At 73.7% G+C, this 115,343-nt stretch carries 96 protein-coding genes and 2 pseudogenes (2 of these 98 running past the window's edge); 72 read left to right on the top strand and 26 right to left on the bottom strand.

All coding sequences use genetic code 11. The features are described 5' to 3' along the window. From ACH495_RS24450 to ACH495_RS24410, 9 genes are all read left to right on the top strand, one after another. Positions 1-919, top strand: the 3' portion of a protein-coding gene (locus tag ACH495_RS24450) for a TRM11 family SAM-dependent methyltransferase (protein ID WP_396860023.1). The gene continues 125 nt to the left of window position 1, outside the view; only the last 919 of its 1,044 coding nucleotides appear in the window; its start codon lies off the left edge, out of view; its stop codon occupies positions 917-919. Positions 920-989: 70 nt separating this feature from the next. Beyond that, positions 990-1,283, top strand: a complete 294-nt coding sequence (locus ACH495_RS24445; protein ID WP_107156020.1) for a DUF503 domain-containing protein — start codon at positions 990-992, stop codon at positions 1,281-1,283. Positions 1,284-1,466: 183 nt separating this feature from the next. Further along, positions 1,467-1,952 (top strand): 30S ribosome-binding factor RbfA, encoded by a 486-nt coding sequence (rbfA, locus tag ACH495_RS24440; protein ID WP_396860022.1) that lies wholly within the window; start codon positions 1,467-1,469, stop codon positions 1,950-1,952. A 35-nt stretch (positions 1,953-1,987) separates the two neighbouring features. Then, positions 1,988-3,025 (top strand): bifunctional oligoribonuclease/PAP phosphatase NrnA, encoded by a 1,038-nt coding sequence (locus ACH495_RS24435; RefSeq protein ID WP_396860065.1) that lies wholly within the window; start codon positions 1,988-1,990, stop codon positions 3,023-3,025. A 731-nt stretch (positions 3,026-3,756) separates the two neighbouring features. Next, the gene (locus ACH495_RS24430; RefSeq protein ID WP_396860021.1) at positions 3,757-4,311 is read left to right on the top strand and encodes a hypothetical protein; all 555 of its coding nucleotides are present in this window, start codon (positions 3,757-3,759) and stop codon (positions 4,309-4,311) included. Between the two features lie 112 nt (positions 4,312-4,423). Further along, positions 4,424-4,831, top strand: coding sequence for a hypothetical protein (locus ACH495_RS24425; RefSeq protein WP_396860020.1), 408 nt, complete (start codon positions 4,424-4,426; stop codon positions 4,829-4,831). After that, positions 4,831-5,040: a DUF6186 family protein gene (locus tag ACH495_RS24420; RefSeq protein WP_199199594.1), complete on the top strand. Its 210-nt coding sequence runs from the start codon at positions 4,831-4,833 to the stop codon at positions 5,038-5,040. Before ACH495_RS24425 ends, ACH495_RS24420 begins: the two co-directional genes overlap by 1 nt. Before the next feature lie 570 nt (positions 5,041-5,610). After that, a complete protein-coding gene (locus tag ACH495_RS24415; RefSeq protein WP_396860019.1) occupies positions 5,611-6,126 on the top strand; it encodes an adenylate kinase in 516 nt (171 codons plus the stop codon). 41 nt (positions 6,127-6,167) lie between these two features. Beyond that, entirely contained in the window at positions 6,168-7,490 is a 1,323-nt protein-coding gene (locus ACH495_RS24410) for an MATE family efflux transporter (protein ID WP_396860018.1), read from the top strand. A 17-nt stretch (positions 7,491-7,507) separates the two neighbouring features. Here the strand turns inward: ACH495_RS24410 and ACH495_RS24405 are convergent, their stop codons facing one another. Continuing rightward, entirely contained in the window at positions 7,508-8,503 is a 996-nt protein-coding gene (locus tag ACH495_RS24405; protein ID WP_396860017.1) for a hypothetical protein, read from the bottom strand. Positions 8,504-8,611: 108 nt separating this feature from the next. Between ACH495_RS24405 and truB the strand changes: the two genes are divergently transcribed. The 9 genes from truB (at position 8,612) to ACH495_RS24360 (ending at position 21,378) form a co-directional block, all read left to right on the top strand. Next, on the top strand, positions 8,612-9,496 hold the full coding sequence (gene truB / locus ACH495_RS24400) for a tRNA pseudouridine(55) synthase TruB (RefSeq protein WP_396860016.1): 885 nt from the start codon (positions 8,612-8,614) through the stop codon (positions 9,494-9,496). 29 nt (positions 9,497-9,525) lie between these two features. Beyond that, positions 9,526-10,452, top strand: coding sequence for a bifunctional riboflavin kinase/FAD synthetase (locus tag ACH495_RS24395; RefSeq protein ID WP_396860015.1), 927 nt, complete (start codon positions 9,526-9,528; stop codon positions 10,450-10,452). 183 nt (positions 10,453-10,635) lie between these two features. Beyond that, positions 10,636-10,905 (top strand): 30S ribosomal protein S15, encoded by a 270-nt coding sequence (gene rpsO, locus ACH495_RS24390; protein ID WP_013284678.1) that lies wholly within the window; start codon positions 10,636-10,638, stop codon positions 10,903-10,905. A 221-nt stretch (positions 10,906-11,126) separates the two neighbouring features. Continuing rightward, positions 11,127-13,502 carry a polyribonucleotide nucleotidyltransferase gene (locus tag ACH495_RS24385; protein ID WP_396860014.1) on the top strand — a complete coding sequence of 792 codons (2,376 nt, stop codon included), beginning with the start codon at positions 11,127-11,129 and terminating at the stop codon, positions 13,500-13,502. Between the two features lie 122 nt (positions 13,503-13,624). Further along, positions 13,625-14,959, top strand: coding sequence for a M16 family metallopeptidase (locus ACH495_RS24380; RefSeq protein WP_396860013.1), 1,335 nt, complete (start codon positions 13,625-13,627; stop codon positions 14,957-14,959). A 62-nt stretch (positions 14,960-15,021) separates the two neighbouring features. Further along, on the top strand, positions 15,022-15,444 hold the full coding sequence (locus tag ACH495_RS24375; RefSeq protein WP_396860012.1) for a hypothetical protein: 423 nt from the start codon (positions 15,022-15,024) through the stop codon (positions 15,442-15,444). Beyond that, positions 15,437-19,927 carry a hypothetical protein gene (locus ACH495_RS24370; RefSeq protein ID WP_396860011.1) on the top strand — a complete coding sequence of 1,497 codons (4,491 nt, stop codon included), beginning with the start codon at positions 15,437-15,439 and terminating at the stop codon, positions 19,925-19,927. The genes ACH495_RS24375 and ACH495_RS24370 overlap by 8 nt, the downstream gene beginning before the upstream one ends. A gap of 61 nt (positions 19,928-19,988) precedes the next feature. Next, complete coding sequence (dapB, locus tag ACH495_RS24365) at positions 19,989-20,756, top strand: 4-hydroxy-tetrahydrodipicolinate reductase (RefSeq protein ID WP_396860010.1); 768 nt, start codon at positions 19,989-19,991, stop codon at positions 20,754-20,756. 154 nt (positions 20,757-20,910) lie between these two features. Next, a complete protein-coding gene (locus tag ACH495_RS24360; RefSeq protein WP_396860009.1) occupies positions 20,911-21,378 on the top strand; it encodes a GNAT family N-acetyltransferase in 468 nt (155 codons plus the stop codon). 163 nt (positions 21,379-21,541) lie between these two features. Here ACH495_RS24360 and ACH495_RS24355 read toward each other — a convergent pair whose 3' ends face one another. Continuing rightward, the gene (locus tag ACH495_RS24355; protein WP_396860008.1) at positions 21,542-23,647 is read right to left on the bottom strand and encodes a glycogen debranching N-terminal domain-containing protein; all 2,106 of its coding nucleotides are present in this window, start codon (positions 23,645-23,647) and stop codon (positions 21,542-21,544) included. Between the two features lie 146 nt (positions 23,648-23,793). On the opposite strand from ACH495_RS24355, the gene ACH495_RS24350 reads away from it, so the two are divergent. The 4 genes from ACH495_RS24350 (at position 23,794) to ACH495_RS24335 (ending at position 28,144) form a co-directional block, all read left to right on the top strand. Next, entirely contained in the window at positions 23,794-24,783 is a 990-nt protein-coding gene (locus ACH495_RS24350) for a LacI family DNA-binding transcriptional regulator (protein ID WP_396860007.1), read from the top strand. A 25-nt stretch (positions 24,784-24,808) separates the two neighbouring features. After that, positions 24,809-26,056, top strand: coding sequence for an extracellular solute-binding protein (locus ACH495_RS24345; protein WP_396860006.1), 1,248 nt, complete (start codon positions 24,809-24,811; stop codon positions 26,054-26,056). Positions 26,057-26,139: 83 nt separating this feature from the next. Beyond that, positions 26,140-27,258 (top strand): carbohydrate ABC transporter permease, encoded by a 1,119-nt coding sequence (locus ACH495_RS24340; protein ID WP_396860005.1) that lies wholly within the window; start codon positions 26,140-26,142, stop codon positions 27,256-27,258. 1 nt (position 27,259) lies between these two features. After that, complete coding sequence (locus ACH495_RS24335; RefSeq protein WP_396860004.1) at positions 27,260-28,144, top strand: carbohydrate ABC transporter permease; 885 nt, start codon at positions 27,260-27,262, stop codon at positions 28,142-28,144. Positions 28,145-28,229: 85 nt separating this feature from the next. Here ACH495_RS24335 and ACH495_RS24330 read toward each other — a convergent pair whose 3' ends face one another. Further along, positions 28,230-28,808, bottom strand: coding sequence for a GNAT family N-acetyltransferase (locus ACH495_RS24330; protein WP_396860003.1), 579 nt, complete (start codon positions 28,806-28,808; stop codon positions 28,230-28,232). Between the two features lie 35 nt (positions 28,809-28,843). On the opposite strand from ACH495_RS24330, the gene ACH495_RS24325 reads away from it, so the two are divergent. Further along, entirely contained in the window at positions 28,844-30,157 is a 1,314-nt protein-coding gene (locus ACH495_RS24325; RefSeq protein ID WP_396860002.1) for a glycosyltransferase family 87 protein, read from the top strand. On the opposite strand, the gene ACH495_RS24320 is transcribed toward ACH495_RS24325, so the two are convergent. Beyond that, on the bottom strand, positions 30,056-30,607 hold the full coding sequence (locus ACH495_RS24320) for a GNAT family N-acetyltransferase (protein WP_396860001.1): 552 nt from the start codon (positions 30,605-30,607) through the stop codon (positions 30,056-30,058). The genes ACH495_RS24325 and ACH495_RS24320 overlap by 102 nt on opposite strands. 82 nt (positions 30,608-30,689) lie before the next feature. Here ACH495_RS24320 and ACH495_RS24315 point away from each other — a divergent pair, with 82 nt between their 5' ends. From ACH495_RS24315 to ACH495_RS24285, 7 genes are all read left to right on the top strand, one after another. Next, a complete protein-coding gene (locus tag ACH495_RS24315) occupies positions 30,690-31,919 on the top strand; it encodes a winged helix-turn-helix domain-containing protein (protein WP_396860000.1) in 1,230 nt (409 codons plus the stop codon). Between the two features lie 61 nt (positions 31,920-31,980). After that, the gene (locus ACH495_RS24310) at positions 31,981-32,571 is read left to right on the top strand and encodes a DUF2752 domain-containing protein (protein WP_396860064.1); all 591 of its coding nucleotides are present in this window, start codon (positions 31,981-31,983) and stop codon (positions 32,569-32,571) included. A gap of 489 nt (positions 32,572-33,060) precedes the next feature. Next, on the top strand, positions 33,061-33,798 hold the full coding sequence (gene thyX / locus ACH495_RS24305; RefSeq protein WP_396860063.1) for an FAD-dependent thymidylate synthase: 738 nt from the start codon (positions 33,061-33,063) through the stop codon (positions 33,796-33,798). A 52-nt stretch (positions 33,799-33,850) separates the two neighbouring features. Next, positions 33,851-34,777: a 4-hydroxy-tetrahydrodipicolinate synthase gene (dapA, locus tag ACH495_RS24300; RefSeq protein WP_396859999.1), complete on the top strand. Its 927-nt coding sequence runs from the start codon at positions 33,851-33,853 to the stop codon at positions 34,775-34,777. Between the two features lie 50 nt (positions 34,778-34,827). Then, positions 34,828-36,516, top strand: coding sequence for a ribonuclease J (locus ACH495_RS24295; protein ID WP_396859998.1), 1,689 nt, complete (start codon positions 34,828-34,830; stop codon positions 36,514-36,516). Positions 36,517-36,835: 319 nt separating this feature from the next. Next, positions 36,836-39,541 (top strand): putative Ig domain-containing protein, encoded by a 2,706-nt coding sequence (locus tag ACH495_RS24290; protein ID WP_396859997.1) that lies wholly within the window; start codon positions 36,836-36,838, stop codon positions 39,539-39,541. Between the two features lie 79 nt (positions 39,542-39,620). Beyond that, the gene (locus tag ACH495_RS24285) at positions 39,621-40,463 is read left to right on the top strand and encodes a hypothetical protein (protein ID WP_396859996.1); all 843 of its coding nucleotides are present in this window, start codon (positions 39,621-39,623) and stop codon (positions 40,461-40,463) included. Here the strand turns inward: ACH495_RS24285 and ACH495_RS24280 are convergent, their stop codons facing one another. Continuing rightward, on the bottom strand, positions 40,464-41,645 hold the full coding sequence (locus ACH495_RS24280) for an asparagine synthase-related protein (RefSeq protein ID WP_396859995.1): 1,182 nt from the start codon (positions 41,643-41,645) through the stop codon (positions 40,464-40,466). A 41-nt stretch (positions 41,646-41,686) separates the two neighbouring features. After that, the gene (locus ACH495_RS24275) at positions 41,687-41,845 is read right to left on the bottom strand and encodes a lasso RiPP family leader peptide-containing protein (RefSeq protein WP_396859994.1); all 159 of its coding nucleotides are present in this window, start codon (positions 41,843-41,845) and stop codon (positions 41,687-41,689) included. Between the two features lie 254 nt (positions 41,846-42,099). Here ACH495_RS24275 and ACH495_RS24270 point away from each other — a divergent pair, with 254 nt between their 5' ends. Together ACH495_RS24270 and ACH495_RS24265 are read left to right on the top strand one after the other, a co-directional pair. Further along, positions 42,100-43,644 carry a S1 family peptidase gene (locus ACH495_RS24270; protein ID WP_396859993.1) on the top strand — a complete coding sequence of 515 codons (1,545 nt, stop codon included), beginning with the start codon at positions 42,100-42,102 and terminating at the stop codon, positions 43,642-43,644. Positions 43,645-43,913: 269 nt separating this feature from the next. Next, the gene (locus tag ACH495_RS24265) at positions 43,914-44,816 is read left to right on the top strand and encodes a TolB family protein (protein ID WP_396859992.1); all 903 of its coding nucleotides are present in this window, start codon (positions 43,914-43,916) and stop codon (positions 44,814-44,816) included. Positions 44,817-44,852: 36 nt separating this feature from the next. On the opposite strand, the gene ACH495_RS24260 is transcribed toward ACH495_RS24265, so the two are convergent. Together ACH495_RS24260 and ACH495_RS24255 are read right to left on the bottom strand one after the other, a co-directional pair. Beyond that, entirely contained in the window at positions 44,853-46,430 is a 1,578-nt protein-coding gene (locus tag ACH495_RS24260) for a YbjN domain-containing protein (protein WP_396859991.1), read from the bottom strand. After that, positions 46,427-46,906, bottom strand: coding sequence for a YbjN domain-containing protein (locus ACH495_RS24255; protein WP_396859990.1), 480 nt, complete (start codon positions 46,904-46,906; stop codon positions 46,427-46,429). The genes ACH495_RS24260 and ACH495_RS24255 overlap by 4 nt, the downstream gene beginning before the upstream one ends. A 113-nt stretch (positions 46,907-47,019) precedes the next feature. Here ACH495_RS24255 and ACH495_RS24250 point away from each other — a divergent pair, with 113 nt between their 5' ends. Then, complete coding sequence (locus ACH495_RS24250; RefSeq protein ID WP_396859989.1) at positions 47,020-49,473, top strand: DNA translocase FtsK; 2,454 nt, start codon at positions 47,020-47,022, stop codon at positions 49,471-49,473. A gap of 56 nt (positions 49,474-49,529) precedes the next feature. Here the strand turns inward: ACH495_RS24250 and ACH495_RS24245 are convergent, their stop codons facing one another. Continuing rightward, positions 49,530-49,775 carry a hypothetical protein gene (locus tag ACH495_RS24245; protein ID WP_396859988.1) on the bottom strand — a complete coding sequence of 82 codons (246 nt, stop codon included), beginning with the start codon at positions 49,773-49,775 and terminating at the stop codon, positions 49,530-49,532. An 85-nt stretch (positions 49,776-49,860) separates the two neighbouring features. Then, positions 49,861-50,175 carry a DMT family transporter gene (locus ACH495_RS24240; RefSeq protein ID WP_396859987.1) on the bottom strand — a complete coding sequence of 105 codons (315 nt, stop codon included), beginning with the start codon at positions 50,173-50,175 and terminating at the stop codon, positions 49,861-49,863. 213 nt (positions 50,176-50,388) lie between these two features. On the opposite strand from ACH495_RS24240, the gene ACH495_RS24235 reads away from it, so the two are divergent. From ACH495_RS24235 to ACH495_RS24205, 7 genes are all read left to right on the top strand, one after another. Further along, complete coding sequence (locus ACH495_RS24235) at positions 50,389-51,312, top strand: ornithine cyclodeaminase family protein (RefSeq protein ID WP_396859986.1); 924 nt, start codon at positions 50,389-50,391, stop codon at positions 51,310-51,312. A 63-nt stretch (positions 51,313-51,375) separates the two neighbouring features. After that, entirely contained in the window at positions 51,376-52,878 is a 1,503-nt protein-coding gene (gene rimO / locus ACH495_RS24230; RefSeq protein ID WP_396859985.1) for a 30S ribosomal protein S12 methylthiotransferase RimO, read from the top strand. Positions 52,879-52,925: 47 nt separating this feature from the next. Continuing rightward, positions 52,926-53,507: a CDP-diacylglycerol--glycerol-3-phosphate 3-phosphatidyltransferase gene (gene pgsA, locus ACH495_RS24225; protein ID WP_396860062.1), complete on the top strand. Its 582-nt coding sequence runs from the start codon at positions 52,926-52,928 to the stop codon at positions 53,505-53,507. A gap of 51 nt (positions 53,508-53,558) precedes the next feature. Then, complete coding sequence (locus tag ACH495_RS24220; RefSeq protein ID WP_396859984.1) at positions 53,559-54,107, top strand: CinA family protein; 549 nt, start codon at positions 53,559-53,561, stop codon at positions 54,105-54,107. Positions 54,108-54,312: 205 nt separating this feature from the next. After that, positions 54,313-54,753, top strand: a complete 441-nt coding sequence (locus ACH495_RS24215) for a helix-turn-helix domain-containing protein (RefSeq protein ID WP_396859983.1) — start codon at positions 54,313-54,315, stop codon at positions 54,751-54,753. A 126-nt stretch (positions 54,754-54,879) separates the two neighbouring features. Then, positions 54,880-55,731, top strand: a complete 852-nt coding sequence (locus ACH495_RS24210; protein WP_396859982.1) for a PspA/IM30 family protein — start codon at positions 54,880-54,882, stop codon at positions 55,729-55,731. A 16-nt stretch (positions 55,732-55,747) separates the two neighbouring features. Continuing rightward, entirely contained in the window at positions 55,748-56,509 is a 762-nt protein-coding gene (locus ACH495_RS24205) for a hypothetical protein (protein ID WP_396859981.1), read from the top strand. Between the two features lie 247 nt (positions 56,510-56,756). On the opposite strand, the gene ACH495_RS24200 is transcribed toward ACH495_RS24205, so the two are convergent. The 4 genes from ACH495_RS24200 to ACH495_RS24185 form a co-directional block, all read right to left on the bottom strand. Continuing rightward, on the bottom strand, positions 56,757-60,434 hold the full coding sequence (locus ACH495_RS24200) for a multicopper oxidase domain-containing protein (RefSeq protein ID WP_396859980.1): 3,678 nt from the start codon (positions 60,432-60,434) through the stop codon (positions 56,757-56,759). A gap of 168 nt (positions 60,435-60,602) precedes the next feature. Beyond that, entirely contained in the window at positions 60,603-61,394 is a 792-nt protein-coding gene (locus ACH495_RS24195; protein ID WP_396859979.1) for a DNA-formamidopyrimidine glycosylase family protein, read from the bottom strand. Between the two features lie 92 nt (positions 61,395-61,486). After that, complete coding sequence (locus tag ACH495_RS24190) at positions 61,487-62,299, bottom strand: S-adenosyl-l-methionine hydroxide adenosyltransferase family protein (RefSeq protein WP_396859978.1); 813 nt, start codon at positions 62,297-62,299, stop codon at positions 61,487-61,489. 53 nt (positions 62,300-62,352) lie between these two features. Beyond that, positions 62,353-66,942, bottom strand: a complete 4,590-nt coding sequence (locus ACH495_RS24185; protein ID WP_396859977.1) for an ATP-dependent helicase — start codon at positions 66,940-66,942, stop codon at positions 62,353-62,355. 176 nt (positions 66,943-67,118) lie between these two features. Between ACH495_RS24185 and ACH495_RS24180 the strand changes: the two genes are divergently transcribed. The 10 genes from ACH495_RS24180 to ACH495_RS24135 all read left to right on the top strand — a co-directional run bounded on the left by ACH495_RS24180 (position 67,119) and on the right by ACH495_RS24135 (position 77,398). Next, positions 67,119-67,472, top strand: coding sequence for a hypothetical protein (locus ACH495_RS24180; protein WP_396859976.1), 354 nt, complete (start codon positions 67,119-67,121; stop codon positions 67,470-67,472). A gap of 241 nt (positions 67,473-67,713) precedes the next feature. Then, entirely contained in the window at positions 67,714-70,545 is a 2,832-nt protein-coding gene (locus ACH495_RS24175; protein ID WP_396859975.1) for a Na+/H+ antiporter subunit A, read from the top strand. Next, positions 70,542-71,009: a Na(+)/H(+) antiporter subunit C gene (locus ACH495_RS24170; protein ID WP_396859974.1), complete on the top strand. Its 468-nt coding sequence runs from the start codon at positions 70,542-70,544 to the stop codon at positions 71,007-71,009. The genes ACH495_RS24175 and ACH495_RS24170 overlap by 4 nt, the downstream gene beginning before the upstream one ends. Further along, positions 71,006-72,511, top strand: a complete 1,506-nt coding sequence (locus ACH495_RS24165; protein WP_396859973.1) for a Na+/H+ antiporter subunit D — start codon at positions 71,006-71,008, stop codon at positions 72,509-72,511. Before ACH495_RS24170 ends, ACH495_RS24165 begins: the two co-directional genes overlap by 4 nt. Further along, positions 72,508-73,128: a Na+/H+ antiporter subunit E gene (locus tag ACH495_RS24160; protein WP_396859972.1), complete on the top strand. Its 621-nt coding sequence runs from the start codon at positions 72,508-72,510 to the stop codon at positions 73,126-73,128. Before ACH495_RS24165 ends, ACH495_RS24160 begins: the two co-directional genes overlap by 4 nt. Next, the gene (locus ACH495_RS24155; RefSeq protein ID WP_396859971.1) at positions 73,125-73,388 is read left to right on the top strand and encodes a monovalent cation/H+ antiporter complex subunit F; all 264 of its coding nucleotides are present in this window, start codon (positions 73,125-73,127) and stop codon (positions 73,386-73,388) included. Before ACH495_RS24160 ends, ACH495_RS24155 begins: the two co-directional genes overlap by 4 nt. Next, the gene (gene mnhG / locus ACH495_RS24150; RefSeq protein WP_396859970.1) at positions 73,385-73,714 is read left to right on the top strand and encodes a monovalent cation/H(+) antiporter subunit G; all 330 of its coding nucleotides are present in this window, start codon (positions 73,385-73,387) and stop codon (positions 73,712-73,714) included. Before ACH495_RS24155 ends, mnhG begins: the two co-directional genes overlap by 4 nt. A gap of 164 nt (positions 73,715-73,878) precedes the next feature. Further along, positions 73,879-75,228 (top strand): hemolysin family protein, encoded by a 1,350-nt coding sequence (locus tag ACH495_RS24145; protein WP_396859969.1) that lies wholly within the window; start codon positions 73,879-73,881, stop codon positions 75,226-75,228. Further along, a complete protein-coding gene (locus ACH495_RS24140; protein ID WP_396859968.1) occupies positions 75,225-76,289 on the top strand; it encodes a hemolysin family protein in 1,065 nt (354 codons plus the stop codon). Before ACH495_RS24145 ends, ACH495_RS24140 begins: the two co-directional genes overlap by 4 nt. A gap of 179 nt (positions 76,290-76,468) precedes the next feature. After that, positions 76,469-77,398, top strand: coding sequence for a sporulation protein (locus ACH495_RS24135; RefSeq protein WP_396859967.1), 930 nt, complete (start codon positions 76,469-76,471; stop codon positions 77,396-77,398). A 4-nt stretch (positions 77,399-77,402) separates the two neighbouring features. On the opposite strand, the gene ACH495_RS24130 is transcribed toward ACH495_RS24135, so the two are convergent. Beyond that, positions 77,403-78,632, bottom strand: coding sequence for a bifunctional pyridoxamine 5'-phosphate oxidase family protein/GNAT family N-acetyltransferase (locus ACH495_RS24130; protein WP_396859966.1), 1,230 nt, complete (start codon positions 78,630-78,632; stop codon positions 77,403-77,405). Positions 78,633-78,670: 38 nt separating this feature from the next. On the opposite strand from ACH495_RS24130, the gene ACH495_RS24125 reads away from it, so the two are divergent. Together ACH495_RS24125 and ACH495_RS24120 are read left to right on the top strand one after the other, a co-directional pair. Beyond that, a complete protein-coding gene (locus tag ACH495_RS24125; RefSeq protein WP_396859965.1) occupies positions 78,671-80,002 on the top strand; it encodes an aminotransferase class I/II-fold pyridoxal phosphate-dependent enzyme in 1,332 nt (443 codons plus the stop codon). 84 nt (positions 80,003-80,086) lie between these two features. Continuing rightward, complete coding sequence (locus ACH495_RS24120) at positions 80,087-80,785, top strand: UdgX family uracil-DNA binding protein (protein ID WP_396859964.1); 699 nt, start codon at positions 80,087-80,089, stop codon at positions 80,783-80,785. A 257-nt stretch (positions 80,786-81,042) separates the two neighbouring features. Here ACH495_RS24120 and ACH495_RS24115 read toward each other — a convergent pair whose 3' ends face one another. Continuing rightward, positions 81,043-81,240 carry a DUF397 domain-containing protein gene (locus ACH495_RS24115; RefSeq protein WP_396859963.1) on the bottom strand — a complete coding sequence of 66 codons (198 nt, stop codon included), beginning with the start codon at positions 81,238-81,240 and terminating at the stop codon, positions 81,043-81,045. A gap of 108 nt (positions 81,241-81,348) precedes the next feature. Beyond that, positions 81,349-81,552 carry a helix-turn-helix transcriptional regulator gene (locus ACH495_RS24110; protein ID WP_396859962.1) on the bottom strand — a complete coding sequence of 68 codons (204 nt, stop codon included), beginning with the start codon at positions 81,550-81,552 and terminating at the stop codon, positions 81,349-81,351. Between the two features lie 444 nt (positions 81,553-81,996). On the opposite strand from ACH495_RS24110, the pseudogene ACH495_RS24105 reads away from it, so the two are divergent. After that, positions 81,997-82,215, top strand: a pseudogene (locus tag ACH495_RS24105) (hypothetical protein); the annotation flags it as partial. Between the two features lie 7 nt (positions 82,216-82,222). Here ACH495_RS24105 and ACH495_RS24100 read toward each other — a convergent pair. Further along, positions 82,223-82,879, bottom strand: coding sequence for a 4a-hydroxytetrahydrobiopterin dehydratase (locus ACH495_RS24100; protein WP_396859961.1), 657 nt, complete (start codon positions 82,877-82,879; stop codon positions 82,223-82,225). 105 nt (positions 82,880-82,984) lie between these two features. On the opposite strand from ACH495_RS24100, the gene ACH495_RS24095 reads away from it, so the two are divergent. The 8 genes and pseudogenes from ACH495_RS24095 (at position 82,985) to rny (ending at position 91,500) form a co-directional block, all read left to right on the top strand. Further along, positions 82,985-83,512 (top strand): hypothetical protein, encoded by a 528-nt coding sequence (locus ACH495_RS24095; RefSeq protein WP_396859960.1) that lies wholly within the window; start codon positions 82,985-82,987, stop codon positions 83,510-83,512. 20 nt (positions 83,513-83,532) lie between these two features. Then, on the top strand, positions 83,533-84,675 hold the full coding sequence (locus ACH495_RS24090) for an acyl-CoA dehydrogenase family protein (RefSeq protein ID WP_396859959.1): 1,143 nt from the start codon (positions 83,533-83,535) through the stop codon (positions 84,673-84,675). A gap of 5 nt (positions 84,676-84,680) precedes the next feature. After that, a pseudogene (locus tag ACH495_RS24085) lies at positions 84,681-85,999 on the top strand (MFS transporter). Beyond that, the gene (locus tag ACH495_RS24080) at positions 85,990-86,190 is read left to right on the top strand and encodes a DUF3046 domain-containing protein (protein WP_018785963.1); all 201 of its coding nucleotides are present in this window, start codon (positions 85,990-85,992) and stop codon (positions 86,188-86,190) included. Before ACH495_RS24085 ends, ACH495_RS24080 begins: the two are co-directional and overlap by 10 nt. A gap of 185 nt (positions 86,191-86,375) precedes the next feature. After that, positions 86,376-87,425, top strand: coding sequence for a recombinase RecA (gene recA, locus ACH495_RS24075; RefSeq protein ID WP_107159085.1), 1,050 nt, complete (start codon positions 86,376-86,378; stop codon positions 87,423-87,425). 10 nt (positions 87,426-87,435) lie between these two features. Next, complete coding sequence (locus ACH495_RS24070; protein WP_396859958.1) at positions 87,436-88,128, top strand: regulatory protein RecX; 693 nt, start codon at positions 87,436-87,438, stop codon at positions 88,126-88,128. Between the two features lie 71 nt (positions 88,129-88,199). After that, entirely contained in the window at positions 88,200-88,943 is a 744-nt protein-coding gene (locus ACH495_RS24065) for a 3-keto-5-aminohexanoate cleavage protein (RefSeq protein WP_396859957.1), read from the top strand. Between the two features lie 790 nt (positions 88,944-89,733). Then, positions 89,734-91,500 (top strand): ribonuclease Y, encoded by a 1,767-nt coding sequence (gene rny / locus ACH495_RS24060; RefSeq protein WP_396859956.1) that lies wholly within the window; start codon positions 89,734-89,736, stop codon positions 91,498-91,500. Positions 91,501-91,559: 59 nt separating this feature from the next. Here rny and ACH495_RS24055 read toward each other — a convergent pair whose 3' ends face one another. The 4 genes from ACH495_RS24055 to ACH495_RS24040 all read right to left on the bottom strand — a co-directional run bounded on the left by ACH495_RS24055 (position 91,560) and on the right by ACH495_RS24040 (position 94,905). Then, a complete protein-coding gene (locus ACH495_RS24055) occupies positions 91,560-92,438 on the bottom strand; it encodes an amino acid ABC transporter permease (RefSeq protein ID WP_396859955.1) in 879 nt (292 codons plus the stop codon). Further along, positions 92,435-93,091, bottom strand: coding sequence for an amino acid ABC transporter permease (locus ACH495_RS24050; protein WP_396859954.1), 657 nt, complete (start codon positions 93,089-93,091; stop codon positions 92,435-92,437). Before ACH495_RS24050 ends, ACH495_RS24055 begins: the two co-directional genes overlap by 4 nt. Positions 93,092-93,170: 79 nt before the next feature. Further along, positions 93,171-94,106: a glutamate ABC transporter substrate-binding protein gene (locus ACH495_RS24045; RefSeq protein ID WP_396859953.1), complete on the bottom strand. Its 936-nt coding sequence runs from the start codon at positions 94,104-94,106 to the stop codon at positions 93,171-93,173. A 52-nt stretch (positions 94,107-94,158) separates the two neighbouring features. Further along, positions 94,159-94,905, bottom strand: coding sequence for an amino acid ABC transporter ATP-binding protein (locus ACH495_RS24040; RefSeq protein WP_396859952.1), 747 nt, complete (start codon positions 94,903-94,905; stop codon positions 94,159-94,161). Positions 94,906-95,113: 208 nt separating this feature from the next. On the opposite strand from ACH495_RS24040, the gene selD reads away from it, so the two are divergent. The 3 genes from selD (at position 95,114) to miaB (ending at position 98,360) form a co-directional block, all read left to right on the top strand. After that, positions 95,114-96,103: a selenide, water dikinase SelD gene (selD, locus tag ACH495_RS24035; RefSeq protein WP_396859951.1), complete on the top strand. Its 990-nt coding sequence runs from the start codon at positions 95,114-95,116 to the stop codon at positions 96,101-96,103. A 203-nt stretch (positions 96,104-96,306) separates the two neighbouring features. Then, complete coding sequence (locus ACH495_RS24030) at positions 96,307-96,786, top strand: hypothetical protein (protein ID WP_089153785.1); 480 nt, start codon at positions 96,307-96,309, stop codon at positions 96,784-96,786. Between the two features lie 74 nt (positions 96,787-96,860). Next, entirely contained in the window at positions 96,861-98,360 is a 1,500-nt protein-coding gene (miaB, locus tag ACH495_RS24025; RefSeq protein ID WP_396859950.1) for a tRNA (N6-isopentenyl adenosine(37)-C2)-methylthiotransferase MiaB, read from the top strand. A gap of 100 nt (positions 98,361-98,460) precedes the next feature. On the opposite strand, the gene ACH495_RS24020 is transcribed toward miaB, so the two are convergent. Both ACH495_RS24020 and ACH495_RS24015 read right to left on the bottom strand, forming a co-directional pair. Continuing rightward, positions 98,461-100,095: a cellulase family glycosylhydrolase gene (locus tag ACH495_RS24020; protein ID WP_396859949.1), complete on the bottom strand. Its 1,635-nt coding sequence runs from the start codon at positions 100,093-100,095 to the stop codon at positions 98,461-98,463. 351 nt (positions 100,096-100,446) lie between these two features. Continuing rightward, positions 100,447-101,655 carry a DUF349 domain-containing protein gene (locus ACH495_RS24015; RefSeq protein WP_396859948.1) on the bottom strand — a complete coding sequence of 403 codons (1,209 nt, stop codon included), beginning with the start codon at positions 101,653-101,655 and terminating at the stop codon, positions 100,447-100,449. A gap of 201 nt (positions 101,656-101,856) precedes the next feature. Between ACH495_RS24015 and ACH495_RS24010 the strand changes: the two genes are divergently transcribed. From ACH495_RS24010 to dapF, 3 genes are read left to right on the top strand one after another with little or no spacing between them, the layout of a single operon-like run. Continuing rightward, positions 101,857-102,576, top strand: coding sequence for a hypothetical protein (locus tag ACH495_RS24010; protein ID WP_396859947.1), 720 nt, complete (start codon positions 101,857-101,859; stop codon positions 102,574-102,576). Beyond that, positions 102,573-103,478, top strand: coding sequence for a tRNA (adenosine(37)-N6)-dimethylallyltransferase MiaA (gene miaA / locus ACH495_RS24005; RefSeq protein ID WP_396859946.1), 906 nt, complete (start codon positions 102,573-102,575; stop codon positions 103,476-103,478). The genes ACH495_RS24010 and miaA overlap by 4 nt, the downstream gene beginning before the upstream one ends. A gap of 7 nt (positions 103,479-103,485) precedes the next feature. After that, entirely contained in the window at positions 103,486-104,331 is an 846-nt protein-coding gene (dapF, locus tag ACH495_RS24000) for a diaminopimelate epimerase (RefSeq protein ID WP_396859945.1), read from the top strand. Between the two features lie 435 nt (positions 104,332-104,766). Here the strand turns inward: dapF and ACH495_RS23995 are convergent, their stop codons facing one another. Continuing rightward, positions 104,767-106,239 (bottom strand): NAD-dependent malic enzyme, encoded by a 1,473-nt coding sequence (locus ACH495_RS23995; RefSeq protein ID WP_396859944.1) that lies wholly within the window; start codon positions 106,237-106,239, stop codon positions 104,767-104,769. Positions 106,240-106,439: 200 nt separating this feature from the next. Here ACH495_RS23995 and hflX point away from each other — a divergent pair, with 200 nt between their 5' ends. Both hflX and ACH495_RS23985 read left to right on the top strand, forming a co-directional pair. Next, positions 106,440-107,903 carry a GTPase HflX gene (gene hflX, locus ACH495_RS23990; protein WP_396859943.1) on the top strand — a complete coding sequence of 488 codons (1,464 nt, stop codon included), beginning with the start codon at positions 106,440-106,442 and terminating at the stop codon, positions 107,901-107,903. A gap of 49 nt (positions 107,904-107,952) precedes the next feature. Then, the gene (locus ACH495_RS23985; protein ID WP_396859942.1) at positions 107,953-109,743 is read left to right on the top strand and encodes a hypothetical protein; all 1,791 of its coding nucleotides are present in this window, start codon (positions 107,953-107,955) and stop codon (positions 109,741-109,743) included. A 60-nt stretch (positions 109,744-109,803) separates the two neighbouring features. On the opposite strand, the gene lexA is transcribed toward ACH495_RS23985, so the two are convergent. Then, positions 109,804-110,586: a transcriptional repressor LexA gene (gene lexA / locus ACH495_RS23980; RefSeq protein ID WP_396859941.1), complete on the bottom strand. Its 783-nt coding sequence runs from the start codon at positions 110,584-110,586 to the stop codon at positions 109,804-109,806. 464 nt (positions 110,587-111,050) lie between these two features. Between lexA and nrdR the strand changes: the two genes are divergently transcribed. The 3 genes from nrdR to ACH495_RS23965 form a co-directional block, all read left to right on the top strand. Continuing rightward, positions 111,051-111,551, top strand: coding sequence for a transcriptional regulator NrdR (gene nrdR, locus ACH495_RS23975; protein ID WP_396859940.1), 501 nt, complete (start codon positions 111,051-111,053; stop codon positions 111,549-111,551). A 34-nt stretch (positions 111,552-111,585) separates the two neighbouring features. Next, entirely contained in the window at positions 111,586-114,495 is a 2,910-nt protein-coding gene (locus tag ACH495_RS23970) for a vitamin B12-dependent ribonucleotide reductase (RefSeq protein WP_396859939.1), read from the top strand. A gap of 209 nt (positions 114,496-114,704) precedes the next feature. Then, on the top strand, positions 114,705-115,343 hold the 5' portion of the coding sequence (locus ACH495_RS23965) for a DUF2332 domain-containing protein (RefSeq protein ID WP_396859938.1). The gene runs 309 nt beyond the window's last position; only the first 639 of its 948 coding nucleotides appear in the window; it begins with the start codon at positions 114,705-114,707; its stop codon lies off the right edge, out of view.

The raw sequence follows: 115,343 nt of genomic DNA, 5'->3' as shown, positions 1-115,343 counted from the left end.
CGACGCCGAGGTCACCCGCATCGGCGGGGTGGAGTACCTGACCTTCGACGTCCCCGCACCCGGCCTCGGCGCCCGGGACCTGGCCCTCCTGGCGAACCTGTCGGCGGCGTACGCGCTCTTCGAGCGGGTCGGCGACGACCTGCTCCGGCCGGTGCCGCTGCACCCGCTGGCCCACTACGACTCCGACCTGATCACCATCCCCAAGTACGCCGGCAAGACCAACGAGCAGTTCACCCGGCTGCTGCTCAACGTCACGCTGCTCGCCTCCGCCGCCGCGCCCCGGATGCTCGACGGCGGGCTCGTGGTGCTGGATCCGCTCTGCGGCCGGGGCACCACGCTCAACCAGGCGCTCATGTACGGCCACGACGGCATCGGTGTCGAACGCGACAGTCAGGACGTGGAGGCGTACGCGGCGTTCCTGCGTACCTGGCTGCGCCGCAAGCGGCTCAAGCACACCGCGGAGACCACGTCGGTGCGCCGGGACCGCAAGCTGGTGGCCCGCCGGTTCGAGGCGGTGCTCTCGCCGTCGCGGGACGCGCACCGGGCCGGCGTGACCCAGCGGGTCGTCGTGCTGAACACCGACACCACCCGGGCCCGCGAGGTGCTCCGCGCCCGCTGCGGGGACGTGATCGTGACCGACGCGCCGTACGGGGTGGCGCACGGCAGCCGCACCGGGCAGGGCCTGTCCCGCAGCCCGCTGGAACTGCTCACCGCCGCCGTACCGGGGTGGCGGGAACTGCTGCGGCCGGGCGGCGCGCTCGGGCTGTCCTGGAACACCCATGTGGCGCCGCGCGCGGCGGCCGAGGCGGTGCTGACCGAGGCCGGCCTGCGGGTGGTCGACGGGCCCGGCTGGCGGGACCTGGCCCACCGGGTCGACCAGGCCATCGAGCGGGACGTGCTGGTGGCGGTCGCCCCATAACCGGGTGACCAGCGGTGGTCACGCCTTATCCGGGTGACCGGCGGCGTCCCGGCGCGTACCGTTGCTCGCCGTGTATACCGGAACCGCACTGTTCGACCTGTTGCTGCCGGGTGACTCCCGGTCCCTGAAGGCCAAGCGGTCCTACGTCCGGCCGATCGTCGCCGCGCTGCGCAAGTTCGAGGTCTCGGTCGCCGAGGTCGGCGCGCTCGACCTGCACGGCCGGGCCGAGATCGGGGTGGCCGTGGTGGCCGCCGAGCCGGCCCACGTCCGCGAGGTGCTCGACTCCTGCGAGCGGATGGTCGCCGCCCGACCGGAGACCGAACTGCTGTCGGTGCGCCGCCGCCTGCACGGCGCGGACGACTGACCCGGCCGGCGCGGCGTACGGCAGCCGGGCCGTGCCGCGCGTCGCCCGACGGGGCGCGGGTAATGTTCTTCGACGTTGGGCGGTCGGACCCGGCGGCGCCCGGCGCCGTCCGTCTCCGGCCGGCGGGTCCCGGTCGTGACGCGATCCGGGGCCGTAGGTGGCAGTGATCAGGAGGTGGGGGACATGTCGGATCCGGCCAAGGTACGCCGGCACGCGGAGCGGGTTCGCGAACTGGTCGCGTCGGTGGTGCGGAGCCAGATCAAGGATCCCCGGCTCGGCATGATCACGATCACCGACGCCCGGATCACCGCCGACCTGCGGGACGCCACCGTCTTCTACACCGTGCTCGGTGACGCGGCGGCCCAGGCGAGCACGGCCGCCGCGCTGGAGAGCGCCAAGGGCATGCTGCGCAGCACCGTCGGCAAGGCGCTCGGCCTGCGGCACTCGCCGACGCTGACCTTCGTGCTCGACGACGTGCAGAACCAGGTCAAGCACATCGACGACCTGCTCACCGCCGCCCGGTCCGCCGACGCCGAGGTGCAGCGGCTGGCCGCCAGGGCCGCGTACGCGGGCGACGCCCAGCCGTACCGGGTCGACGACGAGGACGACGAGGACGCCGCGGGCGAGTCCCCGGCGGACGACGAGTCGCGCGGCGGCGACCACCGGTGACCGAGGCCGCCGGGAACGGCGGGCCGGCCGCCGCCGTGAGTGGCGGGCCGGCCGCCGTCGGCCCCACCGCCGCCGACTGGGCGGCTGCCGTCGCGGCGGTGCGGGGCCTCCACGCGGACGCGCGGGTGCTGCTGATCTGCCACGTCAACCCGGACGGGGACGCGCTCGGCAGCATGCTCGGTTTCGCGCTCGGCCTGCGCCGGCTCGGGGTGCGCCACCTCCAGGCGACCTTCCCCGGTCCGCCCGGCGTGCCGGAGCCGTTCCGCTGGCTGCCCGGCGTCGAGCTGCTGGTGCCGCAGGACGACGCTTACCCGGAACCGGACCTGGTGATCTGCTTCGACGCGGCGAGTGAGTCCCGGCTCGGCGACCTGGCCGACCGGCTGGGCCGGGGCACGTCGCTGGTGCTGGACCATCACGCCTCGAACACCGGCTTCGGCGACGTCAACCTGGTGGACCCGCACGCGGCGGCCACCTCCGTGGTGGCGCTGGGGCTGCTGGACCGGCTCGGCGTCCCGCTGGACGCGGCCACGGCGACCGGGCTCTACGTCGCGCTGACCACCGACACCGGTTCGTTCCGCTTCGAGGCGACCACCCCGGCCGTGCACGAGATGGCAGCGCGCCTGCTGGCCACCGGCATCCGCCCCGGGGACGTCTCCCGGCGGGTCTTCGACACCCGCCCGTTCGGGGCCGTCCGCCTCTTCGGCGAGGTGCTCGGCCGGGCCACGCTGGAACCCGCCGCCGCCGACGGTCACGGCCTGGTCTGGACGTACGCGACCCGCGACGACCTGACCCGCCACGACCAGCCGGCGTACGTGCTGGAGGCGCTGATCGACTCGGTGCGCTGCACCGCCGAGGCGGATGTGAGCTGTGTGGTCAAGCAGTCCGGTGACGCCGAGTGGGCGGTCTCGATGCGCAGCAAGGGCGCGGTGGACGTGAGCCGGGTGGCGGTGGGCCTCGGTGGCGGCGGGCACCGGTTCGCGGCCGGTTTCACCGGTCGTGGCCCGCTCGACGACGTGATCGGCCGCATCCGTGCCGCACTCACCGGCGCGGTGCTGACCGCCCCACCCGCCTGACGGGACGCCTTCTCGTCCCTGCCCGTTCGACGCCAACTCGCGGAGGTGGCGGAGCCCCTGTCGGCCGAGGCGGCCAGTTCCCCGCCCCTGACTTCCGTCCGGCCCCGCTCGGCGCCCCGGGAACGTGTCGAGTGTCCGGACAGCCCCAGACACCCAAGGTGTTCCCTCCAGCGTGGCCCGGGCGGATCGGCGACGGCGCTGTGACACCCATAGCATTCCACTCGCGGGGTGGGTGGGCGGTGGGTGGAACGTCATGGGTGTCTGGACGGCGCTGAGACACCCATGGCGTTCCACTCGCGGGGTTGGTGGGTGGTGGGTGGAACGGTGTGGGTGTCTGGACGGCGCTGAGACACCCATGGCGTTCCACTCGCGGTGGTGGTGGGCGGTGGGTGGAACGGTATGGGTGTCTATGGCGTTTTCGGGCACCGGTGGTGTGCGGCTTGGTGCGTCAGGTGGGTGGTTTGTCCGGGTGGGGGGTGGTGGGCGGCACTCTGGCGGTGGAATGGGTCGGGGGGTCGCGGCGTTGTATCCCGGTGCACGGCCGAGGAAGGCGAGCGCCCCCGCGCGCCGATCCCGCCCCGGGAATGATGGTGGGGCCCCGGTCGTTGCAGAGTCTTCCGGCGCCGCGTCGAGGCCCCGCGCTTCCGCGAGCCGGCCGGATCCCCCCGAGAGCGCCTGACGGTGCCCGCACCCATCCCCGGGTGTGTTGACCCCCGAATGGAGCCCCCCTCATGAACACGATCCTGCGTAAGAGCATCCTGGGTGTTGCTGGTCTGGCCTTCGCCGGTGGTGTGTTCGCCGGTCCGATCGCCGGGCACGTCGACGCCGCGCACGCCGCCACGGCTGGCAAGCCGGTAGCGGTCGCGAGCGTGCAGGGCGAGCAGTCGACCATCAGCCTGAACGACGAGCAGACCGCGAACGCCAAGGCGATCATCGCGGCGACGAAGAAGGCCGGCCTGCCCGAGCGGGCGGCGGTCATCTCGATCGCCACGAGCCTGCAGGAGTCGAAGTTGGAGAACCTGGGTCACCTCGGCGACAAGAACGACCACGACTCGCTGGGTCTGTTCCAGCAGCGCCCGTCCAGTGGGTGGGGCACGCCGGAGCAGATCACCGACCCGGAGTACTCGACCCTCGCCTTCCTGAAGGGTCTGAAGCAGGTCGACGGCTGGCAGGACATGCCGCTGACCAAGGCCGCCCAGACCGTGCAGGTGTCGGCCTACCCGGACGCGTACGCGCAGTGGGAGAAGCAGGCCACCGACCTCGTCAACCAGCACTGGAACAGCTAAGAAGCGTGAAGGCCGGCACCCCGAACCCGGGGTGCCGGCCTTCGGCGTGTCCGGGGCAAACACGAGGCGTGCCGGTCTTCCCGCGCTACGTCACGCTGGGGACAATCGGGTGATGGATCATCCCCGTGAGCTCACCGTCGAGGCGACCCGGGTCTGGGACCGGCCGGTCGTCTCCGTACCGGTGCTGATCTGCCTCTCCCTGGTCGGTGGTCAACTACCGTCGTTCTCGGCGGCGGCGAACCTCTACATCCTCGGTACCGGCGGGGGGCTGATCTGGGTCGGCCTGAGCAACCGGGTGCCCCGGCGCCCGGCGCCGCGCCGGTTGCCGTCGGCCGCGCTGTGGTGGCTGCTGCCGGTCACCGTCTTCGGGGTCTTCGAGGGTGCGACGTTCGTGCTGTCCGTGGGCGACGACTTTCCCACCTTCTCCCGGCTGGCCGATCCGCTGCTCGAGGACCACCTGGCCCGCTCGGCGGCGTGGTTCGCCTGGCTGGCCGCGTTCTGGGGGCTGGTCCGCCGATGATGCGCGCGCTGGCCATCGGCGGCTTCCTGACCGCCCTGCTGCTGTTCGCGGTGGTCGAGTGGGCCGCCCGCCGGGAGGGTTCCCGGGTCCCGTCCCTGGCCGACGTCTGCGCCTTCGTCATGCGGTACGAGGTCGGTCCGGTTCCGGTGGGCCGGATCGGTCTGTTCGGCTTCTGGTGGTGGCTGGGTTGGCACTTTCTCGCCCGCTGAGACACCGCCGGAAACGGGGTTGCCCTGTCCGCATCGCGGGAACAGTGGGCAGTATCTGGAAAGTGAACGTTAATTTGGGTGAGGGACCGGCGCTTCGCGGCGCTGGTCACGGGCGGTGGTGCCGCACCCGGCGCTGCCTCCCTCCAGGGTCAGACCGACCCGGGCTCACGCTGCCAGGCGAGCCGCTCCGGTGATCCCGGACCGCTGCCCGGCGCGCAGCAGGCCGACGACTCCGGTCGTGGCGCGACTGTCGTCGCGTCGTCGATGACGGGGCGTCGGACGCCCGCAGGGCCGCCGTGCCTCGGTGGTCCGCACCCTGGAAGGACACTCCATGCCGAGCAAGCGCAAGCCGCAGACCGAGACCACCACCGACGAGGCGCGCGAGCAGATGCGTCGCGCGTTGCAGACCTCGATGGACACCCGTCAGTGACACAGGCCGCCCGGCGGTGACGCCGGCCGGCTGGGGCACGGCAGCACCGTGATCGGCCCCACCGCCGGCGTCACCGCCGCATCGGTCATCGCCGCGCGTCGGGCCACCGCGCCGCGGAGCGACGGCGCTACCGTCACCCGGTGCGCCGCATCCTCGTGGTCGGCAGTTCGGGCGCCGGCAAGAGCACCGTCGCCGGTGAACTGGCCCGGCGACTCGATCTTCCCCTGATCCACCTCGACCGTCACTACTGGCGGCCCGGCTGGCTCGCCCCGACCGGTGCCGAGTTCCGCGCCGAGGTGGCCGCGCTGGCCGCCCGCCCGGCCTGGGTGATGGACGGCAACTACGCCAGCACCCTCGACCTCCGGCTGCCCCGCGCCGACCTGCTGGTGCTCTGCGACCCGCACCGGCTGCGGTGCCTGGCCCGGGTGGCGCGTCGCCGCTGGGCCCACCGTGCCGAGCGCCGCCCCGATCTTCCCGAGGGCTGCCCGGAGCGCGTCGACCTCGATCTCCTGCGCTACATCTGGCGCTATCCGCGCCGTTCCCGCCCCCGAGTGGCGGCGGCCGTCGCCGCGTACGCCCCGGCCCTGCCGGTGCACCGGGTGCGCGGCCGGCGTGACGTGGCGCGTCTCCTGGACCGGCTGAGTAAGCAGTCCTGAGGCTTGCGGACCTTACCGGCCGCGTGCCAGGATCGGCGGCGATGAGCACCACCGCCGCCCCCGCCACCGCCGCCACCCCCCGGCGGATCGCCGCGCTCGCGTTGCCCGCCCTGGTGGTGCTGGCCGCCGAGCCGCTCTACGTGCTCGTCGACACCGCGGTGGTCGGCCATCTCGGTCGGGTGCCGCTCGCCGCGCTCGCCGTCGGCGGCACGGTCATGACGCTGACCGCCTGGATCGGCACGGTCGTCGCGTACGGCACCACGGGGCGTGCGGCCCGCCGCTTCGGCGCGGGGGACCGGGCCGCCGCGGTGGCCGAGGGCGTCCAGGCGTCCTGGCTCGCGCTGACCGCCGGTCTGCTGGTGGCGGTCGCCATCGGCATCGGCGGGGGCGCGCTGGCGCGTACCCTCGTGGGCGGTCCCGGCGAGGTGGCCGACGCCGCCGCCGGCTGGCTGCGGGTCGCGGCGCTCGGCGCCCCCGGCCTGCTGCTCGCCGCCGCCGGCAACGGCTGGCTGCGCGGCATCCAGGACACCCGCCGGCCACTGCTGTTCGTGCTCGCCCCCAACCTGCTCTCCGCGCTGCTCTGCCCGCTGCTGGTCTACCCGGCCGGGCTCGGCCTGGTCGGCTCGGCGGTGGCGAACGCGGTCGCCCAGACGCTCTCCGGCGTCCTCTTCGCGGCGGCGCTGGTGCGCGAGCGGGTCTCCCTGCGGCCCCGGCCCCGCACCATCGGGCAGCAGTTGGTGCTCAGCCGCGACCTGCTGGTCCGGGGCGTCGCCTTCCAGGCGAGCTTCCTGTCGGCGACCGCGGTCGCGGCCCGCTTCGGCGCCGCCGCGGTCGGCGCGCACCAGATCGCCGTACAACTCTGGTTCTTCACCGCGCTGGTGCTGGACGCGCTGGCGATCGCCGCGCAGGCGCTGGTCGGCGCCGCGCTCGGCGCCGGCGACGCGGCCGGCGCGCGGTTCCTCGCCCGCCGCGTCGCAGTGCTCGGCGGCGTGTGCGGCGTGGCGTTCGCGGTGCTCATCGCCGCCGGCGCCGGCGGCGTGCCGTCGTTGTTCAGCTCCGATCCGCAGGTACGCGAGCAGGCCATGGTGGCCTGGCCGTGGCTCGTCGCGCTCCAGCCGATCGGCGGCGTGGTGTTCGCGCTCGACGGGGTGCTGATCGGGGCCGGTGACGTGCGCTACCTGCGCAACCTCACCATCGTGGCCGCGCTGGGCGGGTTCCTGCCGGCGATCTGGCTGGCCTACGGCCTCGACCTCGGGCTGGGTGGGATCTGGGCCGGGCTGACGCTGTTCGTGGTGCTCCGGCTGATCGCGCTGCTGCTGCGGCTGCGCTCCGGGGCCTGGGCGGTGGTCGGCGCGGTCCGCTGACGCCGGTCAGCCGGGCGTCAGCAGGTGTCCGGGAGGTCGACGGTCTTGTCCGGGTCGTAGACCGCGTCCGGCTCCGGGTCGGTGGGACCGCCGAACGACGGCTTGCCCAGGGCGAGCAGGCCCTTGTCGAAGGCCGCGCAGTCGATGTTGGAGCCGTACGAGTCGGCCTTCTCGATCCACAACCCGGCGGAGCTGCCGCGCACGTCGTCCGGGTGCGCCACGCTCCACACCACGGTGTCGTGCACCACCACGACGCCGTCGCCCGGCACGGTGCTCGCGGTGGGGAACGCGTACGCCCAGACGAAGTTCGTGGTGATCTCCAGGATCCGGATGCCGTGCGCGTCCTTGGTGGCCCGGTAGCTGATCCGGCCCTTGACCCGGGGCTGGTCGGCGGTGAGCCGGGCGCCGGGGGCCAGCCGGGTGGCGTAGGTGACCGCCTCGCCGGCCGGGAAGTCGTCCCGCAGGTCGGCCCGGGCGTCCGGCGCGAACTGGCGGACCAGCCGCTCCGGGTCCTTCGCCGTGAAGAAGGCGCGGTCCAGCCGGGCGGTCACCAGCGCCTTGCGCACCTTGGCCAGCGTGTCGGCCACCTGCTTCTCGGTGAACGGGCCGGTCCGCTTGGCCCGGGGCAGCGCGATCCCGGCCGCACCCGGCGGGAAGCCGGCGGCCGGGGTGCCGTCGAACGGTCCGGTGGCCGGTGGCGGCGACGCCGAGGTGACGGCCTGCTCGCCGCTCGGCGGGCTGATCGTCGGGTAGGCCACCGGGGCCGCCTGCCAGCGTCGGTAACCCTGGTAGCCGACCGTGGTGACCACCCCCGCGCAGGCCAGCAGCAGCACCGCGACCGCGCCGCCGAGCAGCTTGCCCGAGTGCCGGGCCAGGCCGATCCGCCAGCGGTCGGCGCGGCTGGGCTCGGCTTCCGGAGCGGCCTGGCGGAGCCACTCGGGGACCCGCCCCAGGGCGTCCTCGGACAGCGGGTCGGCGGGGTGGGACTCGGGGGTGGCGCGGTGATCGGTCATCAGGCTTCCGGGGCCGGGGGTGTGGGGGCGTGTGATCTTGGCATCCCGGTGCGCGGGGCGGTATCCCCCGCAGGGCCGATCGCCGCCCGTCTGGCAGGCTTGGCGGTCGTGAGCACAGACGGTCTGATCGTGGTCGACAAGCCCGGCGGCATGACGTCGCACGACGTGGTGGCCCGCATCCGGCGGCTGGCCCGGACCCGCCGGGTCGGGCACGGCGGCACGCTGGACCCGATGGCCACCGGCGTGCTCGTGATCGGGGTGGGGCGGGCGACCCGGCTGCTCACCTACGTGATCGGCGCCGGCAAGAGCTACCTCGCGACGATCCGGCTCGGGCAGGCCACGGTCACCGACGACGCCGAGGGGGACGTGATCGCCACCACCGCCACGGCGGGGGTGACCGACGACGCGGTCCGGGCCGCGCTGGCGGCGCTGACCGGCGAGATCGACCAGGTGCCCAGCGCGGTGAGCGCCATCAAGATCAACGGAGAGCGGGCGTACAAGCGGGTCCGGGACGGCGAGGCCGTCGAGCTGCCCGCCCGCCGGGTCACCGTCTCCCGGCTCGACGTGCTGGCCGTCCGCCGGGACACCCCGGACGTGGTCGACGTGGACGTGGACGTGACCTGCTCGTCCGGCACGTACATCCGGGCGATCGCACGCGACGCGGGCCTGGCGCTCGGGGTCGGCGGCCATCTCACCGCGCTGCGCCGCACCGCGGTCGGCGGCTTCGCGCTGGCCGAGGCGGCCACCCTCGCGCAGCTCGAACAGCGCGCCCCGGAGGTGGTGAACCTGCCGCTGGACGCCGCCGCCGCGCGGTTCTTCCCGCGCCGGGACGCCACCGCCGAGGAGACGCGCACGCTGTCCCACGGCGGGCCGTTGGCCCCGGCCGGGATCGTCGGGCCGTACGCGGTCTTCGACCCGGCGGGCGGGCTGATCGCTATCGTCAGCGAGCGGGACGGGCGGGCCCGCGCGGAGATCGTGCTGGCCCCGGCCTGAACGGCGCGGGCGGACAGGGGAGGAGCGGCATGCAGCGGTGGCGGGGGTACGAGGCCGCGCCCGGCGGCTGGGGGCGCTCGGTGGTCACCATCGGCGTCTTCGACGGGGTGCACCAGGGCCACCAGGCCACCATCGGGCACGCCGTGGCGCGCGCCCGGGAGCTGGGCGTCAAGTCGGTGGTGGTGACGTTCGACCCGCACCCGGCCGAGGTGGTCCGCCCCGGGTCGCACCCGGCGGTGCTCACCGAGCCGGCCCGCAAGGCGGAGCTGATCGAGGCGCTCGGCGTGGACGTGCTCTGCGTGGTGCCGTTCACCGCCGAGTTCTCCCGGCTGCCGGCCGAGGCGTTCGTGCACGACATCCTGGTCGAGCACCTGCACGCCGCGCTGGTGGTGGTCGGCGACAACTTCCGGTTCGGGCACCGGGCAGCCGGCGACGTGGCGCTGCTGGAGCGGCTGGGCCGCACGTTCGGCTTCGGGGTGGAGGGCGCCCCGCTGGTCGCCGAGGCGGGCACCGTCTTCTCGTCCACGTACATCCGCTCCTGCGTCGACGCCGGTGATGTGCGCGCGGCGGCGGCGGCGCTGGGCCGCCCGCACCGGGTCGAGGGCGTGGTGGTCCGCGGTGACCAGCGCGGACGTGAGCTGGGTTACCCCACCGCCAACCTGCTGACCCACCGCTACGCGGCGGTGCCCGCCGACGGGGTGTACGCGGCCCGGCTGGTGCGCCGGGGCGGCGACCCGCTCGCGGCGGCGGTCTCGATCGGCACCAACCCGACGTTCTCCGGCCGGGAGCGGCGGGTGGAGGCGTACGCGCTGGACTTCACCGGCGACCTGTACGGCGAACGGCTGGCGCTGGACTTCGTGGCGCACCTGCGCGAGCAACGGACGTACGACGCGATCGAGCCGCTGGTCGCCCAGATCGCCGAGGACGTGGAGCGCACCCGCCGGGCGGTGTCCTGACCTCGGATGGCGACCTTGAGCGGCTGTCCGGGAGCGGGGCTGGTAGGCTGACGGGGACGTCGGCTGACCGACGGGGGCCTCGCGTGCCTGCACGACGCCGCGGGTGCGAGGAACCGGTCCGTCGCACCGGTCACACGACCGCTCCGACAGACCTCATCGAACCACCCACGAAACAGGGAGAACATGGCGCTCGACCAGGAAGCCAAGGCCAAGATCCGCCAGGAGTACGCGACCGCCGAGGGCGACACCGGTTCGCCGGAGGTGCAGGTCGCGGTCCTGACCAAGCGGATCGCGGAGCTGACCGAGCACCTGAAGGTGCACAAGCACGACCACCACAGCCGCCGTGGGCTGCTGCTGCTGGTCGGCCGGCGCCGTCGGCTGCTCAACTACGTCCAGAAGAAGGACATCAACCGCTACCGGTCGCTCATCGAGCGGCTCGGCCTGCGCCGATGACCTGACGGGGGAGTGGCCGCTCGGCCGCTCCCCCGTTCCGGTACCACCAGAAGAACCCGGCCGCGCGACGACCCGAGAGGGAGCCGGTCAGCACCGGTCTCCGGTAGTGGCCCCCGGGAATCCCGGCATCATGCCGGCCCACCCGGGCGCTTCGATCGAAGACCGGCCGCCTGAGCAGTTCCCGTGTCGTCGGCCGACGACGCGAAGGAGCACCACAGCACATGACCGAGACCAACCTCGGCACCGAATCCCGCACCGCCGTGATCGACAACGGGTCCTTCGGCACCCGTGAGATCACCTTCTCCACCGGCCGGCTGGCCCGGCAGGCCGCCGGCTCCGTCGTCGCCCAGCTCGGCGAGACGGTAGTCCTCTCCGCCACCACGGCCGGCAAGCAGCCGCGTGAGTCGTTCGACTTCTTCCCGCTGACCGTCGACGTCGAGGAGCGGATGTACGCCGCGGGCCGGATCCCCGGCTCGTTCTTCCGCCGCGAGGGCCGGCCCAGCGAGGACGCCATCCTCACCTGCCGGCTGATCGACCGGCCGCTGCGCCCCTCGTTCGTCAAGGGCCTGCGCAACGAGGTCCAGGTCGTCGAGACCGTGCTGGCGCTCGACCCGCAGCACCCGTACGACGTGGTGGCCATCAACGCCGCCTCGATGTCGACCAAGCTCTCCGGCCTGCCGTTCTCCGGCCCGATCGGGGCGACCCGGGTCGCGCACGTGGACGGCCAGTGGGTCGCCTTCCCGACGCTGGAGGAGCTGGCCCGGGCCACCTTCGACATGGTCGTGGCCGGCCGCACCCTGGCCGACGGCGAGGTCGCGATCATGATGGTCGAGGCCGAGGCCACCCCGAACGCGGTGGCCCTGATCTCGGACGGCGCCACCGCGCCGACCGAGGAGATCGTGGCCAGCGGCCTGGAGGCCGCCAAGCCGGCCATCCGTGAGCTGTGCCGGGCGCAGAGCGAGCTGGCCGAGGTGGCCGCCAAGCCGGTGAGCGAGTTCCCGGTGTTCCTGGACTACCAGGACGACGTGTACGACGCGGTGGCCGACGTGGCCCGCGCCGACGTCACCGAGGCGCTGAAGATCGCCGGCAAGGCCGACCGCGAGGAGGCCCTGGACCGCATCAAGGCCAAGGTCGCCGAGGAGCTGTCCGGCCGCTTCGAGGGCCGCGAGAAGGAGCTGTCCGCCGCGTTCCGCTCGCTGACCAAGTCCGAGGTCCGCAACCGGGTGCTGCGCGAGCAGGTCCGCATCGACGGCCGCGGCCCGCGCGACATCCGTCCGCTGAGCGCCGAGGTCGGCGTGCTGCCGCGGGTGCACGGCTCGGCGCTGTTCGAGCGCGGCGAGACCCAGATCCTGGGCGTCACCACGCTGAACATGCTGCGCATGGAGCAGATGGTGGACACGCTGTCCCCGGAGAACCGCAAGCGCTACATGCACAACTACAACTTCCCGCCGTACTCGACCGGGGAGACCGGCCGGGTCGGTTCGCCGAAGCGGCGCGAGATCGGCCACGGCGCGCTGGCTGAGCGGGCGCTGCTCCCGGTGCTGCCGTCGCGCGAGGAGTTCCCGTACGCCATCCGGCAGGTGTCCGAGGCGCTCGGCTCCAACGGCTCCACCTCGATGGGTTCGGTCTGCGCCTCGACGCTGGGCCTGCTCTCGGCCGGTGTGCCGCTGAAGGCGCCGGTCGCAGGCATCGCCATGGGCCTCATCTCCGACGAGGTCGACGGCAAGACCCAGTACGTGACGCTGACCGACATCCTCGGCGCCGAGGACGCGTTCGGTGACATGGACTTCAAGGTCGCCGGCACGCGTGACTTCGTCACCGCGCTCCAGCTCGACACCAAGCTCGACGGCATCCCGTCGGACGTGCTGGCCGCGGCGCTCCAGCAGGCGCACGAGGCCCGGCAGACCATCCTCGACGTGATGCAGCGGGCCATCGAGGCGCCGGCCGAGATGTCCGACTACGCGCCGCGGGTCACCACCGTCAAGATCCCGGTCGACAAGATCGGCATGGTGATCGGCCCGAAGGGCCAGACCATCAACGCGATCCAGGACGAGACCGGCGCCGAGATCTCCATCGAGGACGACGGCACGATCTACGTCGGCGCGACCAACGGCCCGTCGGCCCAGGCCGCGGTGGACCGGATCAACGGCATCGCCAACCCGACCCTGCCGAAGGTGGGGGAGCGGTTCCTCGGCACCGTGGTGAAGACGGCCGCGTTCGGCGCGTTCATCTCGCTCCTGCCGGGCCGCGACGGCCTGCTGCACATCTCCAAGGTGGGCGACGGCAAGCGGGTCGACAAGGTGGAGGACTTCCTCAACGTCGGCGACAAGGTCGAGGTCGAGATCGCGGACATCGACGCCCGCGGCAAGATCTACCTGGACAAGATCCGTCCGGAGGGCGCCGAGGCGCCGGCCGCCGGTGAGGCCGCCGCCGGTGGCGAGCGTCCGGCCGGCCGGGACCGCGGCGGCGACCGCGGCCCGCGCGGTGACCGTGGTGGCGACCGCGGCGACCGCGGTGGCGACCGCGGTGGCGAGCGTCGCCCGGAGGGTGGCGGTGAGGGCGGCGACCGCCCGCGTCGCCGCACCCGGCACAGCTGATCGACCGACCGGTCCGGGTGACGTCCGCGTCGCCCGGGCCGGCCCACGGCTCCAGGTCGCACGGCGGGCTGGAGCCGTCGTTCGTCCCACCCACCCTTCGTGGCACGGAGAGCAGGTTTGTCGTGAGTTCGTCCACCCCGGCGGCACGGGCGGTCACCCGCACCCTCAGCGACGACCCGCTCGGCGGCACCGTCCGCCGCACCGTGCTCCCCAGCGGCCTGCGGGTGCTCACCGAGGCGATCCCGGCGATGCGCAGCGTCTCCTTCGGCATCTGGGTGGCGGTCGGCTCCCGGGACGAGACCGGGTCGCAGGCCGGCGCCGCGCACTTCCTGGAGCACCTGCTCTTCAAGGGCACCAAGAAGCGCAGCGCGCTGGAGATCTCCGCCGAGATCGAGGCGGTGGGCGGCGAGACCAACGCGTTCACCACGAAGGAATACACCTGCTACTACGCGCGGGTGCTGGACGAGGACCTGCCGCTGGCCATCGACGTGATGTGCGACGCGGTCGCCGACTCGGTGCTGGCCGCCGCCGACGTGGAGACCGAACGCGGCGTCATCCTCGAAGAGATCGCCATGCACGACGACGAGCCCGGCGACGAGGTGCACGACCTCTTCGCCCGCGCCGTCTACGGCGACCACCCGCTCGGCCGGCTCATCTCCGGCACCGAGGAGACGGTCACGCCGATGACCCGGCGGCAGATCCAGAGCTTCTACCGCAGCCGGTACACCGCGCCGCAGATCGTCATCGCCGCCGCCGGCAACCTCGACCACGCCGCAGTGGTCAAGCTGGTCCGGCAGGCGCTGCGGGGCACCCCGCTGGACACCGACCCGGCCGCGCCGGCGCCGCACCGCGCGACCACCCCGGCGGTACGCACGAAGCCGGCCACCACGCTCGTCGAGCCGAAGGAGACCGAGCAGGCGCACGTGCTGCTCGGCTGCCCCGCCATCGACCGCACCGACGAGCGGCGCTTCGCCCTGGGCGTGCTCAACAACGTGCTCGGCGGCGGCATGTCCAGCCGGCTGTTCCAGGAGATCCGGGAGCAGCGCGGCCTCGCGTACTCGGTCTACTCCTACGCCAGCCAGTACGCCGACAGCGGCGTGTTCGCCGTCTACGCCGGCTGCGCGCCCGGCAAGGTGGACGAGGTGCTGGCCCTGACCCGGGCCGAGCTGGCGCGGGTGGCCGCCGAGGGGGTCACCGAGGCCGAACTGGTCCGGGGCAAGGGGATGAGCAAGGGCTCGTTCGTGCTCGGGCTGGAGGACACCGGCTCCCGGATGAGCCGGCTGGCCAAGGGCGAGCTGCTCTACGGCAACCTGATGCCGGTGGACGAGCTGCTGGCCCGGGTGGACGCGGTCACCCTGACGGACGTCAACGGGCTCGCCGCCGAGCTGCTCGGCCGGCCGATGTCGTTGGCCGTGGTCGGCCCGTTCGACGAGTCCGCGTTCACCGTGGCGCGTTGATCGCGTTCGTCCCGATTGGATAGACTCCGTCCACTCAGGCGTACGAGCAGCGCGGGGGCCTTGTGGACGTACGGATCGTGACGGGCGGCGGTGACCGGCTGACCCAGCTCGAATCGCTCGAGGAATGGCTCGCCGGCACTCCGGAGTTGCGCGGTCGGGTCACTCCGGTCGAGTCGCCCCCGCCGCCCGGTGCGCTGGGTCCGGTGCTGGAGGCCCTGCTCGTCGCGCTTGCGCCGGGCAGTGTGGCGACCGCACTCGCCACCGCACTGGTCACCTGGATCCGCCACCGGACCGGCGCGGTCCGGGTCGAGGTCGAACTGCCCGACGGGACGCGTGCGCGGCTGGAGGCCGACCGGGTCCGGGTCCTCACCGAGCCGCAGTTGCGGGCCGAACTGGACCGGCTGCTGGCCGCCCTCCCGGTCGGCGCGGCCACGGCCCCGCCGGCTGTCGCCACGGTCGAGGGCCCGGCCGGCACGCGTGGGTGATCTGGCCGGACGGGGCGTCCGCGTCCTGGTGATCGGCACGGCGATCCACCACGGCGGCGGGCTGCCGTCGGTGCCGGCGGCGCGATCCACCGCAGAGGCGTTGGCCGAGAGCCTGGCCGCGCGCTGCGGCGTGCCGGCCGGCCAGTTGGCGTTGGTGATCGATCCGCCGGACGTGCTCACCGTCGCCGGTGCCGTGAGTACGGCCGCGCAGGAGGCCGAGAGCGCGCTGCTGATCTGGTATGTCGGTCACGGGCTGCGCGGCCCGGGCGGCGAGCTGTACCTCGCCGCGTCGAGTACCGACCGCCTGGTGCCAGGGCTCGCCGCGCACCAGGCATACGCGCTGTCCGACCTGCGGGAGGCGCTGAGCACGTGCCGGGCGCCCTCGGTCGTGGTCGTCCTCGACTGTTGTTACTCCGGCCGGGCACGGCTGACCGCGTTGCCGCCCGACCCGCTCGGTGAGCTGGCCCCGGTCCACGGCGTCTACCTGCTCAGCTCGGCCGAGCAACTCGCCTCGGCCGCGCCGGGGTGGCAGCACACCGCCTTCACCGGGCAGTTCCTGCGCTTCCTCGACGAGGGTGATCCGGAAGCCGGCCCGATGCTGACCCTCGACGACTCATATCATCATCTCTTCCGCACGCTCCGGGCTCGGGGCGGACCGTTGCCCCGTCGGCACGACGCCGGCAACGCCGGTCGTCTGGCCCTCGCGGACAACCCGGCGCACCGGCCCGATCCGGCCGCCTCCGACGAGGCGGAGCCGCCGACACCCGGGCCGAGCCCGTGGCGCAGCCTTCAGCCCTACCGGGAAGAGGACGCGCGGGATTTCTTCGGCCGGGACGAGATCTCCGCGGAGTTGCTGCGGCAGGCCGGCCACCGGATCGCCGACCCGGTGCCGATGCTGCTGCTCGGCCCGTCGGGCAGCGGCAAGACGTCGTTGCTGCACGCCGGCATGATCGCCACGATTCGCCACGACGGCTTGCCCACCGCCGACGGCGACCGGGTCTGGCCGGCGGTCCGGGCGGTCGTCACCCCTGGGCGCGATCCGCTGGCGGCGCTGTTCCGGGTCGTCGGAGCGGCACCGGACGGCCCGCCGGAGAACGTCGCCGAACTGCTCGACGGCCTCACTCCCGGCCAGCCGTCGCTGGTGGTCGTCGACCAGATGGAGGAGCTGTTCACGCTGGGCGCCGACCGGGCCGCACGGGCCGCGTTCCTGGACGGTCTCGCCGCACTCGCCAGGCCCCGGGCGGACGGCACGCCCCGGGCCGTGGTGGTGGTCGCCCTGCGCGCGGACCTGTACGGAGCGGCCAGCGAGGAGCCGGCATTCGGCAGGCTGCTCGCCGGCCCCCGGGTGGTGGTGGGGCCGATGAGTGGCATCGAGCTGCGCCGGACGATCGAGGGTCCCGCTGGCCGGGCCGGCCTCGACCTCGGCGACGGGCTGGCCGAGTTGCTCCTGCACGAGTTGGGCGCGGGGAGCCCGCGCGGCCCCGAGCCGGGGGCGCTGCCCCTGTTGTCGCACGTGCTCTTCGAGACGTGGCGGCGGCGGGTGGGAAACCGGATGAGCGTCAGCGGCTACCGTCGCAGCGGCGGTCTCCACGGCGCCGTGGCGAAGACCGCCGAGGAGACCTACGAGGAGTTCGACGAGGGGGCGCGGGCCACCGCGCGCCGTCTCCTGCTCCACCTGGTGCGGGTGGGCGCCGACGGGATCGACGCCGCCCGGCCGGCGCCCCGCGCCGAACTGCTCGTCCAGGACACCGCTGCGGAGACGGTGCTGGAGCAGCTCGCGGCGCACCGGCTGATCGTCATCGACCCGGGCGGCGTGGTGCGGATCAGCCACGAGATCCTGCTGACCGCCTGGCCGCGGCTGCGGACCTGGATCAACGAGGACCGGGCCCGGCTCGCCGCCCGGCAGCAGATCGTCGACTCGGCCGCGTCGTGGGTGGCCGGTGGGCGGGACCGCGGCGATCTGCTCTCCGGTGCGCGGTTGACCGTTGCCCGCCGGGCGTTGCCCGCCGGTGAGGCGAGCCGGCTCGGCGGGATGGAGCGCGAGTTCCTGCGTCGCAGCCTGCGGCTGCAACGCCTACGCCGGGGAGGCGCCGCACTGCTGGCGGTGCTGGTGCTGCTGGCCGGCGGCGGTGCGGTCGTGGCGGGGCAGCAGCGGGCCCGGGCGCAACGGCTCGACGCCCAGGTCACCTCGCGGCGGCTGGCGGCGCAGGCGAACGCGATGCGTTTCAACCGTCCCGAGGAGGCATTCTCCCTCAGCCTGGTGGCCTACCGCACCGCACCGACCGCGGAGGCACGCCAGGCGCTCTTCGCCGCGTACGCCGACCCGCGCCCACAGTCGATCGCCGGTCACGACAAGCCGGTCTTCAACCTGGCGTACACACCGGACGGCCGGACGTTGGTCAGCTCCGGCCACGACCACCGGATCCGGCTGTGGGACGTCACCGAGCCCCGACGCCCGGCCGCCCGCGGCGTGATCGAGCGGGAGCGGAGCACCGTGGTGGCGGTCAGTCCGGTAGGCCACCTGCTGGCCGGGGCGTCGGCCGACACGCTCGGGCTCTGGAACATCGCCGATCCGGCGCATCCGGAGCCGCTGAAGACGTTGGGCACCCGCGCCTCGCCGACGCTCGCGGCCGCCTTCGCGCCGGACGGGCGGACGCTGGCCACCGGTGGGGCTCGCGGCACGCTCCGGTTGTGGGACGTCCGGGAACCCGCTCATCCCCGGCTGTGGGTCGAGCGGACGATCGGTGCCAGCCAGCTACAGGGGGTGGCGTTCAGCCCGGACGGCCGGACCCTCGCCGTCGCCCACGCGATCGAGGGCGGCAGGAGCGAGGGGACCCTGGTCACCCTCTGGGACGTACGCGATCCACGTCGCCCGGCCCGGCGGGCCGCACTGCCGGTCCGCACCGCCACCGCCCTGGCGTTCAGCCCGGTCGAACCGGTGCTCGCCGTCGGCGGCGCGTTCGGCGTGATGAACGTCTGGGACGTCACCCGTCCGGAGCGACCCCGTCCGTTCCAGGCCGACCCCCTCGGCAGCCCGGCCACCGAAGGCGCGGTCTTCTCGCTCTCCTTCCGGGCCGACGGCGAGCAGTTCGCCACCGCCACCACCACGGGTGGGGTGCGGCTGTGGCGGATTGACCGAAGATTCACCGGCAGCACGGAGTCGGTCAGGCAGACGGACAGCCTGCCCGGCCGGGTGCCGGGCCGGTCGGTTGCCTTCCGGCCGGACGGAAAGGGCCTGGCCGACGGCGACGACGACGGCACGATCCGGGTCTGGTCGTCGGCCGTTCCGGTTCTCGGCGGGCACGTCAACCGGGCGATCGCCCCGGTTCCCGGTGACGCCGTCGGCTTCGGCGGCCGGTACGCGCTCGTCGCCGCGGGCGCCGACGAACGGGCCGGCGCGCGGCTGTGGGACCTCACCGCGCGACCGCCGGCGCAACTGGCCGAGTGGCCGCCGGACTCGCCCGACGCGGTGTTCCTGCCCGACGACCGGACGGTGATCAGCCGGGACCGCCGGGGCGCCGGCTACCGACTGTGGGACCTCGCCGACCCACGTCACCCGGCGTTCGCCGCCGAGCTGAGCTGGCCCGGCCCGCCCGGTGCCGACCTCACGGTCGCGGCCAGCCGGGACGGGCGTCATCTCGCCCTGGCCGACCTGCGTGACCGCTCGGTGCTGCTGCTGGACGTCAGGGATCCCCGGGCACCGGTGGAGAGCAGCCGGTTCGTCGCCGACGGCCCGGTGCAAGGGCTGGTGTTCCTCGGCCCGGCGACCCTGAGCGTCTGGGGCCGCAAGGACATCCGCCTCTGGGACGTGGCCGACCCGGCACGGCCGGTGCCGGCGGGTGTCCTCCCAGGTGCGGGCGCCGGTGGCCGGCTGCTCTTCGACGACAGTCGGCACCTGGCGTTCACCGCGGCGAAGGAGGTCGGCAACAAGCCGCTGACCCGGTTGTGGGACCTCACCGACCCGTACCGGCCGCGTCAGGGCGGCGACATCCCGATGGAGGACATGGTCGGCGACGTGATGGTCAGCGACCCGCAGACCCTCGTTGTCAGCGCGAGCGGCGGCGTGCAGACCTGGGACATCCGCGATTTTTCGAATCCTCGGATCGGTCCGGCGCTCGCGGCCGACTCTGTGGGCCGCACCCTGGACCTCAGCCCGGACGGCCGGACGCTGGCCGCCGCCAACGCCGTCACCAGCAGCAGCTTCGTGCTCTGGCGCCGCACCGAACCCGGTTCCGTCTTCACCGTGTTCGCCACCGTGCCGGGCGAGTTCGCCGAGTTCACCCCGGACAGCCGTGCGGTCCTGGCGAACCTGCCGACGTACGGGCGGTCGCGGGTCCTCTCTCCCGGTGGCGGAACCGCTCTGTGGGATCTCGATCCGGACCGGGTGTACCGGCGTCTCTGCGAGGTCCCACCGGTCCAGCTCTCCGACGCCGAGTGGCGGCGCTACCTCGGTGCCCTGGAGCGTCGTACCCCCTGCCCGTGATCGGGTTACGCCTCCCGGTCTGCCGGATGGGGCGCGTCCCGATTGGGATAGGTTGTGCCCCGTGACTGACGTGCGGGAGAAGGGCCCGGCCGAGGCGGCCCGGGTCGGTGTGCTGGGTGGCCGGGGCCGGATGGGCCTGGAGGTCTGCAAGGCGGTCGACGCCGCCCCGGACCTGGAACTCGTGGCCGCCGTCGACCAGGGCGACGACCTGGCCGCGGTCGCCGACGCCGGGGTGGTCGTCGACTTCACCACCCCAGACGCCGTCATGGACAACCTGCGCTGGTGCGTCGAGCGGGGCATCCACGCGGTGGTGGGCACCACCGGCTTCACCGAGCAGCGGCTGGCCCAGGTGCGTGCCTGGCTGGCCGACCGGCCGGCGGTGGGCGTGGTGATCGCCCCCAACTTCGGCATCGGCGCGGTGCTGATGATGCAGTTCGCGGCGCGCGCGGCCCGGCACTTCGAGTCGGTCGAGATCGTCGAGCAGCACCACCCGCGCAAGCTGGACGCGCCGAGCGGCACCGCCACCCACACCGCCCGGCTGATCGCGGCGGCCCGCGCCGAGGCCGGGCTCGGCCCCTCGCCGGACGCCACCCGCGACGAGGTGGCCGGCGCCCGCGGCGCCGACATCGACGGGGTACGCGTGCACGCGGTCCGCGCCACCGGCCTGGTCGCCCACCAGGAGGTGCTGTTCGGCACCACCGGTGAGACGCTGACCATCCGGCACGACTCGTACGATCGGGCGTCGTTCATGCCCGGCGTGCTGCTGGCGGTGCGCGAGGTCGGTCGCCGACCGGGCCTGACCGTCGGCCTGGACGCCCTGCTCGACTAGCCTGCCGTCGGCCGTGCGCCGGCGCTACCGCGGTGGTAAGGCGGGGCCCCCTGTTAACGCATTCTGCATAACAGGGGCCCCCGCCTAACCCGGCTGCCGGCGCGGCCGGCGAAATCGATGGTCGGTGGGTGGGTCGGATCCTAGGCTGGCGGTCATGATCGACTCTGGAGAGCGTGACCGCCTCGGCCGCCGGGTGACCCTGCGGCCGGTGGACGACGACAACTGGCGGCCGGTGGCGGACGTGGCGCCGCGCGACGACCAGCGTGCCTTCGTGGCGGCGCTGGCCGCCCGATACCTGCTGCTGACCACGCACTCGGACGTCTGGACCTCGCTCGCCGTCTACGCCGACGACACAGTGGCGGGGCACGTCATGTGGGGCGTGGACGACGACGGCTCCCGCTGGATCGGCGGCATGGTGATCGACGCCGCCGAGCAGGGCCGAGGGCTGGGCCGTGCCACCGTGCGCACGCTGGCCGGTTGGCTGGCCGAGGCGGGCCACCCGGTCCGCCTGAGCTACCACCCCGACAACACCGCGGCCGCCGCCCTCTACACCTCGCTCGGCTTCCGCCCCACGGGCGCGATGGAGGACGACGAACTGGTAGCCGAACTCCAGCCCGCCTGATCCTTCCACCCACCCAACGCGCCCTCCTGCTCACCGAGTTCCTGCCGAACCCGTCGTTGACCAAGGAGTTTGCGTCGGGGACTGACGCCCAGTCCGACGCAAACTCCTTGATCAACGACGAAGTAGGCGGCGGTTTGGATCGAGAATGCCGCCAGCTACATGATCAACGCCTGGGGGCGGGGGTGGGGGTGGGGGATGGGGTGCGGGGGGTGGGGATGCGCAGGGAGGGCGGGAGGTCGGTCAGGGTGGGGTGGCCGGTGTGGTCCACCGCCGCGGTCACCGGGGTGTCGGCGATGCGCAGGTTGGCCGCGCGGAGCGCGCCCAGTTCGGGGCCGGCCAACGGGCGCAGGTCCACCCGGCCGTTCGGCACGTCGGGGTAGACGCCCAGGCCGGCCTGGAGCAGCAGCACGGAGGCCGCCGCCGACCAGGCCTGCGGGCGGCACGCCGCCGGATAGGGCAGCGGTCGGCCGAGCGCCGCCCGGTCGTCGCCGCCGTACAGCTCGGGCAGGCGGTAGTCGAACGCCTCGGCGGCGGCGAGCAGCCCGTCGGCGAGCCGGAGCGCCGCTTTCCGGTGCCCGTCGCGGGCCAGCCCGGCGAGCACGATCGCGGTGTCGTGGGCCCAGATCGAACCGCAGTGGTACGACAGCGGGCTGAACCCGGCGTCGTCGGTGGACATCGTGCGCAGCCCGAAGCCGCCGGCCATCGCCTCGGTGGAGAGCAACGCCGCCACCTGGGCCGATTCGGCGTCCGACAGCAGCCCGGTGCCGAGCAGGTGGCCGATGTTGCTGGTCAGCGCGTCGACCGGGCGCTTGTCCCGGTCCAGGGCCAGCGCGGGCTGCGGGCCGTGCCGGCCGTCCACCCAGAACGCCGAGCGGAACCTGGTGGCGAGCCGGTCGGCGTAGCCGCGCCAGCGGTCGGCGCCGGGTCGGCCGAACGCGTCCAGCAGGTCCGCGCCGTTGACGGCGGCCTGGTACGCGTACCCCTGCACCTCGGCCAGCACGATCGGCGGCGCGGCCAGCCGCCCGTCGCGGAAGCGCACCGCGTCGCCGGAGTCCTTCCAGCCCTGGTTGGCCAGGCCGTGGCCGGTGGTGTCGACGTACTCGACGAGGCCGTCGCCGTCGGCGTCGGCGTGCTCACCGAGCCAGCGCAGCGCCGCCTCCAGGTGCGGCAGCAGCGGCTCGATCCGCTCGGCGGGCAGGCCCCAGCGCCAGGCGTCGTGCAGCAGGCCGACCCAGAGCATTGTCGCGTCGACCGTGCCGTAGTACACGGGCGGCAGCCGGAGCCCGTCGTCCACTGTGAACTCGTGCCGGCGCAGCTCGTGCAGGATCTTGCCGGGCTGCTCGCCGGTGGCCGGGTCGACCCGGGTGCCCTGCCGGCGGGCCAGCACCCGCAGCGTGCCGGCGGCCAGGTCGGTGCCGAGCGGGAGCATCATCCGGGCGGCCCAGAGGCTGTCCCGGCCGAACAGGGTGAGGAACCAGGGCACGCCGGCGCCGAGGAAGACGTCCTCCGGGTGGGCCGGTTCGGCCAGGCGTAGCGCGTGCAGGTCGGCCAGGGAGCGGTCGAGCAGCCGCCGCAGCCGGCGGTCGTCGGCGTCGACCTGCGGTTCGGCCCAGCCGGGGCCGGTCGGCGCGGCGGTCACCACGGCCCGCGGGTCGGTGACGGCGAGCCGCCAGCGCAGCGTGACCGGGGCGTCGGGCGTGACCGTGACGGGCCAGCTCAGTCGGGGCGCGGTGGCGTGTTCGCCGGTGGCGTGCAGGGTGGCGCCCTCGCCGGTGACGGTCACGACCAGGCCCTCGGCGGCCCACCGCACCCGGCCCGGTTCGTCGGCCTCGGCCTTCAGCGGCCCGCCGGCGTGGCCCGCCTTGACCTGTTCGATCGGGGCGAGGTCGCAGGCCAGGTCCACGGTCACGGTGGTGCGGACCGGGTCGGCGGCGGTGGACGTCACCACGATCTCCTCGGTGAGTCCGCGCGGGCCGGCCCACCTGGTGCGCTCGACCCGGACGGTCGGGTCGGGGGTGGGGTCGCCGAGCCAGCGGGCCAGGCCGACGAAGCGGGCGCCGTACGGGCCGGCGGCGCCGTGCGCGATGGTCTCCGGCTCGCGGTCGTCGAGGCGCAGTTCGGCGCGGGAGAGCACCCGGGCGTCGGCGTGGAAGACGCCCTGGACGCCGCGCGGCCGGAGCTGACCGGCCGCGTCGCCCAGCGCGCTCGTGGGGGCGTGCACCACGCCGACCAGGTCGTGCAGCAGCGGTTGGAGGTGGCGTTCGGTCACGGGGGAACTCCTGGTGCTGATCGGTGGCGCGGATGTCTTGACAGATGGCCGCGGCCGGGTGCAAAGTGCGAAACATTCCAGAAACTTTGAACGATCTAATCCTGCCGCATCGGCATTGGATCGTTCAAGGCGGCGAGAGGGATTTCGTGGGAGAAAAGGTAACCATCGCGACCGTGGCCCGGCACGCCCAGGTCAGCCGGCAAACCGTCTCCAATGTGCTCAACGCCCCGCACATCGTCCGTGAGGACACCCGCCGCCGGGTGCGCGAGGCCATCGTCGCGCTCGGCTACCGGGCCAACCAGGCCGCCCGGCAGATGCGGACCGGGCGGTCCCGGCTCATCGCCGTCCGCATCGAGCCCACCCGCGACGGCATCAACGGCTCGGTGCTCGACCGCTTCCTGCACGGCCTCACCGAGACCGCCGACGCCTCCGGCTACCGGGTCATGCTCTACACCGCCCGCGACGACGACGACGAGATCGCCACCTACGACGACCTGCTCGGCGCGTACGACCTGGACGCGTTCGTGCTCACCGGCACCAAGCACCGCGACCCGCGTACCGCGTGGCTGGCCGAGCGGGAGGTGCCGTTCGTGACGTTCGGCCGGCCCTGGGACACGCCGGAGGCGCACCCCTGGGTCGACGTGGACGGCGCCGCCGGCACCGCCCAGGCCACCCGGCACCTGCTCGCCGCCGGCCACCGCCGGATCGGGTTCCTCGGCTGGCCCGCCGGCTCCGGCGTCGGCGACGACCGGCGTGCCGGCTGGCGTACCACGATGGCGGAGGTCGACCTCGACGGCGCCGCACCGGACCGCGCCACCGAGGACGGCATCGCCGAGGGGGAGCGCGAGTGCCGCGCGCTGCTCGCCCTCGACGCGCCGCCGACCGCGCTGGTCTGCGCCAGCGACTCGCTGGCGCTCGGCGCGTGGCAGGCCGCCCGCGACACCGCGACCGGCGTGGCCGTCGTCGGCTTCGACGACACCCCGGTGGCTGCCGCGGTCGGGCTGAGCAGCGTCAGCCAGCCGCTCGGCGAGGCCGCCGCCCGCTGCGTCGAGCTGCTCACCGGGCTGCTCGACGGGCAGCAACGCGACCCTCAGCTCCTGCTCCATCCCTCGCTGGTGCTCCGGCACTCGGCGTGATCCCATCCCCCACCAGGAGAACCAGATGACACCTCGCACGCTCACCCGGGCCGCGGTGGCCGGCGTCGCCGCCGTCGCCCTGCTCGGCTCCGCCGCCTGCGGCAGCGGCTTCGACGACTCGGCCGCCGACACCAAGCAGTCCAGCGGCCCGGCCAGCCTGCAGATCCTGATCGGCTCCTCCGGCGACGCCGAGACCAAGGCCGTGAAGGACGCCGCCGCCGCGTGGGCCGGCTCCTCCGGCAACTCCGCCACTGTCACCCCGGCGCAGGACCTCACCCAGCAGCTCGGCCAGGCGCTGGCCGGCGGCACCCCGCCGGACGTGTTCTACGTCGACGCGGCACGTTTCGCCGACTACGCCAGCGTCGGCGCGCTGGAGCCGTACGGGGACAAGGTCGCCAACGCCGACGACTTCTACGAGAACCTGCGCACCGCGTTCACCTACGACGGCAAGCTCTACTGCGCGCCGAAGGACTTCTCCACCCTGGCCCTCCAGATCAACACCGACCTGTGGGCCAAGGCCGGTCTCACCGACGCCGACGTGCCGACCACCTGGGACCAGCTCACCGCCGTCAGCCAGAAGATCAAGGCCAAGGGCCAGGTCGCGCTCGTGCTCGGCGACACCCGGGACCGCATCGGCGCGTTCCTGGTGCAGAACGGCGGCTGGCTGATGAGCAAGGACGGCAAGCAGCCGACCGGCGACACCCCGCAGAACCTCCAAGCCCTCCAGTACGTCAAGTCGCTGCTCACAGGCGGCTACGCGAAGTCTCCCAAGCAGCTCGACTCCGGCTGGTCCGGCGAGGCGTTCGGCAAGGGCAAGGCCGTGATGACCATCGAGGGCAACTGGATCAAGGGCGCCCTGCAGAACGACTTCCCGAACGTGAAGTACAAGGTGGTGCCGCTGCCGGCCGGCCCGAAGGGACCGGGCACGCTCTCCTTCACCCAATGCTGGGGCATCGCCGCCAAGTCCAAGTACAAGGAGCAGGCGATCAAGTTCGTCGAGGCGATGACCGCCGGCGAGCAGCAGATCGGCTTCGCCAAGGCGTACGGCGTGATGCCGTCCCGCCAGTCGGTCCGCGACCAGTACACCAGCGCCTTCCCGGCGGACAAGCCGTTCATCGACGGCGTCGAGTACGCCCAGGGCCCGGTGAACGCGCCGAAGATGGACAGCGTGCTGCGTGACCTGGAGGCCGGCCTCCAGGGCCTGGCCACCGGCGACCCGAAGACCATCCTGGCCAACTTCGACAAGAACGCCAAGGCGGCGCTCGGCGGCTGAGGTGTTTGGCGGGGGCCCCTGTTAACACACGGGTGTTAAGCGGGGCCCCCGCCTTTCGCCTCCCCCGAGCGAAGGAGGAGGGAATGGCAACGGACACGCTCGCCGCGCCGGGCACCGCGTCGGCCCGCCCGCCGCGTCGCCGCTCGGGCGGCATCCGCAGTAACGAGAACCTCGCCGGCTGGCTCTTCGTCGCGCCGGTGATCGTGATCCTCGGGCTCTTCCTGCTGCTGCCGATCCTGATGGCGCTCTGGGTGAGCCTCACCGACTGGAACGGCCAGGGCAGTCCGTTCACCGGCGACGTGCCGTTCGTCGGCGGCGAGAACTACGGCCGGCTCTTCACCGAGGACGGGCTCGCCCGCCGCGACTTCATGACCGCCATCCGCAACAACGTCTACTACGTCGCGATAGTGGTGCCGGTGCAGACCGCGCTCGCGCTCGGTCTCGCCCTGGTGGTCAACAACCGGCTGCTCAAGGGGAAGGGCTTCTTCCGCAGCGCGTTCTACTTCCCGTCCGTCACCAGCTCGGTGGCGGTCAGCGTGGTCTTCCTCTTCCTGTTCGCCAACTCCGGCGCGGTCAACCGGCTGCTCGGGCTGCTCGGCGTCGACGGGCCGGAGTGGTTCGCCGACGGTCGCGGCGTGCTGCACCTGGTCCTCGGCGTGTTCGGGATGGACACGCCGCCGGCCGCGCTCACCTCCGGCGGCCCGTTCGGGCTGAGCTGGTGGGAATGGCTCTCCGGGCCCAGCGTGGCCATGATGTCGATCATCTGCCTGGTCATCTGGACCACCTCGGGCACGTTCATGCTGATGTACCTGGCCGCGTTGCAGAACGTCCCGGTGGCGCTGGAGGAGGCCGGCATGCTCGACGGGGCCAGCCGCTGGCAGCGCTTCCGGCACGTCACCCTGCCGCTGCTCAAGCCCACCACGTTCCTCGTGGTCACGCTGGGTCTGATCGGCTCCTGGCAGGTCTTCGACCAGGTGTACGTGATGAGCCAGGGTGACCCGGCCAAGACCACGCTCACCCCGGCGTACCTGTCGTACCGGACCGCGTTCCGCGACTTCGACTACGGCTCCGGCGCGGCCATCTCGTTCGTGCTGTTCCTGATCATCATCCTGCTCACCCTGTTCCAGCGCCGCCTGATGGCAGACCGGGACGAGCCCCGGCGCGGCCGGTGGCGGCGGCGACGCGTACCGGAGAGGTCCTGACATGGCCGTGCTGACCGACCGGCCGGCGCCGGTCGCGCGCCGTCGCGACCGCGAGCCGCGCGCCCGGGTCAACCGCTTCCTCGGGTACGCCGTCCTGATCTTCTTCGGACTGGTCTACCTCTACCCGTTCGTGATCCAGCTCGGGAACTCGTTCAAGACCGAGCCGGACGCGGCGGCCAACCCGCTCTCCCCGATCCCCGACCCGATCACCCTGGCCGGATTCGAGCGGATCTTCGCCGGCACCAACTTCCCGCTCTGGCTCGGCAACTCGGTGCTGGTCACCGTGCTGGTCACGGTCGGCCGGGTCTTCTTCGCCTCGCTGGCCGGCTACGCGCTGGCCCGGCTGCGGTTCCGCGGCCGGACCGGCCTGTTCGCCGCCGTCCTCGCGGTGATGGCGGTGCCGCCGGTGGTGCTGCTGATCCCGAAGTTCCTGGTGCTCAATCAGCTCGGCCTCTACGACAGCTACGCCGGCCTGGTGGTGCCGCTGCTCGCCGACGCGGCCGGCGTGTTCATCATGAAGCAGTTCTTCGAGTCGATCCCGGTCAGCGTGGAGGAGGCGGCCCGGATCGACGGCGCCGGCGTCTTCCGCACGTTCTGGTCGGTCGTGCTGCCGATGGCCCGACCGGCGCTGATCACGCTGACCATCCTGTCGTTCCAGGGCTCCTGGAACGAGTTCCCGCACAGCCTCGTCTCGGTGCAGGACCCGGACCTGTTCACGCTGCCCCGAGGGCTGGCCGACCTGGTCAGCGGCTCGCTCGGCAAGGGCACCCAGTATCCGCTGAAGCTCGGCGCGGCGCTGCTGGCCACCATTCCGGTGGCGGTGCTCTTCGTGATCTTCCAGCGCTACTTCGTGCGCGGCGCCAACGAGGGCGCGGACAAGGGCTGACCGGGGGCCGGCGGTCCCGCCCCGTGTCGGGACCGCCGGCCTCCCCTGCCGAGGATCAGACCGGCGGCCGGACGGAAACTCATCGCTACGCCGGGGCTTCTTCCGCCGGGACGGCCACGTGCAGCCGGAGCTGCGGCACCAACATGTCGTCCACGTCCAGCGCCCGGGTCGCGCCGTCCGGCTCCCAGCCGGTCGAGCCGAGGAACGCCCGGGTGGCCGCGTCCGCGTCGAACGCCCAGGCCACCGCACGGGTGAGCCCGTCCGCGCGCCAGTGCTCGACCGCGGCGGCGAGCAGCCGGCTGCCGTGCCCGCGCCGCCCCCAGCGCGGCTCGACCAGCAGGTCGGTCACCGCCGCCACGCCGGAGTCGAACGCGTCGGCCGGCTCGCCCGGGGCGAGCGCCTCGGCGTCGGCCGGACCGGAGGCGGCGAACCCCACCAGATAGGATTGCGCCGCCTGTTCGACGGCGACCAGCACCCGGTGCGCGCCCGAGGGCGGCTCCTGCACCGCCGCGCCCCACCGCCGGGCCAGGTACGCCTCGTCCAGGTTGTCGAGCACGTGTCGGGGCAGGATCCGGCGGTACGCGACCCGCCAGGTCGCGAGCTGGATGCGTGCGATCTCGGCGACGTCCTCGGGACGCGCGGGGCGGACGTAGCCTGCAGCCATGGCACGTGAGCCTACGCAGGGCGAGGAGGAGGACGGTGGCGCAGGGTGCCGGGCGGACGACCGCGCAGGTCGTGGCCGTGGCGGCGCTCGCCGCGGCGGTCACCGTGTTCCTCTCCGTGGCGGCGGTGCGGCACGGCTTCTTCGACCTGAGGGTCTACTACGGCGCGCTCACCTACTGGGTCCGCGACGGCGGCGAGATCTACGACTTCCTCAAGGCCGGCACCCAGTACGGCTTCACCTACCCGCCGTTCGCGGCGCTGGTCATGCTGCCCATGGCGTACCTGCCGTGGGGCGCGGCGATCGTGGTGAGCGTGGCGGCGACGGTGGTGGTCAGCGCCGTGGTGATGTGGTGGCTGCTGGACCCGGTGGCCCGCCGGTCCGGCTGGACCCGGTGGTTCACGCTCGCGGTCGCGCTCTGCCTGGCCGCCGCGTACGAGCCGATGCGCGAGACGGTCAACTTCGGTCAGGTCAACATGCTGCTGCTGTTCCTGGTGGCGGTGGACCTGCTCCGGCTGCTGCCGGCCGGCAACCGCTGGGCCGGGGTGGGCATCGGCCTGGCCACCGCGATCAAGCTGACCCCCGGCATCTTCATCGTCTACCTGCTGGTCACCGGCCGCTGGCGGGCCGCCGCGACAGCGGTCGGCTCGGCCGCCGTCGCCACCCTGGTCGCCGCCGGGCTCTTCCCGGACGCCTCCCGGGAGTTCTGGACCGAGGCGCTGTGGAACACCGACCGGGTCGGTGAGCTGGCGTTCGTCTCCAACCAGTCGCTGCGCGGGGTGGTCGCCCGGCTCGACCCGGAGCATCCGAGCACCGTGGCCTGGCTGGTGCTCGTGCTGGCCACGCTGGCGGTCTGGGGCTGGCGGTGCCGGGCCGCGGTGGCCGCCCGCGACGAGGCCACCGGCCTGGCCCTGACCGGTGCGGTGATGTGCCTGGTCAGCCCCGTGACCTGGGTGCACCACCTGGTCTGGCTGCTGCCGGGGCTGATCCTGCTGGTCGACAACGGCATGGCGGCGTCCGCCCGCAGCCGGCGGCGCCGTCTGCTGCTGGCCGCCGCGCTGATCGGGTACGCGCTGCTGTGCAGCCGGATCGTCTGGTCCTGGGAGAAGGACTTCACCGGCGTGGACGGCTTCCTCGGCAGCAACACCTACGTGTGGATCAGCCTGGCGCTGCTGCTCGGCCTGCCGATCCGCCGCTGGGCCGTCCCGACCGGGAGCGAGGGGCCGGCGGGCGTCGCCGGGCCGGCCGGGTCAGCGGTCGAGCCGGGCGGTGTAGCGCAGCTCGCGGAGCAGGACCGGGTCGCGCCCACCGTGCAGCGGCACCGGGTAGGCGGACTCCTCGCCGTCCGGTGAGTGCCCGGCCCGCTCGTAGAAGCGGCGGGCCCGGGCGTTGTCGGCGAGCACCCAGAGCCGATACTCGGTCCAGCCCCGCGCGACCAGGCCGGCCCGGGCGGCCGCGAGCAGCGCCCGGCCGGTGCCCGAACCCCAGTGCGCGGGCTCCAGATAGATCGCCAGCAGTTCGCCGTACGCCGGGTCGAGGTCGCCCCGGTCCTGGTTGTTCCGGTACGGCCCGAACGTGGTGAACCCGGTGACCTGGCCGTCGGTCTCGGCGACCAGCGTGGTGAACGGATGCTCCGGGTCGGCGGTGCCGAGCTCGCGACGGCGCTGCGCCCAGGCGGCCGGGTTGAGCCGGCGCAGCACCTCGTCCGGCATGATGCCGGCGTACCCGGCCTGCCAGCCGTGGATGTGCACCCGGGCGATCGCCTCGGCGTCGTCCGGCTCCTCCGGTCGGATGGTGGGCACCCGTCCAGTTGTATGCCCCGGCGGGCGACCGGTCCAGCCGCCGCTCCGTCCGCGTCGTAGGAGTGGATTAGGGTCGCCGACGATGGCCGCACCGGAATCGCTCTCGCTCGCCCAGGCCCGCCGGGTCGCCCTGGCCGCCCAGGGCTTCGCCGACCCGACGCCCACCGGCGTGCCCACCCGCCGGCACCTGCGCCGGGTGCTCGACCGGGTCGGGCTGATCCAGATGGACTCGGTCAACGTGCTCCAGCGCGCCCACTACCTGCCGCTCTACAGCCGGCTCGGGCCCTACCCGACCGCACTGCTCGACACCGCCGCCTACCAGCGCCCCCGCGAGCTGTTCGAATACTGGGCGCACGAGGCGTCGCTGGTCCCGGTCGGGCTGCACCCGGCGCTGCGCTGGCGGATGGCCAAGGCGCGCGACGACGCCTGGGGCGGGATGCGCCGGATCGCCCAGGAGCAGCCCGAGCTGGTGGCGTGGGTGCGCGACGAGGTGGCCGCCCGGGGGCCGCTCACCGCGGCCGAGATCGAGCACGACGCGCCCCGGGAGACCGGCAACTGGGGGTGGAACTGGTCCGCCGTGAAGCGGGCGCTGGAGTTCCTGTTCTGGGCCGGCGAGGTCACCGCGGCCGACCGCACCAACTCGTTCGCCCGCCGCTACGACCTGCCCGAGCGGGTGCTGCCGGCGGCCGTGCTGGACGCGCCCACCCCCACCGACGCCGAGGCCCACCGCACGCTGGTGGCGATCGCGGCCCGGGCCTCGGGCGTCGCCGCCGAGCCGGAGCTGCGTGACTACTTCCGCCTGCCGGTGGCCGGGGCCCGGCAGGCGATCGCCGAGCTGGTCGAGGCGGGCGAGCTGACGCCGGTCACCGTCCCGGGCTGGCGGCAGCCGGCCTACCTGCACGCCGACGCCCGGTTGCCCCGCTGGGTGCGGGGCAACACGCTGGTCAGCCCGTTCGACCCGCTGGTCTGGGAGCGGGCCCGCGCGGAGCGGCTCTTCGGCTTCACCTACCGGATCGAGATCTACGTGCCGGCGCCCCAGCGGGTCCACGGCTACTACGTGCTGCCGTTCCGGCAGGGCGAGCGGTTCACCGCCCGGGTCGACCTCAAGGCCGACCGGAAGGCCGGCGTCCTGCTGGTGCCGGCGGCATGGGTCGAGCCGGGCGCCGACCCGGGGGAGACGGCCGTGGCGCTCGCCGCCGAGCTCTACCGGCTCGCCGGCTGGCTCGGCCTGGACGCGGTCGCCCCGCCCGCGGCCGGCGACCTGGCCGCCCCGCTGGCCGCCGCGCTGGTGGGCGTGGCCGGTGTACGGTGAGCTCGTGACGAGCGTCGACCGGCCCGCTACCGCACCCGACCCGCAGACGGACGCGCCGCCCATGCCCGCTGCGCCGTCCGGGCACGCGCCGGCGCCCGGTCACGCCGGGCCCCACGGGCACGCCGAGCCCTACGGTCACGCGGCGTCGGACGGGCACGCCGGGCCGGGGGCGTGGCCGGTCGGGGTGGCCTACCAGCCGGTCGAGCCGGATCGCTTCACCCGGCTGGTGTTGCGCCTGCACGCCCGCGCGCCGCGCTGGGCGGTGCCGCTGGCCGCGCTGGGCTGCGTCGGCCTCGGCATGACCTACGCGTTGATCAGCGATCCCACCCAGAGCGACCCGGACGCCCGGCCGACCTGCCTGCTCAAGCTCACCACCGGGCTCGACTGTCCGGGCTGCGGCGGCACCCGCGCCCTGTGGTTCGTGCTGCACGGCGACCTGCCGGCCGCCGCCCGGCACCACTTCCTCTTCGTCTTCGCGTTGCCGTTCCTGGCCTGGCTCTTCGTCGCCTGGGCGGGCAACCGGGCGTTCGGCTGGCGACTGCCCGAGCCGCAGTTCAGCCCGAAGGTGCTCGGCGGGTTCCTGGCCGCCTGGGCGGTCTTCTCGGTGGTCCGCAACCTGCCCTGGGCCCCGTTCCCCTCGCTCTACGTCTGACCGCCCGCCGGAGCGGCCGGTGCTCGGCCGGAAGGCCTTCTGCTGGCTGCCCTGTCGAGCTGAGTCGCCAGCGCCATCGCGAGCCTCGTCGTCGCGCACCGCCGTCCGCCGCCGGGCTCGGCTCGCGCCGTCGCCGTCGCCGTCGCCATCGCGCCCAGCGGCCGTCGGTACCGATGGGACTTCCGCAATCTGAGAATGATGTTCCAATAAATGAGACCAGCGGAGATCTTGGTGGAAAAAGGCCCCTGGAGGGGCCATTCGCTTCCAAGATCTTGGAGCCGAGCCGAGCCGAGCCGAGCCGAGCCGAGCCGAGCCCCGGGGCTGTGCCGCCGGGTCGGTGCTATCGCCAACGACTCAGCTCCAGAGGCGGGCCGGCGGGGAGCATGGGGCCGCGGGATCTCGAAGCCGGCGCGGCGACAGCGCCGCCCGGGCCGCGTGCCCGATTTCCGCGCCGGACGACGGGCAACTACAGTCCTCGGCATGCCGGAGATGGTGCAGCCCCAGGTCAAGCTGATCGCGTGGACCCAGTTCCAGGCGCCGGACGACGTGCCGTGGTCGACCGACGCCGACGGTGGGCAGGCGCTCGCCGAGTTCGCCGGCCGGGCCTGCTACCAGAGCTGGAAGAAGCCGAACCCGGCCACCGCGACGAACGCCGGCTACCTGGCGCACATCCTGGAGGTGGGCCACCTGAGCGTGTTGGAGCACGGCTCGGTGAGCTTCTACTTCAGCGGCGTCTCCCGCTCGTTCACGCACGAGCTGATCCGGCACCGGCACTTCTCCTACTCGCAGCTCTCCCAGCGCTACGTGCCGGAGCGGGACGCCGCGATGGTCGAGCCGGCGGTGATCGCCGATGATCCGGAGCTGCACAAGAAGTTCGTCGAGGCGTCCGAGGCGGCGGTGCGGGCGTACACCGATCTGCTGGAGGGGTTGGAGGCCCGCTTCACCGACGAGCCCAACCCGACGCTGCGCCGCAAGCAGGCCCGGCAGGCGGCCCGGGCCGTGCTGCCCAACGCGACCGAGACCCGGATCGTGGTGACCGGCAACTACCGGGCGTGGCGGCACTTCATCGCGATGCGCGCCACCGAGCACGCCGACGTGGAGATCCGTGAGCTGGCGATCGAGTGCCTGCGGCAGCTCCAGGGCGTCGCGCCGAACGTCTTCGCCGACTACGTGATCACCACGCTGCCGGACGGCACCGAGGTGGCGGCGTCGCCGCACGCGGAGTGAGTCGTCTCCCTTCGCCGCCGGGGCACCGGTGGTCGTCCGCTAGGTTGTGAACATGACGCACGACCACTCCGCCGCCCCGGACCGCGGCGCGTCGCGCCCGTTCGGGCGGGTGATCACGGCCATGGTGACGCCGTTCACCCCCGACGGCGCGCTCGACCCCGACGGCGCCGCCCGGCTGGCCCGGCACCTCGTCGACGAGCAGGGCAACGACGCGCTGGTGCTCAACGGCACCACCGGTGAGTCGCCGACCACCACCGACGCGGAGAAGGAGACGCTGATCCGCGCCGTGGTCGAGGCGGTCGGCGACCGGGCCCGGATCGTCGCCGGGGTGGGCACCAACGACACCCGGCACACCGTCGAGCTGGCCGCGCAGGCCGAGAAGGCCGGCGCGCACGGCCTGCTCGTGGTCACGCCGTACTACAACAAGCCGCCGCAGGCCGGGCTGCTGCACCACTTCACCACCGTCGCGGACGCCACCGGGCTACCGGTCATGCTCTACGACATCCCGCACCGCTCCGGCGTCGCGATCGCCACCGACACGCTGGTCCGGCTCGCCGAGCACGGGCGGATCGTCGCGGTCAAGGACGCCAAGGGCGACCTGATCGCGACGTCGGAGGTGCTGGCCCGCAGCGACCTCGCGTTCTACAGCGGCGAGGACGCGCTGACCCTGCCCGCCCTGGCGGTCGGCGCGGTCGGCGTGGTCGGCACGTCCACGCACTTCACCGGCGTGGCGACCCAGCAGATGATCGAGGCGTTCGAGGCGGGCGACCATGCCGGCGCGCTCGCCCTGCACCGGCGGCTGCTGCCGCTCTACACCGGTATCTTCCGCACCCAGGGCACGATCCTGGTCAAGGCCGGCCTGACCGCCCTGGGCCTGCCGGCCGGCCCGGTGCGACCGCCGCTGGTGGAAGCCACCGGCGACGAACTGGCCCAGCTGCGCGTCGACTGCGCCGCGGCGGGCCTGCCCCTGCCCGAATGATTCAACGACACGACGGACGCCGCCCGCGGCGTCGCAGAATGAGGTGACGCGTGACCGAGGCGCACATCGAGGGTGAGCTGCCCCCGCCGCTGCCGGAAGGCGGCCTGCGGATCATCCCGCTCGGCGGACTCGGCGCCATCGGCCGGAACATGACCGTCTTCGAGTACGACGGCAAGCTGCTGATCGTCGACTGCGGGGTGCTCTTCCCCGACGTCGAGCAGCCGGGTGTGGACCTGATCCTGCCCGACTTCGGTCCGATCCTGGACCGGCTTGCCGACGTGCAGGCGATCGTGCTCACCCACGGCCACGAGGACCACATCGGCGCGGTGCCGTACCTGCTCGCCCACAAGCCGGACATCCCGCTGGTCGGGTCCCAGTTCACGCTGGCGCTGGTCGAGGCGAAGCTGGCCGAGCGGCGCATCCAGCCGTACACGCTTACCGTGCGGGAGGGCGGCCGGGAGCGGCTGGGCCCGTTCGAGTGCGAGTTCTTCGCGGTGAACCACTCGATCCCGGACGCGCTGGCGGTGGCCATCCGCACCCCGGCCGGCCTGGTGCTGCACACCGGCGACTTCAAGATGGACCAGCTCCCGCTGGACGGGCGGATCACCGACCTGGCCGGCTTCGCCCGGCTCGGCGCCGAGGGCGTCGACCTGCTGCTCTCCGACTCCACCAACGCGGAGATCCCCGGCTTCGTCACGCCGGAGCGGGAGATCGGGCCGGTGCTCGACTCGATCTTCGCGAAGGCCAAGGGGCGGATCATCGTCGCCTCGTTCGCCTCGCACGTGCACCGGGTGCAGCAGGTCTTCGACTCGGCCGCCGAGCACGGTCGCAAGGTGGCGCTGATCGGTCGGTCCATGGTCCGCAACATGGGGATCGCCCGCGACCTGGGCCTGCTCAACATCCCGGCCGGCCTGGTGGTCGGCATCGAGGAGGCCACCAACCTGCCGCCCGAGCGGATCGTGCTGATGTCCACCGGTTCGCAGGGCGAGCCGATGAGCGCGTTGGGCCGGATGGCCAGCGGCGACCACCGGCACATCACCATCGCGCCGGGCGACACCGTGGTGCTGGCCTCGTCGCTGGTGCCCGGCAACGAGACCTCGGTCTACCGGGTGATCAACCGGCTGGCCCGGGCCGGCGCGGTGGTGGTGCACAAGGACGTCGCGAAGGTGCACGTCTCCGGGCACGCCCCGGCCGGCGAGCTGCTCTACCTGCTCAACGTGGTGCGGCCGAGCAACCTGATGCCGGTGCACGGCGAGTGGCGGCACCTGCGCGCGCACGCCCGCCTCGGCATCGAGTCCGGCGTCGCGCCGGACCGGGTGGTGCTCTGCGAGGACGGCGACGTGGTCGACCTGGTCGAGGGCCGGGCCAGCCTGGTCGGGCGCGTGAAGAGCCGGTACGTCTACGTCGACGGCCTCGCCGTGGGCGACGTCAGCGAGTCGCTGCTGACCGAGCGCCGGATCCTCGGCGACGGTGGCTTCATCGCGACCACAGTGGTGGTCGACTCGGTCACCGGCAAGGTGGTCGCCGGGCCGACCGTCTCGGCGAAGGGCTTCTCCGAGGACCCGGCCGCGTTCAACCCGGTGATCCCGCTGGTCACCGAGGCGCTGAACCGGGCCGCCGCGGACGGCATCACCGACCCGCACCAGCTCCAGCAGATCGTCCGCCGGACGGTCGGCCGCTGGGTCAACGACGCGTACCGCCGTCGCCCGATGATCGTCCCGACCGTCGTCGAGGTCTGATCCCGACCGGCCACGTTCCCGTGGCGGCCCCGCGGCACCTGAGGGTGCCGCGGGGCCTTTTCGTGGGGCCCGACGAGGTTGATTTACGGACCATTTCGTTATGCGGACAGCGTGTTCGTAAATTGGCTATCTAGGCCGATCAAAAGCGCTCTGACCTGCGGAAACAGCGACAGGTCGCTATCGCTTCGACGGGCCGGCGTGGTAGAAGAATAGGGCACGCCAGATTCCCTGTCGTGAATGCCTTTCTCCTTCTTCCCACTCATTCGCCTCCGGCGCGCTCATGGGCGTGCCCGTCGATCCCGCAGAAAGGTAGGGTTCGATGTCCTCATTGTCCCGCCTGCGCGTCTGGGCCGCACCGGCTCTCGCCGGCGCGCTCGTCCTGTCGGTGCTGTCACCACCCGCACCCGTCTCGGCAAGACCCGCCGCCGCGGCGGAGAACCACGCCGCCTCGGCGAAGCCGGCCACCTCGGCCGCGTCCACCACGTCGTCCCGGCCGACCGTCCGGACCGGACCGCTGGTCAAGCCCTCCGCGCCGGCCGCGCCGAAGAAGCCGCGCGCCGGCCACCGTGGCACCCTCGCGGTGGTCGCCTGGCAGGCGCCCACCGACCACGGCAGCGCCATCACCGGGTACGTGGTGACGCCGCACCGCGGCAAGAAGGCGGCCAAGCCGGTCTCGTTCGACGGCACGGCCACCACCCGCACCCTGCGGCTGTCGTCCGGCAAGGGGTCGTGGACGTTCACGGTGGCCGCCCGCAACGCGGTCGGGACCGGCCCGGCCAGCCCGCACTCGGCGCCCGCCAAGGTGCTCGCGCTGCCGGCCGCGCCGACCATCATCGCGGTCAGCGTGAACAGCACCACCGCGCTGCTGAGCTGGACCCCCGGCTCCGACGGCGGCTCCCCGGTGACCAACTGGGTGATCACCCCGTACGTCGGCGGCGTGCGGCAGGCGAGCCAGACGGTCGGCCCGGCCACCACGGCGGAGATCACCGGCCTGATCGCCGGCACCACCTACCGGTTCACGGTGGCCGCCCGGACCGCGCTCGGCACCGGACCGGAGTCGCCGCTGTCGTTCGCGGTGACCGCGAACGTGTCGCCGACGCTGTCGTTCACCACGCCGTCGCCCGGCGCGGTCGGGGTGGCGTACGTGACCAACTTCGGCGTCAGCCGCGGGGTGCCGCCGTTCGTCTGGTCGATCGTCTCCGGGAGCCTGCCCCCGGGGCTCACGCTGAACACCACAAACGGCACCCTGAGCGGAGTGCCGACCATCGCCGGCCAGTACCCGTTCGTGGTGCGGGTGGTGGACTCGGCAGGCCAGCAGGCCAGCCGGCTGGTGACGCTGGAGATCCGCCAGGCGCCGTCGCTGCAGAACGCGGCGCCGCCGCTGGCCGAGGTCGGCGCGATCTACTCCGACCAGTTCACAGTGGTCGGCGGCACCGCCCCGTTCAGTTGGTCAGTCACCGGCACGTTGCCGCCGGGGCTGACGCTCAACCCCGCCACCGGGCTGCTCTCCGGGCGACCCACCACGGCCGGGGCCTACCCGTTCACGCTGCGGGTGACCGACGCGTTCGGGCTCAGCGACACCCAGCAGTTCCGGCTGATCGTCCAGCCGGCCAGCGTGGTCACCCTGACCGTCGACAGCGCGCTGGCCAACTTCGGCACGCCGAGCTCCTTCCACGTGCGGATCGGCCCGGGCCTCGCCGAGGGCACCGTCACCGCGATCGACGTGCTGCCCAACGGCACCGACCGGCCGCTCGGCACGTTCCCGGTGACGTTGAACGCCGCCGACTTCGAGATCATCCTGCCGGCGTTCGGGCTGAACAACTTCCGGGTGGAGTACAACTCCAGCAACACCAACGCGGTGGTCGACTCCAACACCGTCATCGTGGACGTCCGGGCGGTGCCCGGCCAGGTCATCATCGGCCAGTTCGCCCAGTCCGGCACCGCCGGTAACAAGGACCAGTTCATCGGCCTGCGCAGCAACCTGCCGCTCGACGTGCCGATCGCCGGGTTCAAGATCCAGGCGCCGGGTGGGTTCAGCCTGACCATCCCGGCCAGCGCCCGGCCGCTGCCGGCCCGGCGGGGCTATCTCGTCGCCGGATCCGACTACTCGCTGAACAACATCCTGCCCGACCTGGTGGTGGACAACCTCGGGCCCACCGACGGCGGATTCCGCCTGGTGGCGCCGGACGTGCCCGGCACGGTGACCGACGCCGCCGGGTCCGCGCCCGGCTTCTTCCAGGGCACCGCGTTGCCGGCGTTCAGCAGCCCGCCGTACGTCACCCACGCCTGGGGCCGCATCGAGGAGAACGGCCAACTGGTCGACACCGGCAACACCCGGAACGACTTCCGGCTGGTGGCCACCGTGCTCGGCCCGATCAACGGGGTGCCGTCCGCGCTGGGCAGCCCGAGCCCCCGCAACACGCTCGGCACCTACCAGCAGAACGACGTCCTCCAGTCCACCCGGCTGGACCCGGACGTCTCCAACGCGGCCGCGCCGAACCGGGTGGTGAGCGGCAACACCATCATCCTCCGGTTCCGGCTCACCAACCGGTCGTCCACCTCCGCCATCACCCAGGCACGGCTGCGGATCACTGCCCTCAGCCAGGTCAACGGCGCACCGAAGCCGAACGGCCCCACGCCGTCGCCGCACGGCAACCTCCGGGTGATCAACCCGTCCACGCCGACCAGTTCGGTCACGTTGAGCAACGCGACCGTGGTGACCGTGAACAACCTGCGGATGGACGCGCCGGCCACCGACCCGCCCGGTGGTGGCCTGTTCACCACGCTGACCGTTCCGCTGGACCTCGGCGGTCTCGGCCCGGGCGTGTCGACAAACGTGGCGCTCTGGCTGCGCATCGAGACGCCGGGACCGTTCTGGGTCGGCTGGGACGCCGACGCGCTCGGCGGGCCGGTGCCCTCACCCGCGGTGGCGATGTCCGCCAACGGCAAGGGACACCTGCGGAAGGTCACGCCGGGTTCCGCGAAGCTCACGCCGTCGCACGTGATCAGCGGTACGGTCCGCTGACCGGATGACACGCGGTGCGGGTGACGCTCCGGCGTCACCCGCACCGCCACGTCGCGCCACCGCACCGACAGGGAAGCAGATGACCGGACGATTCGCCTACGGGCTCCGGGTCCACGGGCTGGACGACGTCACCGACCTGATGCCGGCCGAGCCCGGGGAAGACCTGCCCGAGGTGACGATCCGCCAGCACGACGGCCCGCGCCCCACCGAGGTGCCGCTGGACCGATGGCGGCAGGTGCGCCTGCTCGCCGACGGACGGCACCTCACCGTCGACCGGCGCAGCGGCACGGCCACGTTCCACGGGCCGCCGTTGACGCCGGACCTGCTCGCCCACCCCTACCTGGCGCCACCGGCCGTGGTGGTGAACCGGTGGGCGGGGCGGGAGACGTTCCACGCCGGCGCGTTCGTCCGGCACGGGCGCGCGTACGCGGTGCTCGGTCCGCGTACCGCCGGCAAGAGCAGCCTGCTCGCGGCGCTCGCCGCCCGGGACGTGCCGGTGCTGGCCGACGACGTGGCGGTGGTGCACGACGGCGCGGTCTTCGCCGGGCCGCGCTGCATCGACCTGCGGCAGCCGGTGCCCGGCGCGGCCCTGGCCGGCCGGACCGCCCGGTCGGGCAGCCGGACCCGGGTGCCGCTGCCGCCGATCGCCGTCCGCGCGCCGCTGGCCGGCTGGTTCTTCCTGCGCTGGGGTGACGAGCCGGCGGTGACCCGGCTGTCCGCAATGGACGCGCTGGGCCGGCTCGCCGCCGAGCGGTCCTGGCCGCAGTTGCCGTCCGACCCGGCCGCGCTGCTCGCCCTGGCGGCGCTGCCGGCCTGGGAACTGACCCGGCCCCGGGACTGGGCCGCCCTGGAGCGGACGTGGCGGCTGATCGTATCGGTCACCGGGACCGCCGACCTCGCCACGGCGGGCCGGCCGGCCTGATCAGCGGTCGCCGGCCAACCCCTGCGGGGCGGGGGCGCGGGGCGCCGGTGGATGCTGCCGCAACCACAGGTGCTGTACCAGCCCGGCGGTGCATTCCGGGATCGGCCACCGGCTCCAGACCGCGCGCAGCGCGGCCGGATCCACCACCGACTCGTCCACGCCGCCGCCGTCCCAGCTCCGCACGAACTCGCGGGTCGGCGCGCGCAGGAACACGTCCAGGAAGTGCGCCTTGCCCTGCCGCTGGAACAGCAGCGAGGGCAGATGGCCGTCCGCCACCTCGGCGAGCAGGTCGCGGCGGGCCACGCCACGGCGGTGACCGGCGGTGGCGGCGAGCGCCGCCACGAACCCCGGATCGAGGAACGGGTGCCGGACCAGCACCGCGTGGTTGGCACCCATCCGGTCGAACGAGGCCACCGTGAGCCGCAGGTCACGGCGGCGCAGGTGCCAGGCCATCCGCCGGTCCAGCCGGGTCGGCTCGGCCCGCCGTTCGGCCCGGTGCCGGTGCAGCACCTCCTGCGCCGCCGCCGGCCGCAGCCACGGGAACCGGTCGGCGCCCGACGGCGCCCGGCGCCACCGGGCCCGTACCCGGGCCGCCCGGCGGCGCAGCCGACGGTACGGCGAGGCCGGCAGCGGAGGCCGCCAACCGGCGAGGATCTGGTCGCCGCCGCCACCGGTCAGCATCGACCCGCCGGCCGCCAGCTCGACGATCGGCAGGTGCAGGTGGGTGTTCAGGGGGTGGCACACGCCGAAGCGGTGCAGGAACCGTTGCGCCACCGGGCCGACCAGGTCCAGGTCGTCGTCCGCGCGCAGGATCTGCCAGTGGTCCCGCAGGCCCAGCGCATCGATGATGCGGTCCTGCCAGCCCGACTCGTCAGCCGCCGGCGCCCCGGTGAAGCGCCAGGTCACCGGCACCGGCGCGGGCAGGCCGTGCCGGGCGGCCACCCGGGCGGCCACGGCCAGCACCACTGACGAGTCGAGGCCGCCGGAGAAGCTGACCAGGCACGGTGCGCGGCGGACCGCCGGCAGCACCGCCGCCTCCAGCGCCGCCAGCGGCGACGCGACGACCGGAGCCGGCGGACCGGACCGGTCCGCCGGCTCGACGCCGGTCACCAACCCGGTGGCCAGCTCGTACGGCGACGGCCAGGGTGCGGACACCCGGGTGTCGACTGTCGACTCGGTCATGTCGGCTCCTGGTGAGCGTGTCGCGTGGGTGCGCCCGGTCCTCAGATGGACGCGCCGGTGCCGCCCTGCCCGTCGCCGACGGGAAGCTCGCCGCCCTGGGTCAGCTCGGCCAGGGTGCCGAGCCGGGTCAGCCGCGGCGGCTGGTAGCCCTCGACGACCGTCTGCTGCGCGTCGGTCGGGGTTGTCTGCGGTGTCGTCATGTCTCACGTCCTCCGTGCGATTCCTGGTGGATGATGCAGTTCTGTCCGCACTGTCTATCGAAGGCGGGGCGGAGGGGATACGGCGCGTCCAGAACATCCACCCGAAGGCGTGACCCGGCCGGCTTTCGTCGCGCTGCGCACGCATCCGGTCACGCGTCGTCGAAAGGGTGCCTCAGCGCTCAACCGATCGGCGGCCGTCGCCGTACTCCCGGTCGGTCGGCGTGTCCCCGCGCCGGCCGGGAGGAGCGTGGCGGATGGACCGCAGACGGATGACAGCCATCGGCGTACTGGTGGCGGCGGCCGGACTGACGGCGGCGGTGACGCTGCCGTCGTTCGCCGGTGAGGAACCCCGGCGGGCCGCCCCCGCCGCCGACGGCGTCGCCCCGGAGGTCCTGGACGCGCTCGGCCGCGACCTCTCGCTCACCCGCGACCAGGCGGTACGCCGGCTGAAGACCGAACGGCGGGCGGCCGGCACGGTCACCCGGCTGCGCACCGAACTCGGCGCCGGCTACGGCGGGAGCTGGCTCGGCGACGACGGCGCCACGCTGAACGTGGCGGTCACCGACGCGGCCGGCGCGGCGCGGGTCGAGGCGGCCGGCGCGGTGCCGAAGCGGGTGCAGCGGGGCGTCGCCGAGCTGGACGCGGTGAAGACCCGGCTGGACGCGGCCGGCGCCGACGCGAGCCCGGACATCGCCGGCTGGTACGTCGACGTGGCCAGCAACTCCGTGGTGGTGGTCGCCCGGCCCGGCGCGGAGGCCGCCGGCCGCCGGTTCGCCGCCGCCGGCGGGACGGCCGGCCCGGTCCGGGTGCGGACCGCCGACGAGGCCCCCCGCCCGCTGTTCGACGTGCGGGGCGGCGACGCGTTCCTCATCAACGACGCCGGCCGCTGCTCGGTCGGCTTCTCGGTGGTCGGCGGCTTCGTCACCGCCGGGCACTGCGGCCGGCCGGGGGACCGCACCACCGGCTCGAACCGGGTCGCCCAGGGCACGTTCGCGGCCTCGTCGTTCCCCGGCGACGACTGGGCGGTGGTCGAGACCAACGGCGACTGGACGCCGCAGGGCGTGGTGAACGACTTCAACGGCGGCACGGTGCCGGTGAACGGCTCCACCGAGGCCCCGGTCGGCGCCTCGATCTGCCGCTCCGGCTCCACCACCGGCACCCGCTGCGGCGTGGTGCAGGCCAAGAACGCCACAGTCAACTATCCGGAGGGGACGGTCACCGGGCTGACCCGGACCGACGTCTGCGCCGAACCGGGCGACTCCGGCGGCGCCTGGCTCTCCGGTGACCAGGCGCAGGGCGTCACGTCGGGCGGCTCCGGCGACTGCACCCGGGGCGGGGTCACGTTCTTCCAGCCGGTCAACGAGATCCTCCAGCGCAACAACCTGACGCTGGTCACCGCCGGCGGCCAGCCGGCGCCCGCGGAGCCGCCGGCCGGTGGCGACCAGACCGCCCCGCCGGCCAGCACGCCGCCGGCCCCGCCGGCCGCCGGCACCGAGTGCACCGGCCAGGTGAGCCGCACCGGCCGGATCGCCGCCGGACGCGCGCAGGTGCAGCCGGACGGCCGCTTCTTCCGGGTGGCCGGCGGCGCGCAGCAGGCCTGCGTCGTCGCGCCGGACGGCGTCCGGGTGGGCCTGGAGCTGCAACGCTTCACCGGCGGTACGTTCCGCACCGTGGCCCGCGCCGACAACGCCGACGGCATGGCCACGCTGACCGCCGACACCCCGGCCGGCGCCTACCGCTACCGGATCGTCGGGCTGGCCGGCGCCGGCGAGTACACGGTGGCGTTCTCCGCCCGCTGACGCCGCCCGGCGGCCCACGGACCGCGGCCCCCGACCTCCACCGCCCGGTGGTCGGGGGCCGCGCCGCGTGGGCGGCGCGGTTCCTCCGGGCACCTCCACCGCCCGGTGGTCGGGGGCCGCGCCGCGTCGGCGGCGCGGTTCCTCCGGGCACCCCCACCGCCCGGTGGTCGGGGGCCGCGCCGCGTCGGTGGCACGGTTCGGCGGTGACGGGGCAGCGCGACAGGCGGTGCGCCTCTAGTCTCCGGTGTGGACATCAACTGGGGGTGGGCATGGCGAAGCGCGTGATGGCGGTGGCGGTCGGTGCGATGGTGGTGCTGGGGCAGGTGCTGCTCGGTGGCACCGCGGCGAGCGCCGCCGAGCCGAGCGGAGGTCTGCTGGCGTCCGGCTACGACACGACACAGCGCCTGGACCCGGTCACGGGCCAGGTGCTCGGGGTGGTGGGCGCCGGCCGGGACGCCACGGCCAGCCGCTCCGGCCGCCTCGCCTACGTCCGGGACGTCGACCCCTGCCACCCGGACACCGAGGGTTGCTTCGGTGCGCGAGACCTGCTGGTCACCGCGCGCGACGGCACGCGGGAGCGGGTCCTGGTGCACAATCCCAACGCGCAGGGCGGGGTGTCCTGGCCCGACTGGTCGCCCGACGGTCGACAGATCGCCTACTACTGGGGCACGCCCGGCGAGCGCGGGCTCAACATCATCAACGTCGACGGCACCGGCAACGACCAGTTGGTGCAGGTCGGCGGCCCGGGCACGTTCGCTCCGGACGGCAGCGCCATCGCATACGTCAAGGACGGCGACGTGTTCGTGATCGACCTGGCCACCCGGGAGTCCCGCGCGGTGACCACCGAGGGGCTCGCCCAGTTCGCCCCGCCGGACTGGTCGCCCGACGGCCGGACGATCGTCTACGCCGGCCAGTCGGAGTTCCTCACCGTTCCGGCCGCCGGGGGGCCGTCGTCGCATGCCGGCGTCTGGTCCAACCCGCTGAGCGGAGTCGGCGCGCCGGTGTTCTCCCCGAACGGGGCGAAGGTCGCCTTCACCGCCACCGAGGCGTCGTCCGATCCGGACACGTCGGGGACCCGTCGCGTCTTCACCGCCCGGGTGGACGGATCGCGACTGCGTGCGGTGGCCGACGTGGACGCGGAACTCACCGACTGGCTGCGGGTGCGCGGATAGCGGTCGGCGGGTCACGCCGGCCCACCCCGGCCGAGGTCAGGGCAGCGCCGCGACCGCTTCGGCGTACGCCGTGCCGGTGCGGATGGCGGCGGCCACCAGCACGGCCAGTTGGGTCGGCGCGACGCCGCAGGACAGGTCGGTGGTGACGCCGGCGGCCAGCACCAGCGTCCCGTCGCCGGGCTCGTGCACGTAGGCGGCGGGCAGCAGGCGGTCGTGGTTCCAGGCGTTGCAGAACGCGTACGCCTCGGTGCGGCGGTCGGCCGGCAGCGTGCGGGCCGCCACCACCCGGGCGTGCAGCACCCCGCCGAGCACGCGGAACTGGATCGTCGCCGCGCCCCACCGGCCGGCCAGCGTGCCGTCCGGCTCCACCGTGTACGGCTCGCCCCGCGCCGCCAGGGCGGCGGTGAGCAGCGCGGCGTCCAGCGGGGCCGGCTCCTCCGGGTCGGGCGGGCCGGGCTCGGCGGGATCGGCCTCCGGCTCCTCGTCGAACTCGCTCTCCGCGGCCAGCGACACCGGCCCGGCGAGCGGCCGTTCGGCCAGCCAGGAGGCGATCCGGCCGGACTGGTGCCCGGTGCCGTTGCGGGCGTCGAAGCTGCCGGCCAGCGCGGTGGCCAACGCCTGGAGTTGCGCGCCGAGCGTGGCCACGTCCACCTCGGCCGCCGGCCGCGACCCGTGCCCGGGGCGGTGGATCCGCCGCCCGCCGAGACCGGCCTCCGCGGCCAGCCCGCAGAGCAGCGCCCCGGCCGCGGCGAACTCCATCGCGGACAGGTCGTCGGCCGGCCGGTCCAGCCGGGGCAACTGCTCGGTCAGCAGCTCCAGGCCGCGGTGCGGGTAGCCGCCGAGCGCGCAGAACCGCAGGTGCGTGGCGAGCAGTCCGAACGCGGCCCGCTCCCGACGGTGCCGGCGGTACGCGCGGGCGTGCGCCCGCGCCGCCTGGACCACCGCACCGGTACGCAGCCACGGGAGCAGCCCGGCGACCAGTGACCGTTCGGGTTGGTCGGTGCAGCCCGGCGCGTCGACCGGCCCCGGCCCCAGCGCCGCCAGCGCCGCCGTCGGGTCGCCCCAGCCGGCCAGCAGCTCGGCCCGTCGGGCCGGGGCACAACCGGGGCAGCCGGCCACCGGGTCCGCCGCGTCGGCGGCCGTCCACCGCTCGTACGCGCGCCGCGCGGCCGGCTCGTCGCCGAGGTGGTCGGCGAGCCGGCAGCGCAGTTCGGCGACCGGTGCGGCGTCCGGGCCCAGCTCGTCGGCGAGCGTGTCGGTCAGTGACCGGATCTGGTCCAGCCCGACCCGGGGCGTGCCGAACGCCGCCTCCACCGCCTGTCGCTGGTGCCGGCGCAGCCGGGTCAGCTCGTCGGGGTGGCCGTCGAGCAGGCCCGGGTGCCGCGCCAGCGTGGCCCGCAGGCGGCGTACCGGCTCCACGGTCCGCCACCGCTCGCCCCGGTGCAGGTACGCCTCCACCAGCGCGAACCGTGCCGACAGCGCGGTACGCGGGTCGTCGGTGGCGTCGGCGCGGGCGGCGATCCGGTCCAGCTCGGCGCAGCGTTCCTCGTCGTCGGGCCGGTCCCGGGCGTCGGCGAGCGCGGCGGCCAGCGCCCGGTCGCGGGCGGTGGTCACCGGACCGTCCCGCCGGGCAGGTCGGCGACCGCGGCGGCGAGTTGGCAGCCGGTGGTGACACCGCAGTCGATCAGCCGGTCGAGCTGGTGCGGGGTGACGCCGCGCTCGAGGTCGGTGGTGACCTCGCCGCAGACCTGCGCGACGCCGTCGTCGTCGACGTGCACGTACGCCTTGGGCCAGAGCCGGTCGTGGTTCCACGTGTTGCAGAACGCGTGCAGCCCGGGCACCCGGTCGATGCCGAACCGGTGCGCGGCGACGGTGCGCACCTGGAGCAACTCGCCGGCGGCGCCCCGGCGGTGGAACCAGATCAGGCTCCGTTCCCAGCGGCCGACCAGGGCGCCGTCGGCCTCCTCGGCCACCGCGTACCCTCGGTGGGCCAGCACGGCGGCGATCAGCTCGCCGGTCAGCGGCCGCAGTGCCTGCGGGTGTCCGGTCAGCGGACCGTCCGGACCGTCCTCGATCTCCGGCGACGCCATCGGGCATCCCTTCTGAGGCGAATAACACAAACGACGGTCCGATCCGCGCTGCGACACGCGCAAGCGACCCGGAAAAGCGGCGTTCCGCCGGGTACCGCCGTTACCGTGACTCTATGGCGGGCCGTACCTCTCAGGCGAGCCGGCGGCGCGGCGCGTCGCCGCGTGGCTCCACGAACAACCGTGCCCGTCAACCGGCGAAGAAGGCGGCGCGCAAGCCGGTCCGGCGGCGGCCGACCCGTGGGCCGAGTCCGGCCGCGTTCGTCGGCGGCGCGGTCAACGCGCTGTGGATGGGGCTGGCCCACTCCGTCGGTTGGGTGTTCCGGGCCGCCGGCCGGCAGGCCGCGTCCACCCGGGAACTCGACCCGGAGCACCGCCGCGACGGGGCCGGCCTGCTCCTCTTCGGGCTGGCCATCCTCGCCGCGGTGGGCATCTGGGGTGGCGGCGCGGGGCCGGTCGGCCGGCACCTGTCCGACACCGTGCGCCTCTTCTTCGGGGCGATCTCCATCGTGCTGCCGGTGCTGTTGATGATCGGCGCGTGGCGGTTGATGCGCACGCCGGTGGACCCGGAGCACCGCGGTCGCGGTCTGGTCGGCTGGGGTTCGATGCTGCTGGCCACCGCCGCGATGCTGCACATCGGGCAGAACCCGGTCGACGAGGTGCAGCGCGACTACGCGGGCGGCCTGATCGGCGCCGGCCTGGGCGACCTGCTGAAGTCGGCGGTGACCGCCTGGGTGGCCATGCCGCTGCTGCTCCTGCTGCTGGTGTTCGGCCTGCTGGTGGTGACCGCGACGCCGATCAACCGGATCCCGGAGCGGCTCGGGCTGCGCGCCGACCCGGCCGCGCCGGAGGAGGTCGAGCCGGTCGACGAGGTGGTGGCGCCGCCGAAGCCGGCGCGCAAGCGGCCGGCGAAGCGGCTCCCGCCGCCGACGGACCCGCTGGACCCGGACGACGAGCTGGCCGGCGTGGACCTCCAGGAAACCATCGTGTTGCCGCGCAAGCTGCCCAAGGTGCCGGCGAACCGCAAGCCGGCCGAGCCGCCGGAGCACTCGCCGCTGCCCACCCGCGCCGAGCAGCTCGCGCTCACCGGGCTGTCCGGCGACTACACGCTGCCGCCGGCCAACATGCTCGGCGCCGGGGCCGCGCCGAAGACCCGGAGCAAGGCCAACGACGAGGTGATCGCGGCGCTGACCGGCGTGTTCGACCAGTTCGGCGTGGACGCCGAGGTCACCGGCTTCACCCGGGGCCCGACCGTCACCCGCTACGAGGTCGAGCTGGGGCCGGGCGTCAAGGTCGAGCGGATCACTCAGCTCTCCCGCAACATCGCGTACGCGGTGAAGTCGCCGGACGTGCGGATCCTCAGCCCGATCCCGGGCAAGAGCGCGGTCGGTGTGGAGATCCCGAACACCGACCCGGAGAACGTGTCGCTCGGCGACGTGCTGCGGTCGCGCGCCGCGACCAGCGACCACCACCCGATGGTGGTGGCGCTCGGCAAGGACATCGAGGGCGGCTACGTGGTGGCCAACCTCGCGAAGATGCCGCACATCCTGATCGCGGGCGCCACTGGCGCTGGGAAGAGCTCGTGCCTGAATAGTCTGCTTGTGTCTATTTTGACCAGAGCCACGCCGGACGAGGTGCGGCTGCTGCTGATCGACCCGAAGCGCGTCGAGATGACCGGCTACGAGGGCATCCCGCACCTGGTCACGCCGATCGTGACCAACCCGAAGAAGGCGGCCGACTCGCTGGACTGGGTCGTCCGCGAGATGGACATGCGTTACGACGACCTCGCCGCCAACGGGGTCCGGCACATCGACGACTTCAACCGCAAGGTGCGCAACGGCGAGATCACGGCGCCGCCGGGCAGCGAGCGGGAGATGCGGCCCTACCCCTACCTGCTGGTGATCGTGGACGAGTTGGCCGACCTGATGATGGTCGCGCCGCGCGACGTGGAGGACTCGGTCGTCCGGATCACCCAGTTGGCGCGCGCCGCCGGCATCCACCTGGTGCTGGCCACCCAGCGCCCCTCGGTGGACGTGGTCACCGGCCTGATCAAGGCGAACGTGCCGTCCCGGCTGGCGTTCGCCACCTCGTCGCTGGCCGACTCCCGGGTCATCCTCGACCAGCCCGGCGCGGAGAAGCTGCTCGGCCGCGGTGACGGCCTGTTCCTGCCGATGGGCGCGTCGAAGCCGGTGCGCATCCAGGGCGCCTGGGTGACCGAGCGCGAGATCGCCGACGTGGTGAAGTTCTGCAAGGACCAGCGCGAGCCGGAGTTCCGTCCGGACGTGCTCGCCCCGGCACAGGAGAGCAAGAAGAAGATCGACGAGGACATCGGCGACGACCTGGACCTGCTGGTGCAGGCCGTCGAGCTGGTGGTCACCTCGCAGTTCGGCTCGACCTCGATGCTCCAGCGCAAACTGCGGGTCGGTTTCGCCAAGGCGGGCCGGCTGATGGACCTGATGGAGACCCGGGGCGTGGTCGGCCCGTCCGAGGGCTCCAAGGCGCGCGACGTGCTGGTCAAGCCGGACGAACTGGAGGAGGTCCTGGTCGGCCTGCGCGGCGGCGAGGACTGACCGGGCACGCGGAACGGGCCCGCCGGTCGACCGGCGGGCCCGTGTGACGCGGTGGCTCAGGAGTTGTAGATCGCGTACCCGATCACCATGCCGAGCACGGCGCCGACCACGCTGGCGGCTGCGGCGTACCAGCCGAGCGGCTTGTCGCCGAGCACCGCGCCGACGATGCCGAGCACCAGGCCGACCAGGCCGAACAGCGGCGGCAGGAAGAAGATCGCGATGACCGCGAAGACGAACGCGATGATGGTGCAGATGCGGGCGGCGCTGCTGCGCGGGCGGGCGGTGGCGTGGACGTCGGCCATGGTGTCCTCCGTGAGTGATCTTCTCGTTGAGCTGACCGGTCACCTACCCCGACGGTCCGGTTGTCCAAACCGGATCACGCATCGATCAGTGGAACACCTTCAGGCCGACCACGCCGGCGACCACCAGCAGCAGGCAGGCGATCCGGGGCAGGTTGGCCGGCTCGCCGAGCGCGAGCATGCCGACCAGCGCGGTGCCCACCGCGCCGATGCCGACCCAGACCGCGTAGCCGGTGCCGACCGGGATGTCGCGCAGCGCGTACGCCAGGCCGGCCATGCTGCCGACCAGCGTGACGGCGAAGACGGCGGAGGGGAGGGGACGGGTGAAGCCGGCGCTGCGGTCCAGGGCGATCGCCCACGCGGTCTCCAGCAGTCCGGAGAGCACCAGCACGATCCAGGCCATGAGGTCACCTCTGAGGGGCGGGCCCGGCGGTCGGCCGGGCGGCGGTCGATGTCCGCGGGGCGTCGTGCCTGACCGGGTACGCCCACCACTCGTCCGGGGCGGCCCGGGGACCGCCACGGCCGACGCTAGCACCGGCCGGGCCGGCCCGGCGGCGTGGTGACGAAGCCCACCATCACTGGAGTTCACGCGAACTTCAGGTTGCACGATGGGGCCATGACCGTGCTCTTCTCCGACGAGGACGTCGTGGCGGCCGTGGACGCCCCGCTCACCGTCGCCGCCATGCGGGACGCGCTGCTGGCCGCGTACGCCGGGCGGCTGATCGCCCCGCCCCGGGCCTCCGCCCCGCTCGGCGGCGGCCGGATGGTGCTCACCGCCGGCCACCTCACCGGCGAGTGGTACGGCTTCCGCTCCTACGACACGTTCGGGCACCCGGAGAGCGGGCAGCTCGTGGTGCTGCACGACGCGCGTACCGGTGCGGTGCGGGCCATCGCGGTCGGCGAGGAGCTGGGCTCCCGGCGGACCGGGGGACTGGGTGGGGTGGCCGTGGACGCGCTGGCCCGGCCGGACGCCGCCACGCTCGGCGTGGTGGGTTCCGGACGCCAGGCGTGGACCCAGGTGTGGGCCGCCGCGGCGGTCCGGCCGCTGCGCGAGGTGACCGTGCACAGCCGCTCGGCCGCCCGGCGGGAGGCGTTCGCCGCCCGGGTCCGGGCCGAGCTGGGCGTGCCGGCCCGGGCCGTCGGCTCCGCCGCCGCCGCGGTGCGCGACCGCGATCTCGTGGTGCTCGCCACCACCAGCACCGTCCCGGTGCTGGCCGCCGCCGACCTGGCCCCGGGCACGCACGTCAACACCGTCGGCTTCAAGCAGGCCGACCGGCACGAGTTCGGCACCGACCTGCTCGACGCCGCCGACCTGCTGGTCACCGACTCGCCGGGGCAGGCCGCCGCGTACGCGCCGCCGATGCTCGCCGCCGTCGAGCCGTACGCCGGCCGGCTGCGCGACCTGGGCGCGGTGCTGGCCGGCGCGGTCCCGGGCCGCACCGGCGCGGACCAGATCTCGGTCTTCTGCTCCACCGGCCTGGCCGGCACCGAGGTCTTCCTCCTCGACCGCCTGGCCCGCGCGCTCGCCCCGGCGCGGTGAGAGGGGGCCCCTTCTCTACCGCAGGCGTTAACAAGGGCCCCTTCCTTGCACCTGTACCCTCGGATGGTGTCTGCTGCCTCCTCCTCTCCGCAATCCGATGGGCGCCGGGTCGCGCTGCTGACCCTGGGGTGTGCCCGCAACGAGGTCGACTCGGAGGAGTTGGCCGCCCGGCTGCACGCCGACGGCTGGCAGGTGAGCACCGACGGCGAGGGCGCCGACGTGGTGGTGGTGAACACCTGCGGCTTCGTGGAGAAGGCGAAGCAGGACTCGATCCAGACGCTGCTGGCCGCCGCCGACACCGGCGCCAAGGTGGTCGCCGCCGGCTGCATGGCCGAGCGGTACGGCCGTGAGCTGGCCGACAGTCTCCCCGAGGCGCAGGCGGTGCTGAGCTTCGACGACTACCCGGACATCGCGGCCCGGCTCGACGCGGTGGTGGCCGGCGAGGCGATCTCCGCGCACACCCCGCGCGACCGGCGCGAGCTGCTGCCGCTGACGCCGGTGAAGCGCCGCGAGGCGGCGGTGTCGCTGCCCGGCCACGGCACCCCGACCCGGGTCGCGCCGCAGACCGACGCGCACACCCCGGCGCACCTGCGGCAGGTGCTGCGGCACCGGCTCGACACCGGCCCGGTGGCCTCGCTGAAGCTGGCCAGTGGCTGCGACCGGCGCTGCGCGTTCTGCGCCATCCCGGCGTTCCGCGGGGCGTTCGTCTCGCGTACCCCCGACGAGCTGCTCGCCGAGGCCGAGTGGCTGGCCAAGACCGGCGTCCGCGAGCTGGTGCTGGTCAGCGAGAACTCCACCTCCTACGGCAAGGACCTGGGCGACCCGCGCGCGTTGGAGAAGCTGCTGCCGCAGCTCGCCGCGATCGACGGGATCGTCCGGGTGCGGGCCAGTTACCTCCAGCCGGCCGAGACCCGGCCCGGCCTGGTCGAGGTGATCGCCACCACGCCGGGCGTGGCCGCCTACTTCGACCTGTCGTTCCAGCACTCGAGCGAGCCGGTGCTGCGCCGGATGCGCCGATTCGGCTCCACCGACCGGTTCCTGGAGCTGCTCGCCTCGGCCCGGGCGCTGGCGCCGGCGGCGGGTGCGCGGAGCAACTTCATCGTGGGCTTCCCGGGTGAGACGAAGCAGGACGTGGCCGAGCTGGTCCGGTTCCTGACCGAGGCGCGGCTGGACGCGATCGGCATGTTCGACTACAGCGACGAGGACGGCACCGAGGCCGCCGGGCTGCCCGGCAAGGTCTCGGCCGCCACCGTGAAACGCCGCTACGACCGGCTCAGCGCGCTCGCCGACGAGCTGTGCTCGCAGCGGGCCGAGGAGCGGCTCGGCTCGACGCTGGAGGTGCTGGTGGACTCGATCGCCGACGGCGTGGTCGAGGGCCGGGCCGCCCACCAGGCGCCCGAGGTCGACGGGTCGACCACGCTCGTCGCGCCGGACGGCGCCGGGGTGGACCTGGCCGCGCTGCGCCCGGGTGACCTGGTCCGGGCCCGGGTGACGGCGACCGAGGGCGTCGACCTGATCGCCGTACCGGATGAGATGATCTCGGCGGCGCCCGGCGCGGCACGGTGACGGCGGGCCCGGACGGAGCGGGGAAGCGACGTGGGGCGATGCCGGACATGACCGGGGCGGAGTCGACGGTGGCCGCCCCCGTGCCGCTGCTCAACGCGGCCAACCTGCTGACCGCGGCGCGGCTGGTGCTGGTGCCGGTCTTCGCGGTCACCGTGGTGGCGTCCGGGATGACCCACGCCGGCTGGCGGACGGCGGCCTGCCTGATCTTCGTGGTGGCCTCGGCGACGGACCTGGTCGACGGCTGGATCGCCCGCCGGTTCGAGCTGGTCACCTCGCTGGGCAAGGTCGCCGACCCGATCGCCGACAAGGCGCTCACCGGCGCCGCGCTGGTGCTGCTCTCCTGGTACGACCGGCTGCCCTGGTGGGTGACAGTGGTGATCCTGGTCCGGGAGCTGGGCATCACCGCGCTGCGCTTCTGGGTGATCCGGCACGGGGTGATCGCGGCCAGCCGGGGCGGCAAGATCAAGACTGCGTTGCAGATCCTGGCGATCACCTGGTACCTCTGGCCGATGCCGGCGGCGCTGGCCCCGATCGGCCCCTGGATCATGGGCGCCGCCGTGGTGGTCACCGTCGCCACCGGTTTCGACTACGTCGCCCAGGCGCTGCGGCTGCGTCGCCCCGCGCGTTGATCCGGTCAGCCGGTGAGTAAGCCGGCGCGACGCGGGAAGAAGGGGCGGGTCATGGAAGACACCGACGCGCGACACCAGCGGCCCGCCGGCAGTCCGGCGGCCTCCGTGGTGCACCGCCTGCACGAGTGCGGGCAGACGCTGGCCACTGTCGAGTCGCTGACCGGCGGGCTGCTCGCCGCCGCGATCGTGGAGATCGCCGGCGTCAGCTCGATCTACCGGGGCGGTCTCGTGGTCTACGCCACCGAGCTGAAGGCGACGCTGGCCGGCGTACCGGAGGACCTGCTGGCGGCGCGCGGGCCGGTCGACCCGGACGTGGCCGTCGCCCTCGCGGAGGGTGGGCGGCAGCGCTGCGGCGCGGACTGGGGGCTGGCCACGACCGGGGTGGCCGGGCCGGAGCCGCAGGGCGACAAGCCGGTCGGCCTGGTCTACGTGGCGGTCACCGGCCCGACCGGCAGCGACGTGCGCCGGCTCGACCTCGACGGTGGCCGGGACCACATCCGTTCGGCCGCGGTGATCGAGGCGCTGCGCCTGCTCGCCGAGCACATCCCGGTCACCGGCGACGCCGGGCTCGCCGACCCGGCGGGCGCGGGCCGGCGGTGAGCCGTCCCGGCGCCGACGCGCCCGGCCGCGGGGTCGCCGGAGCGGCGTTTACCGCAGGATTGGAGAGGCGGGGTGGGATGTCGTCGTGGCGGTCAACGGGTACGGTTGCGGGAAGGCTCCGGCGGGCGACGCCGGCGCCGGAGCGGCCCGCCGCCTCCGGCGCGGTGCGAATCGGCCGGACAGGTGTCCCGTCAGGGGAGGTGCGATGGTCCTGCTACGCCGGGTGATCGGTGACGCACTGCGGGCGCGCCGGCAGGGGCAGCAGCGCACCCTCCGCGAGGTCTCGTCCGCGGCCAACGTCAGCCTCGGTTACCTCTCCGAGATCGAGCGTGGCCAGAAGGAACCCTCCAGCGAGCTGCTGGCCGCGATCTGCGACGCGCTCGGCGCCCGCCTGTCCGAGCTGCTGCGCGAGGTGAGCGACACGGTCGCCCTGGCCGAGCAGATGCCCGGCGTGCTGGTGCCGGTGGCCGACGAGCCGACGCCGGTGGTCCCGTCCGCCGTGCGCAAGGCCACCAACCGGGGTGTCCGGCAGGTCACCACCGACGGCGCGGTGGCCGTCCAGGTCCGGCAGGATTCGCCGCTCAAGGCGACGCTGCGCAGCACCCGCGTGCGTCCCGCTGAGCGGGACGTGGTCTGCGCCGCCTGACCGGCCGGTCCGCGCGATGGTCGCCGGTGGCGCGCGGGTCGTAGTGTTGATCAGGTCGTACGGGTGCCGGAGTGGTGTCCGACTGGAACGATGTAGGCGCGACACTACTGAGGGGACGAGGCGGAGATGGCGAACCCGTTCGTCAAGGGTTGGAAATACCTGATGGCGCTCTTCGGCGCGAAGATCGACGAGCACGCCGATCCGAAGGTGCAGATCCAGCAGGCGGTCGAGGAGGCGCAGCGGCAGCACCAGGCGCTGGTCCAGCAGGCGGCGGCCGTGATCGGCAACCAGCGCCAGCTGGAGATGAAGCTGTCCCGGCAGATGACCGAGGTGGAGCAGCTCCAGGGCAACGCGCGGCAGGCGCTCGCGCTGGCCGACCAGGCCCGGGGCCGGGGCGACGAGGCCGAGGCCGGGCGCTACGAGCAGTCCGCCCAGTTGCTCGCCACCCAGCTCGTCTCCGGTGAGCAGGCGCTGGAGGATCTCAAGACGCTGCACGACCAGGCGCTCGGCGCGGCCGCGCAGGCCCGCAAGGCGGTCGAGAACAACTCGATGATCCTCCAGCAGAAGCTCGCCGAGCGCACCAAGCTGCTCAGCCAGCTCGAGCAGGCCAAGATGCAGGAGAGCGTGGCCCGCTCGCTGGAGTCGATGTCGTCGCTCACCGCGCCGGCCAGCACCCCGTCGCTGGACGAGGTGCGGGACCGGATCGAGCGCCGCTACGCCACCGCCATGGGCCGGGCCGAGCTGGCCGGCAACTCGGTCGAGGGCCGCATGCTGGAGATCCAGAAGGCGACGCTCGACTCGGCCGGGTCCTCCAGACTGGAACAGATTCGGTCGAGCATGGCCGGTGAGCAGCTCGGCGCCCAGCAGCAGCGCCCCGCCGTGGGGCAGCCGACCGACCCGGCCGCCGCCGCCCGGCTGGACGAGATCCGGGCCAGCATGAGCCGGGACCGCGGCGCCGGGGAGAGCACCACCGGCTGACGGACGAGGGAGAGCGATGGCGGACGAGCGGACCCGACACTTCCGGCGGCTGGCCAAGCTGCGTCGTTCGGCCCGGCGGTGGAGCGTGCTGGCCGGCGGGCTCGGCGGCGCCGCAGCGGTGCTCACCCCGTACGCCGGCCTGGGCCTGCCGGACGCGGCCTGGGCCGGCGCCGCGGGCAGCGCCATCGCGGTGGCCGCCTGGCGCTGGGTCGACCACCGGGCGCTCGCGGCGGTGCCGGCCCCGCCGGCGCTCGACCCGGCCGAGGCCGCCGCCCGCTCCCGGGCCCGGCTGGTCGCCGCCGTCGAGCGGCTGCCCGTGGGCCCCGGCGTCCTCGCCGAGGTACGCCGGGTCCGGTCCCGGCTCGCGTTGCGCGGCACCTCCGCGGCCGAGCCGTGGGCCCGCCTGGACCGGGCCGCGCTCACCCTGGGCGGGCTGGCCGGCCGGCTGACCGGGCTGGCCGGGCCGGCGGTCCGGGAGGCCGCCGAGGCGGACCATTCCCTGCGCGAGCTGGCCGGCCGGGTGGCCGGTGTGGAACGCGCGTTGAAGCTGGCCCCGCGCGGGCCGCTCGCCGAGGTGCACGCCACGCTGGTCGCCCAGCTCGAGGAGGGGGTGGCCGCCTACGAGCGGCTGGTGGTGGCCGCCGCCGGCTACGTCGCCGAGGACGCTCGCCCCGACACCCACCACCCGGCCGCCGCGCGCCTCACCGAGGCCACCGACCTCCTGCACGGCGTGGCCTCCGCCCTCGCCGAACTCCGCACCCCACTTCGCACCCCCTGACGGCCGGCGCCGGTCTGTGCCCGCCCCAGGCCCGTCATCCCGGGCCGGGCCGCGGTGTTGCGCGACCCTGTGCGGCCATCACTGTCCGTAGTGCCTGCTGGGAACGGTATGGGCAAGGACGCGTATACCTGTCAGGCATAATTATGCCTCAGAGGCATACCGCTCCGAAGTCATGCATTCTTCTGGAGTGGCACGAAAGCTCGCCACGAAGCCGGCCCCGTGCGGCCGTACCCGGGACCGGCGCCGGTCAGGCCGGGGTGGTGATCTGGATCGGGGGGGTCCAGGGGGAGATGCCGACGATGTTCGTCGCGCGTATCCGGTAGTAGTAGGTGACGCCGGGCGGCAGGGCGGTGTTCGTGAAGCCGCGGCCGGTGACCCGGAAGGTGGCCGGGTCCCGGGTGAAGCCGGGGTCGGTGGCACGCTCGACGATGAAGCCGGCGCCGGGCCCGACCGGCGTCGCCGCCGACCAGCTCAGCGTCACCGTGGCGGTGTCCGGCGCCGGCGTGCCGGCGGTGGCGCAGACCCCGGTGGGCGCGGTCGGCCGGGGCGGCGTGGTCACCGTGGCCACCGTCGACCAGGGTGACGCCGCGCCGAGGTACGTGGTGCGTACCCGGTAGTAGTACGTGGTGTCCGGGGCGACGGCCGGGTCCAGGTGGGCCTCGCCCACGGCGATCGCCGTGGTGCCCGGCCCGCTGGTGAACGTCGGGTTGGTGGCCCGCTGCACGTCCACCCCGGTGGCAAAGGAGTGGTTCGCCCAGCGCAACGCCACCCGCAGCGGGGCGGCCGGCGGCACCGCCGCGGTCAGCCGGGACGGCGCGGTCAGCCGTACCGCCGCCGGCGCGTCGTTCGACCAGGCCGAGCAGCTCACCGCGTTCTCGGCGCGGATCCGGTAGTGGTAGGTGACACCGGGGGTGACTGTCGCGTCCGTGTACCGGGTCGCGGTGGCGGCCACGGTGATCTCGGTGCGGCCGGTCGTGAACGCGCTGTCGGTGGCGCGTTGCAGTCGATGGCTGGTGGCCGGCGGACGGCTGCCGTTGCCGGTCCAGGCCAACGCGATGGCCGGCAGCGCGGTGGCCGAGCCGGGCACCGGCGTGGCGGTCAGGCCGGTGGGCGCCCGGGGTGCCACCCGCAGCACCAACGGCCGGCTCATGCCCTGGTCGCGCAGCCCCGCCGAGCGCGTCTGCCAGCGGTACTCCCAGCCCAGGTTGACCACCTGGTTGACCACCGTCGCGGGTCGGCCGTCGACCGGGCTGACCGGGCCGGCGTCCAACCTCGCGCCGGCCGGCCGACCCGGGTCGAGCAGCCGTACGCTGTCGCCGACCGTGAAGGGCAGGCTGGGCGCGACCGGGCGCAACGCCACCACCACGTCCTCCCGCGGGTTGACCCGGACGGTGTCCTTCCAGCCCAGCTCGCCCTCCTCCGGCGGGCGGATCGTGCCGTCCCAGCCGACCCGGTTGACCACCTGCACGTCGGTGCCCTCGACGTGCACCGGATGGGTGCGGTCCGCGTCGCCGACGATCCGCCAGAGCTGGGTGCCGTCCGCCGGCGCGCCCACCGGCACGGTCGGGTCGGTGACGAACAGCTCCTCGGTGACGGGGTCGGCCGGGCCGAGCGGCAGCACGGCCGGCGCGAGCGGCCCGGCGAGCGGGTGGCCGACCCCGAGTCGCCCCACCGCCCGGCCGTGCCGGGGCTCGAACACCTGCCCGACCGACTTCACCGCCAGCGGCAGCGTGACCGGGCCGGACGCGCCGGCCGGCGTGAACGTGACCGAGGTGGCGCGCGCCGGGACCAGCGTCGGGCCGGCGGTGCGGGTGCCGAACGCCGGGTCGTACGCCGGTTGCGGCACGATCGGCGGCGGCTGGCTCTCCGCGTACGCGCCGGGCAGCCGGGCGGCGAGCCGCCGCCTGTCGTAGCGCGGCGCCGGACTGCCGGCCACCCGGATCTGGAGCAGCGTCCGGGTGTTCGGGCCGTAGCCGGGACGGGCCGGCGGCAGGCCACCCGCGGCGGTACGGTCGCCGGCGTCGGTGTGGTGGTCGTGGCGGCTGTCGAACCGGGGCATCGGTGCCGGGCAGTCGTTGTAGAGGATCAGCGTGCTGCCCGGCGGCACGGTGGCGAAGTCCACCACCACGTCGGCGCGCTCGCCGGGCGCGAGCAGCAGCGTGTGCCCGTCCACGTTGAGCACTGTCGGGTCCTGCCGGTCGTAGCGGTAGCCGATCGGCCGGTTCGCCAGCACCACCGGTGCCGGGAGCAGGCCGCCCTCGTTGCCGATCTGGATCAGCTCCGGACCGGCGGCGGCCGGGTCGGGCACGCCGCCGTCGCGCCCGTCCACCGGCCAGTACGCCGGCCGGCCGGGCGCCCGGACCGCCTCCACCATCGGCACCTCGCCGGCACGCGGGTCGGCCGCGTCGCCATCCGGCGTCCACATCGGCCCGTCCGAGGCGGCCCGGTAGAGCTGGAGGTTGACCGCGCGGTCCGCGCAGGCGTTCAGGATCCGGAACCGGTACGCCCGCGGCTCGACCTCCAGGTACGGGTAGGCGACGCCGTTGACCAGCGGGGTGTCCCCGTACGCGTCGGGGACCGCCGAGGGGTGCGGCACGCCCGGGACCAGCGGCGGCTCGTCCGGGTCGGTGACCGGGTCGTGGTGCGGGTTCGGCACCGGGGCGACCCAGGGACTCGCCCCGCCGTCCGGGTCGTGGGTCCACGGCCCGTAGTCCCAGCGGCCGGTCGGGTTCGTGCCGCTGACCCGGTAGGGGTTCTGCCGGGGCTGGTAGACGTGCGGGTGCCAGAGGCTGCCCTTGGCGCCCCAGCGGTCCCGGTCCCAGGTCGGGTCCTGCGCGGCGAGCTGCGCGTCGTCGGGGACGAACGTCTTGTCCTCGATCACCAGCGGGAGCTGGTCGGCGGGGAGCACGCCGTCGGCGACGAGGCGTTCCTCGGCCGGGTCGGTGAGCAGGTAGAGCGCGAGCTGCCCGGCGTAGACGGTGAGCCGGGACAGGCCGAGCGTGTTGTCGTGCAACCACATCAGCCGGCCGCTCTGGTCGTTCGGGAAGTAGAGCGTGGTGGCGCCCGCGCCGGGGACCGGCATGTCCGGCACCGGCGTCACCCCCACCCCGACCGGGTACGGGGTGATCTCGCCGGCCGGGGTCACCCACTGCCACGGGTTGCCGGCGCTGGTCCAGGCGGTCCGCGCCCCGGCCAGGTGCGGCACGGCCCGGTTCTGCGGGTACGGCGCGGGGCCTTCCAGCGGCCCGGTCCCGGCCCCGTCGACCGTCTCGTCGACCGGCAGGAACAGCTCGCCGGCCCGGCCGGTGGGGAGCTGGTTGATGAACTTGATCCGGACCGGCCGGCCGCGCCGTGCCACGATCATCGGACCGAGGTGCCAGGGCCGGTCGGGCGGGCTCACCGTGTTGTGGCCGGCCGCGTCCGTGCCCAGGTTGAGCTGGCGGTAGCCGCGCAGCCGGGTGGCCGGCAGGTCCCGGTGCAGGCGCTGCGCGTACTCCTGGAGGCCGATCTCGTAGTAGTCGCAGCCCGGCCACGTGATGGTGTCCGGCGCCGCGACCGGCAGCCGGGCGCCGAGCCCGGCGGTGGCCGCCCGGCCCGGCACCGGCAGCGGGTCGACGAACTTGCGGAGGCCGGTGCCGGGCACCGGCCGGCCGTCCGGGTCGAGCGCGGGCAGCGGGCTGCTGGCGGTGTTCGGCACCGGACCGAACAGGCGCGGCACCCCGCCCGGGTCCAGACTGGCGCAGGCGGGTTCGACCGGCGCGGCCGGTTCGGCGGTTTCGACGGGCGCGACCGGCTCCGGCGGCGCGGCCGGCTCGGCGGGCTTCTCGTCGGCGGCGCGGGCGGTCGGGACGGTGGGCGCGGTCTTCTCGGCGACCGTGGCGGCCCGGTCCGGCCGGCCGGGCCGGAGTCTGCGGAACAGCACCATGGCTCTCCCCGGGATCGGGGCGCGGCGGCCGTCACCCCGGCGTGGCGGGCGTACGCGCTGCTGACGATCGGTGAGCGGTCCACCGCAGCATGCGACGCCGGACGGCGGGAGGGAAGTACCCAATCGTCCGAATCTTGGGGATCTTAGGCGTTTCGTGGAAGTTCCACGTCACTCGCGTTCCGGCTGGCAGACCGGGCACCAGTAGGTGACCCGCTCACCCAGCTCCTCCTTGCGGATCGCCGTCCCGCAGCGCCGGCACGGCTGGGCCCGGCGGCCGTAGACGTAACTGGTCCCGCCGCGGCGCAGCACCCCGGTGGTGCTCTGCGTCCAGCGACCCCGGTTCGCCGCGAGCAGCCGCTGGGCCAGCGCCACGGTGCCGGCCAGGTCGGGCACCGCGCGCACCGGCGTCCACGGCGACACCCCGCGCAGGAACAGCACCTCGCACTTGTAGAGATTGCCCACCCCGGCCAGGTTCCGCTGGTCGAGCAGCGCCTCGCCGATGCTCTGCTCCGGGTGCGCGGCCAGCCGGCGGACCGCCTCGTCCGGGGCCCAGTCCGCACCGAGCAGGTCCGGGCCGAGGTGGCCGACCAGCGACTCCTCCTCGGCGGTCGGAATCAGCGCCAGCTCGTGCAGGTGGTAGCCGACCGCGACCGCAGCGGACGAGCGGAGCACCACCCGGATCAGGTGCGCCGGCCGGGCCGACCACCGCTCGCCCGGGGCGTACGCCCGCCACGCGCCGTCCATCCGCAGGTGCGAGTGCAGCGTCCAGCTCCGGGCCCCGGGGTCGTCGAGACGCAGCAGCAGATGCTTGCCCCGGCTGGCCGACTCGCGCACGGTCCAGCCGGCGAGGTCGGTCGCGGCGAGCTGCGGCACGCGGAAGTCCGACCCGGTCAGCCGGGCCCCGGCCAGCGCGCGGTGCAGGACGCGGGCGGTGTTCCAGACGGTGTCACCTTCGGGCACCCCACCATTGTCGCCTGCCGAACGGACCCGGGTTCTGCGGAGAGTCCGGAGCCCGAGGTGGCGGGCCGGCCGGGCGGGGCCGCGTCGCCGGCTCAGTCGCCGGTCACGGCGACCGGGTCGCCCGGCCCGACGCCGAGCAGGTCGACGGCGCGGCCGGTGTGCACGGCCACCGCCACCAGCCCGGCCGAGTCGGCGAACACCACCAACCCGCCGGGCGCGGCGTCGCCGAACGTCCGGCCGTGCACCGCCGGCCGGCCGGCCACGCGTACCCGCGCCGGCAGGCCGTCGAGCAGCGTGCCGGGCGCGGCGAGCTGCACGTTGCCGAAGTGGTCGACGGTCAGCACCTCGGCGTCGAACCCGGCGGCGTCGATGCGGACCACCGGCTCCGGCAGCCGGACCAGCTCGGCCGGATCGACGGCCGGCCCGGCCTCGACCAGCCGCGCGCCGAGCGCCAGCCGCGCGGCCACCGGGGCGAACACGTCGCGCCCGTGGAAGGTGCGGGAGACCGCCGGCGCCAGCCATGCCGGGTTGGTCAGCTCCACCGCCGCGGTCACCCCGCCGAGCGCCGCCGCGGCGGGCAGGAGCAGCCCGTTGTCCGGGCCGACCAGCAGCCCGCCCGGAGTGGCCAGCGCGATCCCGCGACGCGCGGTGCCGACGCCCGGGTCGACCACGCCGACGTGCACCCCGACCGGCAGGTACGGCACGGTCTGTGCCAGCACCGCCGCACCCCGCCGCACGTCGGCCGGCGGCACCAGGTGCGTCACGTCGATCACCCGCGCGCTCGGCGCGAGCCGTGCGAGCACCCCGTGGCAGGCCGCGACGAAGCCGTCCGCGAGGCCGTAGTCGGTGGTCAGCGAGACGCACGGCCGGCTCGCCGCCGGTGGACCGTCCGGATGACTCGCCATCGGCTCCTCCTCGTCGTCTCCGCCACCCTAGCGGCGACGCGGAGCGGGGGCGGTCAGCCGCGGAGGCGCAGGCCCCGGGGGGTGGCCCGGAACCCGGCCGCGGTGAGCGCGTCACGCAGCGGGGAGGAGTGCACCGCCTCGCCGTCGGCGCGCTCCACCGAGATCGCGCCGAGCGCGCCGGAGTGCACCGCGTCGGCGAGCGCCTTGCCGGCCGCGCCCAGCGTGTCGGTGTCGTCGGTGAACGACAGGATCGTCCGCCCGCCCCGCTCGACGTAGAGCACCAGGTCGCCGCCGACCAGCACCACCAGCGCGCCCGCCTTGCGCCCGGCCCGGTGACCGGTGGCCGGGGCGGTGCCGTCGCCCGAGTCGACCGCCCGGTCCGGCCAGGGCAGCGCCGCGCCGTACGGGTTCGCCGGGTCGGTGGCGGCCAGCACCACTGTCGGCCCGTCCCGGTCCCGGCTGTCGTCGGCCAGCGCGCGGATCCGGTCGACGGCGCCGGGCACCGCGAACTGGGCGGCGCCCAGGCCCTCGACGAAGTAGCCGCGTCGGGCCGCCCCGCGCTCCTCCAGCGCGGACAGCACCGGGTAGACCGCGGCGAAGCCACCGGTCACCTGCTCCGCCACGACCGCGCCCCGGGTCACCACACCGTGCCGTTCCAGCAGCAGGTCGGCCAGGGCGGCGGCCCGGCGGGTCGGGTCGCTGTCGCGTTCGGGCAGGCGGGACCAGCGCCCGGCCATGGTGGGCGGGCCGCCACGGCTGGGCAGCGCCACCCGACCGGGACGGCGGTAGCGGGTACGCGGCGCCGACGGCCGGGACCGGTGCGCCCCACCGGCGCCCAGCGCGGCCCGCAGCGGGGCGAGCGTGTCGTTGGTGAGGTGACCGGCCCAGACCAGGTCCCACACCGCGGCCGACAGGGCGGCGTCGTCGGTGGCGCCGACCCGGTCGGAGAGCGAACGGAAGAACAGCGCCTGCCCGTCGCCGAGCGCGTCGAGCACCGACTCGTGCAGCGGGGTGAGCGTCAGTGCCTCGTCCGGCGGCGGCAGCAGCAGCGGCGCGACGTCGGCGTACGCCAGTGTCACCCACCCGTCGCCGCCGGAGATCGCGCCAGCGCCGGCCCAGACCACCTCGCCGCTGGCGCACAGCTCGTCGAGCTGGGCCGGCGAGTAGTCGGCGACCCGAGCGGGCAGCACCAGGCGTTCCAGCGCGGACGCCGGCACGGTGGTGCCCTGCACCTGCTCGACGGCCGCGGCGACCGCCTCGATGCCCCGGGCCGACGAGCCGACCTGCTGCCAGCGGGGCAGGAACGCGGCCAGCGCCCGGGGCGGCACCGGCTCGATCTCCCGGCGCAGCGCCGCCAGGGAGCGGCGACGCAGCAGGCGCAGCACCTCGGCGTCGCACCACTGCGTGCCCACGCTGTCCGGGGCGAACTCGCCGGAGACGACCCGACCGTTCGCCGAGAGCCGGCGCAGCGCCTGCTCGACCACGAACACCCCGAGCCCGAACCGGGCGGCGCAGGTGGCCGCCGCGAACGGGCCGTGGGTGCGCGCGTAGCGGGCGACCAGGTCGCCGAGTGGGTCGGCCACCGGCGTGAGGTGGGCCTCGGCCACCCCCACCGGCAGCGCCACCCCGAGCGCGTCGCGCAGCCGGGCCGCGTCCTCGACGATGACCCAGCGGTCCTCGCCGGCGATCCGGACCCGCAGCACCCGGCGGGCCGCCGCCAGCTCCGCCGGCCACGCCTCCGGCACCCCGCGCTCGGCCAGCTCGGCAGTGCTCAGGTCGCCCACCACCCGCAGCAGCTCGACCACGTCCTCGGCGTCGCGGGGCCGCCGCTGCTCGGTGCGCCAGCGCACCTGCCGCTCGGTCTCGGCGAGCACCGCCGGGTCGAGCAACTCGCGCAGGTCGACCCGGCCGAGCAACTCGCCGAGCAGCCCGGAGTCGAGCGCGAGCGCGGCGGCCCGGCGTTCGGCCAGCGGCGCGTCGCCCTCGTAGAGGAACGCGCCGACGTAGCCGAACAGCAGCGACCGGGCGAACGGGGACGGGCGTTCGGACTCCACCTCGACCAGGCGCACCCGGCGGGCGGCCAGGTCGCGCATCAGCGCGCCCAGGGCCGGCTGGTCGAAGACGTCCTGAAGGCATTCCCGGGCGGCTTCCAGGGTGACCGGGAAGTCGGCGTACTCACGGGCCACGTCGAGCAGTTGCGCGGCGCGTTGGCGTTGCGCCCAGAGCGGCTGCCGGCGGCGCGGGTCGCGGCGGGGCAGCAGCAACGACCGGGCCGCGCACTCGCGGAACCGGGCGGCGAACAGCGCCGACGTGCCGACCGACTCCTCGACGAGCTGGGCGATCTCGTCCGGCTCGAACACCACCACGTCGGCGCCGGGCGGCTCCTCGGCGGTGTCCGGCAGCCGGACCACGATGCCGTCGTCGGAGGGCATGACCTGGGCGTCCACGCCGTAGCGTTCGGCGAGCCGACGACCGATGGCGAGTGCCCACGGGCCGTTGACCCGAGCGCCGAGCACCGAGTGCACGGCGAGCCGCCAGTCGCCCAGCTCGTCGCGGAACCGCTCGACCACCACCGTGCGGTCGTCGGGCAGCGACCGGGTGGCCGCCTTCTGCTCGCGCAGGTAGGTCATCAGGTTGCCGGCGGCCCAGTCGTCCAGCCCGCCGGCGCGCAGCGCCGCCACCGCGTCGGCGTCGGACTGCCGCAGCAGCGCGCGGACCCGGGCGCCGATCGCGCGCCCCAGCTCGACCGGCCGGCCGAGCTGGTCGCCCTTCCAGAACGGCATCCGGGCGGCCTGACCCGGCGCGGGGGAGACCAGCACCCGGTCGGGGGTGATCTCCTCGATCCGCCAGGACGACGAGCCGAGCAGGAACACGTCGCCGACCCGGGACTCGTAGACCATCTCCTCGTCCAGCTCGCCGACCCGCGCCGCGCGCTCGGCACCGGCCAGGAACACCCCGAACAGGCCCCGGTCGGGAATGGTGCCGCCGCTGGTCACGGCCAGCCGCTGCGCGCCCGGCCGGCCGGTCAGCACGTCGGTGGCCCGATCCCAGACCAGCCGGGGACGCAGCTCGGCGAAGGCGGTGGACGGGTAGCGGCCGGAGAGCATGTCGAGCACCGCGTGCAACGCCGAGTCGGGCAGTTCGGCGAAGGGCGCCGCGCGCCGCACCAGCACGGCCAGGTCGCCGAGCCGCCACGGCTCCAACGCCACCATCGCGACGATCTGCTGGGCCAGCACGTCGAGCGGGTTGCGCGGGTAGTGCAGCTCCTCGATCGCGCCCACGCCCATCCGCTCGGCGACCACGGTGCAGGAGAGCAGGTCGCCGCGGTGCTTGGGAAAGACCACGCCACGGGAGACGGCGCCGACCTGGTGCCCGGCCCGGCCCACCCGTTGCAGCCCGGCCGCGACGCTCGGCGGCGCCTCGATCTGCACCACCAGGTCGACCGCGCCCATGTCGATGCCCAGCTCCAGGCTGGAGGTGGCGACCACGGCGGGAAGTTGACCGGACTTGAGCGCCTCCTCGATGTGCTTGCGCTCCTCGCGGGAGACGCTGCCGTGGTGCGCCCGGGCGATCACCGGCGGCGCCCCGGCCGCCGCCCCGGACTGCGCCATCACCTCGGCCGGCTGCCGGGGCGCGCGCACCGGCTCGCCGCCCCGGGGCACGCTCGCGACCGCCGGCGCGGTGGCCGCCTCCGCCTCCTCGGCGGCCAGCTCGTTGAGGCGGGCGCAGAGGCGTTCCGCCCCGCGCCGGGAGTTGGTGAAGACGATGGTGGACCGGTGCGCGCGGATCAGCGCGAGCACCCGTTCCTCGACGGCCGGCCAGATCGAGGGCCGGCGTGGGCCGAGCCCGCCCAGCTCGTCCTCCGGCGGCTCCTGCTCGTCGAGGCGGGTCATGTCCTCCACCGGGACCTGGACGCTGACCTCGATGGTCTTGTCGGCCGGCGGTTGCACCACGTCGACCGGGCGGGCGCCGCCGAGGAAGCGGGCGCAGACGTCGATCGGACGCACCGTGGCGGAGAGCCCGATCCGTTGGGCGGGCCGGTCGAGCAGCGCGTCGAGGCGTTCCAGGGAGAGGGCCAGGTGGGCGCCGCGCTTGGTGCCGGCCACCGCGTGCACCTCGTCGACGATCACCGTGTCCACCCCGCGCAGCGAGTCGCGGGCGGCGGAGGTGAGGAGCAGGAACAGCGACTCGGGCGTGGTGATGAGGACGTCCGGCGGGGTGCGGGCGAAGGCCCGCCGCTCGTCGGCCGGGGTGTCGCCGGTGCGCATGCCGACGGTGATGTCGGGCGGGGCGAGGGTGAGCCGGGTGGCGGCCTGACGGATGCCGATGAGCGGGGTCCGCAGGTTGCGCTCCACGTCGACGGCGAGCGCCTTGAGCGGGCTGACGTAGAGCACCCGGCACCGCCGTCGCGGGTCGGCCGGCGGTGGCTCCTTGCCCAGCCGGTCGAGCGACCAGAGGAACGCCGCGAGCGTCTTGCCGGAGCCGGTCGGGGCGACCACGAGCGCGTTGTGCCCGGCGGCCACCGAACGCCAGGCGCCCTCCTGGGCCGGCGTGGGCGCGGCGAACGCCGCGGCGAACCACTCCCGGGTCGCCGCGCCGAACTCCGCCAGCACCCCGTTGGCCGGGGTCACCTCGTCCGCCACGCCACCATCCTGCCGCGCCGGTACGACATCCGGCCCGTCGCCGGGGTGGTTCTGTCCCGGGCGGACATTGACGCGATGAATAAGCGATTTGTTCGGTTAAGTCTTACTTAACTGCTTGCTTGCGCCATGCAACATAAAGTAACTTCACTCGCAACGTGGCGTGGGTGGAGGCGTGGATGACCGTTGAGGAGCGTGGCTTCCGGCCCGGCACCGACGTGCTGATCCGCAAGGTCGACAGCCGTCTCGCCACGCTCCGCGCCGGTCTGCACGGCCCGGAGCTCGAGGTGGCCGAGGAACTGGCCCGGCACCTGCGTGAGCTGGTCGTCGCCACCGCCCGGTCCAGTGCCGCCGACCGCGCGCTGGTCCGGGCCGCGGTGCACTACTTCGTCCTGCGCCGGGAGAGCCGCGACGCCCGGCTCCCGGTCCGCTCCCTCGCCGCCGCCCGGCGGGTGGCGGACCGGGCCGCCCGCCAGCTCAACCAGCCGCCCAAGCCGGTGGAACCCCGCCGAAACCCGGCCCGCTTCCCCTGACCCCCACCCCACCCACCCACCCCACCCACCCCACCCCACTCCCCACCGACGTTGATCAAGGAGTTTGCGTCACCGATCCGCGTATCCGTGACGCAAACTCCTTGATCAACGCAGCCGGGTGGGGCGAGGGAGGCGGGGACGGGGTGGGTTTCGGGGAAAACGGCGCGGCGGGTGGGGAAGTGGCGTGTGATCGGTCGTACCCGCAGCGTGCCCCCGCGCTGTACCTCGACCGGGAGTACGTGTGCTCGTCCTGCTGATCCTGCACCTGGTGGCGGCGTTGCTCGCCCCGCTGCTGGTCCGCAGGTGGGGACCGCGCGCCTGCCTGCTGCTGGCGCTCGCCCCGGCGGCCACGGCCGGCTGGGCGGTGGCGCACACCGGCGCGGTACGCCACGGCGGCGCGGTGGTCGAGACGTACCCCTGGATCGCGCAGCTCAAGCTCGACGTGGCGTTGCGGGTCACCACGCTGTCCTGGCTGATGATGCTGCTGGTCGGCGGCGTCGGCGCGCTGGTGCTGGTCTACTCCGCCCGCTACTTCCCGCCCGGCTCGGTGGGCCTGGCCCGGTTCGCCGCCGTGCTGGTCGCCTTCGCCGGCGCGATGCTCGGCCTCGTCGTCTCCGACGACCTGCTGCTGCTCTACGTCTTCTGGGAGCTGACCACCGTCTTCTCCTACCTGCTGATCGGGCACAGCACCGAACGCCGGGCCAGCCGGTGGGCGGCCGCCCAGGCGCTCACCGTCACCACGTTGGGCGGGCTGGCCATGCTGGTCGGGTTCCTGCTGCTCGGCCACCACGCCGGCGGCTACCGCTGGTCGGCGGTGGCCGCCGCGCCGCTGCCCGGCGGCGGATACCTGGCCACCGCCGTGCTGCTCATCCTGACCGGCGCGCTGGCCAAGTCCGCCGTGTTCCCGTTCAACGCCTGGCTGCCGGTGGCGATGGCGGCGCCGACGCCGGTCAGCGCCTACCTGCACGCGGCCGCGATGGTGAAGGCCGGCGTCTTCCTCATCGGGCTGCTCGGCCCGGCGCTCGCCCCGGCTGGGCCGTGGCGGCCGGTGACCGTGGTCGCCGGGCTGGTCACGCTGGTCGGCGGCGGATGGGCGGCGCTGCGGCAGTGCGACCTGAAGCTGCTGCTGGCGTACGGAACGGTCAGCCAGCTCGGTCTGCTGACGGTGGCGTTCGGGGCGGGCACCCCGGCCGCGGCCCTGGCCGGTGTGGCCCTGCTGGCGGCGCACGCGCTGTTCAAGTCCGCGCTGTTCCTCGTCGTCGGGCTCCTCGACCATGCCGCGGGCAGCCGGGACCTGCGGGACCTGTCCGGCGTGGGACGGGCCGCGCCGCTGCTGGCCACCGTCGCCACGCTGGCCGCCGCGTCGATGGCCGGCGTCCCGCCGCTGCTCGGCTTCGTGGCCAAGGAGGGGACGCTCGCCGCGTTCACCGACCGGCCGTGGGTGCTGGTGGGGCTGGTCGCCGGCAGCGCGTTGACGGTCGCCTACAGCATCCGCTTCCTGTGGGGGGCGTTCGGCACCCGGCCCGGGGTCCCGGCCACCGTGGTGGACCGGCAACCCGCGGTGATGCTCGTTCCCGCGGCGCTGCTGGCCGTGGCCGGGCTCGCCGCCGGCCTGGCCGCCGGTTGGGTGGGCGGCCTGCTCGACCCGTACGCCGAGCTGTTCGGCCCGGTCGAGGAGCATCTGGCGCTCTGGCACGGACCCACCGCGGCGCTCGGCCTCTCCGCCCTGGTGCTGGCCGGCGGCGTGCTGCTGCACCTGGTCCGCGGCCCGCTCGCCCCGGCGTTGGCCCGGCTGCGCTCGCCGGTCTCCGGCAACCAGGGGTACGAGTGGGTGACCCACCGGTTCGACCGGCTCGCCATCGAGGTCACCAGCGTCACCCAGCGGGGTTCGCTGCCGCAGTATCTCGGCACCGTGCTGCTCGCCCTGGTGTTCGTGCCGGGCGGGGCGATGGTGGCCACCGCGCCGTGGCGGGTCGAGCTGGCGCCCTGGGACAACCCGACCCAGCTCGTGGTGTGCGTGGTGATCGCGGTCGCCGCGGTGCTCGCGGTGGGCGCGCGCCGCCGGCTCACCGCGATGCTGCTGGTCGGCGTCACCGGCTACGGCACCGCGATGATGTTCGTCCTCTACGGCGCGCCGGACCTGGCGCTCACCCAGTTCCTGGTGGAGACCGCCACCATCGCCGTCTTCGCGCTGGTGCTGCGTCGGCTGCCGGAACGCTTCTCGGCCCGCCCGCTGCGCCGCAGCCGCTGGCTGCGGCGGGGCATCGGGGTCGCCGCGGGCCTGGTGATGGCCGGTCTGGCGCTGGCTGCGGCCGGCGCCCGGCGGGCGCCGTCGATCTCCGCGGCGTTTCCCGACCTCGCGGTGGTGCAGGGGTACGGCCGCAACGTGGTCAACGTGACGCTGGTGGACATCCGGGCGTGGGACACCATGGGCGAGATCTCGGTGCTGGTGGTGACCGCGACCGGGGTGGCCAGCCTGATCTTCGAGCGCTCCCGCACCGGGCCACGCCCGCGTCGCCCCCGCCCGGCGGTGCCGCGCCCCGGCCGTACGGTCTGGCTGCGCGGCGGGCCGACGCTGCACGAGCGGCGGCGGTCGATCGTGTTCGAGGTGGTCACCCGGCTGATCTTCCACACCGTGCTGCTCTTCTCGCTGTTCCTGCTCTTCTCCGGGCACAACGCGCCCGGCGGCGGCTTCTCCGGCGGGCTGGTCGCCGGCCTCGCGCTGACCCTGCGCTACCTGGCCGGCGGGCGCTACGAGCTGGCCGAGGCGGCACCGGTCGGCGCGGGCATGGTGCTCGGCGCGGGCCTGGCGATCTCGGTCGGCAGCGGCGTGCTCGGTCTGGTGCTGACCGGCGAGGTGCTGCAGAGCGTGAAGGTGAACCTGTGGCTGCCGCTGCTCGGTCACTTCTACCTGGTCACGTCGCTCTTCTTCGACATCGGTGTCTATCTGGTGGTGGTCGGGCTGGTGCTGGACATCCTGCGCAGCCTGGGCGCCGAGGTGGACCGGCACGTCGAGGCGGCCGGCGAGCCGGGCCGTGGCCTGACCGTCCAGCGCGAGGGGCCGGGCTCGTGACGGGGCCGACGCTGGTGCTGGTGCTGGCGGTCGGTGTGCTCGTCGCCACCGGCGTCACGCTGCTGCTGGAGCGCAGCCTGACCCGGATCCTGCTCGGCATCATCCTGCTCGGCAACGGGGTGAACCTGCTCATCCTGCTCGGCGGGCGGTCCGGTGCCGCCCCGCTGGTCGGCACCGCGCCGGCCGGCGACATGAGCGACGCGCTGCCGCAGGCCATGGTGCTCACCGCCGTGGTGATCACGTTCGGGCTGACCGCGTTCCTGCTCGCGGTCGCCTACCGGAGCTGGTACACCAGCGGTGACGACGAGGTGCAGGACGACCTGGAGGACCGGCAGACCGTCCGGCTGGCCGGGCGCAACGAGGTGGCCACCGCGGACCTCGGCGGCGAGGGCCCGGCCCACGACCCGGAACAGGTCGACCCGGAGCCGGCCCGCCGCCGGCTGCGCCGGGACGAGGAATCGTGAGCGGGCTGGTGCCGCTGCCGGTGGTGGTGCCGCTGCTCGGCGCGGCGCTCACCCTGATGCTGACCGGCCGGCCCCGGTTGCAGCGCTCGATCAGCGTGCTCTGCCTGGCCGGCGTGCTGCTGGTCGCGGTGGTGCTGCTGGTCGAGGCGTACCGCAACGGGCCGGTGGTGGTGCGGGTCGGCGGCTGGCCGGCGCCGGTCGGCATCGTGCTGGTCGCCGACCAGTTGGCGGCGCTGATGGTGGTGGTCTCCTCGGCGGTCACGCTCTGCGTGCTGCTCTACTCGATCGGCCAGGGCCGGGCGGAGACCGGCGAGACCGCGCCGGTGAGCATCTACCACCCCACCTACCTGGTGCTGACCGCCGGCGTGACGAACGCCTTCCTGGCCGGGGACCTGTTCAACCTGTTCGTCGGCTTCGAGATCCTGCTGGCCGCGAGCTTCGTGCTGATCACGCTGGGCGGCACCGAGGTGCGGCTGCGCACCGGCTCGACGTACGTGGTGGTCAGCATCCTGTCGTCGCTGCTGTTCCTGTCCGCCGTCGGGCTGGTGTACGCGGCCACCGGCACGCTGAACATGGCGCAGCTCGCCGGCCGGCTGGACGCGCTGCCGTCCGGCGTACGGCTGGCGTTGCAGCTCATGCTGCTGCTCGCGTTCGGCATCAAGGCGGCGGTCTTCCCGGTCTCGGCGTGGCTGCCGGACAGCTATCCGACCGCGCCCGCGCCGGTGACCGCGGTCTTCGCCGGCCTGCTGACCAAGGTCGGCGTGTACGCGATCATCCGCACCGAGACGCTGCTCTTCCCCGGTGGCCAGGTCGACGGCCTGCTGATGGTGGTGGCCGGCCTGACCATGGTGGTGGGCGTCCTGGGCGCGGTGGCGCAGTCGGACATGAAGCGGCTCTTCTCGTTCACGCTGGTCAGCCACATCGGCTACATGATCTTCGGGGTGGCGTTGAGCAGCGTCGCCGGCCTGTCCGGGGCGATCTTCTACGTGGTGCACCACATCACCGTGCAGACCACGCTCTTCCTGGTCGCCGGTCTGGTCGAGGAACGCGCCGGCAGCACCGACCTGCGCCGGCTCGGCGGGCTGGCGCGGGTCACCCCGGTGGTAGCGGTGCTCTTCTTCGTCCCGGCCATGAACCTCGCCGGCATCCCGCCGTTCTCCGGCTTCCTCGGCAAGCTCGGCCTGCTCCAGGCCGGCGTGGCGGCCGGCGGCGCGCTGCCCGCCGTGCTGGTCGGCGCCGGCACGCTGACCAGCCTGCTCACCCTCTACGTGGCGTCCCGGGTGTGGAACATCGCGTTCTGGCGCGCGCCACGGCTGGCCACCACCACGCCGGTCGTCCGGCTGCCGGCCCTGATGGTCGGCGCCACCGCCGCGCTCGTGGCCCTCGGCGTGCTGCTCACGCTGATCGCCGGGCCGCTGTTCCAGGTCACCGCGGACGCCGCCGCCGACCTGCGCCAACGCACCCCGTACGTGCGGGCCGTGCTGCCGCGGGACGTACCGTGACCGCCGACCCGCGTCCGGGCCGGGACGGCGCCGGGGAACCCTCCGGTGCGGCGCCGACGGTGGGTCGCGGCGGGCGGCGGCGCGACCAGGCCCTGGCGCTCGGCTGGCTGGTCGTCGTCTGGCTGCTGCTCTGGGGCGACGTGTCCTGGGGCAACCTGCTCACCGGCCTGGTGATCGGCGCGGCGGTGCTGTACTTCTTCCCCCTGCCGCCGGTCACCTTCGGCGGGCGGCTCCGCCCGGTGCCGCTGCTGGTGCTCGCCGGCACCTTCGTCGCGGAGCTGGTCAGCGCCAGCATGCACGTCGCCGCCGTCGCGCTGCGCCCCGGCTACCGGCCGCGCGGCGCGATCATCGCGGTGCCGCTGCGGGTCCGCACCGACCTGAACCTGGCGCTCACCGCCGAGGTGGTCTCGCTGGTGCCGGGCACGCTGATCCTCGACATCGACCGCACGCGGGGCGTGCTCTACGTGCACGTGCTCGACGTGCGCGGCCCGGCCGACCTGGCCGGCAGCCGCGACCGCGTGCTCGCCGTCGAACGGCGCATCGTCCGCGCCGTCGGCTCGCCCACCGAGGTACGCCAGCTCGACCTCGAACCCGTCGAACGGAGGAACCACCCGTGACCGTCCTGCTCGCCGTCGCGCTGACCGTGCTGCTCTCGGCCACCGCGCTGCTCGCCCTGGCCCGGATCTACCGTGGCCCGTCCCTGCTCGACCGCATCGTCGGCGCCGACCTGCTGCTCGCCGCCATGCTCGGCGCGGTGGGCGCGGAGGCGGGGGTGACCCGGCACGCCACCACGCTGCCCGTGCTGGTGGTGCTCTCGCTGCTCGGTTTCGTGGGCTCCGTCTCCCTGGTCCGCTTCGCCGTCCGGGCCGAATCGTGACGGTCGTGGCGGACTGGGTGGGCGGGATCCTGCTGCTGGGCGGCGCGCTGCTGAGCCTGGTCGCCGGCATCGGGCTGGTGCGCTTCCCGGACACGCTCGACCGGATGCACGCCGCCACCAAGCCGCAGGTGCTCGGCGTGCTGCTGTTGCTGGGTGGTCTGGCGCTGCGCCTGCGTACCGGGTCGGACCTGGGCATGCTGGCGCTGGTGGCGATCTTCCAGCTCTCCACCGCGCCGGTCGCCGCCCAGATGATCGGGCGGGCCGCCTACCGGTCCGGGCGCGTCGACCGGTCGCTGCTCGACGTCGACGAGCTGGCCGGACGCTGAGAACCGGACGCGGGGGAGGCTTTCGGCACCTTCAGCGGGCACCCAGCGGGCACCGATAAAATGGGCCGCATGATCGACTCTCCTGCCCCGGAGGGCAGCAGTAGCCGGCCGGGTCGTACCCGGCATCTTCCCTCCCCGACGACCCCGGGAGCCCTGAACCTCCCGTGCTGATCCTCGTCGGTCTCCTTCTCATCACCGTGCTCACCGCCGCCACCGGATACTTCGTGGCGCAGGAGTTCGGTTACGTCGCCGTCGACCGCGGCAAGCTCAAGCAACTCGCCGACGGTGGCGACCGCGCCGCCGCCCGCGCCCTGGAGGTGACCGGGCGGCTCTCCTTCATGCTCTCCGGCGCCCAGCTCGGCATCACCGTGACCGCCCTGCTGGTCGGTTACGTCGCCGAGCCCTACCTGGGCGCCGGGCTGGCCGACCTGCTCGGTGTGGCCGGGGTGTCCAGCGCGCTGGCGCTGCCGCTGTCGGTGGCGCTGGCCCTGGTCATCGCCACCGTGGTGCAGATGGTCCTGGGCGAGCTGGCCCCGAAGAACCTGGCCATCGCGCGGGCCGTGCCCCTGGCCCGGGCGCTGTCCCGGTCCACCCTGATCTACCTGCGGGTCGCCGGCCCGCTGATCACCCTCTTCGACCGGGCCGCCGTGCGGCTGCTCCGCCGGGTCGGCATCGAGCCGATCGAGGAGCTGCCCAGCGGCGCCACCCCGGCCGACCTGGAACAGATCATCGCCGAGTCGCGCGAGGAGGGGCACCTCGACGCGGAGATGTCCGACCTGCTCGACCGGGGGCTCGACTTCCGGGGGCTGACCGCCGGCGAGGCCATGGTGCCCCGCGTCGACGTGCACACCGTCCGGGCCGACGAGCCGGTCAGCCGGGTCGTCGAGATGCTCGACACCGGCCACTCCCGGTTCCCGGTGCGCGGCGCCGAGGGCGTCGACGACCTGATCGGTGTGGTCGGCATCGCCGACGTGTTGGGCGTGCCGCCGGCCGAGCGGGCGCGTACCCGGGTCGACGCGGTGGCCGTACCCCCGTTGCTGGTGCCGGAGACGCTGCCGCTGCCGACGGTGCTGGACCGGCTCCGGTCCGGGCACCGGCAGCTCGCCTGCGTGGTCGACGAGTACGGCGGGTTCGCCGGTGTGATCACGCTGGAGGATCTCGCCGAGGAACTGGTCGGGCCGATCCGCGACGAGGACGACCCGCCGGAGCGCGCGCCGGCCCGGCAGGAGGACGGCTCCTGGGTGGTGCCGGCCCGCTGGCGGATCGACGAGGTCGCCGACAGCACCGGCATCGAACTGCCCGAGGCGCCGGAGTACGACACGCTCTCCGGCCTGGTGATGCGGGAGCTGGGTCGGGTGCCCGAGGTCGGTGACCGACTGGAGATCGCGTCCGTCGGTGACGGCGACGAGCCGGGGCCCCGGGTGCTGGTCGAGGTGCTGGCCGTGGACCGGCACGTGGCCGACTCCGTCCGGCTCCGGACGACCGCCGGCGTGCCCGGGGAGGGTGCGGCATGAGCCCCGGTTTCGCGCTGATCTTCTCCGTGGTGCTGCTGGCGCTCAACGGGTTCTTCGTGGCGGCCGAGTTCGCGCTGGTCGCCGCCAAGCGGTACCGGCTGGAGCAGTCGGCGGCCGGTGGCGGCCGGGCGGCCCGCGCGGCGCTCGACGGCGTCCGGGAGCTGAGCCTGATGCTGGCCGGCGCCCAGCTCGGCATCACGCTGTGCACGCTGGGTCTCGGCGCGTTGGCCGAGCCGGCCATCGAGCACCTGCTCAGCCCGCTGCTGCACGCCGTCGGCCTGCCCGACGCGGCGAGCCACGTGGTCGCGCTGGTGTTCGCACTGGGCCTGGTGACGTTCCTGCACCTGGTGGTCGGCGAGATGGCCCCGAAGTCGTGGGCGATCACCGACGCGGAGCGCTCCGCGATGCTGCTGGCGCTGCCGTTCCGGGCGTTCGCCCGGATCGCCCGCCCGGTGCTGTCCCTGCTCAACGGGCTGGCCAACGCGATGCTGCGGCTGGTCGGCGTGCAGCAGCAGGACCAGCTCGCCCAGGTGCACGGCCCGGACGAGCTGCGCATCCTGCTGGAGCAGTCCCGGGAGCACGGGCTGCTCGGTGCCGAGCAGCACCAGTTGCTGACCAGCATGCTGGAGTTGCAGGGCACCACTGTGGCGCAGGTGATGGAGCCGTTCGACAAGATCGTCACGGTACGCCGGGACGACACCGCCGAGCGGATCGAGCACGTGTCCCGCGACAGCGGCCGGTCCCGCCTCGCCGTCGTCGACAGCGGTGGCGAGGTCTGCGGCCTGGTCCACGTGCGGGAGGCGGTGCGGGCGGTGACCACCGGCCGGGCGGCGACCGCCGGGGAGCTGATGACGAACGCGTTCACGCTGCCGGCCGAGGCGTCGGTGTCCGAGGCGGTGGCGGCGATGCGGGGCCGGCAGGCCCAGCTCGCGCTGGTACGCAACGGTGGCGGCCCGACCCGCCCGATCGGCTTCGTCGCGCTGGAGGACCTCCTGGAGGAGGTCATCGGCGAGTTCGACGACGAGACCGACCCGGTGCCAAGGGGCCGCCGCCTCCGCTGACCCACGCCTCCCCTCCCACCCCCCACCCCGCCCACCCCCGGGCGCAGATTCACGGAAAGAGTGGCTATCCGGCCTCGGATATAGCCACTCTTTCCGTGAAACAGGGCGCGAGAGGGGAGGGGGAGGGAGGGGAGGGAGGGGCGGGGTGTGGGTGGGTGGGGAGGGGGAATGCCGCGGGCATGCGGCTCACCGGGGTGTCGAGGGGGGCGGCCTGGACGGGGCTCTCGGTGAGCACCACGCTGACCAATCCGAGCACCCGGCCGGGCCTGCGCCTGCCGGGGCGGGTGACGTTGGCCGCCGGGCGCGACGACGTCCCGGTCCGGCACCTGCGGCTCGGGCTGGTCGCGCAGGTCGAGCCGGAGGACCCGGGAGCACCGCGCCGGCTCGTGCAGTACCACCGGTGGTCGATCGCCGGTCGGTTCGTGGTGCCGGCCGGGCGACGCCGGGCGGTGGACTTCGCCGTGCCGCTGCCCTGGGAGACGCCGGTGACCGTGTTCGGCGGGGTGCCGTTGATGACGCTGCGTACCGGGTTGCGGACCGAGGTGTCCGTCGATCCGCACCTCGACCAGGGTGAGATGGTGCCGGTCCTGATCCACCCCCTGCCCACCCAGCAGCACCTGCTCGCCGCGCTGGACACGCTCGGCTTCGTGATGCGGCAGGCGGGGCTCCAGCAGGGCCGGCTGCCGGGGGTGGAGCAGACGCTGCCGTTCCAGCAGCGGCTCGGGTTCTGGGCCGCCCCGCTCTATGCCGGCCCGATGACCGAGCTGGAAGTGATCATGCTGACGAACTCGGCCGGCATGGAGGTGCTGTTCTGGCTGGACCGCCGGCTCTCCCTGGCCGGGGTGACCCACCAGAGCATCAGCCGGTTCCGGGTCTGGCACGCCGGCGCGGACCGGCGGGACTGGGTGACCACCGTGGACGGCTGGCTCCGGCACGCCATCGACCGGCACGCGGCGGCCGCCGCGCACGCGGACTGGTCGGCCACGATCCGGGAGTCGGCACACGTCAGCCGCCATCCCGACCAGCCGGTCGCCCCCGGCTACGGCCTCGGCGGCACGGCCGGCAGCGGGGGCGTCGGCGGCGGTGGTGGCGGCGGCGACGGCACCTGAGGGGTCAGGCGGAAACCGCCGGGCGGAGCCGGGCCCGCGCCTCCGGCCACTCCGGCGCGAGCATCGAATACTGCACGGTGTCCCGCCAGGAGCCGTCGGGACGCTGCCGGTGGTGTCGCAGCACGCCCTCCCGGGTCGCGCCGAGCCGTTCGATGGCCCGCTGGGAGCGCTCGTTGCGGATGTCGGTGTGCCAGACCACGCGGACCGCGTCCAGCTCCTCGAACGCGCGGGTGAGCAGCAGCAGCTTCGCCTCGGTGTTGACGCCGGTCCGCCACCACGGCCGGCCCAGCCAGGTGTAGCCGATCGCCAGCGACCGGCGGTCCGGGTCGACCTCGTACCAGGAGGTGGTGCCGACGACGGCGCCCGTGGTCGCGCAGCGTTGCGCCCAGCACACCTGCTCGCCGCGCTCCTGCGCGTCGAGGTAGCCGGCGAGGATCCGCCGCATCCCGGCGACGTCGGCCGGCTGGCGGCTGCCGAGGTGCCGCCACACCTCCGGGTCCTCGCTCGCGGCGTGCAGTTCCTCGGCGTGCGAGAGGTCCAGCGGTTCGAGCACGACGTGCTCGCCGCGCAGCACCACCGGCTCCCGCCAGGGCGAGCGCGCCGGCCGCAGGTACGGCGGCACCGGCGCGGTGACGCCGGCGTCCGGTTCGGGCCGCCCCGGCGTCAGCCGCAGCGGCAGCACCCCGGCCCAGTGCGGCAGGTCCGCGTCGGCCGGCTCGTCGTTGACGCCGCCGGTGCGCGTCCGTACCGACACCTCGCGCAGCGGCAACGCCAGCACCGCGGTCTCGGCCAGCTCGCGCCGGTTCGGCGGCCGGCTGTCGGCGGACCGGCCGGCGGCCACCTTCTCCACCAGCGCGGTCAGCACCCGGGCCTTCTCGTCGGCGTCGTCGACGAGTCGGGCGGTGCCGTGCGCGACCACCGAGCGGTAGTTGGCGCTGTGGTGGAACTGGGAGCGGGCGTACACCAGCCCGTCGAGGTGGGTGACCGAGACGCAGACCGGCAGCCCGGCCGCGCTCCGAGCGGCCAGCAGCGGCCGGCTGCCGGTGGAGCCGTGCAGGTAGAGCGTGTCGTCGATGCGGACGTGCAGGGTCGGCAGGACGCGAGGCTCACCGTCCACGACGAACGCCAGCGCGCAGTGGTATGCCTCGTCGAGCAGCGCGTGGGCGGTCGCCCGGTCGTAGTGCATCCGGTCGCGCGTGCGGGTGGCGGTGGTGCGCTCGGTCCGGGGGTACATGCGATCTCCCGCTTTTGTTCTAGTACAATCTCCAAATTGTGTCAGCACGTTATCAGATCAGCGGTGCCACATCGGCGGCCATTTCGGCGAGCGTGGAGACCGCCGTCCGCACCGGCGCGCTCGCCCCGGGCGACCCGCTGCCCGCCGTCCGCACGCTCGCCGGCGAGCTGGGCGTCAGCCCGGCCACCGTCGCGCGGGCCTACCGGGAGCTGCGACAGCGTGGGCTGGTCGCCACCGCCGGCCGGCACGGCACCCGGGTCCGACCCCGCCCGCCGGTGGCCGCCCGCCGCGCCGCGCTGCTGCCGCCACCGCGCCCCGGCGCCCGCGACCTCGCCGGCGGCCACCCCGACCGTCGGCTGCTGCCGCCGCTCGGGCCGCACCTGGCCGCGCTCGCCGCCGAGTTCGGGCCCCCCACCGGGTACGCGGAGACCGCCGTCCGGCCCGACCTGGCCGCCGCCGCCCGGGACCGGTTCGCCGCCGACGGGGTGCCGGCCGACGAGCTGACCGTCACCGGCGGCGCGCTGGACGGCATCGAGCGGCTGCTCGCCGCCCACCTGCGCCCCGGTGACGCGGTAGCGGTGGAGGACCCGGGGTGGGCCAACCTGCTCGATCTGATCGCCGCGCTCGGGCTGCGTACCGTCGGGGTGCCGGTGGACGACGACGGACCGACCGTGGCCGGGGTGCGGGCCGCGCTGACCGCCGGCGTCCGGGCGCTGGTGGTGACCAGCCGGGCCCAGAACCCGACCGGCGCGGCCGTCTCCGCCGACCGGGCCGTGGCACTGCGCACGCTGCTCGCCGGCCGGGCCGACCTGCTGCTGATCGAGGACGACCACGCCGCCGAGCTGGCCCGCGTACCCCTGCACCCGCTCGCCGGGGCGACCCCGGCGTGGGCCTTCGTCCGGTCGGTGAGCAAGCCCTACGGGCCCGACCTGCGGCTCGCCGTGCTGGCCGGCGACGAGGCCACGGTGGCCCGGGTGGCCGGCCGCGCGCAGGTCGGCGCCGGCTGGGTCTCCACCGTGCTGCAACGCCTGGTCCTGTCGCTCTGGCGCGACCCGGCCACCGCGGAGCTGGTGCGGCGCGCGGCGGACGGCTACGACCGGCGGCGGGACGGCCTGGTCGCCGCGCTCGCCGCGCGCGGGCTGGCCGCGCACGGGCGCACCGGGATCAACGTCTGGGTGCCGGTGCCGGACGAGACGGTCGCGGTCACCGGGCTGCGCGACGCCGGCTGGGTGGTGGCGCCCGGCAGCCTCTACCGGATCGCCGCCGCCCCCGCCGTCCGGATCACCGTCAGCACACTCGACGACACCGACCTGCCCACCCTCGCCGACGCCCTCACCCGCGCACCGGTGAAAGGCGGGGCCCCCTATTAACGCCTCCGGTATAGCAGGGGCCCCCGCTTAACACGCGCCGGCAGATGCCGCGTGCCGGACGGCGGAAAGGGTAGAACGGTCCGCATGGCCGAGACCGAGAGCGCACCCGGCGCGCAGGAGTTCATCCCGCCGGCGGCGGACACCATCGACGAGCTGCGGAAGGCGGCCGGCGGCTGCCGCGGGTGCGAGCTCTACCGGGACGCCACACAGACCGTCTTCGGCCGCGGCGACGAGCGCGCCCGGCTGGTGTTCGTGGGTGAGCAGCCGGGGGACATCGAGGACCAGCAGGGCCTGCCGTTCGTCGGCCCGGCCGGCCGGCTGCTGCGCCGGGCCGTGGACGACGCCGGCCTCGACCCCGGCCAGATCTACCTGACCAACGCCGTCAAGCACTTCCGTTTCGAGCTACGCGGCAAGCGGCGCATCCACCAGACGCCGGACCGGGTGCACATCACCGCCTGCCGGCCCTGGCTGGTCGCCGAGTTCGCCCGGCTGCGGCCGGAGATCGTGGTGGTGCTCGGCGCCACCGCCGCCAAGGCGCTGCTCGGCCCGACGTTCCGGGTGACACGGCAACGCGGCGAGCTGCTGCCCTGGCCGGCCGCCGCCCAGCACCCGGAGGACTTCGCGCGGGTGCCGGTGGACCGGGCCGGAGCGGTCGCCGACGCGCCGGACACCCGGCTGCTCGCGACCATCCACCCGTCCGCGGTGCTGCGCGCCGACAACCAGGACATCGCGTACGAGGGCCTGGTCGCCGACCTGACCGTGGCGGCCGGCGTGCTGCGCTGAGCCGGTCGCGTTCTTCCCGTTCCCGCTCCGGGCGGCATCCACGGCATGGGCATGCCTACCGGCGCTTGTGGTGATGGACGCGGCCCGAGGGGCCGGGGCTTGCCGGGAGACGTATCACCTGAATGCGATATGCCTCTGCGTCATTATTATGACTCAGAGGTATCTGGCATTCAGGTGATGGCATGGGATCCGTCCGACACGCCCGACACGCGAGCCGCGCCGGCACCGGCGGGTCGCATCGCGGAGGCGCGTCGTGGTCAGGCCAGGTGTCGCTCCTTGATCGCGGCGACGAACGTCTGGAAGGTCTCCGAGGCGAACACCAGCGCCGGTCCCTGCGCGTCCTTGCTGTCCCGGACAGCGACCACACCGGGGAGACCGGCAGCGACCTCCACGCATGCTCCGCCGTTGTTGCCACTCTTCGTGCTCTTGCGCCAGTTCGCGCTGCTCAGGTCCATGACGCCGCCGCTTCCCTGATGAGATTCGAAGCCCGACCTCGGGCGTGCCGGCCCAGAGGTGTATCGCCGGGCAACCTGAGGGTGACTGAGCCGGAGGGCTGGGTCAACCTAGGCTTCGTCATCGCTTTCGAGTAGGTGAGGGCGCTTCTCAGCGATCCATGCCTCTACGTGCTCCCTGAGCCACACGTTGCCCATCTTGAGCGTGGCGACCGGCGCCGGAAAGTCTCTGCGGTTGATCAAGATGTAGGCGCGCTGACGGGAGATTCCAAGACGTTCTTGGATCTCGGCCGCTCCCATCAACTGCAACTCCACACGCTTCAGGCTAAGTACAGGCACAGTAAGCGTGTGTAGAACGCTATTAGCTATACGGCATGTAACCTTTGCGTGTACGGTTTACATAACGTAACCCCCTACGCGGCAGGGAGCGCGGATGCCCAGGTGGAAGTGGTTCCAACGGGAGAACGAGCCGTTCGACATGGTCCAGCCGGCGACGGCGTACCCCGATCGGGCCGGTGCCTACGCGAAGGCGCCCGAGTCTTCCCCGACGCGGAGGACGTCGACGAACGTCGAGCCTGACCGGTACGACCGTGATTGAGCAGCGCCGACCCGAGCCGCCGTTCTCCGTGATCATGGCGGGCTACGTGGTCGACCTCCACCATCGGCAGCCCTGCTCCCGGTGCGAGGCGGACGGTAGTTGCGAACGACTCACGCGAGCGGGGGAGACCCTCCGCGCCTGGCGGGACCGGAAGGGGACAGGTGAAGCTGAACGGCGGTGACGTCCTGCTGGTCACCAGGGCGGCGAGCGTCCAGTTCACGAAGCCGATCCGGCTCCGCGTGATCAGGGACGTCACCGATCCTGCCGCCTTCGACGGGTGGCGATGGGTCGACGGCTACGAGTTGGACGCCAAGGGTGAGGCGTTCAGGCGGCGGCGCATCTTCGTACAGTCCAAAGGGCTGAGGGTGATGCCCCCGGCCGGCTGAGTCAGGAGCGCCCCTGCCAGGTGCAGAGGCAGACCCGGTTGCCGTCCGGGTCGGCGAGCACCCAGAAGTGCGGCGCCTCCGCGTCGCTGACCAGCGTGCCGCCGGCCGCCAGCGCCGCCTCGATGCGTGGCGCGACGGCGGCCGGGTCGACCCACACGTCCGGGTGCCAGCGCTGCCGGGGCTCGTCGCGCCCGGACGCCTGGAACCAGATCGTGGGCAGCGCGCCGGCCGGGTCGCGTACCTCGTCGTCGGTGGCGTCCGCGCCGCCCGGTCGTTCCCACGCCAGGACCGCCCGCCAGAACGGCGCGACGGCGGCGTGCTCCGGGCTGTCCAGCGCGAACTCCAGGCGGGACAGCCCGGCCGGCGACGGCGACAGGCCGGCGTCGGCGGCGAGCGCCGAAATCGTCCGGGCCAGGCGCAGGTCCCGCCCGGTGACGCCGCCCGCGTCGTGCGACCACAGCCGCACGTCCACAAAGGTGTAGCGCAGGTCCAGGTCGGGATGATGGTCCACCCGCTCGGCCTCCGCGCCGACTGCGGCCACCAACGCCAGACCGGCCGCGAAGTCGGGCGTACGGATGCGGGTGTGCAACGCGCCCAGCAGGTACGTCCACCCGTCCAGCCCGGCGTCGGCGATCTGTGCTCCGGTCAGCGTGGCCATCGGGTCATCCTGACGCGCGTCCCGCCGACCCGCCACCTTCCACACGCCGATTGTCGATCGGCGCGTCGGGGTACGGCCCTTGCCATGGCCGCCAACGACCGTGTCGTGTCCCTGGTGAGGCTCGGCCCGCCCGCGCCGTACGTGGTGTTCATGATCCTCGCCACGCTCGGCTGGCTGCCGCTGCGCCTGTGGGAGGAGCGGGACGGGTCCGTGCTGTTCGCTCTGGTCCGGGCCGGCCTGAACGGGGTGATCTGGGGGATCATCTTCCCGTTCGTGATGAGCCGGATGGGTCGGAGGCACCGCACGGCCGCCGAGGCGGAACGGGCCGCCGCCTGGGGGGTGACCCGGGCCGCGCTGCGCCGGGGCGAGCCGCCCACCGACGAGGCGGGGCGGGCGGCGGTCACGGACGACCTGCCGGCGGTACGCCGGGGAGCGCTGTGGGGCGCCGTCCTGGGCGCGCTGTTCCTCGGCGCGTTGATCGGGCTCGCCGTGCACGTCGGGTGGACGACCAGCGCGATCGGGTTCGGGGTGATCCTGGTCGCGGTGCTGGCCGAGGCCGCGCGTACCCGGTTCCGGGAACGCCGGTTGCGGGCGGCGCTATACGGACCGGCGGGCCCTGTCCAGGGTGGGTGAGCGGTGCCAGACTGGCCGCCATGGAGCAGCATCTCTACCAGCCCGTCCACGACGAGTTCCGGGACCTGTGCCGCCGGTTCCTGGCCCGGGAGGCGGTGCCGCACCACGAACGGTGGGAGGCCGAGGGCATCGTCGACCGCGCGGTGTGGCGGGCCGCGGGCGCGGCCGGGCTGCTCGGCCCCGACGTGGACCCGGCGTACGGCGGCGGCGGGCAGCGCGACTTCCGGTTCAACGCGGTGCTCGACGAGGAGATCATCGCGGCGGGCTGCACCGGTCTGGGCTTCGGGCTGCACAACGACGTGGTGGCGCCGTACCTGACCGAGCTGACCACCACCGACCAGCGCAAGCGCTGGCTGCCGGGCTTCTGCTCGGGTGACCTGGTCACCGCGATCGCGATGAGCGAGCCGGGCGCGGGCAGCGACCTGGCCGGCATCCGCACCACAGCGGTCCGCGACGGCGATTCGCTGGTGCTCAACGGCCAGAAGACGTTCATCACCAACGGTGAGCTGGCCGACCTCGTGGTGGTGGTGGTGAAGACCGCGCCGGAGCAGGGCGCGCACGGGGTGAGCCTGGTGGTGGTGGAGCGCGACACGCCGGGCTTCGGCCGGGGGCGCCGGCTGGCCAAGGTCGGCCTGAAGGCCAACGACACCGCCGAGCTGTTCTTCGACGACTGCCGGGTGCCGGCGGAGAACCTGATCGGCGTCGAGAACCAGGGCTTCTACCACCTGATGGCCAACCTGCCCCGGGAGCGGCTGAGCATCGCGGTCGCCGCGGTGGCGGCCTGCGAGAAGCTGCTGGCGCTCACGCTGGAGTACGCCCGCTCGCGGGAGGCGTTCGGCCGGCCGATCGGCGCGTTCCAGCACAACCGGTTCCTCCTGGCCGAGCTGGACACCGAGGTCACCATCGCGCGGACGTTCGTGAACCACTGCGTCGCCGAGCACGACGCGGGCCGGCTCTCGGTGACCGACGCGGCGAAGGCGAAGTGGTGGACCACCGAGTTGCAGACCCGGGTCGCCGACCGGTGCGTGCAACTGCACGGCGGGTACGGCTTCATGGCCGAGTACCCGGTGGCGAAGGCGTGGCTGGACAGCCGGGTGCAGACCATCTACGGCGGCACCACCGAGATCATGAAGGAGATCATCGGCCGAGGGCTCGGGCTGTGAACGCCATGGCCACCGACCTGACCGCGCCGGCCCCGCCCCGGCCCGACGTCGCCGCCATCCAGCGGCGCACCCTCCGGCTGCTCTTCCTCACCCAGATCGTCGGCGGCGTCGGCGTCGCCATCGGCATCTCGGTCGGCGCGCTGCTCGCCGCCCGGATCGCCGGGACCGCCCTGGCCGGGCTGGCGCAGAGCGCCGGCGTGGTCGGCGCGGCGCTGCTCGCCGTACCGGTGACCCGGCTGATGGCGGCGCGCGGGCGGCGACCCGGTCTGGTCCTGGCCTACCTGGTCGGCGCGGTCGGCGGCGCGCTGGTGGTGGTCGCCACCGCGACCCGCCTGGTGCCGCTGCTCTTCGTCGGCATGCTGCTGTTCGGTGGCGGCACGGCGGCCAATCTCCAGGCCCGCTACACGGCGGTGGACCTGGCCGAGCCGGAGCGCCGGGGCCGGCAGTTGTCGCTGGTGGTCTGGGCCACCACCATCGGCTCGGTGGCCGCGCCCAACCTCGCCGCGCTCGCCGACGACACCACCCAGGGTTGGGGCCTGCCGGTGCTGGCCGGTCCGTTCGCCGTCAGCGCCGTCGCGTTCGTGCTGGCCGCCGCCGTCATCTTCGCGCTGCTCCGGCCGGATCCGCTGCGCACCGCGCGCCGGTTGGCGGCGGCCGGGCCGGCAGCGCACGCCGGCCCCGCCCGGACGGTCACCCGCCGCGGCGGCATGGTCGCCGCGTGGCGGACGGTACGCCGGCGGCCGGCCGCCCGCCTCGGCATCGCGGCGGTGGCGGTGGGGCACCTGGTGATGGTCGCGGTGATGTCGATGACCCCGGTGCACCTCGACGAGTGGCACTCCGACGCCGACCTGCTGCGGGTGGTCGGCATCGTGCTCAGCCTGCACATCGCCGGCATGTACGCGTTCTCGCCGGTGGTGGGCTGGCTGACCGACCGGCTGGGCCGGCGGCCGGTGATCCTCGGCGGTGTGGCGTTGCTGCTGGCCGCGTGCGCGGTGGCCGGCACCGCCGGGCCGCACACCCCGCCGCTCTCGGTGGGGCTGGCGCTGCTCGGGCTGGGCTGGTCGGGCACCATGGTGGCGGGCTCGACGCTGCTGTCGGAGTCGGTGCCCGCCGCCGACCGGCCCGGCGTGCAGGGCCTGTCCGACCTGCTGATGGGGCTGGCCGGGGCGGGCGCCGCGGCGGTGAGCGGGTTCGTCATGCGGGCCGTGGGGTACCCGACGCTCACCCTGCTGGCGGCGATCGCGGTGGTGCCGCTGGTGGCACTGGCGTTGCGGCGTCCCGGTCCGGAACCACTCGACGAGGAGGACTGAACACGTGCGGCTGACCGACTTCTGGACGCGTCTGGAGGAGGCGTTCGGGCCGGGCTACGCGGCCAGCATCGCCAGCGACCAGGTGCTGTCGCAGCTCGGCGGGCGGACCGTCGAGCAGGCGCTCGCGGCCGGTGAGGAAACGCACGTGGTGTGGCGCGCGGTGGTCGCCGCGTATCCCGACCGGGTGCCCGCGCGACTACGCTGAGCAGCCTTTACGCCGGTTCCGCGTGTCGCTTGCTCAGTCGTACACCTGTTCGGCTATTGTCCACAGCGGGGTGCTCGTCCACAGCTCACGGCCCGTCGGCTGGTTTTCTGTCGGACCCAGCGCCTAGCGTGTCCCGCGTGACGCGAAGCTCAGGAAAGACGCCGGCGAAGGCAGGGGTGGCAACGATGGCGGCAGGTCCTGACCGGGAGAAGGCGCTAGACCTTGCTCTCGCTCAGATCGACAAGCAGTTCGGCAAGGGTTCGGTGATGCGGCTGGGGGAGCGGCCCGTCGTGCAGACGGCGGTCATCCCCACCAGCTCCATCGCGCTCGACGTGGCGCTCGGCGTGGGCGGTCTGCCGCGCGGCCGGGTCGTCGAGATCTACGGTCCGGAGTCCAGCGGTAAGACCACTGTCGCGCTGCACGCGGTGGCCAACGCCCAGCGGGCCGGTGGCATCGCCGCGTTCATCGACGCCGAGCACGCGCTCGACCCGGAATACGCGAAGGCGCTCGGCGTCGACACCGACGCCCTGCTGGTCTCCCAGCCGGACACCGGCGAGCAGGCGCTGGAGATCACCGACATGCTGGTCCGCTCCGGCGCGATCGACATCATCGTGATCGACTCGGTAGCGGCCCTGGTGCCGCGCGCCGAGATCGAGGGCGAGATGGGCGACAGCCACGTCGGCCTCCAGGCCCGGCTGATGAGCCAGGCGCTGCGGAAGATCACCGGCATCCTGAACAACACCGGCACCACCGCGATCTTCATCAACCAGCTCCGCGAGAAGATCGGCGTGATGTTCGGCAGCCCGGAGACCACCACCGGTGGTCGGGCGCTGAAGTTCTACGCCTCGGTCCGGCTCGACGTGCGCCGCATCGAGAGCCTCAAGGACGGCACCGACGTGGTCGGTAACCGCACCCGGGTCAAGGTCGTGAAGAACAAGGTCGCCGCGCCGTTCAAGCAGGCCGAGTTCGACATCATGTACGGCAAGGGCATCTCCCGCGAGGGCTCCCTGATCGACGTCGGCGTGGAGCAGGCGATCATCCGCAAGTCCGGCGCCTGGTACACCTACGACGGCGACCAGCTCGGCCAGGGCAAGGAGAAGGCCCGCGAGTTCCTCCGCGAGAACCCGGACGTGGCGGCCGAGATCGAGAAGAAGATCCTGGAGAAGCTCGGCGTCGGCACCGGTGGTGCGGGCGACGCCGCCGGTGGCCCGGAGTTGCCGCCGGTCGACTTCTGATCCGCTGACCGTGGCAGGACGACGCGCCCGTACGGGTCGGGGCTGGGATGCCAGCCCACCCCGTACGGGTGACGCCACCGGCGCGCCCCAGCCCCGCCGTGGGCGCCGCGGTCGCGCGGCGGAGCCCGATCCGGGGGAGGCTCCGGCTCCGCCGCGCGACGAGGCCGAGCGGGCCCGGGAGATCTGCCTGCGGCAGCTCGCCACCCGACCGCGCACCCGGGCCGAGCTGGCCGGCGCGCTCGCCCGGCGCGGCATCTCCGAGGAGGTGGCCGAGCAGGTCCTCGACCGCTACGACGAGGTCGGCATCGTCGACGACGCGGCCTTCGCCCAGGCCTGGGTGAGCAGCCGGCACACCGGCCGTGGGCTGGCCCGCCGGGCGCTCGCCAACGAGCTGCGCCGGAAGGGCGTCGACGACGAGCTGGCCGGTGCGGCGCTGGACGGGATCGACGAGGAGGCCGAGGCGGAGACCGCCCGGGCCCTGGTGGACCGGAAGCTGCGCACCACCCGCGGCGAGCCCGACGCGGTGTTCCGGCGCCTGGTCGGCATGCTGGCGCGCAAGGGCTACCCGGCCGGGGTGGCGATCCGCGCGGTGAAGGACGCGCTGGCCGCGCAGAGCGCCGAGGCGGCGGAGTTCGCCGAGCACATCGACGCCGACGCCCTGGCCGACGCGGAGCACGACCTGGACGCCCGCCGGCACGACTGACCGTCCCGGCCGTATGCGACCGTCCGGCTCCCCACCGGCGTCGTGGAAGTCGCGGAGAAGGGTGCACACCGGTGCTGAAGGCATGCCTGAACGGTGGGCGGCGACGGGACGAGCACCCCGCCGTGCCGCTCACCCCGGCCGAGTTGGCCGCCGACGCCGCCCGGTGCGCGGCCGCCGGGGTGGCCGCGGTGCACGTGCACCCGCGCGACGACGATGGCGCCGAGTCCCTCGCCCCGGCCGTGGTCGCCGCGGCGGTCGACGCCATCCGGGCCGCCTGCCCCGGCCTGCCGGTCGGGGTGAGCACCGGCGCCTGGATCGTGCCCGACCCGGCCGAGCGGGTGGCCGCCGTGCACGCCTGGTCGGTGCTGCCCGACTTCGCCTCGGTCAACGCCCACGAGCCGGGCGCGGCGGCGGTCGCGGCGGCCCTGCACGAGCGTGGCGTCATGGTCGAGGCCGGTCTCTGGACGGTGGCGGCGGTCGATGCCTGGCGTCGCTGGTCGACACCGACCGGGCGGGTCCTCGTCGAGTGCATGGCCGAACCGGCGGCGACGGCGCTCGCCGACGCGGCCGCGATCCTCGACGCTGTCGCCCGGCCCGTTGCTCGCGACGGGGAACGCGCCGCGCTGCCCGCCGGGTGCCCGCCGGTGCTGCTGCACGGCGAGGGTCCGGCCACCTGGCCGGTGTTCGCCGAGGCGGTCCGCCGCCGTCTGCACACCCGTATCGGCCTGGAGGACACGCTGCTGCTCCCGGACGGCACCGTCGCGCCGGACAACCTCACCTTGGTAACGGCCGCCCACTCCCTGATCACCCGCTGACGCCCCGCGCGCCCTCGCCGGTCTGCGTGGTTGGTGATCAAGGAGTTTGCGTCTGCTGGGTGATCGTCCTCGACGTGAACTCCTTGATCACCGAGCGGTCGAGGGCTCGGGTGGTCGGTTCAGTGGGTGGGCGGGGTGCTGAGGAGGGGGTCTGAGCAGGCGGAAAAGGTCACGCTAGGATGACGGGCGGCGAGGTTTGTCCGGCCCTGTCCGGCATATTCTCAGCACTCCGTGACGGCGCAATTTCTCTCCGTCCGGGTGGTTTGATCATGACTCCTTGACCGAACGGCCCCTCGCGACCTAGCCTCGCCATACAGGCTCACTTTGCCCGACCAGCGCAGGCTAAGCGCACAACATAGAACGCGTAACAGAACAGCATCACTTTGGCCAGCTTCACCGGCCCTTGACGGCAGCTCCGGACCCGGTCCGGAGCGACCGACAACTGCAACCGGCCGCTGGCGGTGCCCCTGACGGGCACCGCCGACGGAAAGCTGCCCACAGCCAGCCGCTCCGGTCGGGCGTCCAGAGTCGCAGGCGCGTGCCCGTCGGCGCGTGTCCTGCGGCGCCGACGTTCAGGGGAGGCGGCCATGGCGCGGCGGCACAGGTTCACCGGCGGTCTGCCACACGGTCCCGGCCGCTCCTCGCCGGGCGTCCGATCCCGGCGGAACGACTGTTCCCGGCCGAGCCACGAAGGGCCGGAGGCCCGCGGCCCACGCCCGTCCCGCTGCGCGACCCGGGCCGGCTGCGCGACCCGGGCCGGCTGGCCGGCGCACCGGTGCGGAGCGACGCGATGAGCGGTTTCGACGTCGTCCTCCTCGTGGTGGTGCTGCTGCTGGTCGTGGTGGTGGTCGGCGCCGTGCTGTTCGGCGTGCGGACGCTCCAGCGGCTCAGCCTGGCCCCGGCGCCGGAGGACCCCGCCTTCATCGCGGAGAAGGACCGGCAGGAACAGTCCCTGGCCGCGTTGCGTACCGCAGCCGACGAGGTCAACAGCACCATCGACGTGGCGAAGTCGGCCGCCTCCGCGGCCCGGGCCGAGGCCGCCGCCGCGAAGGCCGAGGCGAAGGCCGCCCGGGCGGAGGCGCGCCGGGTGCTCGACGACGCCCGCGCCGAGGCCGACACCGTGCTGGAACGGGCGCACAAGCAGGCCGAGGCGGACGCCGAGCAACTGCGTACCACCGCCCGGCGCAGCGGCGAGCGGGAGGTCGCGGTGCTCGCCGCCACCACCCGGGAGCAGGCCGCCGAGGTCGAGCGGCGGGCGGCCCGGATGGACGAGCGGGAGCGGCTGCACACCGAGGAGGTGGAGCGGCTCGCCGAACGGGAGCGGCAGCTCACCGCCGCCACCGCCGCGCTCGCCGCCCGGGAGGCCGCGCTGACCGAACGCGAGCGGGCGCTGACCGAGGTGGAGGAGCAGCGCCGCCGCGAGCTGGAGCGGGTGGCCGGGCTGACCGCCGACGCCGCGCGGGCCGAGCTGGTCGAGTCGATCGAGGGGCAGGCCAAGCGGGAGGCCGCGCTGCTGGTCCGGGAGATCGAGTCGGACGCGCGGGGCACCGCCGAGCAGCGCGCCCGGCACATCGTGGTGGACGCCATCCAGCGGGTGGCCAGCGAGCAGACCGCGGAGAGCGTGGTCAGCGTGCTGCACCTGCCCGGCGACGAGATGAAGGGCCGGATCATCGGCCGGGAGGGGCGCAACATCCGCGCCTTCGAGTCGGTCACCGGCGTCAACCTGATCATCGACGACACGCCCGAGGCGGTGCTGCTCTCCTGCTTCGACCCGGTCCGCCGGGAGGTCGGCCGGCTCACGCTGGAGAAGCTGGTGCTGGACGGCCGGATCCATCCGCACCGGATCGAGGAGGTCTACGACCTGGCCCGCCACGAGGTGGAGGAGCTGTGCCACCGGGCCGCCGAGGACGCCCTGGTCGAGGTGGGCATCACCGAGATCCACCCGGAGCTGGTCACCCTGCTGGGCCGGCTGCGCTACCGGACCTCGTACGGGCAGAACGTGCTCAAGCACCTGGTGGAGACCGCGCACATCGCCGGCACCATGGCCGCCGAACTGCGCCTGGACGTGCCGACCATCAAGCGCTGCGCGTTCCTGCACGACATCGGCAAGGCGCTCACCCACGAGGTGGAGGGCAGCCACGCCATCATCGGCGCCGACCTGGCCCGCAAGTACGGCGAGGCCGAGGACGTGGTGCACGCCATCGAGGCGCACCACAACGAGGTGCCGCCGCAGACCATCGAGGCGGTGCTCACCCAGGCGTCGGACGCCTGCTCGGGCGGGCGGCCCGGGGCCCGGCGGGAGAGCCTGGAGGCGTACGTCAAGCGGCTGGAGCGGATCGAGGAGATCGCGGCCGGCAAGCTCGGCGTGGAGAAGGTCTTCGCCATGCAGGCGGGCCGGGAGATCCGGGTGATGGTCAAGCCGGACGACGTGGACGACATCGGCGCGGCCGTGCTGGCCCGGGACGTGGCCAAGCAGATCGAGGAGGAGCTGACCTATCCGGGGCAGATCCGGGTGACAGTGGTGCGCGAGTCCCGGGTCACCGAGATCGCCCGCTGACGGAAACGACGACGGGCGGGTGGGGGAGAACCCCGCCCGCCCGTCGCGTGTCCGTCGGATCAGACCAGTTGGGTGGCGCCGCTGCCGCCGTCGGTCTGGGTGGAGGCCACCGGCTTGGCCGCGCTGCGCGGCAGCCGGGTCAGCCGCTTCTGCAACCACCAGGCCAGCACCGACAGCAGCCCGCAGATGCTGATGTAGATGGCCGCGATGATCAGGTAGGTCGGCACGTAGGGCAGGCCGAACGCCAGCCGGCCGCCGATCTGCTTGCCGGCGAAGAGCAGCTCCGGGTACGTGATGATGAAGCCGAGCGCGGTGTCCTTGAGCAGCACGACGAGCTGGCTCACGATCGCCGGCAGCATCGAGCGGAACGCCTGCGGCAGCAGGATCAGCCGGAGCACCTGGTTCTTGCGCAGGCCGACCGCGTACGCGCCCTCGGACTGCCCGTACGGCACGGCGTTGATGCCGGCCCGGAAGATCTCCGCCAGCACCGAGCCGTTGTAGAGCGTCAAGCCGATGACCAGCGCCCAGAACTTGTCGATCGGCCAGCCGTACTGCAACGGCACGTAGTAGCCGAAGAAGATCAGGATCAGCAGCGGGATGGCCCGGAACAGCTCCACCACGAACGTGGCCGGGCTCCGGAGCAACCACTTGTCGCTGAGCCGGGCGCCGGCGAAGACGGCGCCGAACAGCAGCGCCAGCACGGTGGCGACGGCGGCGGCCTTGAGCGTGGCCCAGAGGCCGGAAAGGATCTCCCGCTGCACCGCGACGTACTGGAACTGCTCCCACTTGCGGGCCTCGAACTGGCCGGTCTGGTCGAACTTGTAGATCACGAACGCGACCAGGGCGACGATCGCGGCGATCGACACGACGCCGAGGATCCGGTTGCGCAGCCGGGCCTTCGGGCCGGGAAGGTCGTAGAGGACGCTGCTGCTGCTCATCGGGCCACCGCCCACTTGCGCTCGAGGAACCGCTGGAGCACCACCAGCGGGATGATCAGGATGAGGAAGCCGATCACGATCCAGGTGAGCACGGCGAACTGTGGCTCACCCCGCTCCGACATGTACGCCGGGATGGCACCGGCCTCGACCACGGAGAAGCCGGCGGCGATCGTGGTGTTCTTCAGCATGGCGATGAGCACGCTCATCAGCGGCGGGACCATGGCCCGCAGCGCCTGCGGCAGCACGATCAGCGTGAGCACCTGGGCGAACGTCATGCCGAGCGCCCGGGCGGCCTCGGCCTGGCCGGTGGCGACCGTGTTGACGCCGGAGCGGACCACCTCGCAGATGAACGCCGAGGTGTAGACCGTCAGCGCGATGCAGGCGCTGTTGAAGTAGTCGATGTTGACGTCCAGCTTCGGCACCGCGAAGACGAGGAACGCGAAAACCAGGGTCAGCGGGGTGTTGCGGACCAGGTTGACGTAGGTGGCCCCGAATGCCCGCAGGGCGGGGACCGGGGACACCCGCATCGCGCCGAGCAGCGTACCGAGAACGAGGCTGCCGACGGCGGCGATCAGGAACAGCTGGACCGTGGTCCGGAAGCCATCGACGAAGATCTGATGGTTGTCCGTCAGGACGCGGAAGAACTCGCCCATACCTCGCTCTCACTCTCTCGGACGGCGCCGGGCGGGGAGGAGGACCTCCCCGCCCGGCGAGACGTCGGGTGGCGGACCGTCAGTACCGCTCGAGCTGCGGCGGGGTGGCCGGCGAGCCGGACTTGCCCAGCGTGCCGTCGTAGATCTTCTTCCAGGTGCCGTCCGTGAACGCGGCCTCGATCTGGTCGTTCACGTAGTCGCGCATGGCCTTGTCGTCCTTGGGCAGGCCGATGCCGTACTTCTCGGTGCTGAACGGCTGGCCGACGACCTTGAGCTCGTCCGGGTTCTGCGCGGCGTAGCCCTTGAGGATGGCGTCGTCGGTGGTCACCGCGTCGACCTTCTTGTCGAGCAGCTGCGAGACGCACTCGGAGTAGGTCTTGAACTCGACGATGTTGTTGCCCTCGGTGAGGCCCTCCTCGCGGATCCTCTGGACCGGGGTGGAGCCGGTGACCGAGCAGACCTTCTTGCCCTTGAGCGTGTCCTTGCCGGTGATCGCCGACTCGTCCTTGCGGACCAGCAGGTCCTGACCGGCGACGAAGTACGGGCCGGCGAAGGAGACGTCGTTCTTGCGCTTGTCGGTGATCGAGTAGGTGCCGACGTAGTAGTCGATCTCACCACCCTTGATCGCGGTCTCCCGGTTGGCCGACGCGATCTCCTTGTACTCGATCTTCGCCGGGTCGACGCCGAGCGTGCTGGCGACGTACTGGGCGATCTCGATGTCGAAGCCGCAGCGCTTGCCCTGGGCGTCCTTGTAGCCGAGGTTCGGCTGGTCGAACTTGACACCGACGACGACCTTGCCCGCGGACTTGACCTTCGTGAAGGTCGGGCTGCCGGCGATGGTGGCGTCCGTCTTGGGGGTGAAGGTGACGCCCGAGCTGGTGCAGTTGTCGGACTGCGCCCCGCCGCTGGCGTTGCCGCCACCGCTCGGGGCCGGGTCCCCCTCCTTACCGCAGGCAGCCGCGGAAAGGGCGAGCGAGGCCATCATGGCTACCGCCGCCACGCGCTTCATACGCATACACATCTCCTTCTTCGACGGAGCCGCCCGGGGACGACTCCACTACGGACGCTCAGTGCGTGAGGATCTTGGAGAGGAAGTCCTTGGCCCGCTCGCTGCGCGGGTTCGCGAAGAACTCGTTCGGCGGCGCGTCCTCGACCAGCTTGCCGTCGGCCATGAAGATGACCCGGTTGGCCGCGTGCCGGGCGAAGCCCATCTCGTGCGTGACCACCACCATGGTCATGCCGTCGCGGGCCAGCGACGTCATCACGTCGAGCACCTCGCCGACCATCTCCGGGTCGAGGGCGCTGGTCGGCTCGTCGAAGAGCATGGCCTTGGGCTGCATGGCCAGCGCGCGGGCGATCGCCGCCCGCTGCTGCTGGCCGCCGGAGAGCTGGGCCGGATACTTGTCCGCCTGGTTGGCGATGCCGACGCGGTCCAGCAGGGCCAGGCCGCGCTCGCGGGCGGCGGCCGGCTTCTCCTTGCGGACCTTGACCGGGCCGAGCGTGACGTTCTCCAGGATGCTCTTGTGCGCGAAGAGGTTGAACGACTGGAACACCATGCCGACCTCGCTGCGCAGCTTGGCCAGCGGTTTGCCCTCGGCCGGCAGCGGCTGCCCGTCGAACGTGATGGTGCCCTTGTCGATCGGCTCCAGCCGGTTGATGGCGCGGCACAGCGTCGACTTGCCGGAGCCGGACGGGCCGATCACCACGACCACCTCGCCCCGGCCGACGGAGAGGGACACGTCGTCGAGCACGTGCAGCGGCCCGAACCACTTGTTGACCCCGTCGAGCACGATCAGCGGGTCGCCCGTCGTCACGATCGTCCACCGTCCCTGTCGTCCGTGCCGGAACGGGGGGTCGGTCGACCCCCCGGTTGGGCAACTGTAGGCGGCCCGATGTGGCGGAACGCAACCCAGATGGTCACGGAGCGGTAACACCGGTCACCGCCGTGTCGGTGCGTCCGAATTCCGTCACGGCCGGTGCGTCCGAGTGGCGACGCGGTCGTATCGCGGAGATCATGAGGCGATGACCGACACGTTCCGGCTCACCGATCACGCCCGCGGCGGCGGCTGCGCCTGCAAGATCCCGCCCGGCGAGCTGGAGGCGATGGTCGCCGGGCTCGGCCCGGGCGGCGGCACCGCCGACCTGCTGGTCGGCCTGGAGAACGGCGACGACGCCGCGGTGGTCCGGCTGGACGAGCGCACCGGCCTGGTGACCACCGCCGACTTCTTCACCCCGGTCGTCGACGACGCGTACGACTGGGGCCGCATCGCCGCCGCGAACGCGCTCTCCGACGTGTACGCCATGGGCGGCACCCCGCTGGTCGCGCTGAACCTGCTGTGCTGGCCGCGCGAGGTGCTGCCGCTGGAGCTGGCCCGCGAGGTGCTGCGCGGCGGGCAGGACGTGGCCCGCGAGGCCGGCTGCCACCTGGCCGGCGGGCACAGCGTGGACGACGACGGACCGAAGTACGGCCTGGCGGTCACCGGGGTGGTCCGCCCGGACGAGCTGATCACGCTGGACGCCGGCCGGGCCGGACTGCCGCTGTCGCTGACCAAGCCGCTCGGTGTGGGCGTGCTCAACACCCGGCACAAGCAGACCGGGGAGCGTTTCGCCGCGGCGGTCGACTCGATGACCCGGCTCAACCGGGACGCCGCCCGCGCCGCGGTGGCCGCCGGCATCCGCTGCGGCACTGACGTGACCGGTTTCGGGCTGCTCGGGCACGCCTCGAAGCTGGCCCGGGCCAGCCGGCTCACGGTTGCGATCGACACCGCCGCGGTGCCGTACCTGCCGGGCGCGCGGGAGGCGCTACGCGACGGGTACGTCAGTGGCGGCACCCGGCGCAACCTGGAGTGGGTGACGCCGTGGACCGACTTCGGCACCGCGGACGAGTCCGAGCGGCTGTTGTTGGCCGACGCGCAGACGTCGGGCGGGCTGCTGGTGGCCGGCGAGGTGCCGGGCGGCACCGTGATCGGCGAGCTGCTGCCCGCCTCCGACGCGTTGATCCGGCTGCGCTGACCGGCGTGGCAGCGATGCGGACGCGACACCGTACCCGATAAACTGTCATCTTCCCGCTACTCAGGGCAACGTCGCCCAGGGGAAATTTTGCCCGGAATGGTCACAGACCGGTAACTTGCCCCCGGTCGAGGTCAAATGCCCCCCACCATCGTCAGTAAGGCCCGATCCGGAGGCCGGTGGGACGAGCGCAGCGAGGAGGCGGCATGACCGAGCTGTGGAACTGGAGAATCGACGGCGGCGCGCCGGTGGAGGTCTATCCGGCGTTGGCCGAGGCGCTCGGCCGGGTGGTGATGCCGCTCGCCGTCGCCGACCCGGTCCGACTCCCCGCGTACGCGGTGGTCTGCGACGTGTGGGAGGCGCCCGGGGCGTACGGCACCGTGGTCGACTGTTACGGCGTGCCCGAGCGCCTGCCCGAGCTGCCCGCCATCGCGGCGCTGGCCCGGGTGCTGGGCCGCAACTGCCTGATGCGCGACGACACGCTCGACGCCGGCCGGCACCTGCTGGTCGCCCCGGACGGCACGATCCGACCGGTGCACTTCGACGTGGTCGAGACCGACGACGGCGAGGTGCTCAGCGACCAGCGGCTCTGCACGCTGGCCGACCCCGGCTGCCGGGGCTGGTCGCGGTGCCACCGCTCCCGGTGGGCCCCCGACTCGGTCGCCCCCGCGCTCGCCGCCGCCTGACCGGCCCCCACCCCGACCCGCCGGCGGGACACGGGGTGGGGCGGTCCGGGTGGCCCGGATACGCTGTCCGGGTCATGACTACCGCAGCCGCGGGCAGCCCGCGCACCTATCAGGTGCGCACGTACGGCTGCCAGATGAACGTGCACGACTCCGAGCGCATCTCCGGCCTGCTCGAAGACGCCGGCTACGTGCGCGCCGCCGAGTCCGTCGAGCAGCCCGACGTGGTGGTGTTCAACACCTGCGCGGTCCGGGAGAATGCCGACAACCGGCTCTACGGCAACCTCGGCCACCTGCGCCCGGTCAAGACGAAGCACCCCGGGATGCAGATCGCGGTCGGTGGCTGCCTGGCCCAGAAGGACCGCGGCGAGATCGTCCGCAAGGCGCCCTGGGTGGACGTGGTCTTCGGCACGCACAACATCGGCTCGCTGCCGGCGCTGCTGGACCGGGCCCGGCACAACGCGGCGGCCGAGGTGGAGATCCTCGAGTCGCTGGAGGTCTTCCCGTCCACGCTGCCGACCCGGCGCGAGTCGACGTACGCCGGGTGGGTCTCCATCTCCGTCGGCTGCAACAACACCTGCACGTTCTGCATCGTGCCGTCGCTGCGCGGCAAGGAGAAGGACCGCCGCCCCGGCGACGTCCTCTCCGAGGTCCGCGCGCTGGTCGACGAGGGTGTGCTGGAGGTGACGCTGCTCGGGCAGAACGTCAACTCCTACGGCGTGGAGTTCGGCGACCGGTACGCGTTCGGCAAGTTGCTGCGCGCCTGCGGCGACATCGACGGGCTGGAGCGGGTCCGGTTCACCAGCCCGCACCCGAAGGACTTCACCGACGACGTGATCGCCGCGATGGCCGAGACGCCGAACGTCTGCCACTCGCTGCACATGCCGTTGCAGTCCGGCTCCGACGACGTGCTGCGAGCCATGCGCCGCTCGTACCGGTCGGAGCGCTACCTGGGGATCATCGAGAAGGTGCGGGCGGCGATGCCGGACGCGGCGATCACCACGGACATCATCGTCGGCTTCCCCGGCGAGACCGAGGCCGACTTCCAGCGCACCCTGGACGTGGTGCGCGAGGCCCGGTTCTCCTCGGCGTTCACGTTCCAGTACTCCAAGCGCCCCGGCACGCCGGCCGCGACCATGGACGACCAACTCCCCAAGCCTGTCGTGCAGGAGCGGTACGAGCGGCTGATCGCCTGCGTCGAGGAGATCACCTGGGCGGAGAACAGGAAGCTGGTCGGGGAGACCGTCGAGGTGCTGGTCGCCGTCGGCGAGGGGCGCAAGGACGAGCGCACCGGGCGGATGTCCGGCCGGGCCCGCGACGGCCGGCTCGTGCACTTCGCGACCGGCGAGCTGGCCGGGCAGATCCGCCCCGGCGACGTCGTGCACACCGTCGTCACGTACGCCGCCCCGCACCACCTCAACGCGGACGGGGCGCCGCTGGCGCACCGGCGTACCCGGGCCGGGGACGCGGCCGAGGCGGGACGCGCCCCGCGTACGCCCGGGGTGCTGCTCGGGTTGCCGACGGTCGGCGCGCCGGCCGCGACGCCCGCCCCCACCGGCGGTTGCGCCGCCCACTGACCCCGCCCTGACGTTAGGCGGGGCCCCTTTTTAACATCTCGCGTTAAAAAGGGGCCCCGCCTATACCGAATGCGTTAAGCGGGGCCCCCTCCTTACACCATCAGCAGGTGGTGCCGTTGAGCTTGACGGTGGCGGGGGTGGCGGCGGTGCCGTTGGCGGTGAAGCCGACGGTCACCGAGGCGCCCGGCGCCAGCGTCGACGCCCAGTTCGGCGCGGCGGCCGTGACAGTGGTGCCGGACTGCGTGACGGTCGCGTTCCAGCCGCTGGCCAGCGTCACCCCGGACGGCCAGGTCCAGGTGGCCGACCACGGGTTCAGCGCGCCGGTGCCGGTGTTCTTCACGGTCAGCTCGCCCTGGAACCCGCCGGCCCAGGCGTTGGTCTGCTTGTAGCTGGCGGTGCAGCCACCGGTGGCCGGCGGCGGGGTGGTCGGTGCCGGCGTGGTCGGCGCCGGTGAGGTGTTCGGGGTCCCGGTCGGGGACGGGCTGGTGGTGCCGCCACCGCCGGTCGGCGGGATCAGGTACGGCTGGAGGATGGACTGCTTGGCCTGGTTGACGGTGGTCCAGTCGTCGTTGGCGATGCCGCCGGTGTCACCCGAGTTCGGGTTCCACGACCAGTAGGTGAACGACATCCCGTTGACCCCGGTGCCGGTGTAGGCCATCAGGTTCTCCAGCCAGACCTTGTCCTTCGGGTCCTGGAGCGTGGTGCCGAACTCGCCCATCATGATCGGCGCGATGTTCTGCTTGTAGAGGTAGCCCCAGTACTTGTCCCAGATGGCCGGCATGTTCGCCGGGTAGGCCGGGTCGTCGAACCAGGCCTGGCGGTAGACCGAGGTGGCGTACTCGTGCGGCGAGTAGACCAGCCGGTTCGCCACGTTCAGCCGCACCGGGAACTGCCCCGCCTTGGACAGGTTGCCGCCCCACCAGCCGCAGTCCTCGTCGTTGCTGGGGTCGTTGTCCCAGACGTTCGACAGGCCACCGCTCGGGCAGCTCACCCCCTCCACGAAGATCAGCCAGTTGGGCTGCACGCCGAGGATCGCGTTGCCGGCCCGTTCGGCGGCGAGCCGCCAGTCCCGGGTGGTGTCGCCGCAGCCCCAGCAGGCGCCGGTGGCGGCCGGGTTGGTGCCCTCGGCGTGCGGCTCGTTGTGCAGGTCCGCGCCGATCACCGTGGGGTTGTTCGCGTACCGCTGGGCCATCGTCTTCCAGTCGGCGATCCAGGTCGCCTCGGAGACACCCGAGGTGTACCAGAGCGGCGACTGCCCGGCCGACGTCGGCCGGTGCCGGTCCAGGATGACCCGCATCCCCTTGCTGCCCGCGTAGGCGATGACCTTGTCCAGGATCTGCAACGGGGAGAGCCCGACCAGGTCCGGGTTGACGAAGTCGTTGATCCCGGTCGCCGTCGCGCCGGGCTTGATGGAGTCGTTCGAGTACGGGATGCGCAGCGTGTTGTAGCCCAACCGGGCCATGGTGTCGAGCTGGCCGCGCCACGGGTTGTTGGCCCACAGGCCGTGGAACGTCTTGTTGTCGGTCTCCATGCCGAACCAGTTGATGCCGGTCAGCCGCACGGTCGCGCCGGTGCTGTCGACGATCTTGTTGCCGTTGGTGTGCAGGTAGCCGGTGCCGGTGCCGCCGGCCGCGGCGGCGGCCGGGGTGGTGCTGACGGTCGCGGCGACGAGGATGCCGGCCGCGGCGGTGGCGAGCGCTGTCAGGGCGCCGCCGAGGGCGGTGCGTCGGTGCATGGGAGCTCCACTTCGGATGCCCGCGCCGCGCAGGCGCCGCGGGCGGCAGGACCAGGAGGCCCGACCCGCTCGTCATCGAGTACGCGCACAGCGCGCGCCGGGCCGGTCACGTGGACGGCCACTCGCGGCAAGCACCGGCGACCCTCAACGGCGATGATCACCGTCAATGCCCTAGCGCCGATGTGAAAACCTGACTCCGCCGCCCATTGTGATCAGCCCACCCCCATGCGTCAACACACCCCCACCCCCTCACCCGGGCCTGGCCACGCAGATACACGGAAAGAGTGCCTATCCCGCGTGGAATAGGCACTCTTTCCGTGAATCAGCGATCGAAGGGGACGGGGGAGGGGGTCAGTTGGCCTGCTCGGCGAGCTGGAGGAACTGGCGCTTGGACGCCAGCGCCTGCTCGGCCTCCCTGATGCGGCGGGAGTCGCCGGCCGCCTGGGCCCGGGTCAGCCGCTCCTCGGCCTCGGCGACCTGGGCACGCATCTGTGCCAGCAGCGGGTTGTCCTCCTTGGAGGTACGCCGCCACGCCGAGTCCATCACCTCGCGGACCTTCTCGTCCACCGCCCGCAGCCGGCGCTCCAGGCCGGCCGCCGCCTCGCGGGGCACCCGGCCGGCCTCGTGCCACTGCGCCTGGATCTCCCGCAGCTTCGCCTGGGCGCCCTTCGGGTCGGCGTCGACGTCGAGCGCCTCGGCCTCGACCAGCAGCGCCTGCTTGCGCTCCAGGTTGCCCCGCTGCTCGTTGTCCCGCGCCGAGAAGACCTCGCTGCGGCGGGTGAAGAAGTCGTCCTGCGCGGCCCGGAACCGTTCCCAGAGCTTCTGCTCGGCCTCCTTGGCGGCGCGCGGGGCAGCCTTCCACTGGGCCATCAGGTCCTTGAGCTGGCCGGCGGTGACGCCCCAGTCGGTGGACTCCTTGAGCTTCTCGGCCTCGGCGACCAGCTCCTCCTTGACCGTCTGCGCCTGCTTGCGCTGCTGGTCGAGGGAGGCGAAGTGGGCGCCCCGGCGCCGGGTGAAGCCGTCCCGCGCGGCGGCGAACCGCTTCCACAGCTCGCCGTCGGTCTTCTTGTCGACGCCGCGGATGGTCTTCCACTCGTCGAGGATCTCCTTGAGCCGGTCGCCGGCGGTCTTCCAGCCGGTCGACTCGGCGGCCAGCTTCTCGGCCTCCTCGACCAGGGCGGTCTTGCGGGTCAGCGCCTCACCCCGGGCGGCCTCCCGGGCCGCCTTGGCCTCGCCGGCCTTCTCCTCGGCGACCGAGGCCAGCTTGTCCAGCCGGGCGGCCAGGGCGTCGATGTCCCCGACCACGTGCGCCTCGGGAAGTGACGCGCGGATCCGGCGGATCGTGGTCAGCGAGTGGCCGGCATCCGCCGCGCCCGAGTTGAGCCGGGCCTCGGTCAGGTCCACCTCGGTCACCAGGTCGGCGAAGCGCCGGGCGAAGTGGGCGAGCCCTTCCTCCGGGGCCCCCGCCTGCCAGGATCCGACCACCCGCTCGCCTTCGGCGGTCTTGACGTAGACGGTGCCGTCCTCGTCCACCCGTCCGAAGGCAGTCCAGTCGCTCATGTGCCCATCCTCGTTCTCCCGGCGCCGAGGGAACAGCCCTCGGTCGCCGCCACGGCGCAGCAAACTTTCTCCCGGCATTGTCACAGGTCCGCCCCCGTCCGTGTCGAGCGCCTGTCGTCGACCGTGACCATACGGTGTCGTACGCCCTCGATGACCCGATCGGCGCGGGGACGCACCGGGGTGTCCCGCTAGGTTGGAGTCGTGCCCCTGGTCGCCGCCGCCGTCTGCCCCCACCCGCCGCTGATCGTGCCCGAGCTGGCCGGCGCCGCCGCGCCCGAGCTGGACGACCTGCGCGCCGCCGCCGACGCGGCGGTCACCCGGCTGCTCGCCGCCGAGCCCGAGGCGATCCTGCTGGTCGGCGGGGGACCGGAGACCGTCCGGTTCACCGCCGCCGACTCGGGCTCCCTGCGCGGCTTCGGGCTCGACCGGCCGGCGCGGCTGTGGAAGATCTCCTGCTCCGGCGGCGAGGTGCTGCCGTTGAGCCTGACCGTCGGCGCCTGGCTGCTGAACCGCTCCGGCACCGGGCTGCCCCGGCTGGCCCGGTCGGTGGCGCACGACGCCGCACCGACCGAGTGCGCGGCGTTCGGCGCGAGCCTGATCGATGACGACGATCCGCGGGTCGCCCTGCTGGTCCTCGGTGACGGGTCCGCCTGCCGCGGCGTCACGGCGCCGGGGTACGACGACCCGCGCGCGCAGGCGTACGACGACGGGGTCGCGGTGGCCCTGGCCGGCGCGGACGCCGAGGCCCTGCGCGGCCTGGACCCGGTGCTCTCCGCCGAGCTGCGGGTCGCCGGGCGGGCGCCCTGGCAGGTGCTGGCCGGCGCGGTCGGCGCGGCGGGCGGCGACTGGCGCGGCGAGCTGAGCTACCACCGGGCGCCCTACGGCGTTGCCTACTTCGTGGCGAACTGGGAGCGGTCATGACGGTCGTCGCGGTGGTCGGGCCGACCGCGGCCGGGAAGTCGGCGCTGAGCATCGCGCTGGCGCACGCGCTCGACGGCGAGGTGGTCAACGCCGACTCGATGCAGCTCTACCGGGGCATGGACGTCGGCACCGCCAAGCTGACAGCGGCCGAGCGCGAGGGTGTGCCGCACCACCTGCTGGACATCTGGCCGGTGACCGAGCCGGCCAGCGTCGCCGAATACCAGAAGCTGGCCCGCGCGGCGGTCGACGACATCCTCGCCCGGGGGCGGGTGCCGCTGCTGGTCGGCGGTTCCGGGCTCTACGTGCGGGCGGTGCTGGAGCAGTTCGAGTTCCCCGGCACCGACCCGGCGCTGCGGGAGCGGCTGGAGGCGGAGCTGGCCGAGGTCGGCCCCGCCCCGCTGCACGCCCGGCTCGCCGCGGCGGACCCGGCGGCGGCGGCCGGCATCCTGCCCGGCAACGGCCGGCGGATCGTCCGGGCGCTGGAGGTGATCGAGCTGACCGGGGCGCCGTTCACCGCGTCGCTGCCCGCGCCCACGCCGTACTACCCGTCCGTGCAGCTCGGCGTCGACCTGGACACCGCCCGCCTCGACGAACGGATCGCGCTGCGGGTGGACCGGATGTGGGCCGACGGGCTGGTCGACGAGGTGCGCGCGCTGGTCGACGCCGGGCTGCCCGAGGGGCGGACGGCCAGCCGGGCGCTCGGCTACCAGCAGGTGCTGCGCTTCCTGGCCGGGGAGCTGACCGAGACGCAGGCGTACGAGGAGACGATCCGGGCCACCCGCCGCTTCGTCCGCCGGCAGCGCTCGTGGTTCCGGCGCGACCCGCGCGTGCACTGGCTCGACTCGGCCGCCCCCGGGTTCGTCGACACGGCGCTGCGGCTGGCGGCCGGGCATCGGGGATGATGGGACCGTGGAGTTCACCAAGGGTCACGGCACCGGCAACGACTTCGTCATCCTGCCCGACCCGGACGGCGCGCTCGATCTGACGCCCGGCCTGGTCGCCGCGCTCTGCGACAGGCGGCGCGGGCTGGGCGGCGACGGCGTGCTGCGTGTGGTGCGCGCCGCGAAGCACCCCGACGGCGTCGCGCTGGCCGGCGAGGCCGAGTGGTTCATGGACTACTGGAACTCCGACGGCTCGTTCGCGGAGATGTGCGGCAACGGCGCCCGGGTGTTCGTGCGCTACCTGCTGGAGCGGTCACTGGTCGCCCCGTCGGGCGGGACGCTGCCGATCGCCACCCGCGCCGGCCTGGTGCGGGCCCGGGTCGAGGGCACGGACGTCGCGGTCGAGATGCGTCGGCCCCGGCTGCACGACGCGGCCACCGCCACGCTGGGCGGGCTGACCCTGACCGGCGCGGCGGTGGACGTCGGCAACCCGCACCTGGTGTGCGCGCTGCCCGCCGCGCTGGACCTGGCCGCCCTCGACCTCACCCGGGCGCCCGAGGTCGACGCCGCGGTCTTCCCGGCGGGGGTCAACGTCGAGTTCACCACGCCCGGTGACCCGGTCGACGGCACGGACGGGCACGTGCTGATGCGGGTCCACGAGCGGGGTTCGGCCGAGACGCTCTCCTGCGGCACCGGCGCGTGCGCGGTGGCCGCGGTGGCGCTGCGCGACGCCGACCGGGAGACCGGCATCGTGGCGGTGGACGTCCCCGGCGGTCGCCTCACGGTCACGGTGACCGCCGACTCGTGCTGGCTGTCCGGCCCGGCCGTCCTGGTCGCCAGCGGCACCCTGACCCCCGCCGCCCTGCGCCCCTGACCCGCGCGGCCCTGACCCGCCGCGCCCGGCACCTCGGACCTGCCGCGCTCTCGTCTTCCGTGGCCTGCGGACGTGCCACTCTCACCCCCTGCCTCCGGCCGGCACCGGTCGGGCGGGGGCGTTGGTCACGCCGAGTGACGGCCCGGGGGAAACGGATGGGTCAGGAGCGATATACCGTCAGGTCATATTTATGACTCAGCGGTATATCGCTTCCCAGTCACACCTCTGCCGTCCGCGACACGCCGGGACGGACACGCCGGCGACGTCCGGCCGCGACGGCCCGGCGGCGACGGCCCGGCGGCGACGGCCCGGCGGCGACGGCCCGGCGGCGACGGCCCGGCGGTCAGGGGGTGGGGCGGTGGGGCGGCAGCGGAGGCCTGGCAACCAGGCGGCGGCGAAGGCCTGGCGGCCAGAGGTGGTCCGGAGCGGGCGCCGTCAGGGGGTGGCGCTGGCGTTGGCGGCGATCTCGGGGAGGTCGGCCGGGCCCGGGTCGGCGGCCGGCGGCGGCGTCACGGCCGGGTTCTGCGCGGCGGCGCGTACCGCGGCGGCCACCGCCGGGGCGACCCGCGAGTCGAAGACGCTCGGCACGATCACCGTCGGGTTGATCTTCTCCTCGCCCACCACGTCGGCGATGGCGCGGGCCGCCGCGATCGCCATCTCCTCGGTGAACTCCTCGGCGTGCGCGTCGAGCATGCCGCGGAACACGCCCGGGAAGGCGAGCACGTTGTTGATCTGGTTCGGCTGGTCCGAGCGGCCGGTGGCGACCACGGCGGCGTGCTTGCGCGCCTCCCGCGGGTCCACCTCCGGGTCCGGGTTGGCCAGCGCGAAGACGATCGCGTCCTTCGCCATCGCGGCGACGTCGTCGCCGGTGAGCAGGTTGGGTGCGCTCACCCCGATGAACACGTCCGCGCCGCGCACCGCGCCGGCCAGGTCACCGGTGTAGTTCTCCTTGTTGGTGTTCTCGGCCAGCCACTGCCAGGCCGGGTTCAGGTCGGGCAGCCCGCGGTGCAGCGCGCCCTGCCGGTCGTACGCGATGATGTCGCCCACGCCCTGGCGCAGCAGCAGCTTCATGATCGCGGTGCCGGCCGCGCCGGCGCCGGAGACCACGACCCGGACGTCGGCGAGCTGCTTGCCCACCACGCGCAGCGCGTTGGTGAGCGCGGCCAGCACACAGATCGCGGTGCCGTGCTGGTCGTCGTGGAAGACCGGGATGTCCAGCGCCTCGCGCAGCCGGGCCTCGATCTCGAAGCAGCGCGGCGCGGCGATGTCCTCCAGGTTGATCCCGCCGTACGCCGGCGCGATCGCCTTCACGATCGCCACGATCTCGTCGGTGTCCTGGGTGTCCAGCACCACCGGCCAGGCGTCCACCCCGCCGAAGCGCTTGAACAGCGCCGCCTTGCCCTCCATCACCGGCAGCGAGGCGGCCGGGCCGAGGTTGCCCAGGCCGAGCACGGCCGAGCCGTCGCTGACCACGGCGACCGTGTTGCGCTTGATGGTGAGCCGCCGGGCGTCGGCCGGGTTCTCCGCGATCGCCATGCAGACCCGGGCCACCCCCGGGGTGTACGCGCGAGACAGCTCGTCGCGGGTGCGCAGCGCCACCTTCGGGGTGACCTCGATCTTGCCGCCGAGGTGCAGCAGGAACGTCCGGTCGGAGACCTTGCGCACGTCCACCCCGTCGAGCGCGGTGAGCGCGTCGACGACCTGGTCGGCGTGGCCGGCGTCGGCGGTGTCGCAGGTCAGGTCCACGATCACGTTGGTCGGGTCGGAGTCGACCACGTCCAGCGCGGTGACGATGGCGCCGGCCTCGCCCGCCGCGGTGGTCAGTCGACCGATGGAGGAGGCGTCGGCGGGCACCGCGATCCGGATCGTGATCGAGAATCCGGCACTCGGCAGTCGGGTGATGGCCACGAGAAAACAACTCCTCCGTCGACGCTGAGCGGCTCGACTGGCATTTCTACCCGCCCACCCAGGTCGGCCGGCATCCGCCCCCACTACCGGTGGGTAGCGCCACGGGCATAACGCGGGTGCGCCCGGCGTTGACACGTGTCAGGATTGCTGTCACGCGCCGAAAATACTCGGCGATGCACATAACGGACAGGAGACGCGGTTTGCGCGAGCAGGAGACCTTCCATCCCTTCGAGGACGACGAGCTCGACACCACCACCGGTGAGTACGAGCTGTCCGAGCGGCAGGCGCTGCGGCGGGTCCCTGGCCTCTCCACCGAGCTGACCGACATCACCGAGGTCGAATACCGCCAGCTCCGGCTGGAGCGGGTCGTCCTGGTGGGGGTCTGGACCGAGGGGAACCAGTCCGACGCGGAGAACAGCCTCACCGAGCTGGCGGCGCTGGCCGAGACGGCCGGCTCGCAGGTGCTCGAAGGGCTGATCCAGCGCCGGAGCCGCCCCGACCCGGCGACGTACATCGGCCGGGGCAAGGTCGACGACCTGGGCGCGGTGGTGCTCTCCACCGGCGCCGACACGGTGATCTGCGACGGTGAGCTGTCCCCGTCGCAGCTCCGCAACCTGGAGCAGCGCACCAAGGTCAAGGTGGTCGACCGCACCGCCCTGATCCTCGACATCTTCGCCCAGCACGCCAAGAGCAAGGAGGGCAAGGCGCAGGTCGAGCTGGCCCAGCTCGAATACCTGCTGCCGCGCCTGCGCGGTTGGGGCGAGACGCTCTCCCGGCAGACCGGTGGTAGCGGTCGCGGCGGCGGCGCCGGCGGCGGCGTGGGTCTGCGTGGTCCCGGTGAGACCAAGCTGGAGACCGACCGGCGCCGGATCCGGCACCGCATCGCGCGGCTGCGCCGCGAGATCAAGGGCATGACCACGGTACGCCAGACGAAGCGCGCCCGGCGCTCCCGCAACGCGGTGCCCGCGGTGGCCATCGCCGGCTACACCAACGCCGGCAAGTCCAGCCTGCTCAACCGTCTCACCGGTGCGGGCGTGCTGGTGGAGAACGCGCTGTTCGCCACGCTGGACCCGACCACCCGTCGGGCCACCACCTCCGACGGGCGGCTCTACACGCTCTCCGACACGGTGGGGTTCGTCCGGCACCTGCCGCACCAGATCGTCGAGGCGTTCCGCTCGACGCTGGAGGAGGTCGGCGACGCCGACCTGGTGGTGCACGTGGTCGACGGCACCCACCCGGACCCGGAGGAGCAGGTCCGCGCGGTCCGCGAGGTGCTCGCCGAGGTGGGCGCCGACCGGCTGCCGGAGCTGCTCGTGGTCAACAAGACCGACGCCACCGACGAGGAGACGATGCTGCGGCTCAAGCGGCTCTGGCCGGACGCGGTCTTCGTCTCCGCGCACAGCGGGCGCGGGGTCGACGAGCTGCGCGAGGCCGTCGAGCGGCGGCTGCCCCGGCCGGCCGTCGAGGTCCGCGCCGTGCTCCCGTACGACCGGGGTGACCTGGTGGCCCGGGTGCACCGCCAGGGCGAGGTGCTCAGCACCGCGCACCTGCCCGAGGGCACGCTGCTGCACGTACGGGTGGGTCAGGCGCTCGCCGCCGAGTTGGCGCCCTACCGCGCGGGTGACCGGCTCACCAACGACGATCGGGTGGGCGCCGGGCGGTGACCGTCCGGCGTCACCCGCCCGAAACCCGGCTCGTGCGACACTGAGCGCCATGCGGCACGTTGTCTCCTCGGTCACGCTCGCGCTCGGCCTGGTCGGCGCGGTCGTGGCGCCGGCCGGGCCGGCCCCGGCGGCACCCGCCGCGGCCCCGGTGCTGGCCGCGGCTCCCAAGAAGAAGTGCACGGTCGCCGACGACCGGCTCCGCGAGCTGTCCGGCCTGGTCGCCACCGCCAACGGTTACGTCGTCATCAACGACGGCTCCGACGACCCGACCCGCAAGCGCGTCTTCTACCTGGACGCCAAGTGCAAGGTCGACAAAGAGGTCCGATACTCCGGTGACGGCCCGCTCGACACCGAGGACCTGGCGCTCGGGCCGGACCGCAAGACGCTCTGGATCGCCGACACCGGCGACAACATCGAGAAGAAGACCCGGCGGGAACGCGTCGCGGTCTGGACGATGCCGCTGTCCGGTTCGAAGGAACCGGTGCTGCACCGGCTCGCCTACCCGGGCAAGGAGCCGCACGACGCCGAGGCGTTGCTGGTCGGCGACGACAACCTGCCGTTGGTGATCACGAAGGAGCTCTCCGGCAAGTCGGAGATCTTCACGCCGACCGCGAAGCTGAAGGCGGGCGGCGACACCGAGCCGATCCCGATGAAGAAGGTCGGCGAGGTCACGCTGCCGAAGACCAACACCGAGAACAAGCTCGGCTCGCCGGGGCGGGCGCTGGTCACCGGCGCCGCCCGCTCGCCGGACGGCGCCCGGGTCGTGCTGCGCACGTACGCCGACGCGTTCGAGTTCGACGTGGCCGGCGGCGACATCCTCAAGGCGCTGACCAGCGGCAAGCCCCGGGTCACACCGCTGGCCGACCCGTTCGGCGAGGCCATCTCCTACACCTCCGACGGCAGGTCGTTCGTCACCGTCTCCGATGGCGGTTCGCTCGATCCGACCGACCCGATCGACATCCTCGGCTACGCGCCGGCCTCCACCGGCGTGGAGGCGTTGCCCAACGGCGGCAAGGTCGAGACCCGACCGGCCGCGCAGAAGTCCTGGCTGGAAGGGCTGTCGCTGGACGAGATCACGTACCTGATCGCCGCGGTCGGGGTGATCGGTGCGCTCCTGGTCGGCGCGGGCGTCTTCGGCATCCTGCGGGCCCGGCGCAAACCGGCGCCGGCCGAGCCGGCCGACGATTCCGAGCGCAGCGGCGAGTTCCCGGCGAACGGCGGCTTCCCGCCCGGCAACCGGCCGGACGCCCCGCCGCGCGGCGGGGTCTACGGCGGCGCCCAGAGCGGTGGCGTCTACGGCGGCGCGGCGAACGGCGAGCGCCCGGCCGGCGGGGTGTACGGCGGGGGCCGGCCCCAGGGCGGCGCCGTGTACGGCGGCGGTCCGCAGGGCGGTCGCGCCCAGGGCGGCGGCAGTGGTCCGCAGGGCGGTGGCCGCGGCGTTCCCCAGGGTGGCGGCGGTGCCCGTCCCCAGGGCGACGGCGGTCGACCGGCGGGCGGCGGCCGTCCCCAGGGTGGCCGTCCGCAGGGCGGCGGCGGTCCCCAGGGCGGCGGCGTCTACGGCGGCGGCGGCGGTGGCGAGCGGGGCGGTTCGGGCGGTGTCTACGGCGGCGGGGGAGGCGGCCAGGGCGGTGCGCGTCCGGGCGGCCGGGGTGGCGTCCCGGGGAGCACGGGTCACCGTGGGCAGCCCGGCGGCGGCCGGCGGGGTGACGGCGGTCGGGCCGAGCCGCCGCGGCGCGATCCCCGGGATCCGCGCGGCGGTCGTCGCGACGACGGCTACGGCGAGCGCGGCCAGTACGGGCCGGTCCCCGGCGGCCGGGAGCCCCGGGGCGACCGATACTGAGCCACGACGCGAACGGAGGGGGTGACCGGTGCACCGGTCACCCCCTCCGTCGTTCGTCGGTCAGATCCGGCGGAGCACTGCCACCACGCGGCCCATGATGGTGGCGTCGTCGCCGGGGATCGGGTCGAACGCCGGGTTCTGCGGCATCAGCCAGACGTGCCCGTCGCGGCGCCGGTAGGTCTTCACGGTCGCCTCGCCGTCGAGCATGGCCGCCACGATGTCGCCGACCTCGGCGTTGGGCTGCTGCCGCACGACCACCCAGTCGCCGTCGCAGATCGCCGCGTCGAGCATCGAGTCGCCCTTGACCTGGAGCATGAAGACCTCGCCCTCGCCGACCAACTCGCGGGGCAGGGGGAAGATGTCCTCCACCGCCTGCTCGGCGAGGATCGGCCCACCGGCGGCGATCCGGCCCAGCATGGGCACGTACGCCGGGGCGGGGCGCTGCGCGCGGGCGGCCTCGTCGTCGACGTCGCTCGGGGCCCGGACGTCGACCGCGCGCGGCCGGTTCGGGTCGCGGCGCAGGAAGCCCTTCTTCTCCAGCTCCTTGAGCTGGTAGGCGACGCTGGACGGGGAGACCAGGCCGACCGCCTCGCCGATCTCGCGGACGCTCGGCGGGTAGCCGTGGCGCTCGACCCAGGTGCGGATGAACTCCAGGATCCGGCGCTGCCGGGCGGTGAGGTCGACAGTGGCCGGGTCGGGGAAGCTGCTGACCACCGGTGTGACCGGACGCACGGCGGGCTGGGCGGCCCGGCTGCGCGCGGCGCGGGGTCGGCGGGTCGCCGGCGGACCCGCCCCGTCGATCGGCTGCGGGTTCTTCTGCCGGCTGGCCCGGTCCTCGGTCACGTCCGTCCTCCCTGGTCGGCGCTGGGTGCCTCGTCGGCTCGTGGTGCGTGTGGTCCGACCGTATAGGTGAGATCGGCCATTTTCAAACATCTGTACGACCTGATGTCGGCGTGTCGCGCCGAAATCCTGGATTTCCGAACGCTTGTTCTGATAGATGGTACGCCGCACTCGAACAGATGTTCCATCCCGGCGTCCCGTGACCGGGGGTGCCGGACCGGCGTTGGTCTCCTCGGCGGGTGACGCGCCGGACACGCCGGCCAACTTGACCTCGCTGGGGGGACGGCATACGGTCAACCCCTAGATGTAGTAGTCACATGGGCGTAAGTTGCCTACAGGTTGGGTTCAACTACCGAACGCACTCCCGCACCGCGCACCCGGCGACGGCCATCGACGATGGCCCCGCCGTGTCGACGCGTGCCCGGGAGTCGGTAGGTGTGCCCGTGATCGATCAAGGAGGTCGGGCGATGCGGTGTCCGTACTGCCGGCACGCCGACTCCCGGGTGGTCGACTCGCGGGAGGCCGACGACGGCCAACTCATCCGGCGGCGACGGTCCTGCCCGGAGTGCGGCAAGCGGTTCACCACCGTCGAGGAGGCGGTGCTCGCGGTGGTCAAGCGCAGCGGGGTGACCGAGCCGTTCAGCCGCACGAAGATCATCGGCGGGGTGCGCAAGGCGTGCCAGGGCCGGCCGGTCGACGACGACTCGATCGCGCTGCTGGCACAGAAGGTCGAGGAGACCGTACGCGCCAAGGGGGCGGCGGAGATCCCCAGCCACGACGTGGGGCTGGCCATCCTCGGCCCGCTGCGTGACCTCGACGAGGTGGCCTACCTGCGGTTCGCCAGCGTCTACCGGTCGTTCGACTCGCTCGCCGACTTCGAGCACGAGATCGAGACGCTGCGGGCCGCCGCACGCGCCCGGGGGGGCGCCGACACGCCGTCGGCCGATGCCGCCGGCGCGATCAACTGACATCTCCGATTTCTGACAGGTTCGACCAGGCGCGGTGGGTCACCGCGCCGACGAGGGGGGCGAGGGCGTGACGACCAGCAAGTCACGGAACAAGGCCGGGGCGGGGCTGAAGATCGAGCGCGTCTGGACGACCGAGGGGGTGCATCCCTACGACGAGGTCGCCTGGGAGCGCCGCGACGTCGTGATGACGAACTGGCGGGACGGCTCGATCAACTTCGAGCAGCGCGGGGTGGAGTTCCCCGAGTCCTGGTCGGTCAACGCGGCCAACATCGTGACCACGAAGTACTTCCGGGGCGCGGTGGGGACCCCGGAGCGGGAGTGGTCGCTCAAGCAGCTGATCGACCGGGTGGTCGACACCTACCGCACCGCGGGCGAGGAGTACGGCTACTTCGCCGCCCCGGCCGACGCCGAGGTGTTCGCGCACGAGCTGACCTGGATGCTGCTGCACCAGGTGTTCAGCTTCAACTCGCCGGTCTGGTTCAACGTCGGCACGCCGTCGCCGCAGCAGGTCAGCGCCTGCTTCATCCTGGCCGTCGACGACTCGATGGACTCCATCCTCGACTGGTACAAGGAGGAGGGGCGGATCTTCCAGGGCGGCTCGGGCGCCGGGGTCAACCTCTCCCGCATCCGGTCCTCGAAGGAGCTGCTCTCCTCCGGTGGCACCGCCTCCGGCCCGGTCAGCTTCATGCGCGGCGCGGACGCGTCCGCCGGCACCATCAAGTCCGGCGGCGCCACCCGGCGGGCCGCCAAGATGGTCATCCTCGACGTCGACCACCCGGACATCGAGGAGTTCGTGGCGACCAAGGCGCGCGAGGAGGACAAGATCCGCGCGCTGCGGGACGCCGGGTTCGACATGGACCTCGGCGGCGCGGACATCGTCAGCGTGCAGTACCAGAACGCCAACAACTCGGTCCGCGTCTCCGACGAGTTCATGACCGCGGTGGAGAACGGCGGCGGCTTCGACCTGCGCGGCCGGCTCGACGGGCAGACCATCGAGACGATCGACGCCAAGAAGCTGTTCCACACCATCTCCCAGGCCGCCTGGGAGTGCGCCGACCCGGGCCTGCAGTACGACGACACCATCAACGACTGGCACACCTGCCCGGAGACCGGGCGGATCACCGCGTCGAACCCGTGCTCGGAGTACCTGCACCTGGACAACTCCTCGTGCAACCTGGCCTCGCTGAACCTGATGAAGTTCCTCCGCGCCGACGGCGGCTTCGAGGTGGAGAAGTTCGTCCGGTCGGTCGAGTTCGTCATCACCGCGATGGACATCTCGATCTGCTTCGCCGACTTCCCGACCGAGAAGATCGGTGAGACCACCCGCGCCTACCGGCAGCTCGGCATCGGGTACGCCAACCTGGGCGCCCTGCTGATGGCCACCGGCCTGCCGTACGACTCGGAGCAGGGGCGGGAGGTGTCCGCGGCGATCACCTCGCTGATGACCGGCACCGCCTACCGCCGTTCCGCCGAGCTGGCCGGCATCGTCGGCCCGTACGACGGCTACGCCCGCAACGCCGAGCCGCACAAGCGGGTCATGCGCAAGCACGCCGCCGCCAACGACAGCATCCGGCCGACCGGCACCGTGGGCACCGCCGTGCAGCGCGAGGCGACCAAGCAGTGGACGTTGGGCAACAAGCTCGGCGACCGGTTCGGTTGGCGCAACTCGCAGGCCAGCGTGCTCGCCCCGACCGGCACCATCGGCCTGATGATGGACTGCGACACCACCGGCGTCGAGCCGGACCTGGCGCTGGTCAAGTTCAAGAAGCTGGTCGGCGGCGGCTCGATGCAGATCGTCAACCAGACCGTCCCCCGCGCCCTGCGCAGCCTCGGCTACCCCGAGGAGCAGGTCGAGGCGATCGTCGAGCACATCGCCGACCACGGGCACGTGGTGGACGCCCCGGGCCTGAAGCCGGAGCACTACCCGGTCTTCGACTGCGCCATGGGCGAGCGCTCCATCGCGCCGATGGGCCACGTGCGGATGATGGCGGCGGTCCAGCCGTTCATCTCCGGCGCCATCTCCAAGACGGTCAACATGCCGGAGCAGGCCACCGTCGCGGACGTCGAGAAGATCTACTTCGAGGGCTGGAAGCTCGGCCTGAAGGCACTGGCGATCTACCGGGACAACTGCAAGGTGGGCCAGCCGCTCTCGGTCGCCAAGCCGAACAAGGCAGTGGTCGAGGCGGCCGTCGAGGCCGCGGTCGAGGCCGCCGCCGTCGAGAAGGTCGTGGAGAAGGTCGTCGAGTACCGCCCGGTGCGCAAGCGGCTGCCGAAGAAGCGCCCGTCCCAGACGGTCTCCTTCTCGGTCGGCGGCGCCGAGGGCTACCTCACCGCCTCGTCCTACCCGGACGACGGCCTCGGCGAGGTCTTCCTCAAGATGTCGAAGCAGGGCTCGACGCTGGCCGGCGTGATGGACGCCTTCTCGGTGGCCATCTCCATCGGTCTCCAGTACGGCGTCCCGCTGGAGACGTACGTCAGCAAGTTCACCAACATGCGCTTCGAGCCGGCCGGCATGACCGACGACCCGGACGTGCGGATGGCCGCCTCGGTGATGGACTACATCTTCCGTCGTCTGGCGCTGGACTTCCTGCCCTACGAGCGTCGCGCCGAGCTGGGCATCTTCACCGCCAAGGAGCGGGCCGCCCAGCTCCGGGCCGAGGCGGAGGCGGAGGCGAGCGGTGCGGACCTCACCGCGATGGCCTCCTCCGCCCCGGTCGAGTCGCCCGAGCCGAAGACCGGCCCGGTGGCCCAGCCGGCGCAGGAGCTGGCCGACGTCGCCGCCGCCAAGCCCGCGCCGACGGTGGGCTCCAGCACCGAGTTGCTGGAGGCCGTCATCGGCAAGGCCGCGGACGCGCCGCTCTGCTTCACCTGCGGCACCAAGATGCGTCCGGCCGGTAGCTGCTACGTCTGCGAGGGCTGCGGCTCCACCAGCGGCTGTAGCTAAGAGTTTCACCGCACGTCCGGCGAGCGCGGCAGGGGGGTCCCTGCCGCGCTCGCGGCGTTCGTGCCCCGCCCGCGCGGTCGGGGAGCACATGGTCGGGGACGCCTGTCGAGCTGAGAGCGCAAACGACTCACCGGCGCCCGGCCCGATCCCACCAGGCAGTGGGCACCGTCACAGACCCGGGTCGCGCGGCGAACTGCGATGCTCGGGGGATGAGTACCGCCGACACCTACCGGATGTTCGCCGACCGCGAGGCCCGCGACGTGTCCCCGGCGTACGAACGGTTGTCGCGGGCCGTGGCGCGCGATCCGGAGCTGCTCGCGTTGCTCGACACGCTCCCACCGGCGAAGCGCCAGCCGAACCTGCTCCTCGGCGTGGTCCGGCTGCGCGGCGGCCCGGTCGACGACCCGGCGGCGTTCCGCGCGCACGTGCTGGCGCACTGGCCGGAGATCGCGGCGCAGATGCGGGTCCGGGCCACGCAGACCAACGAGGCCGGACGCTGCGCGGTGCTGCTGCCGGTGCTCGCCGCGTTGCCGCAGCCGTTGGCGCTGTTGGAGGTCGGCGTCTCCGCCGGCCTCTGCCTCTATCCCGACCGGTACGCCTACCGCTACGGCGACCGGCTGGTCGGCGACGGCGAGCCGGTGCTCGACTGCACGCTCACCGGCGCCGCACCGCCGGACCGGCGGCCGGAGGTGGTGTGGCGGGCCGGGCTCGACGTGCACCCGCTCGACGTCACCGACCCGGCGGACCTGGCCTGGCTGGACGCGCTGATCTGGCCGGAGCACACGCATCGTCGGGAGCGGCTGCGCGCCGCGGCGGCGGTCGCGGCGACCGACCCGCCGCTGCTGGTG

The sequence above is a fragment of the Micromonospora sp. NPDC018662 genome (genome assembly GCF_044391475.1).
GTDB lineage: Bacteria > Actinomycetota > Actinomycetes > Mycobacteriales > Micromonosporaceae > Micromonospora.
The sequence above is the reverse complement of the archived record's forward strand: the minus strand, read 5'-3'. Positions and strand labels throughout refer to the sequence as shown.

Coding starts and splice junctions, on each gene's coding strand:
- ACH495_RS24310 (WP_396860064.1), top strand. CDS start 31,981: ATGCCCGCTGCGCCGTCCGGGCACGCGCCGGCGCCCGGTCACGCCGGG.
- ACH495_RS24420 (WP_199199594.1), top strand. CDS start 4,831: ATGCGCGCGCTGGCCATCGGCGGCTTCCTGACCGCCCTGCTGCTGTTC.
- ACH495_RS24135 (WP_396859967.1), top strand. CDS start 76,469: ATGCGGCTCACCGGGGTGTCGAGGGGGGCGGCCTGGACGGGGCTCTCG.
- ACH495_RS24120 (WP_396859964.1), top strand. CDS start 80,087: ATGGCCGAGACCGAGAGCGCACCCGGCGCGCAGGAGTTCATCCCGCCG.
- ACH495_RS24265 (WP_396859992.1), top strand. CDS start 43,914: ATGGCGAAGCGCGTGATGGCGGTGGCGGTCGGTGCGATGGTGGTGCTG.
- ACH495_RS24385 (WP_396860014.1), top strand. CDS start 11,127: ATGACCGAGACCAACCTCGGCACCGAATCCCGCACCGCCGTGATCGAC.
- ACH495_RS24330 (WP_396860003.1), bottom strand. CDS start 28,808: ATGGCTGCAGGCTACGTCCGCCCCGCGCGTCCCGAGGACGTCGCCGAG.
- ACH495_RS24090 (WP_396859959.1), top strand. CDS start 83,533: ATGGAGCAGCATCTCTACCAGCCCGTCCACGACGAGTTCCGGGACCTG.
- selD (WP_396859951.1), top strand. CDS start 95,114: ATGACCGACACGTTCCGGCTCACCGATCACGCCCGCGGCGGCGGCTGC.
- ACH495_RS24020 (WP_396859949.1), bottom strand. CDS start 100,095: ATGCACCGACGCACCGCCCTCGGCGGCGCCCTGACAGCGCTCGCCACC.
- rimO (WP_396859985.1), top strand. CDS start 51,376: ATGGTGTCTGCTGCCTCCTCCTCTCCGCAATCCGATGGGCGCCGGGTC.
- ACH495_RS24045 (WP_396859953.1), bottom strand. CDS start 94,106: ATGCGTATGAAGCGCGTGGCGGCGGTAGCCATGATGGCCTCGCTCGCC.
- ACH495_RS24250 (WP_396859989.1), top strand. CDS start 47,020: ATGGCGGGCCGTACCTCTCAGGCGAGCCGGCGGCGCGGCGCGTCGCCG.
- ACH495_RS24115 (WP_396859963.1), bottom strand. CDS start 81,240: ATGGACCTGAGCAGCGCGAACTGGCGCAAGAGCACGAAGAGTGGCAAC.
- miaA (WP_396859946.1), top strand. CDS start 102,573: ATGACGGTCGTCGCGGTGGTCGGGCCGACCGCGGCCGGGAAGTCGGCG.
- ACH495_RS24315 (WP_396860000.1), top strand. CDS start 30,690: ATGGCCGCACCGGAATCGCTCTCGCTCGCCCAGGCCCGCCGGGTCGCC.
- ACH495_RS24255 (WP_396859990.1), bottom strand. CDS start 46,906: ATGGCGTCGCCGGAGATCGAGGACGGTCCGGACGGTCCGCTGACCGGA.
- ACH495_RS24180 (WP_396859976.1), top strand. CDS start 67,119: ATGACCGTTGAGGAGCGTGGCTTCCGGCCCGGCACCGACGTGCTGATC.
- miaB (WP_396859950.1), top strand. CDS start 96,861: ATGACTACCGCAGCCGCGGGCAGCCCGCGCACCTATCAGGTGCGCACG.
- ACH495_RS24425 (WP_396860020.1), top strand. CDS start 4,424: ATGGATCATCCCCGTGAGCTCACCGTCGAGGCGACCCGGGTCTGGGAC.
- ACH495_RS24345 (WP_396860006.1), top strand. CDS start 24,809: ATGACACCTCGCACGCTCACCCGGGCCGCGGTGGCCGGCGTCGCCGCC.
- ACH495_RS24215 (WP_396859983.1), top strand. CDS start 54,313: ATGGTCCTGCTACGCCGGGTGATCGGTGACGCACTGCGGGCGCGCCGG.
- ACH495_RS24140 (WP_396859968.1), top strand. CDS start 75,225: ATGAGCCCCGGTTTCGCGCTGATCTTCTCCGTGGTGCTGCTGGCGCTC.
- ACH495_RS24395 (WP_396860015.1), top strand. CDS start 9,526: ATGCAGCGGTGGCGGGGGTACGAGGCCGCGCCCGGCGGCTGGGGGCGC.
- ACH495_RS24430 (WP_396860021.1), top strand. CDS start 3,757: ATGAACACGATCCTGCGTAAGAGCATCCTGGGTGTTGCTGGTCTGGCC.
- recA (WP_107159085.1), top strand. CDS start 86,376: ATGGCGGCAGGTCCTGACCGGGAGAAGGCGCTAGACCTTGCTCTCGCT.
- ACH495_RS24405 (WP_396860017.1), bottom strand. CDS start 8,503: ATGACCGATCACCGCGCCACCCCCGAGTCCCACCCCGCCGACCCGCTG.
- ACH495_RS24220 (WP_396859984.1), top strand. CDS start 53,559: ATGGAAGACACCGACGCGCGACACCAGCGGCCCGCCGGCAGTCCGGCG.
- dapA (WP_396859999.1), top strand. CDS start 33,851: ATGACGCACGACCACTCCGCCGCCCCGGACCGCGGCGCGTCGCGCCCG.
- ACH495_RS24210 (WP_396859982.1), top strand. CDS start 54,880: ATGGCGAACCCGTTCGTCAAGGGTTGGAAATACCTGATGGCGCTCTTC.
- pgsA (WP_396860062.1), top strand. CDS start 52,926: ATGACCGGGGCGGAGTCGACGGTGGCCGCCCCCGTGCCGCTGCTCAAC.
- ACH495_RS24015 (WP_396859948.1), bottom strand. CDS start 101,655: ATGAGCGACTGGACTGCCTTCGGACGGGTGGACGAGGACGGCACCGTC.
- ACH495_RS24190 (WP_396859978.1), bottom strand. CDS start 62,299: ATGGCGAGTCATCCGGACGGTCCACCGGCGGCGAGCCGGCCGTGCGTC.
- ACH495_RS24275 (WP_396859994.1), bottom strand. CDS start 41,845: ATGACGACACCGCAGACAACCCCGACCGACGCGCAGCAGACGGTCGTC.
- ACH495_RS24130 (WP_396859966.1), bottom strand. CDS start 78,632: ATGTACCCCCGGACCGAGCGCACCACCGCCACCCGCACGCGCGACCGG.
- ACH495_RS24360 (WP_396860009.1), top strand. CDS start 20,911: ATGATCGACTCTGGAGAGCGTGACCGCCTCGGCCGCCGGGTGACCCTG.
- ACH495_RS24030 (WP_089153785.1), top strand. CDS start 96,307: ATGACCGAGCTGTGGAACTGGAGAATCGACGGCGGCGCGCCGGTGGAG.
- ACH495_RS24100 (WP_396859961.1), bottom strand. CDS start 82,879: ATGGCCACGCTGACCGGAGCACAGATCGCCGACGCCGGGCTGGACGGG.
- ACH495_RS24205 (WP_396859981.1), top strand. CDS start 55,748: ATGGCGGACGAGCGGACCCGACACTTCCGGCGGCTGGCCAAGCTGCGT.
- ACH495_RS24245 (WP_396859988.1), bottom strand. CDS start 49,775: ATGGCCGACGTCCACGCCACCGCCCGCCCGCGCAGCAGCGCCGCCCGC.
- ACH495_RS24280 (WP_396859995.1), bottom strand. CDS start 41,645: ATGACCGAGTCGACAGTCGACACCCGGGTGTCCGCACCCTGGCCGTCG.
- ACH495_RS24200 (WP_396859980.1), bottom strand. CDS start 60,434: ATGGTGCTGTTCCGCAGACTCCGGCCCGGCCGGCCGGACCGGGCCGCC.
- ACH495_RS24340 (WP_396860005.1), top strand. CDS start 26,140: ATGGCAACGGACACGCTCGCCGCGCCGGGCACCGCGTCGGCCCGCCCG.
- ACH495_RS24335 (WP_396860004.1), top strand. CDS start 27,260: ATGGCCGTGCTGACCGACCGGCCGGCGCCGGTCGCGCGCCGTCGCGAC.
- ACH495_RS24270 (WP_396859993.1), top strand. CDS start 42,100: ATGGACCGCAGACGGATGACAGCCATCGGCGTACTGGTGGCGGCGGCC.
- ACH495_RS24410 (WP_396860018.1), top strand. CDS start 6,168: ATGAGCACCACCGCCGCCCCCGCCACCGCCGCCACCCCCCGGCGGATC.
- ACH495_RS23985 (WP_396859942.1), top strand. CDS start 107,953: ATGCGGCACGTTGTCTCCTCGGTCACGCTCGCGCTCGGCCTGGTCGGC.
- ACH495_RS24240 (WP_396859987.1), bottom strand. CDS start 50,175: ATGGCCTGGATCGTGCTGGTGCTCTCCGGACTGCTGGAGACCGCGTGG.
- ACH495_RS24235 (WP_396859986.1), top strand. CDS start 50,389: ATGACCGTGCTCTTCTCCGACGAGGACGTCGTGGCGGCCGTGGACGCC.
- rpsO (WP_013284678.1), top strand. CDS start 10,636: ATGGCGCTCGACCAGGAAGCCAAGGCCAAGATCCGCCAGGAGTACGCG.
- rny (WP_396859956.1), top strand. CDS start 89,734: ATGAGCGGTTTCGACGTCGTCCTCCTCGTGGTGGTGCTGCTGCTGGTC.
- ACH495_RS24050 (WP_396859954.1), bottom strand. CDS start 93,091: ATGGGCGAGTTCTTCCGCGTCCTGACGGACAACCATCAGATCTTCGTC.
- rbfA (WP_396860022.1), top strand. CDS start 1,467: ATGTCGGATCCGGCCAAGGTACGCCGGCACGCGGAGCGGGTTCGCGAA.
- thyX (WP_396860063.1), top strand. CDS start 33,061: ATGGTGCAGCCCCAGGTCAAGCTGATCGCGTGGACCCAGTTCCAGGCG.
- nrdR (WP_396859940.1), top strand. CDS start 111,051: ATGCGGTGTCCGTACTGCCGGCACGCCGACTCCCGGGTGGTCGACTCG.
- ACH495_RS24055 (WP_396859955.1), bottom strand. CDS start 92,438: ATGAGCAGCAGCAGCGTCCTCTACGACCTTCCCGGCCCGAAGGCCCGG.
- ACH495_RS24290 (WP_396859997.1), top strand. CDS start 36,836: ATGTCCTCATTGTCCCGCCTGCGCGTCTGGGCCGCACCGGCTCTCGCC.
- ACH495_RS24285 (WP_396859996.1), top strand. CDS start 39,621: ATGACCGGACGATTCGCCTACGGGCTCCGGGTCCACGGGCTGGACGAC.